General features: G+C 44.3%; 101 protein-coding genes, 3 tRNA genes, 3 rRNA genes and 2 pseudogenes (2 of these 109 cut by a window edge). 65 read left to right on the top strand and 44 right to left on the bottom strand.

The window, feature by feature from the left end; genetic code table 11:
- From XDD1_RS00825 to trmL, 7 genes are all read left to right on the top strand, one after another.
- Positions 1-45, top strand: the final stretch of a protein-coding gene (locus tag XDD1_RS00825) for a glycosyltransferase (protein ID WP_045967920.1). The gene continues 1,038 nt to the left of window position 1, outside the view; the window shows 45 of its 1,083 coding nt (coding positions 1,039-1,083); its start codon lies off the left edge, out of view; the stop codon is at positions 43-45.
- 12 nt (positions 46-57) lie between these two features.
- Positions 58-1,089 (top strand): polysaccharide biosynthesis protein, encoded by a 1,032-nt coding sequence (locus XDD1_RS00820; protein ID WP_045967918.1) that lies wholly within the window; start codon positions 58-60, stop codon positions 1,087-1,089.
- Entirely contained in the window at positions 1,082-1,954 is an 873-nt protein-coding gene (locus tag XDD1_RS00815) for a dTDP-4-dehydrorhamnose reductase family protein (protein ID WP_045967916.1), read from the top strand. The genes XDD1_RS00820 and XDD1_RS00815 overlap by 8 nt, the downstream gene beginning before the upstream one ends.
- Complete coding sequence (wecB, locus tag XDD1_RS00810) at positions 1,932-3,083, top strand: non-hydrolyzing UDP-N-acetylglucosamine 2-epimerase (RefSeq protein ID WP_045967914.1); 1,152 nt, start codon at positions 1,932-1,934, stop codon at positions 3,081-3,083. The genes XDD1_RS00815 and wecB overlap by 23 nt, the downstream gene beginning before the upstream one ends.
- Positions 3,084-3,085: 2 nt before the next feature.
- Positions 3,086-4,279 carry a glycosyltransferase family 4 protein gene (locus tag XDD1_RS00805; RefSeq protein WP_045967912.1) on the top strand — a complete coding sequence of 398 codons (1,194 nt, stop codon included), beginning with the start codon at positions 3,086-3,088 and terminating at the stop codon, positions 4,277-4,279.
- An 87-nt stretch (positions 4,280-4,366) separates the two neighbouring features.
- Complete coding sequence (locus XDD1_RS00800; protein WP_045967909.1) at positions 4,367-5,362, top strand: acyltransferase family protein; 996 nt, start codon at positions 4,367-4,369, stop codon at positions 5,360-5,362.
- Between the two features lie 439 nt (positions 5,363-5,801).
- A complete protein-coding gene (gene trmL, locus XDD1_RS00795; protein ID WP_045967907.1) occupies positions 5,802-6,305 on the top strand; it encodes a tRNA (uridine(34)/cytosine(34)/5-carboxymethylaminomethyluridine(34)-2'-O)-methyltransferase TrmL in 504 nt (167 codons plus the stop codon).
- Positions 6,306-6,380: 75 nt separating this feature from the next.
- Here the strand turns inward: trmL and cysE are convergent, their stop codons facing one another.
- The 4 genes from cysE to XDD1_RS00775 form a co-directional block, all read right to left on the bottom strand.
- A complete protein-coding gene (gene cysE, locus XDD1_RS00790) occupies positions 6,381-7,202 on the bottom strand; it encodes a serine O-acetyltransferase (protein ID WP_045967905.1) in 822 nt (273 codons plus the stop codon).
- Positions 7,203-7,221: 19 nt separating this feature from the next.
- The gene (gpsA, locus tag XDD1_RS00785) at positions 7,222-8,241 is read right to left on the bottom strand and encodes an NAD(P)H-dependent glycerol-3-phosphate dehydrogenase (RefSeq protein ID WP_045967903.1); all 1,020 of its coding nucleotides are present in this window, start codon (positions 8,239-8,241) and stop codon (positions 7,222-7,224) included.
- A complete protein-coding gene (gene secB / locus XDD1_RS00780) occupies positions 8,241-8,711 on the bottom strand; it encodes a protein-export chaperone SecB (RefSeq protein ID WP_045967901.1) in 471 nt (156 codons plus the stop codon). Before secB ends, gpsA begins: the two co-directional genes overlap by 1 nt.
- Positions 8,712-8,787: 76 nt before the next feature.
- Positions 8,788-9,225: a rhodanese-like domain-containing protein gene (locus XDD1_RS00775; RefSeq protein ID WP_045967899.1), complete on the bottom strand. Its 438-nt coding sequence runs from the start codon at positions 9,223-9,225 to the stop codon at positions 8,788-8,790.
- 289 nt (positions 9,226-9,514) lie between these two features.
- On the opposite strand from XDD1_RS00775, the gene XDD1_RS00770 reads away from it, so the two are divergent.
- The 5 genes and pseudogenes from XDD1_RS00770 (at position 9,515) to XDD1_RS00750 (ending at position 13,646) form a co-directional block, all read left to right on the top strand.
- A complete protein-coding gene (locus XDD1_RS00770; RefSeq protein ID WP_231854441.1) occupies positions 9,515-9,871 on the top strand; it encodes a helix-turn-helix domain-containing protein in 357 nt (118 codons plus the stop codon).
- Positions 9,868-11,127: a type II toxin-antitoxin system HipA family toxin gene (locus XDD1_RS00765; protein WP_045967895.1), complete on the top strand. Its 1,260-nt coding sequence runs from the start codon at positions 9,868-9,870 to the stop codon at positions 11,125-11,127. Before XDD1_RS00770 ends, XDD1_RS00765 begins: the two co-directional genes overlap by 4 nt.
- Positions 11,128-11,137: 10 nt before the next feature.
- Positions 11,138-11,299, top strand: a pseudogene (locus XDD1_RS00760) (helix-turn-helix domain-containing transcriptional regulator); the annotation flags it as partial.
- 123 nt (positions 11,300-11,422) lie between these two features.
- Positions 11,423-12,736: a murein hydrolase activator EnvC gene (envC, locus tag XDD1_RS00755; RefSeq protein ID WP_045967893.1), complete on the top strand. Its 1,314-nt coding sequence runs from the start codon at positions 11,423-11,425 to the stop codon at positions 12,734-12,736.
- 1 nt (position 12,737) lies between these two features.
- Complete coding sequence (locus XDD1_RS00750) at positions 12,738-13,646, top strand: divergent polysaccharide deacetylase family protein (RefSeq protein ID WP_045967891.1); 909 nt, start codon at positions 12,738-12,740, stop codon at positions 13,644-13,646.
- Here the strand turns inward: XDD1_RS00750 and tdh are convergent.
- Entirely contained in the window at positions 13,643-14,668 is a 1,026-nt protein-coding gene (tdh, locus tag XDD1_RS00745; RefSeq protein ID WP_045967889.1) for an L-threonine 3-dehydrogenase, read from the bottom strand. The two genes, XDD1_RS00750 and tdh, sit on opposite strands and share 4 nt — an antisense overlap.
- A 9-nt stretch (positions 14,669-14,677) precedes the next feature.
- Complete coding sequence (gene kbl, locus XDD1_RS00740; RefSeq protein ID WP_045967887.1) at positions 14,678-15,874, bottom strand: glycine C-acetyltransferase; 1,197 nt, start codon at positions 15,872-15,874, stop codon at positions 14,678-14,680.
- A gap of 249 nt (positions 15,875-16,123) precedes the next feature.
- Here kbl and rfaD point away from each other — a divergent pair, with 249 nt between their 5' ends.
- Genes rfaD through rfaC form a run of 3 tightly spaced genes read left to right on the top strand, consistent with a single transcriptional unit; the run spans position 16,124 to position 19,098 of the window.
- Positions 16,124-17,062 (top strand): ADP-glyceromanno-heptose 6-epimerase, encoded by a 939-nt coding sequence (gene rfaD, locus XDD1_RS00735; protein ID WP_045967885.1) that lies wholly within the window; start codon positions 16,124-16,126, stop codon positions 17,060-17,062.
- A gap of 9 nt (positions 17,063-17,071) precedes the next feature.
- Entirely contained in the window at positions 17,072-18,121 is a 1,050-nt protein-coding gene (gene rfaF, locus XDD1_RS00730) for an ADP-heptose--LPS heptosyltransferase RfaF (protein WP_045967883.1), read from the top strand.
- Complete coding sequence (gene rfaC, locus XDD1_RS00725) at positions 18,121-19,098, top strand: lipopolysaccharide heptosyltransferase RfaC (protein ID WP_045967881.1); 978 nt, start codon at positions 18,121-18,123, stop codon at positions 19,096-19,098. The genes rfaF and rfaC overlap by 1 nt, the downstream gene beginning before the upstream one ends.
- On the opposite strand, the gene XDD1_RS00720 is transcribed toward rfaC, so the two are convergent.
- A complete protein-coding gene (locus tag XDD1_RS00720; RefSeq protein WP_052705619.1) occupies positions 19,078-19,965 on the bottom strand; it encodes a GNAT family N-acetyltransferase in 888 nt (295 codons plus the stop codon). The two genes, rfaC and XDD1_RS00720, sit on opposite strands and share 21 nt — an antisense overlap.
- A 618-nt stretch (positions 19,966-20,583) precedes the next feature.
- On the opposite strand from XDD1_RS00720, the gene XDD1_RS00715 reads away from it, so the two are divergent.
- The 3 genes from XDD1_RS00715 to XDD1_RS00705 all read left to right on the top strand — a co-directional run bounded on the left by XDD1_RS00715 (position 20,584) and on the right by XDD1_RS00705 (position 23,498).
- Positions 20,584-21,501, top strand: a complete 918-nt coding sequence (locus tag XDD1_RS00715) for an ATP-grasp fold amidoligase family protein (RefSeq protein ID WP_045967879.1) — start codon at positions 20,584-20,586, stop codon at positions 21,499-21,501.
- A gap of 34 nt (positions 21,502-21,535) precedes the next feature.
- Entirely contained in the window at positions 21,536-22,534 is a 999-nt protein-coding gene (locus tag XDD1_RS00710) for a glycosyltransferase family 2 protein (protein ID WP_045967877.1), read from the top strand.
- A 61-nt stretch (positions 22,535-22,595) separates the two neighbouring features.
- Positions 22,596-23,498 carry a glycosyltransferase family 2 protein gene (locus tag XDD1_RS00705; RefSeq protein WP_045967875.1) on the top strand — a complete coding sequence of 301 codons (903 nt, stop codon included), beginning with the start codon at positions 22,596-22,598 and terminating at the stop codon, positions 23,496-23,498.
- 228 nt (positions 23,499-23,726) lie between these two features.
- Here the strand turns inward: XDD1_RS00705 and XDD1_RS00700 are convergent, their stop codons facing one another.
- The 4 genes from XDD1_RS00700 to rfaQ form a co-directional block, all read right to left on the bottom strand.
- Positions 23,727-24,695: a polysaccharide deacetylase family protein gene (locus XDD1_RS00700; RefSeq protein WP_045967873.1), complete on the bottom strand. Its 969-nt coding sequence runs from the start codon at positions 24,693-24,695 to the stop codon at positions 23,727-23,729.
- Positions 24,696-24,839: 144 nt separating this feature from the next.
- Positions 24,840-25,940: a glycosyltransferase gene (locus XDD1_RS00695; protein WP_045967871.1), complete on the bottom strand. Its 1,101-nt coding sequence runs from the start codon at positions 25,938-25,940 to the stop codon at positions 24,840-24,842.
- A complete protein-coding gene (locus tag XDD1_RS00690) occupies positions 25,937-27,067 on the bottom strand; it encodes a glycosyltransferase family 4 protein (protein ID WP_045967869.1) in 1,131 nt (376 codons plus the stop codon). The genes XDD1_RS00695 and XDD1_RS00690 overlap by 4 nt, the downstream gene beginning before the upstream one ends.
- Entirely contained in the window at positions 27,064-28,128 is a 1,065-nt protein-coding gene (rfaQ, locus tag XDD1_RS00685) for a putative lipopolysaccharide heptosyltransferase III (protein ID WP_045967867.1), read from the bottom strand. Before rfaQ ends, XDD1_RS00690 begins: the two co-directional genes overlap by 4 nt.
- A 224-nt stretch (positions 28,129-28,352) precedes the next feature.
- On the opposite strand from rfaQ, the gene waaA reads away from it, so the two are divergent.
- From waaA to coaD, 3 genes are read left to right on the top strand one after another with little or no spacing between them, the layout of a single operon-like run.
- Entirely contained in the window at positions 28,353-29,630 is a 1,278-nt protein-coding gene (waaA, locus tag XDD1_RS00680; protein ID WP_045967865.1) for a lipid IV(A) 3-deoxy-D-manno-octulosonic acid transferase, read from the top strand.
- On the top strand, positions 29,630-30,439 hold the full coding sequence (locus tag XDD1_RS00675; RefSeq protein ID WP_045967863.1) for a glycosyltransferase family 2 protein: 810 nt from the start codon (positions 29,630-29,632) through the stop codon (positions 30,437-30,439). Before waaA ends, XDD1_RS00675 begins: the two co-directional genes overlap by 1 nt.
- Positions 30,402-30,890, top strand: coding sequence for a pantetheine-phosphate adenylyltransferase (gene coaD / locus XDD1_RS00670; protein ID WP_045967861.1), 489 nt, complete (start codon positions 30,402-30,404; stop codon positions 30,888-30,890). The genes XDD1_RS00675 and coaD overlap by 38 nt, the downstream gene beginning before the upstream one ends.
- Positions 30,891-30,924: 34 nt before the next feature.
- Here coaD and mutM read toward each other — a convergent pair whose 3' ends face one another.
- Complete coding sequence (mutM, locus tag XDD1_RS00665) at positions 30,925-31,746, bottom strand: bifunctional DNA-formamidopyrimidine glycosylase/DNA-(apurinic or apyrimidinic site) lyase (protein ID WP_045967859.1); 822 nt, start codon at positions 31,744-31,746, stop codon at positions 30,925-30,927.
- Positions 31,747-31,863: 117 nt separating this feature from the next.
- On the opposite strand from mutM, the gene rfaL reads away from it, so the two are divergent.
- The gene (rfaL, locus tag XDD1_RS00660; protein WP_045967857.1) at positions 31,864-33,111 is read left to right on the top strand and encodes an O-antigen ligase RfaL; all 1,248 of its coding nucleotides are present in this window, start codon (positions 31,864-31,866) and stop codon (positions 33,109-33,111) included.
- A gap of 65 nt (positions 33,112-33,176) precedes the next feature.
- Here rfaL and XDD1_RS00655 read toward each other — a convergent pair whose 3' ends face one another.
- The 7 genes from XDD1_RS00655 to radC form a co-directional block, all read right to left on the bottom strand.
- Entirely contained in the window at positions 33,177-34,355 is a 1,179-nt protein-coding gene (locus XDD1_RS00655; protein WP_045967855.1) for a glycosyltransferase family 4 protein, read from the bottom strand.
- Entirely contained in the window at positions 34,355-35,458 is a 1,104-nt protein-coding gene (locus XDD1_RS00650) for a glycosyltransferase family 4 protein (protein WP_045967853.1), read from the bottom strand. Before XDD1_RS00650 ends, XDD1_RS00655 begins: the two co-directional genes overlap by 1 nt.
- A 16-nt stretch (positions 35,459-35,474) precedes the next feature.
- Positions 35,475-35,678, bottom strand: coding sequence for a hypothetical protein (locus XDD1_RS19790; RefSeq protein ID WP_045967851.1), 204 nt, complete (start codon positions 35,676-35,678; stop codon positions 35,475-35,477).
- A 189-nt stretch (positions 35,679-35,867) separates the two neighbouring features.
- A complete protein-coding gene (locus XDD1_RS00640) occupies positions 35,868-36,986 on the bottom strand; it encodes a glycosyltransferase family 4 protein (protein ID WP_045967848.1) in 1,119 nt (372 codons plus the stop codon).
- 162 nt (positions 36,987-37,148) lie between these two features.
- Entirely contained in the window at positions 37,149-37,316 is a 168-nt protein-coding gene (gene rpmG, locus XDD1_RS00635) for a 50S ribosomal protein L33 (RefSeq protein ID WP_010847629.1), read from the bottom strand.
- An 11-nt stretch (positions 37,317-37,327) separates the two neighbouring features.
- Complete coding sequence (gene rpmB, locus XDD1_RS00630; RefSeq protein ID WP_045967846.1) at positions 37,328-37,564, bottom strand: 50S ribosomal protein L28; 237 nt, start codon at positions 37,562-37,564, stop codon at positions 37,328-37,330.
- 188 nt (positions 37,565-37,752) lie between these two features.
- Positions 37,753-38,445 carry a RadC family protein gene (gene radC / locus XDD1_RS00625; RefSeq protein ID WP_045967844.1) on the bottom strand — a complete coding sequence of 231 codons (693 nt, stop codon included), beginning with the start codon at positions 38,443-38,445 and terminating at the stop codon, positions 37,753-37,755.
- 257 nt (positions 38,446-38,702) lie between these two features.
- On the opposite strand from radC, the gene coaBC reads away from it, so the two are divergent.
- The 3 genes from coaBC to slmA all read left to right on the top strand — a co-directional run bounded on the left by coaBC (position 38,703) and on the right by slmA (position 41,142).
- A complete protein-coding gene (gene coaBC / locus XDD1_RS00620; protein ID WP_045967842.1) occupies positions 38,703-39,947 on the top strand; it encodes a bifunctional phosphopantothenoylcysteine decarboxylase/phosphopantothenate--cysteine ligase CoaBC in 1,245 nt (414 codons plus the stop codon).
- Entirely contained in the window at positions 39,925-40,383 is a 459-nt protein-coding gene (gene dut / locus XDD1_RS00615; protein WP_045967840.1) for a dUTP diphosphatase, read from the top strand. The genes coaBC and dut overlap by 23 nt, the downstream gene beginning before the upstream one ends.
- Before the next feature lie 159 nt (positions 40,384-40,542).
- Entirely contained in the window at positions 40,543-41,142 is a 600-nt protein-coding gene (gene slmA, locus XDD1_RS00610) for a nucleoid occlusion factor SlmA (RefSeq protein WP_045967838.1), read from the top strand.
- A gap of 261 nt (positions 41,143-41,403) precedes the next feature.
- Here the strand turns inward: slmA and pyrE are convergent, their stop codons facing one another.
- Entirely contained in the window at positions 41,404-42,045 is a 642-nt protein-coding gene (gene pyrE, locus XDD1_RS00605; protein ID WP_045967836.1) for an orotate phosphoribosyltransferase, read from the bottom strand.
- A gap of 100 nt (positions 42,046-42,145) precedes the next feature.
- On the bottom strand, positions 42,146-42,889 hold the full coding sequence (gene rph / locus XDD1_RS00600; RefSeq protein ID WP_045967834.1) for a ribonuclease PH: 744 nt from the start codon (positions 42,887-42,889) through the stop codon (positions 42,146-42,148).
- A gap of 123 nt (positions 42,890-43,012) precedes the next feature.
- On the opposite strand from rph, the gene XDD1_RS00595 reads away from it, so the two are divergent.
- The 13 genes and pseudogenes from XDD1_RS00595 (at position 43,013) to thrS (ending at position 56,102) form a co-directional block, all read left to right on the top strand.
- Entirely contained in the window at positions 43,013-43,876 is an 864-nt protein-coding gene (locus XDD1_RS00595) for a YicC/YloC family endoribonuclease (RefSeq protein WP_045967832.1), read from the top strand.
- Between the two features lie 219 nt (positions 43,877-44,095).
- Positions 44,096-44,317 carry a type II toxin-antitoxin system Phd/YefM family antitoxin gene (locus XDD1_RS00590; protein WP_045967830.1) on the top strand — a complete coding sequence of 74 codons (222 nt, stop codon included), beginning with the start codon at positions 44,096-44,098 and terminating at the stop codon, positions 44,315-44,317.
- Positions 44,314-44,712: a type II toxin-antitoxin system death-on-curing family toxin gene (locus XDD1_RS00585; RefSeq protein ID WP_045967828.1), complete on the top strand. Its 399-nt coding sequence runs from the start codon at positions 44,314-44,316 to the stop codon at positions 44,710-44,712. The genes XDD1_RS00590 and XDD1_RS00585 overlap by 4 nt, the downstream gene beginning before the upstream one ends.
- Positions 44,713-44,935: 223 nt before the next feature.
- A pseudogene (locus XDD1_RS00575) lies at positions 44,936-45,983 on the top strand (IS630 family transposase).
- Positions 45,984-46,871, top strand: coding sequence for a LysR family transcriptional regulator (locus XDD1_RS00570; protein ID WP_045967824.1), 888 nt, complete (start codon positions 45,984-45,986; stop codon positions 46,869-46,871).
- A gap of 198 nt (positions 46,872-47,069) precedes the next feature.
- The gene (gene paaX, locus XDD1_RS00565) at positions 47,070-48,017 is read left to right on the top strand and encodes a phenylacetic acid degradation operon negative regulatory protein PaaX (protein ID WP_045967822.1); all 948 of its coding nucleotides are present in this window, start codon (positions 47,070-47,072) and stop codon (positions 48,015-48,017) included.
- A 19-nt stretch (positions 48,018-48,036) separates the two neighbouring features.
- The gene (locus XDD1_RS00560; protein WP_045967820.1) at positions 48,037-48,579 is read left to right on the top strand and encodes a dihydrofolate reductase family protein; all 543 of its coding nucleotides are present in this window, start codon (positions 48,037-48,039) and stop codon (positions 48,577-48,579) included.
- A gap of 422 nt (positions 48,580-49,001) precedes the next feature.
- Positions 49,002-50,435 carry a PTS trehalose transporter subunit IIBC gene (gene treB / locus XDD1_RS00555; RefSeq protein WP_045967818.1) on the top strand — a complete coding sequence of 478 codons (1,434 nt, stop codon included), beginning with the start codon at positions 49,002-49,004 and terminating at the stop codon, positions 50,433-50,435.
- A 35-nt stretch (positions 50,436-50,470) separates the two neighbouring features.
- Complete coding sequence (treC, locus tag XDD1_RS00550; protein ID WP_045973262.1) at positions 50,471-52,132, top strand: alpha,alpha-phosphotrehalase; 1,662 nt, start codon at positions 50,471-50,473, stop codon at positions 52,130-52,132.
- A 244-nt stretch (positions 52,133-52,376) separates the two neighbouring features.
- Positions 52,377-53,711 (top strand): PI-PLC domain-containing protein, encoded by a 1,335-nt coding sequence (locus tag XDD1_RS00545; protein ID WP_045967816.1) that lies wholly within the window; start codon positions 52,377-52,379, stop codon positions 53,709-53,711.
- A gap of 85 nt (positions 53,712-53,796) precedes the next feature.
- Positions 53,797-54,291 (top strand): hypothetical protein, encoded by a 495-nt coding sequence (locus XDD1_RS00540; protein WP_045967815.1) that lies wholly within the window; start codon positions 53,797-53,799, stop codon positions 54,289-54,291.
- Complete coding sequence (locus tag XDD1_RS00535; RefSeq protein WP_045967813.1) at positions 54,292-54,618, top strand: lysozyme inhibitor LprI family protein; 327 nt, start codon at positions 54,292-54,294, stop codon at positions 54,616-54,618.
- Positions 54,619-54,914: 296 nt separating this feature from the next.
- Positions 54,915-56,102, top strand: a complete 1,188-nt coding sequence (thrS, locus tag XDD1_RS00530; protein ID WP_071827232.1) for a threonine--tRNA ligase — start codon at positions 54,915-54,917, stop codon at positions 56,100-56,102.
- A 48-nt stretch (positions 56,103-56,150) separates the two neighbouring features.
- Here thrS and XDD1_RS00525 read toward each other — a convergent pair whose 3' ends face one another.
- Together XDD1_RS00525 and XDD1_RS19280 are read right to left on the bottom strand one after the other, a co-directional pair.
- Positions 56,151-57,341 carry an MFS transporter gene (locus tag XDD1_RS00525; protein ID WP_045967811.1) on the bottom strand — a complete coding sequence of 397 codons (1,191 nt, stop codon included), beginning with the start codon at positions 57,339-57,341 and terminating at the stop codon, positions 56,151-56,153.
- Between the two features lie 380 nt (positions 57,342-57,721).
- Positions 57,722-57,816, bottom strand: a tRNA-Sec gene (locus XDD1_RS19280).
- A gap of 224 nt (positions 57,817-58,040) precedes the next feature.
- Here XDD1_RS19280 and prlC point away from each other — a divergent pair.
- Both prlC and rsmJ read left to right on the top strand, forming a co-directional pair.
- Positions 58,041-60,083 (top strand): oligopeptidase A, encoded by a 2,043-nt coding sequence (prlC, locus tag XDD1_RS00520; protein ID WP_045967809.1) that lies wholly within the window; start codon positions 58,041-58,043, stop codon positions 60,081-60,083.
- 6 nt (positions 60,084-60,089) lie between these two features.
- Positions 60,090-60,833 (top strand): 16S rRNA (guanine(1516)-N(2))-methyltransferase RsmJ, encoded by a 744-nt coding sequence (rsmJ, locus tag XDD1_RS00515; RefSeq protein WP_045967807.1) that lies wholly within the window; start codon positions 60,090-60,092, stop codon positions 60,831-60,833.
- 19 nt (positions 60,834-60,852) lie between these two features.
- Here the strand turns inward: rsmJ and gdhA are convergent, their stop codons facing one another.
- Together gdhA and uspA are read right to left on the bottom strand one after the other, a co-directional pair.
- On the bottom strand, positions 60,853-62,196 hold the full coding sequence (gdhA, locus tag XDD1_RS00510) for an NADP-specific glutamate dehydrogenase (RefSeq protein ID WP_045967805.1): 1,344 nt from the start codon (positions 62,194-62,196) through the stop codon (positions 60,853-60,855).
- 259 nt (positions 62,197-62,455) lie between these two features.
- Positions 62,456-62,887 carry a universal stress protein UspA gene (gene uspA, locus XDD1_RS00505; protein WP_045967803.1) on the bottom strand — a complete coding sequence of 144 codons (432 nt, stop codon included), beginning with the start codon at positions 62,885-62,887 and terminating at the stop codon, positions 62,456-62,458.
- A gap of 313 nt (positions 62,888-63,200) precedes the next feature.
- On the opposite strand from uspA, the gene uspB reads away from it, so the two are divergent.
- Positions 63,201-63,530, top strand: a complete 330-nt coding sequence (gene uspB, locus XDD1_RS00500; protein WP_045967801.1) for a universal stress protein UspB — start codon at positions 63,201-63,203, stop codon at positions 63,528-63,530.
- Between the two features lie 94 nt (positions 63,531-63,624).
- On the opposite strand, the gene pitA is transcribed toward uspB, so the two are convergent.
- The gene (gene pitA, locus XDD1_RS00495) at positions 63,625-65,118 is read right to left on the bottom strand and encodes an inorganic phosphate transporter PitA (protein ID WP_045973260.1); all 1,494 of its coding nucleotides are present in this window, start codon (positions 65,116-65,118) and stop codon (positions 63,625-63,627) included.
- 298 nt (positions 65,119-65,416) lie between these two features.
- On the opposite strand from pitA, the gene XDD1_RS00490 reads away from it, so the two are divergent.
- Positions 65,417-66,619, top strand: a complete 1,203-nt coding sequence (locus XDD1_RS00490) for a BaiN/RdsA family NAD(P)/FAD-dependent oxidoreductase (protein ID WP_045967799.1) — start codon at positions 65,417-65,419, stop codon at positions 66,617-66,619.
- A 90-nt stretch (positions 66,620-66,709) separates the two neighbouring features.
- On the opposite strand, the gene XDD1_RS00485 is transcribed toward XDD1_RS00490, so the two are convergent.
- On the bottom strand, positions 66,710-67,651 hold the full coding sequence (locus tag XDD1_RS00485) for a LysR family transcriptional regulator (RefSeq protein ID WP_045967797.1): 942 nt from the start codon (positions 67,649-67,651) through the stop codon (positions 66,710-66,712).
- A gap of 279 nt (positions 67,652-67,930) precedes the next feature.
- On the opposite strand from XDD1_RS00485, the gene XDD1_RS00480 reads away from it, so the two are divergent.
- The 6 genes from XDD1_RS00480 to XDD1_RS00455 all read left to right on the top strand — a co-directional run bounded on the left by XDD1_RS00480 (position 67,931) and on the right by XDD1_RS00455 (position 76,912).
- Entirely contained in the window at positions 67,931-69,133 is a 1,203-nt protein-coding gene (locus tag XDD1_RS00480; RefSeq protein ID WP_045967796.1) for an MFS transporter, read from the top strand.
- A 509-nt stretch (positions 69,134-69,642) separates the two neighbouring features.
- Positions 69,643-70,773 (top strand): LuxE/PaaK family acyltransferase, encoded by a 1,131-nt coding sequence (locus tag XDD1_RS00475; protein ID WP_045967793.1) that lies wholly within the window; start codon positions 69,643-69,645, stop codon positions 70,771-70,773.
- A 1-nt stretch (position 70,774) separates the two neighbouring features.
- A complete protein-coding gene (locus tag XDD1_RS00470) occupies positions 70,775-73,240 on the top strand; it encodes an acyl-CoA reductase (protein ID WP_045967791.1) in 2,466 nt (821 codons plus the stop codon).
- A gap of 15 nt (positions 73,241-73,255) precedes the next feature.
- The gene (locus tag XDD1_RS00465; protein ID WP_045967789.1) at positions 73,256-74,500 is read left to right on the top strand and encodes a phenylacetate--CoA ligase family protein; all 1,245 of its coding nucleotides are present in this window, start codon (positions 73,256-73,258) and stop codon (positions 74,498-74,500) included.
- 11 nt (positions 74,501-74,511) lie between these two features.
- A complete protein-coding gene (locus XDD1_RS00460; protein ID WP_045967787.1) occupies positions 74,512-75,450 on the top strand; it encodes a GNAT family N-acetyltransferase in 939 nt (312 codons plus the stop codon).
- Between the two features lie 286 nt (positions 75,451-75,736).
- Positions 75,737-76,912, top strand: a complete 1,176-nt coding sequence (locus tag XDD1_RS00455; RefSeq protein WP_045967784.1) for a Bcr/CflA family efflux MFS transporter — start codon at positions 75,737-75,739, stop codon at positions 76,910-76,912.
- Between the two features lie 48 nt (positions 76,913-76,960).
- Here the strand turns inward: XDD1_RS00455 and pckA are convergent, their stop codons facing one another.
- The 4 genes from pckA to XDD1_RS00435 form a co-directional block, all read right to left on the bottom strand.
- Complete coding sequence (pckA, locus tag XDD1_RS00450) at positions 76,961-78,580, bottom strand: phosphoenolpyruvate carboxykinase (ATP) (RefSeq protein ID WP_045967782.1); 1,620 nt, start codon at positions 78,578-78,580, stop codon at positions 76,961-76,963.
- A gap of 222 nt (positions 78,581-78,802) precedes the next feature.
- Positions 78,803-79,675 carry an Hsp33 family molecular chaperone HslO gene (hslO, locus tag XDD1_RS00445; protein WP_045967781.1) on the bottom strand — a complete coding sequence of 291 codons (873 nt, stop codon included), beginning with the start codon at positions 79,673-79,675 and terminating at the stop codon, positions 78,803-78,805.
- Positions 79,662-80,093 carry a ribosome-associated heat shock protein Hsp15 gene (gene hslR, locus XDD1_RS00440; RefSeq protein ID WP_045967779.1) on the bottom strand — a complete coding sequence of 144 codons (432 nt, stop codon included), beginning with the start codon at positions 80,091-80,093 and terminating at the stop codon, positions 79,662-79,664. The genes hslO and hslR overlap by 14 nt, the downstream gene beginning before the upstream one ends.
- A gap of 80 nt (positions 80,094-80,173) precedes the next feature.
- Positions 80,174-82,276 carry an IgaA/UmoB family intracellular growth attenuator gene (locus XDD1_RS00435; protein ID WP_045967777.1) on the bottom strand — a complete coding sequence of 701 codons (2,103 nt, stop codon included), beginning with the start codon at positions 82,274-82,276 and terminating at the stop codon, positions 80,174-80,176.
- Positions 82,277-82,630: 354 nt separating this feature from the next.
- On the opposite strand from XDD1_RS00435, the gene nudE reads away from it, so the two are divergent.
- Positions 82,631-83,182, top strand: coding sequence for an ADP compounds hydrolase NudE (gene nudE, locus XDD1_RS00430; RefSeq protein ID WP_045967775.1), 552 nt, complete (start codon positions 82,631-82,633; stop codon positions 83,180-83,182).
- 364 nt (positions 83,183-83,546) lie between these two features.
- Here nudE and mrcA read toward each other — a convergent pair whose 3' ends face one another.
- Positions 83,547-86,078 carry a peptidoglycan glycosyltransferase/peptidoglycan DD-transpeptidase MrcA gene (mrcA, locus tag XDD1_RS00425; RefSeq protein ID WP_045967773.1) on the bottom strand — a complete coding sequence of 844 codons (2,532 nt, stop codon included), beginning with the start codon at positions 86,076-86,078 and terminating at the stop codon, positions 83,547-83,549.
- A gap of 223 nt (positions 86,079-86,301) precedes the next feature.
- Here mrcA and pilM point away from each other — a divergent pair, with 223 nt between their 5' ends.
- From pilM to trpS, 11 genes are all read left to right on the top strand, one after another.
- The gene (gene pilM, locus XDD1_RS00420; RefSeq protein ID WP_045967771.1) at positions 86,302-87,183 is read left to right on the top strand and encodes a type IV pilus biogenesis protein PilM; all 882 of its coding nucleotides are present in this window, start codon (positions 86,302-86,304) and stop codon (positions 87,181-87,183) included.
- Positions 87,180-87,731, top strand: a complete 552-nt coding sequence (locus XDD1_RS00415) for a PilN domain-containing protein (RefSeq protein ID WP_045967769.1) — start codon at positions 87,180-87,182, stop codon at positions 87,729-87,731. Before pilM ends, XDD1_RS00415 begins: the two co-directional genes overlap by 4 nt.
- Positions 87,721-88,350, top strand: a complete 630-nt coding sequence (locus tag XDD1_RS00410) for a hypothetical protein (protein WP_045967767.1) — start codon at positions 87,721-87,723, stop codon at positions 88,348-88,350. Before XDD1_RS00415 ends, XDD1_RS00410 begins: the two co-directional genes overlap by 11 nt.
- Positions 88,347-89,450 (top strand): secretin N-terminal domain-containing protein, encoded by a 1,104-nt coding sequence (locus tag XDD1_RS00405; protein WP_084720893.1) that lies wholly within the window; start codon positions 88,347-88,349, stop codon positions 89,448-89,450. Before XDD1_RS00410 ends, XDD1_RS00405 begins: the two co-directional genes overlap by 4 nt.
- Positions 89,451-89,897: 447 nt before the next feature.
- On the top strand, positions 89,898-90,419 hold the full coding sequence (aroK, locus tag XDD1_RS00400; RefSeq protein WP_038237472.1) for a shikimate kinase AroK: 522 nt from the start codon (positions 89,898-89,900) through the stop codon (positions 90,417-90,419).
- Between the two features lie 45 nt (positions 90,420-90,464).
- Complete coding sequence (gene aroB / locus XDD1_RS00395) at positions 90,465-91,559, top strand: 3-dehydroquinate synthase (RefSeq protein ID WP_045967764.1); 1,095 nt, start codon at positions 90,465-90,467, stop codon at positions 91,557-91,559.
- A 143-nt stretch (positions 91,560-91,702) separates the two neighbouring features.
- On the top strand, positions 91,703-92,689 hold the full coding sequence (locus tag XDD1_RS00390; protein WP_045967762.1) for an SPOR domain-containing protein: 987 nt from the start codon (positions 91,703-91,705) through the stop codon (positions 92,687-92,689).
- 84 nt (positions 92,690-92,773) lie between these two features.
- The gene (dam, locus tag XDD1_RS00385; RefSeq protein ID WP_045967760.1) at positions 92,774-93,592 is read left to right on the top strand and encodes an adenine-specific DNA-methyltransferase; all 819 of its coding nucleotides are present in this window, start codon (positions 92,774-92,776) and stop codon (positions 93,590-93,592) included.
- Positions 93,593-93,650: 58 nt separating this feature from the next.
- Positions 93,651-94,325, top strand: coding sequence for a ribulose-phosphate 3-epimerase (rpe, locus tag XDD1_RS00380; RefSeq protein WP_045967757.1), 675 nt, complete (start codon positions 93,651-93,653; stop codon positions 94,323-94,325).
- Positions 94,325-95,047: a phosphoglycolate phosphatase gene (locus XDD1_RS00375; protein WP_045967755.1), complete on the top strand. Its 723-nt coding sequence runs from the start codon at positions 94,325-94,327 to the stop codon at positions 95,045-95,047. Before rpe ends, XDD1_RS00375 begins: the two co-directional genes overlap by 1 nt.
- A 4-nt stretch (positions 95,048-95,051) precedes the next feature.
- Positions 95,052-96,086, top strand: coding sequence for a tryptophan--tRNA ligase (trpS, locus tag XDD1_RS00370; RefSeq protein WP_045967753.1), 1,035 nt, complete (start codon positions 95,052-95,054; stop codon positions 96,084-96,086).
- 36 nt (positions 96,087-96,122) lie between these two features.
- On the opposite strand, the gene yiiM is transcribed toward trpS, so the two are convergent.
- On the bottom strand, positions 96,123-96,812 hold the full coding sequence (gene yiiM / locus XDD1_RS00365) for a 6-hydroxyaminopurine reductase (RefSeq protein WP_045967751.1): 690 nt from the start codon (positions 96,810-96,812) through the stop codon (positions 96,123-96,125).
- 128 nt (positions 96,813-96,940) lie between these two features.
- The gene (sodA, locus tag XDD1_RS00360) at positions 96,941-97,567 is read right to left on the bottom strand and encodes a superoxide dismutase [Mn] (protein WP_045967750.1); all 627 of its coding nucleotides are present in this window, start codon (positions 97,565-97,567) and stop codon (positions 96,941-96,943) included.
- Positions 97,568-97,940: 373 nt separating this feature from the next.
- On the opposite strand from sodA, the gene acs reads away from it, so the two are divergent.
- From acs to actP, 3 genes are all read left to right on the top strand, one after another.
- The gene (gene acs, locus XDD1_RS00355) at positions 97,941-99,896 is read left to right on the top strand and encodes an acetate--CoA ligase (protein ID WP_045967748.1); all 1,956 of its coding nucleotides are present in this window, start codon (positions 97,941-97,943) and stop codon (positions 99,894-99,896) included.
- A 132-nt stretch (positions 99,897-100,028) separates the two neighbouring features.
- Complete coding sequence (locus XDD1_RS00350) at positions 100,029-100,340, top strand: DUF485 domain-containing protein (protein WP_045967746.1); 312 nt, start codon at positions 100,029-100,031, stop codon at positions 100,338-100,340.
- Positions 100,337-101,998 carry a cation/acetate symporter ActP gene (gene actP / locus XDD1_RS00345; RefSeq protein WP_045967744.1) on the top strand — a complete coding sequence of 554 codons (1,662 nt, stop codon included), beginning with the start codon at positions 100,337-100,339 and terminating at the stop codon, positions 101,996-101,998. Before XDD1_RS00350 ends, actP begins: the two co-directional genes overlap by 4 nt.
- Before the next feature lie 79 nt (positions 101,999-102,077).
- On the opposite strand, the gene rrf is transcribed toward actP, so the two are convergent.
- From rrf to XDD1_RS00320, 5 genes are all read right to left on the bottom strand, one after another.
- Positions 102,078-102,193, bottom strand: a 5S ribosomal RNA gene (gene rrf, locus XDD1_RS00340).
- A 97-nt stretch (positions 102,194-102,290) separates the two neighbouring features.
- Positions 102,291-105,300: ribosomal RNA gene (locus XDD1_RS00335) — 23S ribosomal RNA — on the bottom strand.
- A 170-nt stretch (positions 105,301-105,470) separates the two neighbouring features.
- A tRNA-Ala gene (locus tag XDD1_RS00330) sits at positions 105,471-105,546 on the bottom strand.
- Positions 105,547-105,649: 103 nt separating this feature from the next.
- A tRNA-Ile gene (locus XDD1_RS00325) sits at positions 105,650-105,726 on the bottom strand.
- A gap of 68 nt (positions 105,727-105,794) precedes the next feature.
- Positions 105,795-107,337, bottom strand: a 16S ribosomal RNA gene (locus XDD1_RS00320).
- The 16S, 23S and 5S rRNA genes sit together here with 2 tRNA genes alongside, the layout of an rRNA operon.
- Before the next feature lie 582 nt (positions 107,338-107,919).
- Between XDD1_RS00320 and mdtD the strand changes: the two genes are divergently transcribed.
- A complete protein-coding gene (gene mdtD, locus XDD1_RS00315; RefSeq protein ID WP_045967742.1) occupies positions 107,920-109,305 on the top strand; it encodes a multidrug transporter subunit MdtD in 1,386 nt (461 codons plus the stop codon).
- Positions 109,306-109,310: 5 nt separating this feature from the next.
- Here the strand turns inward: mdtD and rbsR are convergent, their stop codons facing one another.
- The 5 genes from rbsR to rbsA form a co-directional block, all read right to left on the bottom strand.
- On the bottom strand, positions 109,311-110,312 hold the full coding sequence (rbsR, locus tag XDD1_RS00310; RefSeq protein ID WP_045967739.1) for a ribose operon transcriptional repressor RbsR: 1,002 nt from the start codon (positions 110,310-110,312) through the stop codon (positions 109,311-109,313).
- A gap of 2 nt (positions 110,313-110,314) precedes the next feature.
- Positions 110,315-111,244: a ribokinase gene (gene rbsK, locus XDD1_RS00305; RefSeq protein WP_045967737.1), complete on the bottom strand. Its 930-nt coding sequence runs from the start codon at positions 111,242-111,244 to the stop codon at positions 110,315-110,317.
- A 63-nt stretch (positions 111,245-111,307) separates the two neighbouring features.
- Positions 111,308-112,198 (bottom strand): ribose ABC transporter substrate-binding protein RbsB, encoded by an 891-nt coding sequence (rbsB, locus tag XDD1_RS00300; protein WP_045967735.1) that lies wholly within the window; start codon positions 112,196-112,198, stop codon positions 111,308-111,310.
- 24 nt (positions 112,199-112,222) lie between these two features.
- Positions 112,223-113,194, bottom strand: coding sequence for a ribose ABC transporter permease (rbsC, locus tag XDD1_RS00295; protein ID WP_045967733.1), 972 nt, complete (start codon positions 113,192-113,194; stop codon positions 112,223-112,225).
- Positions 113,195-113,199: 5 nt separating this feature from the next.
- Positions 113,200-114,708, bottom strand: a complete 1,509-nt coding sequence (rbsA, locus tag XDD1_RS00290; protein ID WP_045967731.1) for a ribose ABC transporter ATP-binding protein RbsA — start codon at positions 114,706-114,708, stop codon at positions 113,200-113,202.
- A 344-nt stretch (positions 114,709-115,052) separates the two neighbouring features.
- On the opposite strand from rbsA, the gene ravA reads away from it, so the two are divergent.
- Positions 115,053-115,343 carry the 5' portion of an ATPase RavA gene (gene ravA, locus XDD1_RS00285; RefSeq protein WP_045967729.1) on the top strand. 1,260 nt of this gene lie beyond the right edge of the window, so 291 of the gene's 1,551 nt are visible here — the first part of the coding sequence; its start codon is at positions 115,053-115,055; its stop codon lies off the right edge, out of view.

Genomic DNA, 115,343 nt, shown 5'->3' with positions numbered 1-115,343 from the left:
AAAGAAAAGATTAGCAGTTGGAAAAGTTTTTTTGATTTACTGTAAGAGAATTATTATATGTTCAAAAATAAAATATTGTTAATAACTGGCGGTACAGGTTCTTTTGGCAATGCTATTTTACGGCGCTTTTTAAATACAGACATCAGAGAAATTCGCATATTTAGCCGTGATGAAAAGAAACAAGATGATATGCGTAAGAAATATGCCAATGATAAGTTGAAGTTTTATATAGGCGATGTACGAGATTACAGTAGTATTTTATCTGCTACTCGTGGAGTCGATTATATTTATCATGCAGCAGCATTAAAACAAGTCCCTTCCTGTGAGTTTTATCCAATGGAAGCAGTAAAAACAAATGTTTTTGGTACAGATAATGTTTTAGAGGCAGCAATTGCAAATGATGTAAAACGTGTTGTTTGTTTAAGTACAGATAAAGCTGTGTATCCTATTAACGCAATGGGTACATCTAAGGCAATGATGGAAAAAGTGATCATAGCAAAATCTCGTAACTTACCAGATGGCATGACTATTTGTGCAACCAGATATGGGAATGTCATGGCATCAAGAGGCTCTGTTATCCCTCTATTTATTAATCAAATTTTGGATAGTAAGCCTATAACAATCACAGATCCAAATATGACTCGTTTTATGATGACCTTGGACGATGCAGTTGATCTTGTATTACATGCATTTAAACATGGTACCAATGGTGATATTTTTATACAAAAAGCACCCGCAGCAACCATTGAAACGTTAACTGATGCGATATTACAAATAACTAAACGACCCAATCATCCTGTCAATATTATAGGAACACGTCATGGTGAAAAGTTATATGAAGTTCTATGTAGCAAAGAAGAAATGTTAGTAGCAGAAGATCAAGGTGATTATTATAGAATATCTGCCGATAATCGTGACTTGAATTATGAGAAATACTTTGAAAAAGGTAATAAAGAAGTTCAAATCATTGAAGATTATAATTCACATAATACAAAAAGATTGAACGTAAATGAAATGATTGAATTACTGCATAAACTCAGCTATATCAATAAAATTGGTGCGGGTGAAAAGGCAAATCCAGATGAGTAAAAAAATACTTATTATTGGTGCAAATGGGATGTTAGGTGGAAGTTTACTCCGGCACTTTTCATCCTGTGAAAACTATGAAGTTTTAGGTAGTACTCGTAATGAAAATTCCGCTCAAAAACTAAAAAAACAAGGATTTGATAATATTATTCCTGGTATTTCTCTTGAATCAACGGAAAATATTGATAAGCTCATCAGCGAATTTAAACCCGATTTTTTGTTTAACTGTGTAGGAATTATTAAGCAGCTAGATTCCTCTAAGAATCATATAGAATCAATCGAGATCAATGCACTACTCCCTCATAAATTAGCAAAAATTTGCACAAAAAATCAAACTAAATTAATCCATTTTTCTACAGATTGTGTTTTTAGTGGAAAGAATGGCTTGTACAAAGAAACAGATATTGCTGATGCCAGTGATTTATACGGTAAGTCTAAATTATTAGGCGAAGTGTTATATGATGGTCATATAACACTAAGAACATCTATTATTGGACATGAGATTGATACTTGCCATAGCTTAGTTGATTGGTTTCTATATCAGAATAAAGCCATAAATGGATTTTCAAAAGCAATATTTTCTGGCTTACCAACATGTTATGTTGCCGAAATTCTAGAAGAATATGTTTTACCTAACCAATCTCTTGCAGGACTCTATCATCTCAGTGTAGATCCAATAAATAAATATGAATTATTAAAATTAGTAAATAGTATTTACAATAAAAATTGTAATATCTATGAATCAAAAGAATTGGTGATAGATAGAAGCCTAGACTCTAGCTTATTTAGAGAAAAAACTGGTTTTATACCTGAAGATTGGAATAGCTTAATTAGAAAAATGAATTATGAATATAAAAAATACTTTTGATAAAAAAATAAAAGTAGTTACTGTTGTAGGAACTCGCCCCGAAATAATTCGGCTATCACGTGTTATCTCACAGTTAGATAAATATACAAATCATATATTAGTTCATACCGGTCAAAATTATGATTTTGAACTCAATGAAGTTTTTTTTAATGACCTAAAAATTAGAAAACCAGATTATTTTTTAAATTCAGCAGGTAAAAATGCAGCGGAAACTATTGGAAATGTGATTATAAAGTCTGATAATTTATTTGAAGAAATTGAACCAGATGCTCTATTAATCTTAGGTGATACAAATAGTGCCCTAGTATCTATTACTGCTAAACGTAAAAAAATACCAATCTTCCATATGGAAGCTGGAAATCGCTGTTTTGATTATAGAGTACCAGAAGAAATTAATAGAAAAATAGTTGATCATATTTCTGATATTAATTTAACCTATAGCGAAATTGCTAGAGAATATTTATTAAAAGAAGGAGTTCCTGCAGATCAAATTATAAAAACAGGAAGTCCAATGAAAGAAGTCTTAGATTTCTATAAAGATGATATAAGGAAATCAAATATACTTAATAGATTAGAGCTAAAGACAGCTGAATACTTTATAGTCAGCACCCATAGAGAAGAAAATGTTGATTCAGCTGAAAAACTAAGTAGTTTAATCCATGCATTAAATGTAATCGCCGAAAAATATAATCAGCCTGTAATTGTTTCCACCCATCCACGCACTCGTAATAGAATTAACGAATTAAACCTTAATGTGAATTCTAAAGTTCAATTTTTAAAACCATTTGGCTTTTTCGATTATATAAAATTACAAACAAACGCTCATGTTGTACTTTCTGATAGCGGAACAATCACTGAAGAATCATCAATATTGAATTTTCCAGCGTTAAATTTACGTGAGGTTCATGAACGCCCTGAAGGATTTGAGGAAGCATCAGTGATGTTTGTAGGGCTTGATATTGAAAAAATTATACAAGGTATCGGAATTCTTAAAGATCAAAAAAGAGGAGATATAGATCGCGATTTAAGAATGGTATCTGATTATCAGATTGATAATGTTTCGATGAAAGTTCTTAGAATCATAATGAGTTATACAAATTTTGTTAATCAAAAAGTTTGGAAAAAATAAAAATGCGTCTGGCGTTAATTTGCGATGATTATCTCCCTGATAGTACGCGTGTTAGTGCTAAAATGATGCATGAGCTTGCCCTTGAGTTCTCAAATCAAGGGCATGAGCCGATTGTTATCACACCTAACACAAATAATAAATCTTCAGGTTTAGTAACTGATATTATAGATGGAATTCAAGTAATCAGATTTCCAAGCGGTAGAATTAAAAATGTATCGATGATTACTAGAGCATTTAATGAATCTCTTTTGTCCATAAGAGCTTGGAGTTCTTTAAAAAAGATATTAAAATTAAAAAAGATAGATGGAATAATTTATTACTCTCCATCAATATTCTTTGGTAATTTAGTTTATAAGATAAAAAACATATGGGATTGTCCCTCATATCTAATCTTAAGGGACTCATTCCCTCAATGGGTTATTGACGAAGGATTAATCAAAGAAAAATCCATTATTGCAAAATATTTCAGATATTTTGAAAGAAAAAACCATTTAGCAGCGGATTATATCGGATTAATGTCACAAAAAAATCTCGAAATATTCCATAAAAATCACCCACAATTTAACAATATTGAAGTTTTATACAATTGGGCAAATTTTTCACCTAAAAAATATTTAGCGTGTAATATAAGAGAAAGACTCGATCTGTCTGACAAAATTATTTATTTTTATGGCGGAAACATAGGTAAGGCTCAAGATATAGGAAACTTATTAAGATTAGCCAATAAAATGAAAATATTTCCTGATGCTCATTTTCTTTTCATTGGACAAGGTGATGAAGTTTCCTCATTGAGAGAATACAAAGAAAGATTTAATCTGGATAACATTACTTATTTACCATCAATATCACAAGAAGAATTCAAAAAAGTTCTATTATCTGTTGATATTGGTTTATTTAGTTTATCAAAACACCATAAAATACATAATTTCCCAGGTAAATTACTTGGGTATATGGTTAATAGCATTCCTATTTTAGGTAGCGTTAACCATGGCAATGATCTTATGGAAATTGTTAACGAATCTGGAGCAGGTTTGATATCTATAAATGGAGATGACGAAAAATTATTTAATTCAGCTGTGAACTTACTACAAAACGAAGAATTACGAAAAAAAACAGGTAAAAATGCATTTAATTTACTTAAAGAGAAATTCTCCGTTCAATCAGTAGCTAAAAATATATGTAATAAATTCATTTAAAACTTAGATCCTCCTAATAATTACAATTTCCACTTTAATTGTTGTTAATGTTTAATTGTCATTTTTGAAAATTTATAATCAATTATTATGTCTATAGAAAAAAGAGTTAAATGGATAGACGCGTTAAAATTCATCGCTATATTTTGGATATGGATCGGCCATTTTGGAGACAATGGAAAGCAATTATATCCATTTGTTTTTTCATTTCATGTCCCATTGTTCTTTTTCATATCAGGAATATTTTTTAGAGAATGCTACACTTTAAAAAGTTTATTGGGTGTGATATCTTCTTCTTTTAAAAATATAGTTATCCCGTACTTTATTTTTTCATTGATATCACTAGTTTTCTTTTCTTTATATTACAATTCTAGTTTCATTCAAGCTAGAGAGATGGCTAGCCAAATAATACCAGGGATACGCAATCACATTTTTGCAGCGTCTCTATGGTTCTTGCCATGTTTATTTATAATTATTTCTACATATTCTTCTTTATTTTTCATTATAAAGAACAAGTTTGTTATTTTACTCATATTCTTTTGCTTGTTTTTAGCATCATCAAAATTTGGAATTGGATTTTCTCCTAAAATATTTTTCAACATAGATAGCGCAGCACTATATATAATTTATTATGCTATAGGAGCTTACTTTTCAAATTTTATTTTGAAATTCGATATAAAAAAACTGCCTAACTCAAGAAAAACCATATGTTATGTAATCATGGTTGGTTCTATAGCATTATTTATTAATGCATATTTTTTTGGAGCTAGCTATATTTACTCTGGGTTTAAAAATGATTATATTAAAATAATACTATCATTACTTATAACATTAATTTTATTCATCCCAAACATTATAGCCTCCCGCTACATTACATTCACGCCCATAATAACATTGGGTAAGTCAACTCTGGTTCTTTGCGGAACAGAGCAATTAATAAAAACCGTTACATATTCTTCTTTTAAAATGTTTGGGTTAGATATTTACTTACATAACCCTATTGATACTATAGTCTACACAATTTTGTGCCTATTAATTTCGTATTTTACAGTAGTTAAGGTTTATCGACACATAAAAGATAGATAGTAAACTGAGTAACACCGCGCCGAATCTAATCATATTTATTTTAACCTACATTTAAGATACAAGTCTGTAATTTAACCGAAGTCACGTATGAAGAGGTTCAATTTTACCAAAACATACTCAATAACAGGCCGAGAAAGTGTTTGGAATTTATTCCGCATCTCACTCATAATTAATTGATTTCAATAAAAAACAACATAAGCATGAAAAGAGTACGAATACCTAAAAATCAAAATATTACAGATATAGCTGCAGAACGTCAGATTTAGGCCACCAAAGGTGTTTTTTGAGGAATTAAAAACAACAGCATAGTGTCGCACTTCGAAGTTTAATTCAGGCTTGGCTAAAAAACCCCCACTCACCCAAACCCCCTAAAAGTCGTAATTTCACGTTATCTTGTAGCCATCTCCGGCGAAAACATCCGTAACAACTTACTTAAAACATGCTAAACATCGTCCTATTCGAACCAGAAATCCCGCCTAACACAGGCAATATTATCCGTCTTTGCGCTAACACAGGTTGTCAGCTTCATCTTATTCAACCGTTGGGTTTTACTTGGGATGATAAGCGCCTGCGTCGCGCTGGGCTGGATTACCACGAGTTCGCCAACATTAAGCAGCATCACGATTACAACGCATTCGTGGAAAGTGAAGGGCTCAGTTCAGTCAATTCACAATCCCCTTCTGGGGCACGCCTGTTTGCCTTAACCACAAAAGGTACTCCGGCGCACAGTAATGTGAGTTATCGTGATGGTGATTATCTGATGTTCGGCCCGGAAACCCGTGGGTTGCCGCCTTATGTGTTAGATAATATGCCGTCTGAACAGAAGATCAGAATTCCTATGCTGGCGGATAGCCGCAGTATGAATCTTTCTAATACTGTAGCGGTGGTGGTGTTTGAAGCATGGCGGCAACTGGGTTATCCGGGTGCGTTATTGCGGGATTAAGATTAATAGGATATTCAGCGCCTAATCCGTGCTGAATATCCTATCTATTGATGCTCGTAAGAAAAGGACAGAATTTCAAATCCCATCCCCATTTTCAAATCCATTATTGATGCCATTGAAATGCTGGTTCATATCCAGTGATGGCTTCTCGCTTTCCGGTTTACCGACAATCCTCGCCGGTACGCCTGCCACGGTGGTATGCGGTGGCACTGGCCTTAATACAACCGAGCCTGCCCCAATTTTTGCGCCACGGCCAATCTCGATATTGCCGAGGATTTTGGCTCCCGCACCAATCATTACCCCTTCACGGACTTTCGGATGACGATCTCCCACTGTTTTACCCGTTCCACCCAGTGTAACGGATTGCAGGATGGAAACATCGTTTTCAACAATTGCCGTTTCACCAATCACAATGCCAGTTGCGTGGTCGAGCATAATGCCACAGCCAATCTTTGCGGCGGGATGGATATCGACACCAAATGAAACTGAGACTTGGTTTTGCAGGTAAATCGCCAGTGCTTTGCGATCTTGTTTCCACAACCAGTGTGCAATGCGGTAAGCCTGTAGGGCATGGAAGCCTTTAAGATAGAGCAATGGGGTCGAATATTTATCGACCGCCGGATCGCGCAGGCGAACCGCTTTGATATCACAGGCTGCTGATTCAACCATCTTAGGATCACTGCGGTACGCATTTTCAACGACTTCCCTGACTTCAATAGGGGGCATAATCGGTGATGCCAGCTTATTTGCCAGCATATAGCTCAAGGCACTACCCAAATTTTTATGCTTGAGTAGTGTCGCGTGAAAAAAGCTGGCTAGCATGGGTTCACAATCTGCCAGAGCCCTTGCTTCATTTTTTATATTTTCCCAGACTTCGTTCAGTTCTGATCGCGACATATCAGTGTTCCCATTTGACTTAAGAGTGAGAGCCTTCTCCCTCATCTCTGGTAGCTCTTCCCAATAATGCCCGGGCAGCCTCAATCACATTTTTATTGCAGTACAGTATCTGGTAGATCTGCTCTGTGATTGGCATTTCAACACCCGCTCGCTCTGCCAAAGCACGAACTTCTTTCGTATTGCGATATCCTTCAACAACTTGCCCGATTTCGCGCTGCGCTTCATCGACACCGATGCCTTTCCCTAACATCATGCCAAAACGACGGTTACGGGATTGGTTATCGGTACAAGTCAGGACTAAATCGCCTAATCCCGCCATGCCCATAAAGGTGGAAGGATCGGCACCCAACGCGATCCCAAGGCGGCTCATTTCGGCCAGACCACGGGTGATCAATGCGGTGCGGGCATTCGCCCCGAATCCCATACCATCAGAGATCCCTGCGCCAATTGCAATAACATTTTTTATTGCTCCGCCGAGCTGTACGCCAATAAAATCCGGGTTTTTGTAGACCCGAAAACTTTTACCGCAATGGAAGAATTGTTGCAGCTCTTCACCAAATTCGGACGTTGTGGCAGAAACAGCAATTGCGGTGGGTAAACCTGCCGCGAGTTCTTTGGCAAATGTCGGGCCAGAAACGACGGCCAGAGGGATTTCGTTACCTAATTGTTCACGGGCGACATCTTGCAATAAGCGCCCGGTTTCAGCTTCAAGCCCCTTGGTCGCCCAAACAATCCGGCTGTCAGGTTGTAAATGGGGTTTTATCTGCTGTAAGACATCACCGAAAACATGGCTGGGAACCACGATCAGGATATTGCGGCTGGCTGAAACCGCCCGCTGCAAGTCAGCCTCAAGTAATAAGCTGTCAGGAAAAGGAACATCCGGTAAAAAGGCCTGGTTACAACGCGCTTGTTGCAAGGCATTGACGTGCGCAGGGTTATGCCCCCAAAGCACCACTTGATGCCCATTGCGAGCCAGTGTAATGGCTAAGGCGGTGCCGTATGAACCGGCACCGATCACTGTCATAGAAGCAGTATTCATTAAGCTTCCTGTTCAGCCTCATTAGGCTGGGGTTCAGCCTGCTGTTGCAGATAGTTCATGAACAGGGCATCAAAGTTAACGGGTGCCAAATTCAGTTGTGGGAAAGTACCACGACCGACCAGGCTGGTGATGCACTCACGGGCATACGGGAACAGAATGTTCGGGCAGTATGCGCCTAAGCAGTGTGCCAACTGGGTGCCTTCGATGCCATCGATAGAGAAAATACCCGCCTGCTGAACTTCACACAGAAACGCCGTTTCTTCTCCCAGCATCGCGGTAACGGTAACGCGCAGAACAACTTCATAAACGCCCTGAACCAATTCACTGGAAGCCGTGTCCAGATCCAATTTGACTTCCGGCTGCCAATCCTGCTGGAAAACCTGCGGCGCTTTTGGTGCTTCGAAAGACACATCTTTCGTGTAAATACGCTGGATCTGGAAAGCCATTTCTGTGTTGTTTTGTTCTGACATAATCATGTTTACCTTTTTCAGATGTCCTTATGAAACTTTTCAATCATGCAAGCCTGCTTGCCTGCACCTCAGTTCGTTATTTCTTGCCGCGAGCTAATGGCAGGTTTTCACCCGACCAGCCGGCAACCCCTTCTTTCAGGGAATAGACCTGCTCAAAGCCCAAACGCACCAGATTCTCCGCTGGTGTTCTGGATTCCAGCCCATTGGCGGAAACGACGATGACAGGCTGTTTTTTATGTTTCTCCAACTCACCTAAGTTATTGTCTTTAATCTCAGATGGCGTCAGGTTAACGGAACCAATGATATGCCCTTTGCGGAAATCGTCACGGGAGCGTAAATCCACGACGACAGCATTTTCCTTATTAATGAAATGGATGGCCTGAGCACGGGTGATCTCTTTACTCTTGGAGAACACGCTTTTTACTGTCATCACGATGACAGCCACCAGCAGTGCAATCCAGGCAAGGCTCAGGATCGTGTTCCGGCTAATAAATTGCATGATTTCTTGCAGCATGGAGGGCAACAACTCCCGTTGGTTAATAACAAATATCTAAGGCAAAGAGTATACCTGTGTGTTGCCTCAATTACAGCCAATTAGCACCCATGCCGGGCATATTTGTGCCATTTTTGCGGAGAGTTTCGAGAAAAATTTAAAAATCCCCCACGAACAACTTGATTGTAATGCATCATTGAAATATTTCATGTGATAGTGATTTCCCGCTGTCCTATCGGGCGAGGATGTTGTAATCACACTTTATCCTAAATATTATTTTTGACATAATTGTTCATATTTGAGCTATTATTTGCAAATTATACCTTTAATGGGTCTTATAAGATCTGTTATTTTATGGTTTGGAGGGATGATGTCTTTTATTCATTTACTTTATTCACCATCTGAATTAGCTGCTAATATTGGTCAAAATGCCAAAAATCTTAGATTATCCAAGAATTTATCCAGAAAAACTTTAGCTGAAAAGTCAGGGGTTTCTGAGTCCACGATCAAAAGATTTGAAACTAAAGGAACGATTACTTTAGAGGCAATGATTCTTTTAGCAACTCATTTAGATGCGTTAGGTTCGATGTCCAATCTTTTTAAGGCTGAATATCTAAGTACATATGAAGAATTAAACAACGCCAAACGTCAAAGGGGGACAAGATGAACAAATTTAAACATATAGAGCATCTTGATGTTTTGTGCAGTGGTATAAAAGTTGGAATGCTTACCAAGATTCAAGGTAAAGGGATTTATTTCACTTATGATAATAATTGGTTAGCTTCAGGGTTTAATTTATCACCTCTGACTATGGCTTTTGATGAAAAGCCTCAACTAGCCAAAGATCCCCGGCTTTTTGAGGGATTACACGGACCTTTTGCAGACTCATTACCTGATGGTTGGGGAATGTTGCTGATGGATAGGTTTTTTGACAGTAAATTTGGCAATGGGGCGTGCCACGCTATGACTGCATTGGACCGTCTGGCATATATAGGTGACCGTGGCATGGGGTCTCTTGAATATCATCCTAAAACTGAAAAAACAGAGGCTATGGAGTATCTTGAGTTCTCAGAATTATTTGAAGAATCTATAAAAGTTCAGCAAGGTGAGACTTCGAATGTTTTATCTAAATTACGTTTAGCGGGAGGCTCACCTGGCGGAGCTAGACCAAAAGCAGTGGTTGCATTGTCACCTGATGGGCGCCATGCAACCACTGCTTTTGGCTCGATACCTGAAGGCTATGAACATTGGATTGTAAAATTTAGATCTTTAAATGAAGCTGTTGAAACAGGAGCTATAGAATTTGCCTATTCTGAAATGGCCAGAACTGCTGGTGTTCATATGGCAGAATCTGCTTTGCTTCATGTTGATATGCCTGATGGAACAAAAGAATACTTTTTTGCTACTAAGCGATTTGATAGGCAACAGAATAGAAAAATTCACATGATAACTGTTTCTGCACTTATGTATGCTAACTTCAGATTCCCATCGATGGACTATCCTACCTTATTAAAACTAACTAACGTATTAACGAAAAATGCAAAAGAAGTAGAGAAGATGGCTAGATTAATGATTTTTAATGCGTTATCACATAATTATGATGATCACACAAAGAACTTTGCATTTCTTCATAATGAAGAAAAAGAATGGGTATTATCACCAGCTTATGATTTAACTTTTTCAAACGCATTAGGGGAACATACGACAGGATTTGGCGGTAATAATACAGGAAGAGCAACAAGAAAACGTATTAAAGAAATTTGTTCTGAATATAAGTACCTTAAAGCAGATGATTATATAGACCAAACACTAGAGTCGTTATCCAATTGGGAAAATGAATTTAAAAGATTAAAAATCCCTTATGATGCAGGTAAAGGGATTTTTAACACCCTTGAGCGGGATCATGATTTTTTTGAGAAATGAAGGGCCAATTATGACCAAAGCACGTTTACATGATGATGCAATGGTGCCGCTTCTCCGTGAACATCCTGAGTTTGCACAGCATTATCTGCATCAGGCGTTGGTTGATATAGATGAAGAAGGCGGACAGGAAGCATTTCTTATAGCAGTGCGCCATGTTGTAGAAGCAAGCGGTTACGGCGGATTTTTCTAAATTAACTAAAATTTATATTAATGATAAAAAACAGGCTGTTCTCTGGTCAGGGACCATTCCTCATGGAATAATCAGGCGCTATGTCGCAGCAGGGTACTGAATAAGATGGCTGAAAATAAGGATCTAACAAGCCGTAACCATCGGCAGGAACAATATAAGAAGCAAAATAAAATCAGAGTGTTATATCTCTTTGCTTTGTTGTTCACCTTTTTCAGCTTCAGTACAAATACTTTCGCCAATCAGATTTCAGACAATAAAAATCAGCTTAAAGATATTCAGCAGGATATTGCTGAGAAAGAGAAAAGTGTCAAACAGCAACAAAAGCAACGTACTGATCTGGTTAACCAATTAAAAGAACAAGAAAGTACCATCTCAGAAGTGGGGCGTTCGCTGCACACGACACAAACTCGCCTGAATAAACTCGAAAACGAAGTCTCATCACTGAATGCCAATATCAAACACCTGCAAACCCAACAAAAAGAACAACGTCAATTACTTGCCAACCAATTGAATGCGGCTTTCCGGCAAGGCAATCACCAAGGTTTAGAGTTATTGCTGAATGGGCAGGAAAATCAGCGCAAAGAACGTATTCTCGCCTATTACAGTTACTTGAATCAGGCACGCCAGGAAACTATCACCAAGCTGCAAAAAACCACCGAAGCACTTAACCAGCAAAAAAAACTGCAACTGGAAAAACAGAGCGAACAGAAAGAGATACTGAGCAGCCAAAAACAGCAAAAACAAAAGATGGAAATTGCCCGCAGCGCGCGGCAAAAAACATTAACGACACTTGAGTCTTCATTGAAGAAAGATCAACAAAGCCTTACAGAACTTCGGCAAAATGAAGCCCGGTTGAGGAATAAGATTGAAAAAGCGGAACGGGAAGCTAAAGCGCGCGCTGAACGTGAAGCCCGTGAAGCGGCTCGCGTTCGTGCCCAAGTTGCCGCTAAACAGAAACAAGCACAACAAAAAGGCGCCAGATACAAACCCACGGAAGAAGAACGTGCGCTGATGGCGCGGACGGGTGGCCTTGGCCGCCCTGCCGGGCAAGCGATATGGCCGGTACGCGGCCGGGTTATCCATAACTTTGGCGAGGCGATACAAGGTGAACTGCGCTGGAAAGGGGTGGTTATCTCCGCAGCGGAAGGGACAGAAGTCAGAGCAATCTCAGACGGGCGGGTATTACTGGCAGACTGGCTGCAAGGCTATGGACTGGTTGTTGTACTTGAACACGGTAAAGGCGATATGAGCATTTACGGTTACAACCAGAGCACATTGGTCAGTGTCGGGCAACAAGTTCGGGCAGGCCAGCCCATCGCGCTGGTTGGCAGCAGCGGCGGGCAACAACAGCCTTCACTGTACTTTGAAATCCGCCGTCAGGGCCGGGCGGTTAACCCATTACCGTGGTTAGGGAAATAGGATGGCGAAGATACGGTCTCTGTTATTCTGCACATTATTGCTGTTTACTTTTAATACTCACGCGGCACGTTTAGCCATCGTCATTGATGATGTTGGCTATCGTGTTAATGAGGACAATAAGCTATTACAACTGCCGGTTGCGGTTTCAATCGCCATCCTGCCCAATTCCCCGCATGGCAGGAAAATAGCGGAAAAAGCTCATCAGCAGGGGCGGGAGATTTTAATCCACCTGCCAATGGCACCATTGAGCCAGCAACCTCTGGAGAAAAATACTCTCCATCCGGCCATGAGCCGGGAAGAAATTGCCCGCATTATTCAAGATGCGATCCAGAAAGTGCCTTATGCTGTTGGGATGAATAATCATATGGGCAGCGCCATGACCTCGAATCTCAAAGGCATGGAAAAGGTCATGCAGGTGCTATCCCAAAGCCGCCTCTATTTTCTGGACAGCGTGACTATCGGCAATGCACAAGTCACAAAAGCCGCAATGGGAACGTCTGTTCCGGTACTGCGGCGAAATGTTTTTTTAGATAATATTCAAACCGAAGCCGAAACACGGCATCAACTCAGCCGTGCGATCGCCCTCGCCCGCAGGCAAGGTTCTGCTGTTGCCATTGGGCACCCGCATCCCACCACGTTGCGTGCCCTACAGCAAGCACTGGCGGGATTACCCCATGATATTGAACTGGTCACACCCGGCATGTTGTTGAACGATACTCAAACTGTGCGCAACGGCATAAGGCCCCATAAAGAAGCAAAACCAGTGCCGGAAACGCAATGGGAATCGCTCAAGAGGGTAAAAAAGATATTATCTGATAATGCGCTCTTTCATACTTTAAACCGATACATGCAGAAACTTTGGGGTAATCAAACAGGCACCCAAAACCAAGGTGCCTGTGATAACTTTTAATCCCAATTTAAGATAACTTTGCCAGATTGCCCTGATCGCATGACATCAAAGCCTTGCTGGTAATCATCAATCGGGAACTGGTGAGTAATGATCGGGGACAAATCCAGGCCAGACTGGATTAAGGCCGCCATCTTGTACCAGGTTTCGAACATCTCACGCCCGTAGATTCCCTTAATAAACAGTCCCTTAAAGATGACCTGATTCCAATCTATCGCCATATCGGAGGGAGGAATCCCCAACAAAGCGATACGTCCGCCGTGGTTCATCGTATCGAGCAAGGTACGGAAAGCCGGTGGTGCCCCTGACATCTCCAGACCGATATCAAAACCTTCCGTCATGCCCAGTTCGGCCATCACATCCGTCAATTTTTCTTTGCTGACATTCACCGCGCGGGTGACGCCCATTTTGCGCGCCAGTTCAAGCCGGTATTCATTCACATCGGTAATCACAACATGACGGGCGCCGACATGCTTACACACCGCTGCCGCCATAATCCCGATAGGGCCAGCGCCGGATACCAGTACATCTTCGCCCACCAAATCAAAAGAGAGCGCGGTGTGCACTGCATTGCCGAAGGGATCAAAAATCGCCGCCAGCTCATCGGGAATATTGTCGGGAATTTTAAACGCATTAAAGGCGGGAATAACCAGATATTCAGCAAAAGCGCCTTCACGGTTCACCCCAACGCCAGTGGTATTGCGGCATAAATGGGTACGCCCGCCACGGCAGTTACGGCAGTGACCACACGTGATATGGCCTTCGCCGGATACGCGATCGCCCACCTTGAAGCCTTTGACCTCCTGCCCCATGGCAACGACTTCACCCACATATTCGTGCCCGACGACCATCGGAACCGGGATGGTTTTTTGCGACCAATCATCCCAGTTATAGATGTGAACATCCGTCCCACAAATGGCGGTTTTACGGATTTTAATCATCACATCGTTGTGCCCAAGTTCCGGCGCGGGCACCTCGGTCATCCAGATACCTTCCTCTGGCTTTAATTTAGATAATGCTTTCATAATGATACCTTAAGCAATGACATTCAGTTGCTTGCCAATGCGTGTAAATGCCGCCACCACATGTTCAATCTGCTCTTCAGTATGGGCGGCAGAAATCTGGGTCCGGATACGCGCCTGACCTTTAGGCACCACCGGGTAGAAGAACCCAATCACATAAATCCCTTCTTTCAACAGTGCTGCGGCGAATGCCTGTGCCAGTTTCGCATCTCCCAACATAACCGGGATAATGGCATGATCCGCCCCTGCCAGCGTGAAGCCTGCCGCCGTCATTTTCTCACGGAACAAATTCGCATTTTTCCAGAGACGCTCACGCAGATCATCGCCATTTTTCAGCATATCCAGCACCTTGATTGATGCCGCGACAATGGCAGGAGCCAGCGAGTTGGAGAACAGGTATGGGCGTGAACGCTGGCGCAACCACTCAACCACTTCTTTGCGCGCCGCGGTATAACCCCCCGATGCGCCGCCCAGTGCCTTACCCAACGTACCGGTGATAATGTCAACACGCCCCATCACATCACAATATTCATGGGTGCCGCGACCCTGCTGACCCACAAAACCCACCGCATGGGAATCATCCACCATGACCAGCGCACCAAATTCATCCGCCAAATCACAGATGGATTTCAGGTCAGCAATAACGCCATCCATGGAAAATACCCCGTCCGTTGCGATCAGGATATTTTGTGCCCCTTCGGCTTTTGCCTGTTCCAAACGGACCTTTAATTCTTGCATATCGTTATTGGCATAGCGGTAACGTTTCGCCTTGCATAAACGGATACCATCAATAATGGAGGCATGGTTCAGGGCATCAGAGATAATGGCATCTTCTGGCCCAAACAGGGTTTCAAACAAGCCGCCGTTTGCATCAAAGCACGAGGAGTACAGAATGGCGTCTTCCATCCCCAAAAATTCAGCGATCTTATTTTCTAATTCTTTATGGGCGTCTTGCGTCCCACAGATAAAGCGAACGGATGCCATGCCAAAACCGTGGCTATCCATGCCGGCTTTTGCCGCCGCGATCAGGTCGGGATGATTCGCCAAGCCTAAATAGTTATTGGCACAAAAATTAACAACCTGGTTACCCTCAGCAACCGCAATATTGGCATTTTGGGCAGAAGTGATAATACGCTCATTTTTGAACAACCCTTCAGAACGGGTTTGCTCCAACTGTTCATTCATTTTCTGATAAAACGATGCTGACATTTTGCTCTCCTGATTCCCTAACTAAGTGAAAGGCTGATGCATTTTACTGACAGATTCGGCCAGTGACGACACGACCAGAAAGATAATATCAAGTTTGTAAAGCGGATCACGGCTTAGAGACTGACATGCGGCAAGGTTTCACGATATTCTCCTGTTTAAGCTGCTGTCGTCAGTAGGGTTAAATGCTATTATACGCGGCAAAGATCGACCCAATAGATGAAATGAACTGACTATTTAGAGGTGAGCCAAATGATTATTGTCACTGGTGGCGCAGGGTTTATTGGCAGCAATATTGTCAAGGCACTGAATGACGAAGGCTATAAGGATATTCTGGTTGTTGATAACCTGAAAGACGGCACAAAGTTTGTCAATTTGGTTGATTTGGACATCACCGATTACATGGATAAGGAAGATTTCATTGCCAGCATTGTTGCGGGTGATGATTTGGGTGATATTGATGCCATTTTCCATGAAGGTGCTTGCTCATCCACCACCGAATGGGATGGTAAGTATATGATGGACAATAATTATCAGTACTCCAAAGATATCCTGCATTATTGCCTTGAACGTCAAATTCCGTTCCTGTATGCCTCTTCTGCTGCGACTTACGGTGGCCGCAGTGACAATTTCATTGAAGAGCGTCAGTATGAAAAACCGCTCAATGTTTATGGCTACTCCAAGTTCCTGTTTGACCAGTATGTGCGCGATATTTTGCCTCACGCGGACTCTCAAGTTTGTGGCTTCCGTTATTTCAATGTCTACGGGCCGCGCGAAGGGCATAAAGGCAGCATGGCCAGTGTTGCCTTTCATTTGAACAATCAGATCCATCAGGGACAGAATCCGAAGTTATTTGCCGGCAGCGAACATTTCTGCCGCGATTTTATCTATGTCGGTGATGTTGCCGCCGTTAATCTGTGGTTCTGGAAAAATGGCGTTTCCGGCATTTTTAACTGCGGAACCGGCCGCGCTGAATCTTTTCAGGCGGTGGCAGACGCGGTGACTGGATTCCATCAAGAAAAATCCCCCGTTGTGGAATACATCGATTTTCCGGAAAAATTAAAAGGCCGTTACCAGAGTTTCACGCAAGCCGACCTGACAAAACTGCGTGCTGCCGGTTATAAAGAACCGTTCAAGACCGTCGCCGAAGGTGTCGCTGAATATATGCAATGGCTCAATCAGGATAATTAATCGACGTCTATGAAGATATTGGTGATCGGCCCATCATGGGTGGGCGACATGATGATGTCACAAAGCCTCTACCGTACTTTGAAAGATTTGTACCCCGATGCAGAAATTGATGTGATGGCACCGGCATGGTGCCGCCCATTATTGGCAAAAATGCCGGAAGTGAGTCAGGCGGTAGCCATGCCTCTGGGTCATGGTGCCCTTGCTTTGGGGGAGCGCCGCCGCCTTGGTCACGCATTGCGGGAAAACAGATACGATCGTGCCTATGTCTTGCCCAACTCATTCAAATCTGCGCTGGTTCCTTTCTTCGCCAATATCCCGCTGCGTACAGGCTGGCGCGGTGAAATGCGTTACGGGTTACTGAATGACCTCCGGGTCCTGAATAAGCCTGCTTTTCCACTGATGGTTCAACGTTATGCCGCCCTCGCCTATGAAGGGAAACTGCGTAACGCTGATGAACTTCCACAACCTTTGTTATGGCCGCGATTAAGTGTCAATGACGAAGATATAGCAGAATCCACCTCAGCCTTTAATATTGCGGATCACCGCCCGATGATTGGTTTCTGCCCCGGTGCCGAATTCGGCCCCGCCAAACGCTGGCCGCATTATCACTATGCCGCCCTTGCCGGGCAGTTAATTAGCCAAAAAGGTTATCAGGTTTTGCTGTTTGGCTCCGCCAAAGATCATCAAGCGGGTGAAGATATTCGTGCACTTTTAAGCGATGATGCCCGCGAAGATTGCCTTAATTTGGCCGGGAAAACGTCACTTGAGCAAGCCGTCAATCTGATTGCGGCCTGCGATTCTGTCGTCACCAACGATTCAGGTTTGATGCATGTGGCAGCCGCCTTAAACCGTCCTTTAGTCGCATTATATGGACCCAGCAGCCCGGATTTTACGCCTCCTCTCTCAAATAAAGCGGAAGTGATCCGCCTGATTACCGGCTATCATAAAATCCGCAAAGGTGACCGTGACGGTGGCTATCACCAAAGCCTGATTGATATTCAACCTGAAACGGTTTTAGCTTCATTAGAGAAACTGCTACAGGCGGAGAGCCAAAATTAATGCGTGTTTTATTGGTAAAAACCTCTTCAATGGGGGATGTATTACATACTCTGCCGGCATTAACTGATGCGAAACAGCATTTTCCTGATATCGAATTTGATTGGGTGGTGGAAGAAGGATTTGCCCAAATTCCAACCTGGCACAATGCGGTCGAAAAGGTGATCCCCGTGGCGATCCGCCGCTGGCGAAAAAATTGGTTCAGCAAAGATATTCGTGCAGAACGGGCCCAATTCAGGCAACAACTGCAACAGCACCAATATGACGCCATCATTGACGCCCAAGGCCTGTTAAAAAGTGCTTTTTTGGTCACTCGCCTGGCCTCTGGTCCAAAGCATGGTTACGATAAAAAAAGCATCCGTGAACCCATCGCCAGCGTCTTCTACGACCATTGCCATGCTGTCAGCAAACAACAACATGCGGTTGAACGCATTCGGGATTTATTTGCGGATAGTTTGGGCTATAAAAAACCGTCGGAACAAGGTGATTATGCTATCGCCCGCCATTTTTTGCGTGAGGAAAGTCATAACCTGAATAACTATCTGGTTTTCCTCCATGCAACCACGCGCGATGAAAAACATTGGCCTGAAAATCACTGGCGGCAACTTATCGCCCATATCGCACCCACCGGCCTGCGTATCAAACTGCCTTGGGGTGCAGGGCACGAACACCAGCGGGCACTCAGGCTCGCTGAGGGATTTTCTCATGTTGATGTGCTGCCAAAACTGACATTGGCCGAAATCGCACACGTTCTGGCGGGAGCAAAAGCGGTGGTTTCGGTTGATACAGGATTAAGCCATCTTACGGCAGCCCTTGATCGACCCAACATTACGCTATTTGGGCCGACTGATCCGGGTTTGATTGGTGGGTACGGGAAAGAGCAACATCCTCTGAAATCGGCAGATAATACGATGGAGGGGATTATGCCGTCGGAGGTTATGTTGCTCTTGGGCGACATATTAAAAAAGCACTTTGCCTAATGGCAATATTTCACACCAGCGATTTTTATATTCAAATGTAGGATTACCCAGTGAGTAACGCATAATTTTGTCTGCCTGTTGACACAGTGCTTTTGCTTCTTGGGTATTCACCCACATCAAGATACTACCAACACTAAGATGTGCATATTCAGGATCATAGCCCCCATTAATGGCATCAAAGGAGATCCATTTAGGACTATTCGCCCACAGAACAAAATCGTAGGCACATGGTTTGCCATTAATCAGTAACACACTGCCAAATATATGCTCACGAAGCTCAGTATATATTTCAAGCAAGTGTTTTTTTTGCTCCTCAGAATGGCAATAATTCCAACGTTTCTGATACAAATCGATATAAATATTCACCAATTCTTCTACACTGAACTCATTTGAGGAACGAATTTCGCCCCCCGCACGTTTGAATTTATTAATTTCATTACTGCGATTACGGCGGGTTTTGTAAGAAAAACTGTCTTTGATTAGGCAAACTTTTCGTTTGTTCAATCGGGAGTTGAAACTGGTATTGATAAAATTATTTTTATGAATTGGAGATAATCTTTTTGATTTTACAGGTAAAAATACTTTTGCGTCTGCGGCAATAGGGAAAACAAGCTCATCATATGAAATTGGGTATCTAGTTTGCATTTCTTCAATTAATTTTTTGTTTTTTAAGGAAAAACAAGCACCTTTAATTCCAAATTCTGTTTTTTTGATATAAAAGCAAAACTGCCCAGCAAGGTGCCTATCCAAAAAAGATACAATATTGGGATGCGTTGATGTACATCCCCCAAAAAGAGCATGAGCTTCTTTATACTGTTCAAAACTGCATTCTTTCCATCCTGAAAGGAGTGTTTTTATTTTCATCATGTTCAATCCTATAAAATTAGCTCTTTTAATACAAAAGTTGTTCATGTTTTTCTTAAAAGATTATTTTACACAAAAACTACTGATTAAGTTGTTTTAATAGAATAAAAGTAAATATATTTCATTTTGAGGCGAAAAAATATAATTATATATCTACTTTCCAGATAAAATAAACATAACCAAAAAAACAATTATTGGTATACATTATGAAATCAAGTTAAACTTAATCTTCTTAAATGAATTTATTGCACTAGACATGGATAAATTATAGATCATAATTTCATTTTTTTTAGCTAGTTTTTCTGATAAATTGAGACAAGGAATTATTATGTGAATCCAAGTTTTTTAAGTTTTCATCTAAATAATGTTTTAAAATGATAGGAGTCAATCTTGCCCAGCGCAGCTCTGGATTTTAGAGCTAACTATAAGCACTGACAACAAGGAAAATAACACCAATAAAATCATATTTGCAGGTTAAAGCTGGAGCGTTTTTGAACAATTCCTCGCAAAACATTCTCTCTTTTTGAACAAATGTTGATTTGTGATTGATGCTATCTAATTATTTTTATGTTATAGTAAAAAACTATTTTCAAGAATCAATTTTTTAGTTAAAGACTAAGTATGAATAAATATTTAAAAATATTAAGAAATAAATTATTTTACCATGGATGCGGATTATTCCCTGAGTTTGTAACAAAATCAATTTATAAACAAAGATTAAACCAACAACTTAATTTAAAAAATCCAGTTACATTTAATGAAAAACTACAATGGCTAAAGTTAAACACATATAAAGATAATAATCTTGTTATTAAGTGTGCTGATAAGTTCTCAGTCAGAGACTATGTATCAGAAAATGGTTGTCAAGAGATATTGATACCAATATATGCTAGTTGGGATAAAGCTAGTGATATTGATTGGAGTAAATTACCAAATAAGTTTGTTATGAAATGTAATCATGGTGCTGGTTATAATATAATATGTAAAGATAAAAGTAATTTGAATATAGATAAAACAGTAAAAAAACTAAACAACTGGATGAAAGAAGACTATTGGCGTAAAGCTGTAGAATTAGTATATAGAGATATCCCCAAAAAAATAATATGCGAAAAATTCATTGAAACATCAAATGGAGCATTACCTTATGATTATAAGATATTTTGTTTTAATGGAAAACCAAAATTTGTTATGGTTTGCACTGAAAGAGAGTCAGAGAAACCAAAGTTTTATTTCATGGATGAAAACTGGCACCTTTTACCTTATGGAGTAGATTACCTTGATGCTAATATTTCTAAGCTTGAAAAACCCCAAAATTTTGAAAAATTATTTGACTATGCAATGAAGCTAGCAAAACCGTTTCCATTTGTGCGAGTAGATCTATATTTAAATGACGGAATTATAAATTTTGGTGAACTTACCTTTATCCACTCTGCTGGAATGGATAGAGAGTTGAATAATGAAGAGAATAAAAACATTGATAAGATTATGGGAGATCTTATTAAATTAGACTTAAATACCAAAAAATATTTTAAAAAATAATGTAAATTATAGTATTAGTTAAAATGAGAAAAGTATGAACAAAGAACAACCTGAAATATCTGTTGTAATGTCTGTTTTTAATGGAGAAGAGTTTTTATCTGAAGCAATAAATTCAATTTTAGAACAGTCTTTTAATAACTATGAATTTATCATAATTGATGATGCATCCACAGATAAAACTGCTAATATATTATTAGAGTTTCAAAATAAAGATAAAAGAATAAAAATAATAAATAACACTAATAACATGGGTCTTGCTAAGTCCTTGAATATAGCTATATCTTTAGCTAAAGGAAAATTTATCGCTAGAATGGATGCTGATGACTTTTCATTCCCTGATAGGTTAAAAATCCAATACCAACATATGATGAATTATCCAGACACTATCGTATGTGGCACGGCAATGAGTATATATGAAGAACCTAATAATAACAAAACTCCCCCTTTGAGCCATGATAAAATCATATCCAGCATTATATTTGATTGCCCATTTTATCATCCTACTGTGATGATGAGAAAAGATATTTTGTTAAAATTAGACCCCATTTATCCCGAAGATTATAAAAAAGCGCAAGATTATGGCTTATGGGCTAAATTATTTTTTATGGCAATAGACAATAACCACAAGTTTATAAATTTATCTGATGTTTTATTAAAATATAGGATACACCCAGATAAAAATAGAACTCACTATTACAGTGAGCAACGATTTTATGCCGCCTTGTCACAACTTAAAATAATGTCTACTTTAGGCATTAAGATAGATATTGACAATCTTATTAAGATAAATTCTTCTAATAAATTATCAGCAAACGAGATTATTGAATTAGATAAAATTTTAAAAGATTCTGCCAAGAAAATGACCCTTTCATCATCACTTGAATATAAGAAAAATATTTATGATGTTGTGATTTCAAAAAGATTTAAATTATATTCACGAGCCAAAACAAACGAATTGTTAGGTATTGCACTAAAAACATATTCAAGATTTTTATATCTAACTAACAGAAAAAAAATAAAATCATTACTGTAGATGTTATCTAACAGAAATTTATATAATATGGTGGTTTTAATTTTAAATATTGAGGATTATCATGAAACCTATATTATCTATTATTGTCACTGCACATAATTTTGAGTATTTTATATCAAATTGTTTAATTAGTATAAAAAAATGTATTAAAAATTACTCTGGACACGAAGTTGAAGTCGTATTGATTGACGATAAATCAATCGATAATACATCTAATATAATGATAGAATTTGCAAATTCAGAAAAAGAATTCAAATATATTAGAACTGAATTTGGAAATATTGGAAAAGTACGGAATTTTGCTATAAAAAATAGCAGAGGCGAATATATAACATTTATTGATGGTGATGATACCTTACCTCAATTTGATATACATAAACTCATTGATTTTCTGATGTCTAATAAAGTTGATATATTAATTTCAAAAATAAACGACGTAAACAATAAATCTGATTATGTTGAACAATCAATTTTTTCAACTCCGACAAAATTAACGAAACACAAAGCAATACAAACATTTTTAATTCACAAAAAATTCCAGGCACACCTATGTAGTAAGTTTTTTAATAAAAATTTATTTAATAATATTGAAATACCCGAAGTTTCTTGTTATGAAGATGCATTAATTTTCCCAGATATTTTAATAAAAAGTGAAAATATATTTATAACAAATACTGTATTTTATAATTATATAAAACGTAGTGATAGCTTATCAAATAAGATTACTCGTCAGAAGGCTGATATTATGGCTGATGTAATTCTGTATATGAATGATAAATTTGATGACAGATACCATAATCTTGTTGCGAGTCACGCCATTGAACATCTTTTTAAAAATGAAGAATTATTATCTCATGAAAAAAAAATAGATCTAAAAAATATAATAAAGAAAACCAGTAAAATTTCATATTTCTTAGATCCCAAAGTAAGGCTTAGTTTTAAGAAAAAGTTATTAAAATTATAAAGTTACATATTTTAATAAACACTCCAACTAAGAGGTTTTTTTATAAAATATTGTTTTGATAGTGATAATTTTCACATAATATAACTATTAATATTTATTTAACACACCAAATCTAAATAGTTATTCATAATAGTGAGAGTTTGCAATCTTGCCCCGTGCGACGCGCGGGACAAATTTTGCTCCTATCATTTTGAAGCGCTATTTAGGGCCTAGCTAATTACTTATAAGTTAGTTCAAAATTCCCAGTCTCTTTTGACTGTAATATTCCTCCAACGTCATTCCTTTCACCAATGGCTGCAAAAATTCAAACAATCCTTCCAAATCGCGATACAGCTGTTCAATCTGTTCTTCATTCTTAAATGTTGGGCTTCCTCCCGGCATAAATTCAGACGAATGTAACATAAACTCAACATAATCACTGCCATTCGCTAAAGTTTGCTGAATAACTGTTTTCATCTGCGCCAAATTCCCACCTTTTGGTCGCAACCAGTTAACCGATGGTGAACGCTGTTTTCCTCTCAATCGATCATATTTCTGCTTAACGAAGTTCATCATCGCAGAGTGCTTATATTGAATACTCATCGGAACTTGCAATAACGAAGAATCGCCTTCTTTGGCAATATCCTGCAAATCCATAAAATAAGCACGAGCAGGAAAATGACTATAGTCTGTTCCGCCATTTCCATTAGGATTACCTTTGGTCAACTGCCAATTAATTTTTGGGGTAACAGAGCAATCTACCTGATATCCATACTCAACCAGCAATTGTGCATAATATTCGTTAAATGCCCAACGACCAGCACGATGGCTCAACATCTTAGTCTGGAGCTTATCTTCCAAAAGTTTGGTCATTAAATCAATTTTGGCTTTAATTTGATCTCTGGGATATTCAATCAGATATGGCTTGTAACGCATATCATCATCAGTAAGGGGAATAATGGGTGGACTATTCCAGGCATGCAAATGCATCCCAATTTCACCCGTATTTCTGGCTATCACGTCTTGAGCGAATTCGATATAGCTATCATCCATTGCCATCTCATAGTTAGTCAGCCAAACAGGTTTGAATCCGAAACGCTCACATAAACTCTGAAACCGTGGTAGATAACGTGTATTTTCGGTAGAAATATGCTCACTGTTTTGCCAAAGGTTATCACCTTCAGTATCAATTGTGATGATGAATGCAGGTTGTGTCATGAGATACATACTCAAAGGAGAAATAAATAAGATACAGTGTAATATTGCTTAAGAATGTTTTAGTAAATAAATTGTCTACACCAATTCAAATGCCATCATATTATCTATTTTATCAATACTACGTCCAGAATCCTTTAGAGTTTATTATCCTATCAAACCTAAATACTTACCAAGCACAACTTCCAAGTCGAATTTCTTATACATATTTTCCGTGATTTCCGGAGGATTTTGGTAAACAAGTCGCATTTTTTCCGCTAACGAGTCAGAGGTCAACTCAGATTTATATTGTTCCAATTCACCCACCATAATCTCGCTGACTCCACCAGGGCAATTCGTGCTGACAATCGGAGTATTACAAATCAAAGCCTCAATCAAAACATTGCCTAGACCTTCGCTATCTGAACTTAATACAACAGCTTTAGCCTCCCGTATTATCGGTAATGGGTTCGCTAAGAAGCCAATTAGGAAAACTTTAGATTGCAAGCCAAGTTCCGCAATTTTTTGTTTTATTATCCTGACTGTGTTTTCATCACCTTGACCTGCAATTAACAACTTACAAGGGAGAGCAGCCATGGCAAAAGCTTCCAGCAAGCGATCATGGCGTTTTACGCTGTGGAAACGCCCAAGATGAAGAAAATAATTTTCGCCGGAATAAGGGTTATTTTCCAAAGAATGCGTTTTAATTTCAGTAAGATTGAATGGATTGTAAATCGTGACCATGTTTCTGGGAGCCAACGATAAGTTTTCTTTCAAATCCAATCCAACAGCATCAGAAACACAAATCAAGTTACGGTTTCGATAAACTTGCCGAATTTTCCATTTCTTAATCCAACGAGATAATCCCGTTTTGTTTTCAAGATACGATTTTGAAAATATACCATGAATACAAAACCATACATTTAAGTTTGCCAATGTTTTAGATTTCGCAACAATACGATCCGTTTTATGTAAGTTAGATATCACTAACACTGGTTTACCTTTTTGAAGAAAGACTTTTGACAAAATTTTATCCATAGATTTAGCTCTACGAACAATTTCAGTCTGTCTTCTAAAAGGCCCTCTGTATTCGTCTGTATTAATGATTAGTTCAACATGATTTGGGATCGGGTAATCACACTTATCAGAGAGAGATAGCAAGGTAATATCAAAACCTTTTTGTTGCAGGCCGCTACATAAACGAATTGTAACGTTTTCAGCTCCCCCTCCTGGTAATCCGTCAATGATAAATAGAATATGTCCTTTCATCGGGAAAGCACCTTGCTATACAGTTCCGTAAGCTGCTGAGATAAATAAAGGGGAGTATAGTTCACTATTTTCTCTTTTGATAACTTTGAGATCTTACTGGTTAAATGTTCCGCAGGCACTGAAGAAATAGATTCCGCTAAAGCTGAAATATCCAGAGCATCGCACACAAAGCCGTTCTCTCCTGAAACAATGAATTCAGCTCCTCCACAAGTATCACTTGTTATGACAGGTAAGCCACATGCCATTGCTTCCAAAATAACGTTCGGGAAAGGATCATATAGCGTTGGTAATAATAAACCATCCGCTATTTGATAAAATGGCAGTGTCTTTTTTTGTACGCCAAAAAATCGAACTTGTTTATGACAACCAAGTGAGTTGGCTAACTGCTTATATTTATCTTCTTCTTTATCTTGTCCGATCACAACCAGATAAGCATCTGTCATGCTGATAGCTTCTATTGCAGCTTTTAATCCTTTTCTTTCAAAACCTGAGCCTACATAGACAAAACATTTTGCCTGTACAGGAATAGCATATTTCTGCCGTAACGCGATCCGTTCAGTTTCCCCGACAGGAAAAAATTGTGACTGGTCAATGGCATTATAGATAACAGAAATTTTTTCATCAGGAAGACCAAAATCTTCCATTACCTCACGCTTAACCATCTCAGAGTTGCAAATCACTTTTTTTAATTCAGGGGAGAAATACATCCTTTTCTCAGCATCCATAACATAACGATGATAGCGGCTGGCAAAAAGCAATTTGCTTTTCCAAGATGGTAAGATACGTGCTCTTTGCTGCAACCAACGTCGATGGACACCATCCCCCGCCCGATACACATCACATCCGGCAATTCGTTCATGACTTTGAACAATATCGAATTTCTCTCTTTGCCAAATACGGATGGCGGCCTCGGCAAATCGCTTCTCTCGACTAATCCGATCCCATTTAAAAGGATTGACCAAATGCACGTGCCAATTAGGATTACGACTCCCTTCCCAAGAGCGAGTAATGACGTTCAAGTCCAAGCTATCATTATCTAAGGCTTCAAGTGCTCTGGAAATAAAACGTTCAGCACCTCCATCAGGCCGATATTTTTGCCGGACAATGGCAAGGCGCATAGGTTTCATGATAAATATCTCCGGGCAGCAGTAATCACAACATCAGTAGGGATAAGATCCAAATAACGAGTCTCTGTTTTGGTATCAATATCATCAGGATCAGGTAATTTACCGTAATTCCCCGCCCAAATCACTTCCCCATTAACCTGCCATGGACGCCAGAAAACTAATTTAGAAGGCCCAAATAATGCAATACAAGGTGTTTTCAAGGCAGCAGCCATATGCATAGGAACAGAATCAACCCCAATAAACAACTTAGCATGGGCAATCAAAGCCCCAAGTTGGGGTAATGTGAGTTGACCCGCTAAAGAGATAACATTTTCCTGATTACAGGCGGATAAAATTTTCTCCACCATCTCTTTTTCCCGTGACTCAGGCCCTGATGTAACGACAATTGAATGTCCGTCTGCTTGCAAAGCGTGAATGATTTCACTCATCTTCCCATCATTCCAGCACTTGAAAAACCAGCGTGATGCCGGATGGATAACAATATACTTGTGATGAATCCCACCGACACGCAAAAGATTTGATACCTTATGCCAATCATCTTCACTATAACTCATCGTTACATCAAAATTGATATTGGAAAGGTTAATCGGTTTCAGTATTGATAGATTTTGCTCAACAACATGTAGAGATTCTTCACCTTCCGTAGAAATCAAGTCACTAAAACAAACTTTCCATAACCCGTTTTGTCGTTTGGGAAAATCAAAGGCAATACGGATTGGGGCCCCAGAAATCTTAGATACCAAAGCGCTGTACCACTGATCAGCAAGGTTAATGATGAGATCATATTTTCTTTTTCTTAATTGCTTCAACAAACACCAATGATGGGCGATATACGCTTTCGTTCCTTCCTTTTTCCACTGTCTATCTATGGCAAAAATATGAGATACGGAAGTGAGATTCTGTAACATTGGCCCTGTTTCTTTGTACAGTAAAACATCAATTTTAGCGCCAGGAAAATTTTCTTTCAACGTATTCACAACTGGCGTGATAAGCAATGTATCACCATGATGTCTTAGTTTTATGATCAGGATCTTTTTAAATCGAGGGGATGTTTTGCCCATTGTGTTTCCAATATTCGCGCTTGAGGCAGAAATCTCATTACATTATATTCTAAAGATAGCAACTTCCTCTTTCTATCTTTAGATATCAAGTGTATTTATCTGACACATTAACTACTTTTCCCCCAACTTAGTAGAAACAGGCGCACAACATATCCGCATTTTACACACTTTCTTCAAGCCAATGTGGTACTATAACCGCAGTCCATGTCAGTGAATTTGATAGAATGTTGCTTCGCTTATATCAGGTACTCCTCTACCTTATCCAACCCATTATCTGGTTACGCCTACTGCTGCGCAGTCGCAAATCACCGGCGTATCGTAAACGCTGGGGTGAGCGCTATGGCTTCTGCGCCCAAAAAGTCACCCCTGGGGGGATTTTACTGCATTCCGTTTCTGTTGGAGAGACACTGGCTGCCATTCCGCTGGTGCGGATCTTACGGCACCACTATCCTTTGTTGCCGATTACGATAACCACCATGACACCGACAGGCTCTGAAAGGGTGCTGTCTGCTCTGGGCAATGATGTTAACCATGTCTATCTTCCCTATGACCTGCCCGGTTCAATGAACCGTTTTCTTGATCACGTCAATCCCAAGTTAGTGATCATTATGGAAACCGAACTGTGGCCTAATTTGATCACTGCGCTACACCAACGGGAAATTCCGCTGGTTATCGCCAACGCAAGGCTGTCCGCCCGTTCTGCGGCGGGATATCAGAAAATTAGCAGCTTCATTAAAACCATTTTAAACAAAATCACTTTGATCGCGGCACAAAATCAGGAAGATGGTGAACGCTTTATCGAGTTGGGATTAAGGCGTTCTCAGCTCTCTGTGACCGGCAGCCTTAAGTTCGATATCTCGGTGACACCAGAGCTTGCGGCGAAAGCCGTCACATTGCGGCGCCAATGGGCACCTCATCGGCCAGTATGGATAGCCACCAGCACCCATGATGGGGAAGAGACCATCCTTCTGGACGCACATTGTAAACTGCTGAAACAATTTCCTGATCTGTTGTTAATTCTGGTGCCCCGCCATCCTGAACGCTTTGGCAAAGCTGCTGAGTTAACCCAAAAAGCCGGCTTAAACGCGATCTTACGCAGTGCCGGCACGATCCCTGATACCAATGTGCAAGTGGTGATTGGCGATACGATGGGAGAACTGATGCTCCTGTACGGTATTGCTGATCTGGCTTTTGTCGGCGGGAGCCTGATCGAGCGAGGCGGGCATAACCCGCTGGAAGCGGCAGCACACGCGATCCCCGTGATTATGGGCCCCCATACATTCAATTTTAAAGATATCTGTGCCAAGCTGAATAAAGCGGATGGGCTGATTACGGTGACGGATAGCCAGTCATTAAGTTCCGCTATCCATAGCCTGCTAACAGACGAAGATTACCGCCGCTATTACGGCCACCATGCTGCGGAAGTTCTGCATGAGAACCAAGGCGCTCTTCAACGCTTGCTAAAATTACTGGAACCTTATCTCCCGCCAAGGAGCCATTGATGGTTGCGAAAAAACGGCTGTCCGTTGTCATGATCACCAAAAATGCCGCTGATTTGATTGCGGATTGTCTGCTGTCTGTCAATTGGGCGGATGAAATCATCGTCCTGGATTCCGGCAGCACCGATACCACTTGCCAGATAGCCAGTGAGATGGGGGCAAAAGTCTACTCGAATACCCAATGGCCGGGCTTCGGCCGGCAGCGACGACTCGCACAATCCTATGCCAGCGGCGATTACATTTTTATGATTGATGCCGATGAACGTGTGACGCCAGAGCTTAAGGCATCCATCGAGCAAATTCTCGCCACCCCTGATGACAGTAAAGTGTATCGCTGCGCGCGCCTTAATCTGTTTATGGGCCGCTTTATGCGACACAGTGGCTGGTATCCCGATAGAGTGACTCGTCTTTATTGCCGTGAACGTTACCAATACAATGATCATCAGGTTCATGAATCGCTGGAAACTCAAGGCGCGCCTGTCGTGACACTAAAAGGTGATTTACGTCACCTGACTTGCCGTAACCTGATGGAGTTCCAGCAAAAACAATTGAATTATGCGAGAGATTGGGCGAAGCATCGTTACGAGCAAGGCAAAGAAGTCCGTTATTTTTCTATCATCAGCCATACGCTGGGGGCATTTTTCAAAACCTGGCTATTACGGGCAGGGTTTTTGGATGGTAAGCAAGGTCTGGTGTTAGCCATGGTGAATGCCCAGTATACGTTCAATAAATACGCTGCCCTTTGGGAAATGACTCAAATAAAGAGTAAAAACAATGACGAAAAGAAAAGCGATTTATCCCGGCACCTTTGACCCCATTACTTACGGTCATCTTGATATCGTGACGCGTGCCGCAAACATGTTTGACCATGTTTTACTGGCTATCGCCAACAGTGACAGAAAAAATCCCATGTTCAGCCTGGAAGAACGTGTCGGGCTGGCAAAAGAAGCCACGGCTCATCTGGAAAATGTCGATGTGGTTGGGTTTAGCGAGCTGATGGTGAATTTTGCCAAAAAGCAGCAGGCGAATATCTTAATCCGTGGGGTGCGTTCTGTTTCTGATTTTGAATATGAATGGCAACTCGCCAATATGAACCGACATTTTATGCCAGAGCTGGAAAGCGTCTTTTTATTGCCTTCGCAAACGCTCTCTTTCGTTTCATCATCCTTAATCAAGGATGTTGCACGCCATGATGGCGACGTTTCATCCTTCCTGTCAAAACCGGTCACACAGGCAATGCTAAAGAAATTGGGCAAAGATTAATTGTGCGGGGGCGATTACTTTCTGCCCCCTGCGCTTAATGCTGGCACTGACGGCAGAAAAAAGTACTGCGTTGCCCCAACTTTATACTGTCGATTTTCTCACCGCTTTTTTCACCGCATCGTGGGCAAGGTTCACCTTTCTTGCCATAAACGAACAATTCTTGGGCAAAATATCCTGGTTTGCCATCAGATTGTAGAAAATCCTTCAGTGTCGTTCCGCCTTGTTCAATCGAACGGCGTAAGATCTGTTTGATGGTATCAGCCAACAGATGGGCCTCTTGCTGCGTCAGTGAGTGCACGGGACGTTCAGGCAAGATACGGGCAACGAATAACGCTTCGTTGGCATAGATATTCCCGACACCCACCACCACTTTATTATCCATTAGCCATGGTTTAATCGCGGTTTTTTTATTACGGGAAAGCGTGTAAAGGTATTCGCCATCAAACCGATCGGAAAGCGGCTCTGGGCCTAAATGAGCCAGTACCGAGCACGCATTAAGATTATCACTCCACAGCCATGCACCAAAACGCCGGGGATCGGTATAGCGGAGAATTTTGCCGTCAGCCATCACCACATCGACATGATCATGCTTTGCCGGCGGCTGTTCATTCAACAAAACACGCAAGCTGCCAGACATGCCCAAATGGATAATAATCCAGCCTTCCGGCAACTCAAGCAATAAGTACTTTGCCCGCCGTTGAACACTCAGCACCGGCCTGTCTGAAAGCGCCATGATTTGCTCGGAAACCGGCCAGCGTAAACGGGAATTTCTGACCTCAACATATTGGATCACATTGCCAACCAAGTGAGGCTCAATCCCCCTGCGGCTGGTTTCCACCTCTGGTAGCTCCGGCATACCAACTCCTTGAATAAATTATCTACGACAGTGGATCTGAACAGATTACAATACCGTTTTCATGTATTATTTGCAGCCAGATTCGATTGGGTAATATAAAAAAATAGATTGATTATTATGCTTAATATAAAAAATGGTTTTAACATCAGTCATAACAAGAAATCCTTATGGAATTTATCTCTTGTTGGGCTATATCTCATACTTGTTTATCTGCCAGATATCACAAGATACAAAAATCTTGTCATGATCCTTATCTGTATAACTGCACTCTATTATCTGGTAAAGGATTTTCGTCAAGTAGCCCGTTCATTACGTAACCACCTGTTTTTATCTGTATTACTGTTCGTTCTGGCGATGTTCTATTCCGTTGGGATTTCCATTGATCCTGCATTGAGTTTCAAGGAAATGAACAAACCGATTTTAAATGGACTCCTTTTATTCAGTTTTACTCTTCCCGTTGTGCTCTATCAAGAAAGTAAAGAGCATATCGCTAAGATGATCCTCATTGCCTTTATTATCGGTATGGCCGCTATCTCACTCACCGATATTGCGAAATACATCATTAATTACCATGCTACAGGTGAAATGCCGTTTACGAATTTCAATCACCGCGAATTTTCTTACGGGTTTATTTTCTATTTCCCGGTATTACTTTGTACCTGGGCGTTATGGAAAAGGCATTCACTGCTAAGCTGGTTACTGTTGATTATTGCCTCAGCGATTAGCTTATTCTTACTCCTTGGAACGCTTTCCCGTGGTGCCTGGGTTGCCATTGTCGTCGCCACGGTGTTTATCATTGTGATTAACAGAGAGTGGAAACTCACCCTTGCAGCAACAATATGTCTGGGGATACTGGCTGGCGCGACACACTGGTCAGCGATATCCAACCCTGATACTCGATTACTGATCCATAAACTCACCCAAACAGATAGCAGCTATCGCTATAGTAACGGCACCCAAGGTTCTGCCTGGTCCTTAATCATGGAAAACCCTATCAAGGGCTATGGTTTTGGTAATAAAATTTATCATCAAGTCTACAATAGCCGTGTCGCTGATTATCCTGATTGGACATTCAGAACGTCAATTGGTCCACATAATATCTTCTTATCACTTTGGTTTTCGGCTGGTGTCCTTGGTTTGTTCACAACGGTGTTAATGACATTTTCAGCGCTATTGACCGGAGGGCAAATCATTCGCCAACATAAGGGCATGATCCGTCAATCAGGCCTGATCCTTCTGTCTGCTTTTATTGGCATATTTATTGTCAGAGGGGCTTTTGAAAATGCCTATATCAATGAAATAGGTATCCTGTTTGGTCTGATGATTGCGCTATATAAGAAACCTACCGATAAGGCGATAAACTAAACGGTAAAATATCAGCCCATAGCCAACAGATGCCATGGGCTGAATTTATCACTGAGAGCTGCTGATTATGGGCGTAATTTTTCCGCTATCACACTCATGATTAACTTCGCACGCTGATCCCAGTTAAAGCGTTCTGCAACCAATCGTTGGGAATAATCAGCTTTCGCCTTCATTTCGGCGGGATGATTAATCAACCACTGTATCTGTTCAGCAAAACTCTCTGCATTTTCACTATCCGCAAAATTTACCGCATCCTCATCCACAGCATCACGAATAGAAGGGAAATCTGAAATAACGACAGGTTTACCCATCGCCATATATTCAAAAAGTTTAAGCGGGGAGGTATAACGGCTGCCAATACTGGTTTTCGTCAAGGGCAAAACACAAATATCACTATCAGCAATCACCTGAAAGCGTTTTTTAGGTTGAATAAAGCCAAGAAAATTCACTTTATCACTCACGCCAATCTGTTCAGCAACCTGACGCAATCGCTCAACTTGTTCAGTTGTGCCGCCGGCAATGTTCAGTTCAACGTTATCCAGATAAAACATCGCTTTCATGACTGTTGGGACGCCTTTCCAACGATGCAGACTGCCCAAATAAAGCACTTTTTTAGGCAGTGCGCTACTGTGATCGCGGCTGGCAGGCGTCTGTTTAGTCGATTCAACCGCCAGCATATCAACGCCATCAGGTGCCACGACAATCGGTGTTTTGACGCTATATTGCTGATAAATGTCTTCTTGTAATAACGAGGTCAGAACAAAGACCACCTGAGAACGCTCATAAACCTGCTGCTCAATCTTTCTGAGTTTATGATATTTATGTTGGTTTTTACGATTGAGCAAATCATGGGATTCTTTAAACGACTGAGAAAATACTTCGTGGCTTTCAAAGAAATGAGGGATATCCGGATGATGACACAACAGGTAATTCGCCATTTTAATATTGCGGGTAAAAAGCGCATCAACCTGATGTTCTTTAAGCCAGTGAGAAACCTGCAAGTAAAACAGTTTCTGAGTATTTAGCGGGAAATACCATTTTCTTCGTATATCGTGCAGGGCAATGAGTTCCACAGAAGGTGGCAGCGACCGGCCAAGTATTTCTTCAACTTGGGTTTGGCCTTTTGGGGTGATCAGATAAACACGATGCCCCTGACGGGCAAAAGCATCTACATTCTGCAAAATTTGCAGTGAGGCAACCCGATAATCAGGTACAGGATAAGGATCAATATACGCAATTTTCATTATTTTTTTATGGCGTTCAATAAACGTCTGGCAGAATGTTCCCAAGTGTACATTGTTTCAATTCTCTGGCGGGCAGATTTCCCCATATTTTCCCCTCTATCCGGCAGGGACAAAAGATGATTCACCGCATCAGCAATAGCCGCAGCATCACCGGGCGCCACCAAAATACCCGCACTCCCCTCATTGCCGACCACCTCTGGTATTCCACCAATATAACTGGCAATCACCGGACGCCCACACGCCATCGCTTCTGCAATAGTAATACCAAATGCCTCATCGCCAATACTCGGAAAAATACCCGCATCACCCGCCGCATAAAATTCAGGTAATTGATCATGACCTACTGGAGGGTGAAAAATGACGGATTCTTCCAGACTTAAAGCAGAAACCCGCTTTTCAAGCAATTTTAAATCTTCACCTTCACCAATAATCAATAACTTTACGTCCTTGTCCCGCAGCAAAACCATTGCATCAATGGCGACTTTCATGCCCTTCCAACCCACCAACCTGCCGGCAAACGTTAACAGGAACGTTTTTTCATTGATGCCTAACCGAGTTCGGACAGCCGAATCAGCAGGTTTGAATTTATCGATATCTACCCCATTATAGATGACGTTTGGAAATTGCTTGAAGTGATGCTGAATCTGCCAGGCATTAAAATGACTACATGCAGCCCAAGCCGAGATTTTCTTGCCTAATACCCGATCCCCTTTAAAAAAACTGGTTCCGCCACTCATATAGCAAAACTGGGTAGGGGCGGTTTCAGGCATCATTCTCGGCCAGAAAAAATCAAACGGTTTCGTCAAAATCACCCAGTCAAAATTTTCAGCAATCACCGTTTCACGGGCATGACGGGAAAAAGAATAACGTTCAACAATGCGTTGGAAGCGGCGTCCAAGGTTAACTACGCGCGCTCTGGGGATAAATGGGAAAGTGTGAATAGGGATATTTCTTCCGCCTAATGCCGGCCGGACATCGCCAGTACCACCGAAAATATGGACTTCATGCCCCGCATCTGTCAGCGCCTTGGCTAACTCCCAAACAGCGGTTTGGATACCGCCGTACGACATGGTCACAGTGACATCGATAAATCCTATCTTCATTTTATTCACTATCCTTTCATTGATTTTCCAGCAAGTTCTGAACTGAATGCCAGACTTGATCTACCGATATGGCTGACATTGCATCTTGGCGGGTTGCCTGCCTGTAATCGACAGGATGTTCAATGACCGCTAATTCTTTCAAAGCCCGAATAACCGGGGTCACAAGCAATGTGTCACCAAAGCGGGCAATATTGATGATTAAAATATTTTGGGGTTGCATAATAATGAATATTAAATTATCAATCCAAGGATTGGCACTTTGGGGTACTATACAATAAAGTTATTCGATGTTCTATTTACGGTGAATAAATACAATAGCCATGAAAAATAAAATTTATTATATTTCAAACTGTTAAATAACAATATCGCTTATTTTTCCAATCCAGATAGAAATAATACAAACAAACTATTACCGCTTGCTTTCTATACTACGATAAAAAATAGACTCCATTTTATCTAACATATTATCCATGCCAAATAAGTGAATAGCCCGTTGCAGTGAAGCCTCTCCCATCCGTAAACGCAACTCTGCATCATGAATTAATAAGTCTAATTTTTCTGTTAATTGTTCAACATTTCTCGGTTCGATAACATACCCCGTATCGCCATCAATCACGGCTTCGGCAATCGCGCCCACGGAGGTAGACACCACCGGTAATCCACATGCCATTGCCTGCATGATGCCTTGAGGTACACCTTCATTACCAAACGAAGGTAAGGCAAAGATATCCATTGCATTTAAGCAATCAGGGACATCCTGACGGTTGCCGAGAAAAATGACACTTTCGGTCAACCTTTCCTGCTGAACCCGCGGCTCTAAGTTCTTTCTCTGCGGGCCATCGCCCACGAACAGCAATTGCCAGTCAGGATAACGTTGATGAAGAATTTTCCAACTATCGAGCAAATAACGATGCCCTTTCCACGTTCTCATGGTGGCAACAATACCCAGTGTTGGCTTGTCTTTGATACCAATGCGCTGACGACTCAATGACTTACTTGCAGGATGAAAACGCGACAAATCAATCCCTGTCGGTACCGAAGTCATATGATCGAGTGGATAATCATTATATGCATGCAGATATTGGCGCAGTTTTTCCCCTGTGGTCACAATGTGCTGGCAGGCGTGCAAATATAGCCAACGAGTCGCAATGGATTTTGAAACATGAGTTGAAACATGACGGGTTCGGACGATCGGCGGCATGCCTTTTAATGTGGCACATGCCGCAGCCACTAGCCAAGCGTCCGTAGAGCTATGGGTATTGATAACATCGAATTGGCGACCTTCGGTCTTTAGCCAATGACGCATTGCCCGCAGACAGGAAAAACGTTTTTTTTCAATGGGAAGTGTAACAACCGGCACACCATAACGGTGGGCTTCGCGGTAAAGCGTTGAAGTCGGGCAACAAACGATAACCACATGGTGCCCACGCTGTATCATGCCCTGAGATTCTGTCAGGATACGAATTTCCTGCCCTCCCCAGCCGCACGATGATTCTGTATGTAAGATATTCAAAGTCTTTCTAACCATTTTAGCGCTACGCTTGACGGCTCATCATTAAAAAAACGGTAGTATAACTGAACAATGTCTGACGTTCACACACATCACCTGATTTAAACGTCACTGCCATTGCGTTATCAACAGATATAAAAAAACCCAGCATAATGCTGGGCTTTTCACAATCCACTAAAATTATTTAATTTTAGCTTCTTTGTACATAACATGCTGGCGAACAACTGGATCGAATTTTTTCATTTCCAGTTTTTCTGGCATAGTACGCTTGTTCTTCGTTGTGGTATAGAAGTGACCTGTACCAGCAGAAGAGACCAGCTTGATTTTATCGCGAATACCTTTAGCCATTTTTCAGCTCCTTAGTACTTCTCACCACGGGCACGCAGTTCAGCCAGAACTGTGTCGATACCTTTTTTGTCAATCACACGCATACCTTTAGCAGTTACACGCAGGGTTACAAAACGTTTCTCAGACTCAACCCAGAAACGGTGAGAGTGCAGGTTAGGCAGAAAACGACGCTTAGTCGCATTTAATGCGTGGGAGCGGTTGTTACCACTCACCGGGCGCTTGCCAGTAACTTGGCAGACTCGGGACATGTCTATTCTCCAAAAATCAAATAAGCTCGAGCTTTGTATTGGGTGTGACCGCCTCGTCAGGCTTAGGAGCCGAGATAGGCTCTTCTCGTCAAACCCAAGATCCTCAAAGGTGGCGTAGTATACGCCCTCATTCGCAGATGCTCAAGTCCCGAACAGCTAAGATATGATCGTATCGCGAAAAAACCGTATTAAATCCAACCTCTTTCCATAAATGAGACACAAGATTGTTTGCCAATGACAATATGATCCAAAACCTTAACGCCAACCAACTCACAAGCCTCAATAATTTTTTCTGTCACCAATTTATCTGCCAGGCTAGGCTCTGGATTGCCGGAAGGGTGATTGTGGGCAAGAATAATCGCTGCCGCATTCACTTTCACCGCCTGTTTGACAATTTCGCGCGGATGAACTTCAACTTTGTTTATCGTTCCTTTAAACATTTCATCATGGCAGATAACTTTATTTTGGTTTGTCAAAAACAGCACCACAAAGACTTCTCGATCTTGCCAAGATAATAAATCCTGCAAATAATGCTGAGTTATCGCGGGACTGCTCATAATATCTTCGTGGATAAACTGACTGGAAAAAAATCGTTTTGCCAATTCAGATATCGCCTGCAACTGGACATATTTGCACAATCCCATGCCCTTATGGGAACAAAAGTCGGCGTAATCCGCGGATAACAGATGGTAAAGTGAACCAAACGATTTCAGCAGATTATCCGCCATTTGCACGACAGGAATGCCCCGGGTTCCCGTACGCAAAAAGATCGCCAATAACTCCGCATCCGTTAAAGAAACCGCCCCATAAGCCAGTAATTTCTCACGGGGAGGAAGATTTGAATGCAATTCTTCGCTTTTTTCCATTGCTGTGACATCCATACAGACTCCTCCCTTAACCTTCCTTGCCCCATAACCACCCTCCGTGACGATGGCCTCCATCAAACCGATATTCACTCGCCGCCTACTATCGCCGCTACTATCCCATGATGAAAAAATCATCGCCAGCCCGATTTGTGAGGCTTGCGCAGCGCTTCGCAAACTTGTCATTTTGGCTGCCTAAGCAGGCGCGGTTCTCAACTCAATATTTTCTTGTGATAGAATCTTAAGGAATTGCAACTGACCTCTGGGCAATCAACATGACAGGATTTTCCGGCAAACAAATTTCTGACCATCCGCTTTCTGGTAAACAAATCGTCCTCGGGATCAGCGGAGGGATCGCCGCTTATAAAACGGCCGAACTGGTGCGCCGCTTACGTGATCGTGGTGCTCAGGTGCGCGTTGTCATGACGCCCGCCGCAGAGGCTTTTATCACGCCATTGACGTTACAGGCCGTCTCTGGCCATCCTGTCTCTGATGATCTTCTGGACCCCGCCGCTGAAGCCGCGATGGGGCATATCGAACTGGCAAAGTGGGCTGATTTAATTATTCTCGCGCCCGCCACCGCCGATCTGCTGGCTCGCTTAACCGCGGGCATGGCGAATGATTTAGTCACCACTATTTGTCTGGCCTCCGCTGCCCCCATTGCGGTTGCACCGGCCATGAATCAACAAATGTATCGTGCACAGGCAACCCAACATAACCTGAAGGTACTTAAAGAGCGCAATATCTTGATTTGGGGACCCGATGAAGGCAGTCAGGCCTGTGGCGATGTCGGGCCGGGAAGAATGTTGGAGCCAATGACGATTGTCGAACGGGCAACGCAGCATCTCAATACTGAGCAAAATTTTTCCGGGCTGCGCATAACGATTACCGCCGGGCCAACCCGTGAAGCCTTAGATCCCGTCCGTTTTATCAGCAACCACAGCTCCGGTAAAATGGGGTTCTCCATTGCACAGGCCGCCGCAGAGCGGGGGGCAGAAGTAACATTAATCACTGGCCCGGTTAATTTACCCACCCCGCAAGGCATTAAGCGTATTGATGTCAACAGTGCTCTGGAAATGCATGAGCAGGTGCAAGCGAGTGCGGCTTCACAGAATATCTTTATCGGTTGTGCTGCCGTATCTGACTACCGTTTCAAGCAAATCTCAACTGAGAAAATCAAAAAACAGGGTGATGAAATCACATTTACGCTCGTGAAAAACCCTGACATTGTGGCGAGCGTTGCTGCAATGGAAAAAAATCGTCCGTTTGTCGTTGGGTTTGCAGCCGAAACCCAGAATGTGGAAGAATATGCCCGCGGAAAACTCAAACAGAAGAATCTGGACTTGATTTGCGCAAATGATGTATCCCTGGCCGGACACGGCTTCAACAGTGATACTAATGCACTACATCTATTCTGGCATGATGGTAGTGTTCATTTACCCCACAGTGGTAAATTACAACTCAGCCACCGCTTATTAGACGAGATACTCAAACGCTATGATGAAAAAAATCGACGTTAAGATCCTTGATCCCCGCATCGGGCAAGAATTTCCTTTACCGACTTATGCTACACCTGGCTCTGCGGGTTTAGACTTACGTGCTTGTCTGGATAATGCAGTGGAACTGGCACCCGGTCAAACGGAACTTCTGCCAACCGGAATAGCTATCCATATTGCAGATGAACAATTGGCTGCGGTCATCCTTCCTCGCTCTGGTCTGGGTCACAAGCATGGTGTTGTTCTGGGCAATTTGGTCGGGCTTATCGACTCGGATTATCAGGGACAATTGATGGTTTCAGTCTGGAACCGTGGTGATAAAACGTTCACCATCGAACCCGGTGAACGCATCGCCCAAATGGTTTTTGTGCCGGTTGTTCAGGCTGAATTTAATTTGGTTGAAGATTTTGATGCGAGCCAGCGCGGCAGTGGTGGATTTGGTCATTCCGGTCGTCAATAACTTTCCATAAAGCCTGATACCGTCAACCTAATTTTCATATTTTTTGCCCACGATGTTTTGCCAATAACGTTTTTTGTCAGCAACGTTCTTGCCTGCAATAACATTGTGGCAAAAAATAGCTGGATTTGTTTTGCTGTTTTAGCAGGGGTCTTATCAGACATGGCAGAAAAAGAACGTACAAAAAAGAAAAACAGGCGTGAGGAAATCTTGCAGGCACTGGCACATATGCTGGAATCCAGTGATGGCAGCCAACGCATTACGACTGCAAAACTCGCCGCCAACGTTGGTGTTTCTGAAGCCGCGCTTTACCGTCATTTTCCGAGCAAAACCCGGATGTTTGACAGCTTGATTGAGTTTATCGAAGATTCTTTGATTTCACGTATCAATCTGATCCTGCAAGATGAAAAAGACACCATCAAGCGCGTTCGGTTAATCCTCGCCCTTCTTTTGGGCTTTGCGGAAAAAAATCCGGGACTAACCCGTATCATGACCGGTCATGCGCTTATGTTTGAACAAGACAGATTGCAAAATCGCATCAATCAGCTATTTGAGCGAATCGAAATGCAACTTCGCCAAATTTTAAAAGAGAAAAAAATCCGTGATGGACAGGGCTTCAGTTATGATGAAACCGTATTGGCCTCACAATTACTGGCGTTTTGTGAAGGGATGCTCTCCCGTTTTGTTCGCTCTGAGTTTCGCTATCGCCCGACAACTGAATTTGAAATACGCTGGCCTTTAATGCTGACCCAACTACAATAATCTGCCACGACAATCGCTTATCGCAGCATCATAAATTCGCATCTTTTATTATGCAGCGAAGGATAACGTGCGGATTTTTTATTGAGTTGTGTTACTATGTTCCGGCTCATTGAGTTCACGACTCAGTAGCTCAATAATGGCATCATTGTCACCATCCTTACCATGATAGATGCCATTTCTACTACTCACCCCGCCCACCCTTGGGCGAGGGATTTTTTTTTCACTCAACCTATCATTACTGCTGGCAATATTGACTGCCCATCAAATACCGTATTCTTTACGATACGCTTCCACCGCTTCCAAATGGGATTGCATCTCTGGATTTTCGCGTAAATAACTGACCAAATCATTCAAGGTAATGATGGAGAAAACCTGACAATGGTAGTCACGTTCCACTTCTTGAATCGCTGAAAGCGTTTCACGACCACGCTCCTGACGATCCAGACACAAAATCACACCAGACAGCGTTGCCCCGTGCTGTTTAATGATTTCCATCGACTCACGGATCGCCGTACCTGCGGTAATAACATCATCGACAACAACCACATTGCCTTGCAGCGGACTGCCAACCAGCGAACCCCCTTCGCCGTGATCTTTGGCTTCCTTGCGGTTAAAGCAATATGGCATATCAATATCATGATGTTCAGCTAGTGCCACTGCGGTGGTTGTCGCAATCGGAATCCCCTTATAAGCCGGCCCAAACAGCAAATCACACTGAATTCCGCTATCCAGCAGCGCTGCCGCATAGAAACGGCCAATCAACGCCAAATCGCGCCCGGTATTAAACAGACCCGCATTGAAAAAGTACGGACTTTTGCGACCCGATTTCAGCGTAAATTCGCCAAATTTCAGCACCTGTTTTTTCAGTGCCAGCTCAATAAATTCGCGCTGATAGGCTTTCATTGGAGTTTCTCCTCTTTGATTTTGTCATTCATTACTATTGCAGGTATCAGGTATATTGCGGGCATAAAAAAGGCGACTCTTCCGCCGCCTGATTTATTGATTATTTTAGTGGAACTTGTTCCAACGCATCTCGCTGCGCTTTGAAAATCGTCTCCAGTCCCTCTTTTGCCAATGAGAGCAGTGAGAGCAATTCATCATGGCTGAACGGTTCACCTTCTGCCGTGCCCTGCACTTCAATCATTCTGCCGTCATCCATCATGACAATATTCATGTCAGTTTCGGCCGCAGAGTCTTCGACATATTCCAGATCACAACGTCCTTCACCCTCAACGATCCCAACAGAGACTGCCGCAACCATCGATTTCAGTGGGCTTTCTTTCAGTTTGCCATCCGCAACTAACTTATTCAGGGCATCAACCAATGCCACACAAGCACCAGAAATAGCCGCCGTGCGCGTACCGCCATCCGCTTGGATCACATCGCAATCCAGCGTAATGGTAAATTCACCCAGTTTTTTCAAATCGACGGCAGCACGCAGCGAACGTGCAATCAGGCGTTGGATTTCCATCGTGCGGCCGGTTTGTTTGCCCCTGGCCGCTTCACGCGCATTACGGCTATTGGTCGCCCGCGGCAACATGCCGTACTCGGCCGTGATCCAGCCTTGCCCCTGACCTTTCAGGAAACGTGGAATTCCTTCTTCAACGGAGGCATTACATAACACTTTGGTATCCCCAAATTCCACCAGAACAGAGCCTTCCGCGTGTTTAGTGTAATGACGGGTCATTTTAATAGGACGCACCTGCCCCGCTGCTCTTCCCGCCGGACGCTTTCCTACTAAGCTCATAGTGTGATCTCCGTTGTTCGCAATGATTGGGGGCGCATTATACGGCCTAAAGCGGCGAATGCCTATCCTGCATCTGCATGGGACGTTATAATCCGCCCATCATTTATAAACTGGGAATGAATTATGATCCGTAGTATGACCGCTTTTGCACGGCGAGATATCAAGGGGGATTGGGGCAATGCAGCCTGGGAACTGCGTTCCGTCAATCAGCGTTACCTGGAAACCTATATTCGCCTGCCAGAGCAATTCAGGAGCCTTGAACCTGTCATCCGTGAGCGCATTCGTTCCCGCCTGACGCGCGGTAAAGTGGAATGTAACCTGCGTTTTGAACTGGGCACCCTTGCCCAAAGCGCCTTAATGCTGAATGAAAATCTGGCAAAACAACTGGTTGAAGCGGCAAGCTGGGTGAAACAGCAAAGTAATGAAGGTGAAATTAATCCGGTGGATATCCTGCGCTGGCCGGGCGTGATGTCTGCCGAAGAGCAAGATTTGGATGCCATCAGTGCCCAATTGCTGGTGGAATTAGATCTGGCACTGGATGCATTTATCCAGAGCCGTGAGACGGAAGGACAAGCTCTCAAGACACTGATTGAACAGCGTTTGGATGCGGTCACCGTGGAGGCGATGAAAGTCCGGGAACAAATGCCGGCAATCCTGCAATGGCAGCGCGAACGCTTGCAGACCAAGCTGGAAGAGGCACAAATTCAACTGGATAATGGCCGCCTTGAGCAAGAACTCATTTTATTAGCTCAACGTATTGATGTGGCAGAAGAGTTGGATCGTCTGGATGCCCACGTTAAAGAGACACGCAATATCCTGAAGAAAAAAGAAGCCGTTGGCCGCCGGTTGGATTTCATGATGCAGGAATTTAACCGCGAATCGAATACATTGGCTTCAAAATCCATTAATGCGGATATCACCAATTCTGCGATTGAGTTGAAAGTGCTGATTGAGCAAATGCGCGAGCAGATCCAAAATATTGAATAGGGTTTCCTAGAAATTCACAACCCTTCATCAAGCCAGCATATACCTTGTTATAGCTGGCTTTTTACGTGGGGTTTACGTTTATTTCGTGAGGATTACGTAACGTAGGCATGATGTGGTGACGTGAACCAAATGAATCCATAGACTGCAAAACTTTATCTGCGTTGTTGAATAATCACCCAAGAAATGTACAATTAATATGTACAGATTTGGAGGAATATTATGCGTACATACACCTCAACTCAAGCCCGTGCCAACATCGCGGAAGTGTTGGACACAGCGGCTCACGGTGAACCTGTTGAAATTACCCGTCGAGACGGCAGCTCAGCAGTCGTTATCAGTAAAGCAGAATTCGATGCTTGGCAAAACGCTAAGCTGGATGCAGAGTTCGATGCGATTATGCAACGTCATGGGCATACGATAGAGGCGCTGACAAATCGATGATATGGGTCAGCGCACAGGAAGTTATCGCTTTTCATGACCGAATATTACAACGGCTTCCCGGCGTTGCCGGAATGCCCGATTCTGGTAGAGCTGAAGCACTCATCTATCGGGTACAAAACCGTACACACTATGAAGGCATAACAGATATTTTTGAACTTGCAGCGACCTATTGGGCTGCTATCGCTCGTGGTCATATTTTCAATGATGGTAATAAGCGCACAGCGTTTTTCGTTACCATGACTTTTCTCTATCGTAACGGTATCAAGATCCTTGATAACGACAATACATTGGAAAACTTAACAGTAGATGCCGCTACGGGCGAGAAAACCGTTGACCAGTTGGCGCAGCACCTACGCGAATTGGTGGACTATACTAATCTGAGCTGTAATCCATGATAACAGCACGCTTTTTTGAGGATGTTAAGGAACACCTCGATTTAGCGTGTACCAAAGGGTGTACCCCTAGAAAATATTGAATATCACCAACCCAGCAACGACAAGGCTTTACTCCCCATACTCAATGAATAGATTCAGTCACAACATTTCATAAAGCCAGATATATACCAATCGCCATTGAAGATGCTTGATTTCTTATCCAAACCCGATCATGCTTGCAATCATGAAAATTCATCTGACACCAGAACAAAAACGTGCCCTCGAATTGATGCATGATACCACTCGTGATAGTCGAGTCTGTGATCGCATCAAGGCCGTGCTTTTGGCGTCAGAGGGCTGGACAGCTCAGATGATTGCTCAGGGCCCTTACGTTTTCATGGAAACTACGGTAAGGCCGTCCCCTAAAAGATTTTCATCGCGCCAGGAAAAACTCACCCCCGGAAATGGGGGTTTCTGAAAGCCATCTCTTTGCCAAAACAAACCGCCCGATCTTGTTTGATTATTTGACGGCAAATTTGCTGCATACGCCCGCTCAAATTGTGGATTATGTACGAGCTCGTTGGCAGGTGTCTTTCAGCGTGGGAGGCATGACGAAATGGCTTCACCGACAAGGTTTCAGCTACAAAAAGCCAAAGGGCGTTCCTCATAAATTCGATGCGGATAAGCAGCAACAATTTATTGATGACTACCAGTCTCTGAAAGACCGGGCAGGTCAGAATGAACCTATCCTATTTATTGATGCGGTGCATCCTTCGCAGTCCACAAAGCTCAGCTATGGTTGGATGAAAGCGGGGAAAAATCAGGTAAAAGTGGTCGAAACCACCGGCAGTCGTACCCGTCTCAATCTTCTGGGCGCCCTCAATTTACAACGAATTGAAGACACCGTGATCCGTGAATACCCGAGTATCAATGCCGAAAATATCGCGTATTTTTTCGGCGCTATTAGAGAAACTTACCCACTTTCGCAAAAAATTCATATTATTCTGGATGGGGCGGGTTACCACCGGGCAGAATTGGTGAAAGAGGTGGCATATGTCCTTAATATTGAACTGCATTACCTACCGCCTTACAGCCCAAACCTCAATCCAATAGAGCGATTGTGGAAGTATATGAATGAGCAAGTACGTAACAATGTTTATTTTCCGGATGCGAAGACATTCCGTGAAACCCTTCGTCACTTTTTTCATGTCACTTTGCCAGAAAAAGCGAAAGAACTCACGACTAGACTGACTGACAACTTTCAGATTTTAAAACCTGCATCTTCAAGTTAGATTGGTATAGAAGCTTTCGTAGTCACTGCTGATTCAGGTAGTTTCACCGCAGCTGGACATCAGTTGAATTTGACCAATTCTGCAATTAGCAAGAGTGTGGCACGCTTAGAAGATCGACTGGGCACTCGCCTGTTTGAACGAACAACTCGCCGATTAACGATGACTGATGCTGGGAGTGCATTCTACCGCACTTGTGTCCGTGTACTCGCGGACTTAAAAGAAGCAGAAGTTGTTCTCAGCACTCAATTTAAAGAGCCTGTAGGGCGATTGCGATTAGATGCACCAGAGGCGTTTGGCCGTTTACGCGTTTTGCCGCTACTTTTACAATTTACAGAACAACATCCCTATTTACTGCCTCACATATCGCTCACTGATCGCTTTGTTGATCTGCTAAATGAGGGAATAGATGTGGCTGTACGTATTGGAGGAGCGGAACACTGGCCAGCGTCCTTGGGGCATCGTTATCTTGGCAGGGAACGTTTAATTTTTTGTGCTTCACCCAGCTACTTAGCAAAACACGGCACACCAGCGTCAGCGGACGAACTGGTATGTCATGATTCTGTGCTCTACGGTAAGGCTGATGGAAGTACGAGTCCTTGGTTGATTACAAATAATACTGGTTTGGTTGAACGTAAGACAATGGAAGGGCGTATCATCGTGGGTAGCGGCGAGGCTCAGGTTAGTGCAGTTAAAGCCGGGTATGGCATAGCACAATTAGCAACGTGGTTGATACGTGATGATATAAAACGAGGTGATTTAGTGACAATTTTGCCTGAACTGACCACAGATGGTTTGCCCCTGAATTTAGTCTGGCCGATTGGAAGGCAATTGTTTCCTAAGGTGAATAGCATATTGGAATTGTTAAGCAAAGAGTTACGGATTAGTTAGGTTATTACTTTTCATCCTGTTGCGAAAACACCAGAAGCCCTTACCACCCCCAGAAAGCAAGGTGGTGAGAATAATCGACAACTAATTACATGAATAAATTTTCGTCATCCAAGTTCAATGACAGGGAGCCTTTCCCTAAGCCCATTTATACCGTTATGCTAATGTCATGACACACTTTATGAGCAAATTACAGCAACTATGGCACACAAACTTGACGACTTTATTCGGTACGCCCTCAATGCACAGCCCATCAGCGGGACATCGCTGATCATCTCCTTATACGGTGATGCACTCAACCACCGGGGCGGTGAAGTCTGGCTTGGCAGCTTGAGCCTCTTGCTGGAACCGATGGGGTTTAGTGACCGTTTCGTGAGAACAGCCGTATTCAGACTGCAAAAAGAGGGGTGGCTTACGGTAGAAAAATTGGGGCGACGCAGTTATTACCGCATCGCCGAACGGGGTATGAATCAGTTCCGTCATGCAGAGGACAAAATCTATCTTAGTGAACAACCGGAATGGGATGGCAAATGGGATCTACTCCTCCTGGAAGGCGTCGCTAAGAACGCGCGTACCCGCCTGAAAAAAGCGCTAGGCTGGCTTGGGTTTGCCCAATTTAACAGTAGCCTGATGGCCGCCCCAAGCAGTCCACAAAGAGACATTCCCACGCTATTGGGGGAACTCAACGCCAGCGATTCTGTCATCTATTTCCGGGCTGATTATCCTTACACGCGTTCGGAACAGAACCTGAAAGAACTCGTCTCTGTCAATTGGTCACTGGAACAGGTATCACAGCACTATCACGAATTTATCGTTTCGTTCCGCCCGTTGATGGCACTGTTGCGGGATTGCCATGAAGCCGACCTGACACCAGAACGCTGTTTCCAGCTACGCCTGTTACTCATCCACTTTTACCGCCGCATCGTCCTGCGTGATCCACTGCTGCCGAATGCCCTGCTACCCGCACAATGGGAAGGGCAGATTGCCCGTAATTTGTGTATCAATATTTATCAGCGTATTGACCTAGCCGCGACACGCTATGTCAGTGAATGTTGCGAAACCACCATTGGTCAATTACCTCAGCCCACTGCGGCGTATTATCGACGTTTTGGTGGCTTACACAGTGAAATGAACGTCTATTCCCAATAAATTTCGAGAGGAAAAAACCATGTCGAAGCTCATCTATTATGTCGCCGCCACAATGGATGGTTATATTGCGGCTGAGCACCATGAATTAGATTGGTTATATGATTGTCCACCCGGTGATGATGCCACGCCTTATGATGCTTTTTATCAGAATATCGGTGCCGCAATTATAGGAACTGGAACTTATGAGTGGATTATGAAAAATGCCGCAGGTGAATGGCCGTATCAAAATATTCCTTCCTTTATCCTCTCCTCTCGAAATTTAACGCTTTCTGCTGATATCAATGCCGTTGTCACTCAAGACAATCCCCAAGCTATTGCAGCCAAGGCAAAAGCCGCAGCCAAAGGAAAAGATGTTTGGGTGATTGGAGGAGGCAAAACTGCCGCCAGTTTTGCCGATGCAGGAGAGTTACAACAACTGTTTATTACCACCGTTCCGGTATTTTTAGGCTCTGGCATTCCTGTCCTGCCCGTGAGTCAACCTGTTCATGTAACGCCGAATAAACAGCGATGTTTACGAAACGGCACGATTGAAACCATCATGGATATTACATTGACGAAATAGCCATGAATCACACATATCCATATAGATCTGAGTCGAATGACACTCTGCGCCGTTACGGAGCGCAGATCTTTATCAATCTTGTAATGAATTAATTATTTCCTGCATCTGGCACGGGAATATTATCCGGGCGCGATATTATTGCCGGATAAACGATAACCCGTACCCATTAATCACCAACGCAATTAAACCCCTAATGATAATAAGTATCACAAATGTAAAAAAGTCTTTAATTTCAAATCAATGGCTTAAAATGTGATCCAAAACTCAAACAAAACATCTTTTCATATTCAAAATATAAAAATCTGTCTAGGATTGGGTTGCTATTACTTCAGTCTATTCATTATCTCATCACGATAGTAATCATTCTGTTAATCGCAAGACCCCGTTTATTTATCACTCCTGCCACACAAAGGAGAAAAGGCATGAAGAAAAAACAAATAAATCAAAAGGATATTGATAACCTTATTACATTGATTGGTGGTAAAGAGAATATCGCTTCCGTCAGTCATTGTATCACCCGCCTCAGATTCGTTCTTAATACACCAGAAAATGCCGATGCCAAAGCCATTGAAGAGTTACCGATGGTCAAGGGGTGCTTCACCAATGCCGGGCAATTTCAGGTGGTGATTGGGACGAATGTGGATGTCTATTATAAAGCGCTGCTTGAAACCACAGGGAAACAATCCATTAATAAAGAAGAAGTTAAACAAGCTGCTCGCCAAAATATGAAATGGTATGAAAATGCAATTTCACATTTTGCTGAGATCTTCTTCCCACTGCTGCCGGCCCTGATCAGCGGCGGTTTAATCCTCGGTTTTCGTAACCTGATCGGGGATATTCCCTTTAGTGACGGGAAATCCCTCGCGCAACTCCATCCTGTCTGGCAGAGTATCTATGATTTTCTCTGGCTGATCGGGGAAGCGATATTCTTCTACCTCCCTGTGGGGATCTGTTGGTCTGCCGTCAAAAAGATGGGCGGAACCCCCATTCTGGGCATTATTCTGGGGATCACGCTGGTTTCCCCGCAATTGATGAATGCTTACCTGCTTGGGCAACAAACGCCCGAAGTTTGGAATTTCGGCTGGTTTACCATTTCGAAAGTCGGTTATCAGGCTCAGGTCATTCCTTCCTTGTTAGCCGGCCTAACATTGGGATGGATTGAAACCCGGCTGAAAAAATGGGTGCCGGATTACCTCTATCTTGTTATTGTCCCGGTGACTTCTTTGCTGCTGGCGGTTTTCCTTGCCCATGCCCTGATCGGCCCTGCCGGACGCGCTATCGGGGATGGTGTCGCCTGGGCGGTCAAAGGGCTGATGACGGGTAGCTTTGCGCCTATCGGAGCGGCTTTGTTTGGTTTCTTCTACGCCCCGCTGGTGATCACCGGTGTCCACCAAACCACGCTGGCCATCGACCTGCAAATGATCCAAAGCACCGGCGGAACCCCGATTTGGCCGATTATTGCGCTCTCTAATATCGCCCAAGGGTCTGCCGTTGCCGGCATTGTCTGGGCCAGCAAGAAGCAAAAAGAACGCGAAGTCTCTATTCCTGCGGCAATTTCAGCCTATCTGGGTGTCACCGAACCCGCCATGTACGGCATCAACCTGAAATATCGTTACCCAATGTTTTGTGCGATGGTGGGTTCTGCTATCGCCGGGCTGATTTGTGGGCTCAATCATGTGACGGCCAATGGCATCGGCGTTGGCGGCATTCCGGGCATTCTCTCTATCAAGCCGCAATTCTGGATGGTTTACTTTATTGCCATGATCGTCGCGATTATTGTGCCGTTACTACTGACCATTCTGGTTTATCGTAGAAATGAACGCAAAGCAATCTTACCCAATGAACTCGCTAATTAATTTTGCAAGTATCTATTTATGGCGGAACAAAAATGATGACGGAACAAAAACCCTGGTGGATGGATAGCGTTATCTACCAAATTTATCCAAAGAGTTTTCAGGATAGTACCGGTAGCGGCACGGGCGATATCAACGGGATCACCCAACGACTGGATTATCTACAGCGGCTTGGTGTTGATGCTATTTGGATCACGCCAATTTACCCTTCTCCACAAGTGGATAATGGTTATGATGTCGCCGATTACTGCGCGATCAACCCTGATTATGGCTCCATGCAGGACTTTGATAATTTAGTGCAAAATGCCCATCGCCGCGGCATTCGCATTATTTTGGATATGGTTTTCAATCACACTTCAACCCAACACCCGTGGTTCCAAGCGGCACAGGAGATTGATAGCCCCTACCGCCAGTTTTATATCTGGCGGGAGGGTGCTGAAAGTGCCCTGCCCAATAACTGGAAATCCAAATTCGGCGGTAATGCGTGGCAATGGCACGCAGAGAGTCAACAATATTACCTTCACTTGTTTGCGGTAGAACAAGCCGATTTAAATTGGGAGCATGAAGGCGTTCGTGCCGAATTGAAGAAAATCTGTGAGTTCTGGGCTGATCGTGGTGTTGATGGCTTGCGTCTGGATGTCATTAATCTTGTTTCAAAACAGCAAGATTACCCTGATGATGATCACGGCGATGGCCGCCGATTCTATACTGATGGCCCACGGATACATGAGTTTCTGCAAGAAATGAGCCGTGATGTTTTTCAGCCTAAGGGGTTGATGACGGTGGGTGAAATGTCCTCCACCGGCCTTGAGCACTGCCAACGCTATGCGGCTCTGGACGGAACGGCGCTCTCCATGACGTTTAATTTTCACCATCTAAAAGTTGATTACCCAAATGGCGAAAAATGGACGCTTGCAAAACCTGATTATGTTGAGCTGAAAAAGATTTTCTCAACATGGCAGCAAGGGATGCACCAAAAAGCCTGGAATGCGCTCTTCTGGTGTAATCATGATCAACCCCGCATTGTTTCTCGATTTGGGGATGAACATCAGCATCACAAAACCTCCGCCAAAATGCTGGCAATGGTGCTGCATGGTATGCAGGGTACGCCTTATATTTATCAGGGTGAGGAGTTGGGTATGACAAACCCTCACTTTACGCGTATTGAAGATTATCGGGATATCGAAAGCCTGAATATGTATCAAGAACGTATTGAAAAAGGCCTGCAACCAGAGGATACACTGGCGATTCTGGCGCAGAAATCCCGCGACAACAGCCGAACCCCCATGCAGTGGAATGATTCAGCCAATGCGGGTTTTACCACAGGTACGCCGTGGATTGCGCCTTGCCGTAATTACCCAGAGATCAACGCTGAAATCGCCTTACAGGATGAAGATTCCGTTTTCTATTGCTACCACAATTTGATTAAATTGAGAAAGCAACAACCCATTCTGACCTACGGTGATTACTTGGATCTGTTACCAGAACATCCGTCACTGTGGTGTTATCTGCGTCGTTGGCAGGAGCAAACCTTGCTGGTCATTGCAAACCTCAGCGGTGAAACACAACTTTGGTCTCCGGAATCCTCTCTTTTAAACAAAGAATGGCAGGTATTGATAAGCAATTACCCATCTCCGGCCAAGGTAGATCATGAAATTAAGATTAAACCTTATGAGTCAATATACTTAATATCTAAATGACAACGATATTGATATATCGTCATTTATCGTAATAAGTTGTTTATAAAACCTTTTAGAAAACCATACCCCGTAAAAAAATAAGACGGGGTATGGTTTTTCATTTCAAAAACATAATAAAACTTTATATTCATCCGATATAAAAACATTATTTAAATCCAACTTGATATTTGATAATCCTTGCTATACTTAAAAGTAACATATAGAAATAATAATCCATAGTTACATTTAATAAGGAGAGATCATCATGTTTCAAATTGCAGATTTCATGCCAGTTAATGGCACAAATTTCGTTTGGAAAAAAATATCTGAATCGTCTCACGGTGTAGATACTTCTGTCTTCCCTGATTTAATTAACCCTCATGAAAATAGACGGTTTTATATTTTCGGTTCTCATGAGGATAACATGGTAAATTGTTACTTTGATGTAGAATATCAAATAATGGATTCAGAAAATAGTCGTTTCAAAATACTTGGAAGGTATCAACTTGGGCCTGGACGATTAGGTTTAGAACTCGATTTGGTAAATATAGACACACTCAATCATAGAAAAGGGAATATAATCAGCCTTGGTTCGAAACCAAAGGAATTAACTTGCTTATTTCTTATTGGTGATGCCGATTATTATATAGGGCCTGATATAAATGCTGGATCTTGGATACGAGACCACCTTCCTCTTTTAGGGGACCATTCACTAAAAGAGATCTGTATCCCAGGTTCTCACGATGCAGGAATGAGTGTCGTTACATGGAAAACATTGTTGGCTGCCGAATGTAACACATTAACTCAAACAAATAATATCTTAGGGCAGTTGAATTTAGGTATAAGATATTTTGATATTAGACCCGCCCTTAGCGATGGGAAATTTTTTACTGAGCACTTTAGTAAAGTGATCATTTGGGAAGGCGCCCTTGGTGAATCAATGGAATCTATCATTAATGGCATTAATAAATTTACAGAATACAATAATGAATTAATTATGATAAAACTTTCCCATTCCCTTAATTTAGACGTCGGTTTTTTTGAGACATATCGTCCGTTTAACAAAGACCAGTGGTTTGATTTATTCGATCAATTATCTACCATTAATTATTTATACTATCACAACGGTGTAGGTAACGTCTCCGACTCAACTATTAATACCCTGACCGCTAATGGAACGCGCCCAGCCGTTTTATTCTTTGTCGATAAAGAAAAAGAACCTGATGTTGATTTAGGTGAATACGAAGATGCAGGATTTTTTTACCTTAGTGAATTAAATATGTATTCTCAGTTTTCTAATTCAGATGATTATATTTACATGATTCATGACCAAATTCAAAAGATGCGCGACCATGCACCAAAGCAGTACTTTGAAATAGAGTGGACTCTGACTCAACAATTTACCGAAGTTTCATCATGCTCCACCGGGATTGGCTTCAGTATCAGAGAATTAGCCGATATGGCAAATAATATATTGGTAGAAGTTCTTCATCCAGCTATAACAAAAACAGAATATCCTAATATCATCCTTATCGATAATGTGAAAGATACAACAGCGGCACTATTAGCCTTAGCTATCAATTGGAAGGTATTTGAATGAAGACTCATGCAATGGCAGTATATTAATGGCATACTCATGAAATCTGTGCCATACTTTTTTAATCTCAAACAAGGAGTATGCCATTATGTTTTACTCAAGATACTTAACTTATTTGGGGGCCATCAGTCTATTCTTCTCTACCTTTGCATTATCTACCTTTGCACAAGCACAAGTCCCCACCCAACAATTATCGCTAAGCCAGAAAAAATATCTGCAACAGCAAATTAATGAACAAGTTATCGATAAATCTGCACTATCAATGGTCGAAGGTTGGTCAGAGACCAAAAAAGTGGCCGAGTTTATTTGTCGCCCTTTTGCCTTACCCGTTATTCAGAAATACCATAAAGATGCTGATAAAGTTTTCCTTGGCATTGATTCACCAGGGGATATTAAACTCAAAAACGCGTCTGAATTGGTCGGCATAGGGATGTACAGAACCGATGATGGTTGGCACAACATACGATTCTCCTGCAAATTAGATGCAATCGGCAAAGCCCGGTCATTCAAGTTCGAAAACATTGTTCCGCCAAAATTGCAAACTGAGCCAGAGCCTGTCATTCCTTCCCATAAGGAGAAATAAATGAAATATCTCTGGTTGATGTTACTTATTTTCTCTCCCCTGAGTTTTGCTGCCAGTTTTGACTGTACAAAAGCTAAGGCACTGGATGAGAAAGCCATTTGTTCAAATCCAAAGCTGAATGATCTGGATGTGGAATTAAGTGTGAAATATCACTTTCTGCGCGGGCTGTTTGCTATGGGAGTATCAGGCGAGATGTATGATAACCAAAATGCCTGGCTGAAACAGCGCCAAAAATGTAAGGGAGAGACAGCCTGTCTGCTGCAAAATTACCGCCAACGCATTCATCAACTTGATATGCTGTATAATTCAATAGAGAAACCAATTTGATAATAAATCATTAAGAACTCAAGGCGTGATTTTCTTTCCTTGAGTTTTTTATAAAAAAATCATCTGTATAAAATTTACACTTGCTTTTTCTTATACTGACTGTTAATAATTTCAGCATCATGAAAAATAAATTGATCGACAAATTGGTTAAGCCAATCCAACAAACTACCACCACCGAAACCATCAGGTTGTTCGGGGGGTAAACACGACTAAATTTTTAAACCCTCTGAGCGATTCGCCAGAGGGTTTTTTATACCTGCCCCATGCGCTTCGCCCAGAGTTTCACTAAAGGAGTCATGATGAAAACTCATCGCGAAATCGCACAACAGCTTGACCTATTTCACTCTGAGCCACAAGGGCCGGGCATGATCTTCTGGCACCCAAACGGATGGCGTTTATTTCAAAATATTCAGCAGCATATTCGCCAACTGTATCAACAACACGGTTTTCAGGAGGTTCGTACTCCCCAGTTTTTGAAAAAAGATCTCTGGCAGACTTCCGGCCATCTTATGATGTACGGAGAGGATATGTTCTTCGGTGGCGATCAAGAGAATATGCAGGCATACGCGCTAAAACCGATGTCTTGCCCGGCGCATATTTTGCTGTTCAAACGCGGCGTACACAGCTACAGGGAACTACCCGTCAAGCTATTTGAATTTGGTCTTGTTCATCGCAATGAATCTTCTGGTTCTTTGAACGGCTGTTTGCGCCTGCGTCAGTTCACTCAGGATGATGCGCATGTTTTTTGTGCCTGGTCACAGGTTCAGGATGAAGTCATTCACTTTCTGAACAGAGCCAAACTTGTCTACCGCCAGTACGGTTATCAGCATCTTTCCGTCAAAGTCTCCACACGCCCAGAATCCTCTCTGGGAGACGAAGCATTGTGGCAAAAAGCTGAACAAATCCTGATTGACGTGTGCCGAAATGCGTTGATTGATTTCGAATTACAAGTCGGAGAAGGGGCATTTTATGGCCCCAAAATTGAGCTGGCTCTTCAAGATAATCTGGGGCGCGAGTGGCAATGCGGCACAATCCAACTGGACTTTAATCTGCCGGAACGATTTGATATCGCCTATACAAATGCTGCCGGAGAGAAAGAACATCCGGTTATCCTGCATCAAGTCATGTATGGTTCAATAGAGCGATGGCTCGGTATGTTGCTGGAAATCACTCAGGGTGCCTTGCCGGAGTGGATTCATCCATTACCCGTTGCGATTGCTACCGTTGACGAAACGGCTATCGACTATGCCAATACATTAGTGGATTTGCTCAGGTCTGCCGACCTGCATGTGCTGACAGACCACAGTAATAGTTCCGTTGCCCGTAAAATCAAACGGTTCCATCAAATGAAAATTCCCAATATTTTGCTTGTCGGAGAACAGGAGATGAAAACACATCAAGTTGCGCTACGCCGGGGAAAAATGGTCACGACGATAGAGAAAATGAAGCTGGTTGAGCAATTACTTGCATATAGGAACATGTAATGTCCGAAGGCACCTGTTTGGCCACTGAGTTATTCAGTGGCCGAGCGCTTATACGGCCCGTGACAAAAACCAGCGCAAACGGAGCACCGAAATAAAGCTGAAACTTAACAGTATTAACATAAACACCATCCCTGCCCATATCGATCCGAAATAAGTCACCACCCATTGGAAAAGTAATGAACCCAATGCTAGACCGCCAAAAAAGGCAAAGGAAATTCGCCCAGATGCTGTGGGTATTTCTCCAAAACAATCATGTTGTAGAATCATAACCATCGCCAGAGCATTGGTCGCAACAAGCGTACAACCAATCCCTATCACCCCGGCATAAACCAACCAGAGGTTTTGTACGGTGGCATTAAATGTTGCAATTAATGCGAAGAAAGCGAAGACAAACAAAAGCGCCAATAAGTCGGATTCCTGCTTAAATCGACTCGCCAGAGGTGTCAGAACTAAACGAGAAAGCCATCCCATCAGTCCGAATAGTGTGATAAGAGATGCAGCCTGATCGGGAGGCATTCCCAATTGAGAAGCAAATATCGGCACCTGAGTAATAAAAGCGGCCAACACAATCCCAACACAGCCTTGCATTAACATCAGCATCATTATGGCGCCCAATTGCCCCGCTTTGCGAGATTTCATCGGTGAAACGGTCACTCTGGGCTGCCAATTGCGAACAGCCACGACAATCGCCATGAGCAGGCACATTGGAACAATGGTGCCTAATGCTGTGCGCCATCCCCATTGTGTCGCAATCCATGGCAAAAACGACCCCGCCACTAATGCAGAGAGTTGAACTCCAGATTGCTTCAATCCCACCATGAACGATTTATTCACAGGAGCCACTTGTGTCGCAATGGCTTGATTAGTCATTGGATTTGCCAAAGCCTGAGCAATACCACAAACCGCTATTGCCAGTACCATCAACCAAGGATGATTTGCCAAAATCAATGCCGCAAATGCCCCTCCAGTGAATAGAAACAACATGATACCCGCCCAACGGATGCCCAGCTTTTTCATCCATCTCCCAGCAGATAAGGATAGAATGGCAGCCACACCAAATGCTGCTAACGTAAATCTTCCCAAGAGTTCACGATCAATCGTACCTTCCTGTAAAATAAAGGGAGCCAATGCCCCGCAAGCATAAAGAATTAGCATAGGGAGTGCCATTGCCAGTATTAGAATAAATCCCAGTGATAACTCCCTCTTTTTTTTATTATGGGATTCAGCTTGTATCGCCATATTTGCTTATTTCTCCAATTTACCGGTGTATTTTCAACACAAGATATGTAGGGTAATTTTGATCACTTTTTCTTTTTTGTCCCGTATATAACTAATCGGGCTTTACAGTCAGATACTTAAAAAGAAGGTATCAATAAAGAATATAAAATGACGAGCTAATTTTTATTATTCTGCGAACGCTAAGCAGATTTCATATCCAATGTAAGCAGCTTGCCAGTGTCTACTTAATAATACTCGGCTAATGGCAAAATTCAGTGATTGGTTAACAAGAGTTTTATTTTTCACTCACAAAGTGATATTTAGCGCCATCACATAACAAAATGAATCTAATAGCTTTTATTGAAAGCAAAAGACAACACAAGACAACACAAGACAACAACTGGCGGAAGACCACAGGAGTTGAACCTGCCGGGGGTCGCTGGCGACCCCATCTGGGTTTGAAGCCCAGCCGCCCCACCGGGGACGATGATCTTCCATTAATAAATTAATGATGGGCAGGGATTATAGCGCGTTCCCGCTAATATCTAAACTTCCCCGTGACTTCACAGATCCCTGATAGAAAAAGAGCCTAATTATTCACATAAAAGAGCGGTATTAGCATTGAACTCACGGTATCTTATCCCCATCTATCGTCAACAACCCATTGGGCTATAGTGCCGGTTTGCGCCTATACCCAACTACACATATAAGGCGCTCATTATGACTAATCCGTTACTGACACCTTCTGCATTGCCCAAGTTCTCTGCAATCGAACCAAAACATGTCGTGCCTGCTGTGAAAGAGACGTTAGCCAATTACCGTCAAGTCATTGAGAAAATTTTATCCGAAAACGCCGCTTTTACTTGGGATAATCTGTGTCAGCCCATTTCAGAAGAGAAAGATAAACTTTCCCGCATGTGGTCGCCCGTCGGGCACTTGAATGCGGTCAAGAATAGTCCAGAGCTTCGCGAAGCCTATGAGCAAAGCCTGCCTCTGCTCTCCGAATTCGATACCTGGCTGGGGCAGCACAAAGGGTTATATCAAGCTTATAAGTCGCTGAAAGAGAGTCAATCTTTCGAAGCCCTTTCCCAGCCACAGCGCAAGGTGGTTGAAGATACTTTGCGTGATTTTGAATTAAGCGGCATTGGTTTACCAGAAGAGAAACAGCAACGTTACGGTGAAATTACCGCCCGTTTGTCTGAGTTGGGTGCGAAGTTCGGCAATAATGTGCTGGATGCCACAATGGGATGGACTAAGCTGATTACCGATGAGTGCGATCTGGCCGGTCTGCCTGAAAGTGCCAAGGCCGCAGCCAAAGCCGCCGCCGAGGCCAAGGGGCTGGAGGGATGGTTGCTGACGCTGAATATGCCAAGTTATCTGCCCGTCATGACCTATGCCGATGATCGTGAACTGCGCAAGGAAATGTATTACGCCTATACGACCCGCGCTTCCGAGCAAGGACCCGATGCCGGAAAATGGGATAACAGTGACATCATGGCGGAAATACTGGCGTTGCGTCATGAACTCGCCCAATTGCTGGGATTCAAGAGCTATGCTGAAAGTTCCCTCGCGACCAAAATGGCGCAAACACCCCAGCAAGTGCTCGATTTCCTGAATGATCTTGCCAAACGCGCCCATCAACAAGGTCTGGATGAGTTGACAACACTCACCGATTTCGCCAAATCTCACTACGGTGTTGAAGCGCTGGAAGCGTGGGATCTGACTTATTATAGCGAGAAGCAAAAACAGCATGACTTCTCCATTGATGATGAACAACTGCGTCCTTACTTCCCGGAACAACGGGCGCTGGAAGGGCTGTTTGAAGTCGTTCGCCGCATTTATGGTATCACTGCCAAAGAGCGCCATGATGTGGATACATGGCATCCTGATGTACGTTTCTTTGAACTGTACGATGATCAACAGGCATTACGCGGCAGTTTCTATTTGGATCTTTATGCCCGCGAGCATAAACGCGGTGGTGCCTGGATGGACAGCTATGTCGGCAGAATGCGTCACGCCTCTGGCGAGTTGCAAAATCCTGTCGCTTATCTGACTTGTAACTTCAACAAGCCAGTCGGTGATCAACCCGCCCTGTTTACGCACAGCGAAGTGACAACGCTGTTCCATGAGTTTGGGCATGGTCTGCACCATATGCTGACCCAGATTGATGCCTTGGATGTGGCCGGTATCAATGGGGTACCGTGGGATGCGGTAGAGTGTCCAAGCCAGTTTATGGAAAACTGGTGTTGGGAGCCGGAAGCACTGGCGTTTATCTCCGGCCACTATCAGACTGGGGAGCCTCTGCCAAAAGAGATGCTGGATAATATGCTGGCAGCCAAAAACTATCAGGCCGCCATGAAAATTCTGCGTCAGCTTGAGTTTGGCCTGTTCGATTTTCGCCTGCATGCGGAATATGATCCCACTAAGGGAACGCAAGTTCTGGAAACGCTGCAAGCCGTGAAAAAACAGGTTGCGGTTGTGCCAGCGCCAGAGTGGGGACGCTTCCCGCACTCCTTTAGCCATATCTTTAATGGCGGTTATGCAGCAGGTTATTACAGTTATCTATGGGCGGATGTTCTGGCCGCCGATGCCTATTCTCGCTTCTCAGAAGAGGGAATTTTCAATCGCACAACCGGTCAGTCCTTCCTCGACAATATCTTGACCCGTGGCGGCTCAGAAGATCCCATGACACTGTTTGTCCGTTTCCGTGGCCGTGAACCAGAACTGGATGCCATGTTAGAGAGCTACGGCATCGGCGGATAATAACCTGTGAAGATTTGTTTGATTTGTGAAGAAGGCGCTGATCACAGCGCCTTAACGCGCTTGGCTGAACGTTGGAATTTGATCCACGATGAAGCGTCCGTCATGGCACTAGTCTTGACGGCCGAACGGCTGGAATTACACAAGCGCGATGAACCTAAGCTGGGCGGGATTTATGTCGATTTTGTCGGCGGGACGATGGCACATCGCCGCCGTTTTGGTGGTGGTCGTGGTGAAGCCGTCGCGAAAGCCGTCGGCATCAAGAAAGATTATTTACCTGATGTCGTGGATGCCACCGCCGGATTGGGACGTGATGCTTTCGTGCTGGCTTCTGTCGGCTGCCATGTCAGGATGTTGGAGCGCCACCCAGTGGTCGCCGCATTGCTGGATGACGGTCTACAACGTGGCTATCAGGATGCTGAGATTGGTGACTGGCTGCAAGAGCGCCTGACCCTGATCCCTGTCTCAAGCATTACCGCTTTGGCTGATATCACGCCACCGCCGGATGTGGTTTATCTCGACCCGATGTATCCGCATAAACAAAAAAGCGCGCTGGTCAAAAAAGAGATGCGCGTTTTCCAGTCGTTGGTCGGGGCAGATGAGGATGCTGACAGTTTGCTGGCACCTGCCCGCGCGTTGGCGGAACGTCGGGTGGTGGTGAAACGGCCGGATTATGCGGAACCACTGGCAGGCGTTAAAGCGTCTGCCGCCATTATCACCAAAAACCACCGTTTCGATATTTATCCCCGCTGACTGCGTTTTTTATCCAGGGCTACACAATGCCCTGTGATAACATCGCATCCGCGACTTTGACAAAGCCGGCGATATTCGCGCCTTGTACGTAGTTAATTTGTTTCCCTTCTCCGCCATACTCTACGCAAGCCTGATGGATATCGAGCATAATGTGATGCAAGCGAATATCCACTTTTTCCGCTTTCCAGCTCAGACGCGCTGCGTTCTGCGCCATCTCCAGCCCCGACGTTGCCACGCCCCCCGCATTGGCGGCCTTACCGGGTGCAAATAAAACGCCGGCTTTAAGGAAAGCCTCAGTCGCCGCAATCGTCGCCGGCATGTTGGCGCCTTCCGCAACCGCTTTCACCCCATTTTTAATCAACGTGTTCGCCGCGTCTAAATCCAGTTCGTTCTGGGTGGCACAAGGCAGGGCAATATCAACAGGAACAGACCACGGATCTTGCCCTTTAAGGAAAGTCAGCCCACGCTCTTTGGCATACTCTTCCACACGGCCGTAACGCTGATTTTTGATCTCTGCAAGATGGGCCAGTTTCTCCGGCGTAAAACCGTCTTCATCCACTACCGTCCCGCCTGAATCCGATGCCGTAACCACTGTCGCCCCCAGTTCCAGACATTTTTCAATGGAATACTGGGCGACATTTCCCGCGCCAGATACAGAGACCCGCATCCCTTCAAGCCCCATGCCATGACGCTTAAGCATTTCATGGGTGAAATAAACCAACCCATATCCGGTCGCTTCAGGCCGGATCAAACTGCCGCCAAAAGACAACCCTTTGCCCGTAAAAACGCACGCCGTATTGTTGGACAGTTTTTTCATCATGCCCGCCATAAAACCCACTTCACGACCACCTACGCCGATATCGCCGGCAGGCACGTCGGTATCCGGCCCCAAATAGCGGTAAAGTTCGGTCATCAAGGCCTGACAGAATCGCATGATTTCTCCGTGGCTTTTCCCTTTGGGATCGAAATCAGAACCGCCTTTCCCGCCGCCCATCGGCAATGTTGTCAGCGCATTCTTCAAGGTCTGCTCAAAGCCCAAGAATTTCAGGATGGAAAGATTCACCGAAGGGTGAAAACGCATCCCTCCCTTAAATGGCCCAATGGCCGAATTGAATTGCACTCGCCACGCACGATTAACCTGTACTTTCCCTTGGTCATCCACCCAGCAGACGCGGAATTGGATTACCCGTTCCGGCTCCACCAGACGTTCCAATAATCCTTGCTCACAATATTGCGGGTTTTGTTGCAGAAAAGGCCAGAGAGAGGTCAACACTTCTCGTACTGCCTGTAAGTATTCGACTTGATGCTGATTACGGGATTGAACCGAATCGAGAAATGAGACTAAAGATGATGATACATTCATTTTGGGCTTCCTTTTTGTCATTCAGAAGTGATGACCCCCAGCCATTTTCCATATTATTTTGTTGTCGAAAATGTGAGGAAATTACGGTTTGCTTTCTGAATATATCACTATTCCATGCTTAAAATTCAACAACTATTTTTTATAGGTTTTCTCAAAAATAACTTTGACAGTTTCTAAAGCAGTTTCATCCTCTTTTCTGACGCCAAAAAAATCGCCTGCATAAGCAGGCGATTTTACAGAATAAAATATCAACCGAAGATTATTCTTCGTCACGTAAAGGTACAATGAGCATATCAATATGAACGGTGTTAATAAGCTGGCGAGCAGAAGACATCAACTTGCTCCAAAAATCCTGATGATGACCACATACAACCAAATCCATATCGTACTTTTTAATAGCATCGACAAGGACTTGCCCTAAATCACCGCTGCCACTCAACGTTTCCTGAACGGGATAACCTGCACCAGCAGATAATTCTTTCAGGGAATTGCGCGTTTCATCCGCAATACGTTCCTGCATATCGCCAAGGTTTACGTCAATCAGGCCGGTATAAAGATCAGAGTAGTTAACATCAACATGGATCAGGGACACTTTGGCATTGTACGGTTTCGCCATTGACACTGCTTTTTCCACCAAAATCTGACTTTCTGGAGATAAGTCAACCGCAACAAGAATATGTTTATAAGCCATAAGAACTCCTTCCATAACGTCGATTAAATGGATTGGCAACATTAAACGCCATGATTCGATGTTTATACTATAACTGCTCAATGTGCCTTTTGAGTGTTGTTTCGATCACAACTTATTGTTTTGCTTCCCGGCAGGCTATCCATAATAAAGAATAATACGCCCTACGATAATACCCAATGGACACTGTATTTTTACCAAAGATTTAATATAGTTATTACTCAAATAAAAACTTTTCCGCTGGGTTTCTTCTTTACGGTCAACATCAGACGGGCAGCCTAAGCAACTGTTGCTGCCGCGATCAGGAGGGGGAAGTATGTTCAATACCACTGCATTATTTTGGGCAGTTTGCCTTATCTGCATGATTAATATCATTCGCTATTTTTCTTCGCTCCGTGTACTTCTGTCAATTTTACGCGAGTCAGATCCCATGCTGTATCAAGCCGTTGATGGAAATGGTTTTTTTAAAACTCATGGCCAGTTCAATAAACAGATTAGGCTAGTGCGTTATATCAACTCACAAAGTTATATCAACCATCACGATCCTGATGTCGTCTTGCTGTGCGAAAGGATGAGGAAGCAATTTATATTGATGGAAATGCTCTGTGGCGTTGTTCTGCTATGCCTGATAGCGATTGTGATTTAGCGTAAGTTTGCGAGATGAATATAAACCAAAAACCAATGAAAATAAAAAAGGTTGGCTTGCAATAGCGGGCAGCCAACCTTTTTCTAAAACGTCATTAGATCAGTTTCAAGGCGATCCAATACAGTACGCCTGACAATGCAATAGAAATCGGCAACGTCAACACCCACGCCAGCATGATATTTTTGATGGTCTTGCCTTGCACACCACCACCATCAACCAGCATCGTACCGGCTACCGCAGAAGAGAGCACTTGTGTCGTGGAGACGGGCATCCCCGTATAACTGGCAACACCAATAGAAACCGCCGCAGTCACCTGAGCAGAAACGCCTTGGGCATAAGTCATGCCTTTTTTGCCAATCTTCTCACCGATAGTCACAGCAACACGCTTCCAACCCACCATTGTGCCTAAAGACAAGGCAAGCGCCACCGCAATAATGATCCACAAGGGTGCATATTCCACCGTATTCAGCAGATCTTTGCGCAGTTTATTCAGGAAACGCGCATCTTCATGGCTGGTTTCGGGTAACTTAGCCACTGCGTTGGCCGTATCAGTGATACACATCAGCATACGGCGCATGCTGTTGCGTTGATCCGGGTTCAACTCGCTGAAATGATGGATATTCGCCAGCATATTTTCAGTCTTGTTCAGCACCACTAAAGCGCGTGAGTTATCGCAATGGAACGTCATATCAGGCTGCTCTTCAACCGAAGAAGTCGCGGCTGGATACAGCTCAATGGCATGAGCCAATGCCGGGGCATGTTGCCCATAATATTGTTGCAAGTGGACAACGGCATCATGAGTGCGAGCAATGTCATAACTGGTTGAATTCATATTGACAACAAAACCCGCAGGTGCAACGCCAATCAGAACCAGCATAATTAAACCGATACCTTTCTGACCATCGTTCGCGCCGTGGGAAAAACTCACCCCAACAGCCGAAAGGATCAGGGCAGTACGGGTCCAGAATGGCGGTTTACGTTTACCATCCTGTTTTTCACGCTCAACCGGCGTCATGTGGATACGACGACGTTTTTTTGTACCGCTCCAATAGCGACGCAATAAAAACACCATCGCTCCGGCAATCACCAGACCGACAAGAGGAGACAGGATCAAGGACATGAAAATCTGTATCATCTTCGGAATATTCAAGGCATCAACCACCGAGGAACTGGTTACTATCGCATTGGTCAGGCCGATGCCGATAATAGAGCCAATCAACGTATGGGAACTTGATGCAGGAATACCGAAATACCACGTACCTAAATTCCAGATGATCGCCGCCAGCAGCATGGAAAACACCATCGCCAAGCCGTGAGCCGAACTGACATTGAGCAGAAGATCCGTAGGGAGTAGATGCACAATCGCATAAGCGACACTTAATCCACCAAGAAGCACACCCAAAAAATTAAAAACCCCAGCCATAACAACGGCAAGCTGCGAACGCATCGCCCGGGTATAAATAACAGTTGCTACTGCATTTGCGGTATCATGAAACCCATTGATGGCTTCATAGAAAAGCACAAACAACAGAGCAAGCACTAACATAAGGCCGGTATAAAATTCCAGGCCAGTAAACAGATGTAGCATAGACGTTAAGCCAGTTAGTAGGACATGAACGCGCGCATTATCAGTGACAAACGTTAGCGGGAAAAGAGAAATATGACCTTTTTTTGATTTAATGCGGGTTAAATAGCATAAAAAACCTTGCATTTATTAAATATATCAAAGAGTTATTTAATTTTACTCTTTTGATATTTTTTTGATGAAAAATAATTTCTTACCGCAGAAAGTTAAACCAAATGTCTATTTTTCTCTGTAGTTCGTGAACAGAGCCCTCACAATGCAGTGAATTCCTACAATTAACTCGGCCGAAAGAGACAAACGAATGGAAAAATTTGATGTAGTGATTATTGGTGCCGGCGCTGCCGGCTTATTTTGTGCTGCGCAGGCAGGACAAGCCGGATTAAATGTTCTGGTACTGGATAATGGCAAAAAAGCCGGCCGTAAGATTCTGATGTCCGGTGGAGGACGCTGCAATTTTACCAACCTGTATACCGAACCGGCGGCATACCTTTCTGCCAATCCCCATTTTTGTAAGTCAGCACTTGCTCGCTATACCCAGTGGGATTTTATTGATCTGGTCCAACACCATGCCATCCCTTATCACGAAAAAACCTTAGGGCAGCTTTTCTGCGATGACTCTGCGCAACAAATTTTGGATCTGCTGTTGAAAGAGTGCGAAACAGGAAAGGTCACCATTCGGCTACGCAGTGAAGTCACCCATGTCGAGAAGAAAGAGCCGGGTTTTGTTATTACCACAGCCGGGAAAGAAGTAAGTACGCACTCACTTGTTGTCGCCTCCGGGGGTTTATCCATGCCCGGCTTGGGTGCCTCTCCTTTGGGTTACCGCATCGCAGAGCAATTTGCCCTCAATATCCTGCCTACACGCGCGGCACTCGTTCCTTTTACTCTGCATAAACCGCTACTGGAACAACTCCAAACGCTCTCCGGTGTCGCGGTGCCTTCTGTGGTGACCGCAGAAGACGGCACCGTATTCAGGGAAAATGTTCTGTTCACCCACCGCGGCCTTTCCGGTCCGGCTATTTTGCAGATCTCCAGCTATTGGCAGCCCGGTGAATATGTGAGTATTAACTTACTTCCTGATACCGATTTAGACCATTTTCTGGATAAAGAACGGGAATCCCACCCCAACCAGAGTTTAAAAAACACGCTGGCGAAATTACTGCCCAAACGTTTGGTGGAATGTTTGCAATCTCTTGGACAATTACCGGAACTGTCCCTGAAGCAACTGAATCCGGCACAGAAAAAAACCTTGCTCACCACCCTGCAAGGCTGGCAGGTACAACCCAATGGTACGGAAGGCTATCGCACGGCGGAAGTCACGCTTGGCGGGGTGGATACCCATGAGTTGTCATCAAAAACCATGGAAGCCCATAAGGTGAAAGGGCTGTACTTTATTGGCGAAGTGGTTGATGTCACCGGCTGGCTGGGGGGATATAACTTCCAATGGGCATGGAGCTCGGCATGGGCTTGTGCGCAGGCTTTGGTATCCGGGAACCGAGAATAAAATAGCCGCTTGTTCACTTTGGCAGATGGCGTTGGTTGGCGACTAACACCATCTGTGTGTACGCTGAGAAGAAGACAGATACAGCATCGGTTAATTTTGAGGCTGTATAACAGGCTTCTCATTAAGCAAACGGTTTAACCCATTGATGACCCCTTCTCGGGTTTCATTTTTCCTGATTGCCGCATAGACATCAATATTCAGGGATTGAGCCACATCATCCACTAATTCCCGGTAACAAAGCCCTTCTTGATTAAAGGTACACATGGAACGGGGCATAAGGGCCATGCCTTTTCCTTTTGCAATAGAGGAAAGCATCACCAGAGAATCATCGGGTTCCTTGCGCCTTTTCAATAAGAAAGGCAAGCGCTGAAAATATTTTTCACATTTGTCATAAAAAACAGGATTTGCATTCCTTGAAAACCAAAAGAGCGGAAGATCTGCAACATAGGTAAGCGAAATTTTTTCCTTCAGGCTGCTGGGGTGAGATGATGGAATGGCAAGTAAAAGTGGTTCCCGATAAAGCCAGTGAAATTTAAAATCATGCTCACTATGCAGGCTCTGCTCTCCCGTAATCACAATATCCATTTGTCCTTTCGAAAGAAAATTCAAAAGTTGACTGGAAGTCAAGTGCTGCGTATCAATGTCGTCTCCAAACATGAGTGTTTTTATCTTATGCCCAAGTTCGGGTATGTTGTCGAAATTCAGTGTTCGGGTCAGGCCAATCCGTAAACGCGTTTTATCGTTTTTAATTTCACGCATAAACAACGTAAATTCATTGATAAGGTAGGTTGCTTTTTCAACAAGTATCAGGCCCGTCTCTGTCAGGTGAACCTCATGAGTATTACGGGCAAAAAGTTCACACCCAAGCGTTTCCTCAAGGCATTTTATATGTCGAGTCAGGGGAGGCTGTGTCATGCGTAACCGCTCTGCGGCCCTTCTAAAATTAAGCTCCTGAGCAACGGCTAAAAAACATTGTAACTGTTTTATGCTGGGTAGCTTATTGTTAATGCTGTCCACAGATTCTCCATTCATTGAGTGACCTATTGGGTGACCAGTACATGGTCATCTTACTTTGTCACCTTATCTCACTCCAATTTTTTTGGCGGGTTATTGGTTTCTATCATTTTGAAACGCGATTTAACCCAGCAAGCGAAAAATGCCTTGATATAAAAAATGAATCACAAAATTAACAATTCTCATGAATTTTTATAATGCTAATTTTATACGCGGAATTCATAACCATTGCGTATTTAATATCTCTGCAAAATAAGTGATGGGATAATATTTAATACTTATTAAAGGTCGTAATTTATGGCTTCAGAAATTAAAAGTCCTGAAATGACATTCAGGACATGGTTAGCTTTATTTATTCTCTCTATCGCAACATTTACTATTGTGACAACGGAATTGGCTCCGGTCGGTCTGCTAACCCCTATTGCAGCAGGGCTTTCCACGTCAGAATCCAGTATTGGCATGACAGCCTCACTTTACGCCTGGGTGGGTGCACTCAGTGCACTTTTTGCCTCTGTATTTCTGGGGCATTTACCCAAAAAGAGACTGTTGTTAACGCTAACCGTCATTCTATTCGTATCCAATGTCTTGTCTGCAACGGTTGATTCATTTGAAATATTACTGGTTGCCCGCGTCGTTGGTGCTCTGGCACACGGTGCTTTTTGGGCGATGATCGGCGCTATGGCCGTGGCAATGGTGCCACCAAAATATTTGGGTGCGGCGACGTCGATTGTCTTTGGTGGGGTATCCGCCGCCAGCGTATTTGGCGTTCCGCTGTCTAACTATATAGGATTGAATTTTGGTTGGCGTCAGGCATTCTGGTTAATGGCTGTGCTCAGTGTGAGTGCATTTATGGGTATTATGCTGATTGTCCCTAAGATCACCGCCAAAAGCACGATGGGTATTAACGCCTTAAAAAGCGTACTGGGTTCAGCCACACTGTGGAAAATCTATTCCGCCACACTATTTGCGATTTCCGCACATTTTGCCGCTTTTACTTTTATCGAACCTTGGCTTCATTCACAACCCACACTGTCTAAAAATTTCATTCCTGCAACCCTATTCATTTATGGGATTGCAGGTCTGTCAGGTAATTTCCTCACGGGGATAATTATTGATAAATATTTAAAAGCGACGGTCGTCCTGTCGGCTTTACTTATCGGGATTGTGCTTTTGCTGTTAGGTAATAATCCAGAGTCACTATCACGCGTTAATATCCTGATTGCTCTGGTTGTGTGGGGAGTTTCCATCTCAGGTGTCTTCGTTGGTTTTCAAACATGGGTTCTCCGTTTAGCGGGTGATGAAGCTTTTCCGGCATCGGCTGTTTACGTTTCATTTTTTAACGGAGCAATCGGCATTGGTGCTTCAGTGGGAGCCTGGATAGGCTCAGCATTATCACTTCAGGCGTTATTTGTGATAGCGGGAATAACAATTGCGTTGTCCATACTTTTCGTCACGATAATTCCCTCAAATAAACCAACTGAAAGCAGGCTTCATCGATAAAGTGACAAATCGCCCGGAATTCCGGGCGGGATTAAACTGATATCAAGTCAGCATTAAATAAACCTTTTTTCTCAGCCCATCCGCTTACCAAAAGAAAATTAAACCCATCATCATGTAGTGATAAATAATGACAGTAATACATTAAATAATGATTGTGTTAAAGACAAGAACCGGACGAAATATTAGAAAAACCGTTTGAATGTTCGCATTTGATTTGGAATAATGCGCCCCGCAAACGCAGGACTGACATTAACTATAAAAAGACAAACAAAACCTATTATTATCCATAAAATCACAGTTTTTCCACAAAATAGGCTAATACACTGTCAGAATCCAACACATCATATTCCAACATCGCTCAAAGATTAAATAAAAACAGAGGCGTTAATTCATATGCCAAATAATGAATATCGCCTATTAAAAATTATTACTTTCAATCAAATAACAACAAACAATTAATTCTTTAATTAATCATATCTTGTCGTTGTTACTGAAAAATGAGTACTGATATGCAAAACTTACCTCACGTCGAAGCACTGTGTGCTATCGCACATCCTTACCATGCTTGTACCGAATATGATGCCTTATTTAATCACGCCATGCGTGAATTGACGCTATACCATTGTGAACAGACGCCGGGTTATAAGCAATGGCTGGCCGATCAGGGTCTGGATAAACAGGCACTCACCATGCTGGATGATTGGTCAAAACTGCCTTTGCTGTTTGCCAATTATTTCAAACGTAATCTGATCCTCAGTGAAAGTGCACAAAATGCGCTGGAGCTGACTTCTTCCGGAACCACCGGCCAGAAGAGCCGTATGCGCTATGATGCTGCAAGCATCGCGGCAGCCCAGCATATGGTGGACTGTATTTTTGACTATTATGGCTGGAATACCCCGGATCAACCGTGTAATTACCTGCTACTTAGCTATGAACCCGCTGGCGCTGTCACGCTGGGTACGGCCTACACCGATCAGTTCCTGTGCAAATATGCGCCGGTCAATCGGGCCTACTATGCCTTGCGTCATAATGGGCAAGGTAATGAATTTGATCCCTTCGGGACGATTACGGCACTCCAGCAATTTGCTCAGGAAGGGTTACCGGTGCGTATTTTCGGTTTCCCGGCCTTTTTGTGGTTTACCCTGCAAAGAATGGAGCAAATGGGGCTGCCGGCATTGAAATTACACCCTGATTCGCTGGTTTTCCTCGGCGGAGGCTGGAAAACACATGCCGATAAATCCATTCCGAAAAAAGCGCTGTATCAACGGTTGACTGAACAACTGGGTATTCCTGATATTCGATGTCGTGATGGCTATGGTTCCGTTGAACATCCGGTTCCTTATGTTGAATGTTCCCACCATAATTTCCACGTTCCCGTCTATGCCAAAGCCTATGTGCGCCATACCGCCAACCTGACCTGCCAACCTTATGGTGAACCCGGTTTCCTGCATCTTATCTCACCTTATATCACTTCCTGCCCTGCCCACAGCATTGTGACCAGCGATCTGGCCGTACTGCATTCCGGTCAAAGCTGTGGTTGCGAACTCGACACCGATTGGTTTGAACTGCTTGGTCGGGCCGGTACGAGTAAAAACCGTAGTTGTGCGATTGCCGCTTCAGAATTGATTAAGAGAGCTTGATATGTCTTCCGTAAATACTGTTTCCATAAAAACTGTTTCTACAAAAACAACGAATAACCCGATTTCCTCAGAACAGTTGACTGAACAAAAAATCGCGAAATTACGTGAGCGATTACCTGAGTTGCTGGCTCGCCCCCATACTTCTGAACAAGTCCTTGATTGTGCACAACGCTTTGCGGAATATCTTACCAATCTGAGTGAGCACCCTCTGTTTGATCGCCAAATCCGGCAGGAACTTATCGCGTTTTGCCAACGTGAAGCGCTGGCGGCCAAACTGGAACGGGAACTTGGGCAAAACCCGTTTTCGCTACGTCGATTCGATTATAATCAGAATCGCTATGAGACTTGGAAGCCATTGGGATTGGTCGTCCATATTACCCCCTCCAACGCGAAGCTCCTGCCCTTTATGGCAGTGCTTGAAAGTTTGCTGGTGGGCAATATTAACTGGTTACGCCCAAGCAGCAGCGATAACGGGTTTAGTACGCGACTCTGGTCAGAATTTTTATCCCATGATATTTCAGGGGATTTGGCTGATCGGGTTGCCGTATTGCCGTTACCCGTCACACAACTGGCAGAATTATTCAGTCAGGCCGATGCAGTTTCTGCCTGGGGCAGCGACGCTTCCCTCGCGTCTATACGTGCTCAACTGCCCGCCGGTTGCCGCTGGATAGATTGGGGACACCGCATCAGCATGGCCTGGCTAAGCCCTGAATCGGCCGATGATGCCCAATTGGATGCCTTGGCTGATGATGTCTGTTGTTATGACCAACAAGCCTGTTCCAGCCCACAGTGTTTACTGGTGGATAGCGATGATCCGCAAGTGTTACAACATATCGGGCAACGCATGGCTGCCGCCCTGCAACGCCGCGCCGGATTACATCCTGCCCTGCAACCGGATATTCAGGAAGCCGCAGAAATTACCACCCAAACTGCTTTCCAGCGACTTGATTTCGCTTTTGCGCGAATACAGGGTGAAAAAGTACGCGGTGAAATTTGGCAGGCCGATGGATGGCGGGTGATATGGCGACACGAAGAGGAATTAGCGGCGTCGCCTTTGTTCCGCACATTGCAGATACGCCCGGCTCCGCGTCAGCGCCTGTGCGCTATTTTGCAGCCTTGGCGTAACCATCTGCAAAGCTGTGCGTTGATGACCCGTCAGGCACATATCAGCGAAATGAGCCATATCCTGTTTGCGGCGGGCATCAGTCGTATCACCCCGGCGGGTCAGATGCACGACGGTTATAGTGGTGAGCCTCACGATGGGGTCTACGCACTGGCACGCCTGACCAAACGAGTCTCGGTCAGCCTTGCGCCGGATTTAATGGCGGGTTGCGCCCATCTTGATGTTCCTCCTGCGCGTCCAGACGGGTTAGCCAATCTTCCTGTGATGGATAAAACCGATTTTCAAGCGCTGATTCCCAATGATAAAGCCCGTCTGTTTTTCCGCAGTGGTGGCAGCAGTGGCATACCGAAACTGGCCGCTTTTAGCTACCGTGATTACCACAGGCAGATGCAGGCCGCCGCCGATGGCGTGTTTGCCTCCAGGCTTGAACCTGCAACCGATCGCGTCATGAATCTGTTATATGGCGGGAAACTGTACGGCGGCATGATGAGCTTCTTCACCATTCTGGATAAATTGGGTGTGACGCAATATCCCATGGGCGGGCCGACTGACAATGATTTTAGTGAAATCGCTGATTTTATCGTGCAACAACGCATTAATACGCTGGTCGGCATGCCAAGCACGTTGCACCGGTTATTTTTGAATGAAGGAACTAAATTACGTCAATATGGCGGCATTCGTAAGCTATTTTTGGGTGGCGAACACCTCAATCTCAACCAACGGGATTTTCTGACGGGTTTTGGTGTCACCCTGATACGTTCAACCATTTACGGTTCCGTCGATGCCGGACCTGTCGGCCATGCGTGCGCCGCCAGCGAAGACGGGGTTTTTCATTTAATGGCGGATACCCAATGGCTGGAAATTCTCAATCCAGAGAATGATCAGCCCGTGGCAGAGGGCGAAACCGGGCGTCTGGTATTTACTTCCCTCCACCGTGAAGCACAACCCATCCAACGCTACGATTTAGGCGATCTCGGCTGCTGGGTCAATCAACCTTGTTCTTGTGGCCTGACTTCACCGCTTTTCCGGCTGAAAGGGCGTCATGGTTCCCTGCTACGCATAGGCAGTATCTTTTTCAATCTTGCTGATTTATCTGAGCAACTGGCACTGCCCGTGCAATGGATCATCGATCATAACCGTGAGGGTATCGATAGCATTCAATTACTGGTTGATCATGCCGAACCGCTCACTGTGCGCCAGAACTTATTGCAAGATCCCAAAATTATGGAAGTGGTTAGCGGACATCTGCTGAATTTAGACGTGATTTCCACCTCAGCCACTGAGTTTCGCCGCAATGAACATAGCGGGAAAACGCCCTTGTTCATCGACTTGCGTCAATATTAATTGAGTAAAATTAAGATGATGACCAGAACGACATTGATTGATTTGCTCCATCATGCACGCGAGCATTCTGCTTATTACCGGGAACGCTATAAATCCATTCCCGATAATGGGACGCTGAAAGATTTGCCCCTCGTGGAACCCAGTCATTACTGGGCACATTCAAACGACCTGCAAACCTGGCCGGTGCTGACTGCACCGCTGGAAGGCGGCCATGTGTTTAAAACAGGTGGCTCCACCAGTGATGGGCGGTTATCCGTTTTCAGCCAACCGGAGTGGCAAGCCTTTATTGCTGCCTTTGGCCAAGGTATTGCCCGCCAATTAAAGCACGGGGATCGGGTGGCTAACCTGTTTTTTTCCGGCGATCTTTATACCAGTTTTCTATTCATCCACGGTGCATTATCGAATTCACCGCTCCCCATCATAGAATTTCCTTTCACCAGCAAGGTCGAGGATGAATTGCTGATTCACAATATCCGCCTGCATAACATCAATGTGCTGGCGGGTGTACCGGTGCAATTAATCCGTCTGGCGCACTCTCTGCAAGAGAGGGGGCAAACACTGCCGATGGTGGAGACCATTCTTTACGGCGGGGAAAGCCTGTTTGATGCGCAGATCGCTGTCATACGGCAAGTTTTTCCGCAGGCTCGTTTAGGCTCAATCGGGTGTGCCAGTGTCGACGCTGGTTTGATCGGCTTTGCTGATCCCGAATGCCAACAGGGGGAACACCGCGTATTTAGTGATGACACGATTGTTGAGATCGTCGATGAAATCACTCATCAGCCCATTACGGTGCCGGGGAAGAATGGCCTGCTGGTTATCACTAACCTGCAACGCCGCCTGATGCCGGTGATCCGCTATCCTACCGGTGATCTGGCCTGCTGGTGCGAACCTGAACAGCCAAGCCGTAAATTCGCCCTGCAAGGACGCGCTAATCAGGGCTACCGTGTACGATTTGGCACGCTGTCATTATTCCCTGACGACTTAGCCACACAGCTATCCCAGCAGACGGAACTTTTGGCCTGGCAATTGGAGTTAAGCCAGAAGACGGGGCACGATCAGATCCGGTTGTTGGTGGCAAGCCTGCAAACGGTAGATATTGACAAAATACGCCATCGGGTCATGACCGCCTTCCCCAATCTGGCAGAAGCGTGCCGGCACCAAAACATGCTGGAGATCGTGCAAACCCATATTGATGATATGTATACGCACCCACGATCAGGCAAATTGCAGCGAGTTGTGGACCTGCGTCGTTATAACTAGGGTTGAAATCAATGACTATCTTCCAATCCGCGATTCAGATCCGCAGCTACCAGTCAGGCGATGATAAAAAAATCAGCCAGTTATTCCGCGAGGTTTACGGCGATGCCTATGTCTATCCTGACATCTATCTGCCAAGACTCATCAATGGCTACCAAATATCAGGGCAATGGCACTCGGCCCTGGCTTTCCATCAGGGGCGGCTTATCGGTCATGCTGCTCTGGTTAAAGATACGGTGCAGGGAAATCAGGCAGAGCTGGCACTGATTGCGGTATATCCCGATTTTCAAGGTTATGGCGTGGCGAAGTCTCTGGGCAGTTATTTATGCGGTTATGCGAAAGAGCAAGGTTATAATTTATTGACGATAAAACAGGTCTGTTCACACCCCAAGAGCCAGTACATCGCCCGAAATTTAGGTTTCTATTCTACGGCACTGATGCTGGATTATGTCGATTCACCCTTTGGCTTACCCAAACCTGAAAGTATTGTTCAGGGTATCTTGCCGCTTAAATCCTTGCCACTGCCTAAGCTGAACTGGCCCCGGCCCTGGCAAAATTGGGTCTCCCGGATTAGCCAATATGTGGGTGAAGCCCCACAAAATGCCCAATCCGCGTATCAGCGCGCCATGATCCCTGAACCCTTTGCCATTAAAAAATCCGGCCGGCGTTTGGAGATCACCCTATACGAGGTTCATTCTGACTTTTTATCGGAGGTCATCGATTTTCCTGCCGGGCAGTTAATCTATTTGAAACTACCTGCCTGTGAAGAGGCGCTGGGGTTGTGCCCGTTGCTGAAAAAAGGCGGATTCCGCTTCGCCGGACTTTGCCCAGACACCCATGATGGATGGTTTTTGCTGTGGCTACGCGGCTACCAGTTAACGCCCTATCAATTTCACGACACGGGTACTCAACATCTCTATCAAATGGAATTGGGGGGTGAGCTGATAACATAACTGCACTTTACAAAATTGGTTAAAAAAACACTTTACAAATGATACTGAGAACGATTATCATTCTTATCACTTTCAGTGCACCACCTTCAGGGTCCATGTGAAAGTACGACATTGCTCACATTGCTTCCAGTGTTTACTTTTATAGGCCAACTTTTATGTTGGCTTTTTTTTTGCCCAAAATCGCCTCAAACTTAACACTAAACCTCAATAAAACAATTTATTTACCTTTTGTTTACAGGCGTCTTTGCATAATGCAAAAAATGGACAGAATTCGCTTAGCGCACCCATGAAATCAAAATTAATCATCATTAATTCATGCGTTATTCTCGTATTGGGATTATTTTCTATCGATCTCTATAATCCGGCTCTGCCCGCCATAAAATCCGCACTCGCAATAACGAATAATCAAGCGCAAGGGCTTGTCGTTTATTATCTATTGGGTTTTGCTGTGTCTCAGCTATTTTATGGCCCTCTTTCCGATAAGCATGGGCGTATCCCTGTTATTTTGTTTTCCTTATTATTTGCCGCTGTTGGTAATTATTTGACTTCGATGGCGGAATCATTCCACACGCTGTCGTTATTCCGGCTTCTGACGGGGATTGGTGCAGGCGGATGTCCTGTTATCAGCAGAGCAATACTCAGTGATACTTTCCGTGATAAGACGGAATTATCCCAATCATTGGCGGTTTTTTCGATGGCATCACAAGTTTCACCGGCTTTTGCGCCTGTTATTGGTGGCTATATCACCCAGTATCTGCCCTGGAAGTTTAATTTTATCGCTCTCGCCATCATGATGCTGATAGGCCTATTTTTTGTGAAGATGACGTTGCCGGAAACATCGCCGATGAGATCAACAGGTAGTAGCAGGATAGCGGGTTTTCGAATTCTGTTATCTGACGTTAATTTTGTTGTATACAGCGTTGTCTCTGCCGTTTTGTTTGCCATTACCATTGGTTATTTTACTGCCAGTCCTTTTGTATTTCAGACGCAGTTTGATTTATCCGCGTCACAGAATGGATATCTGTTTATGATTTATTCTGCCGGAATTGTAATAGGCTCATTACTAACGAAAAAATGGCTGTCACACTCTGCTCCTGAAAAAATTCTTAAAGTTTCGCTTCCGTTATTACTTTTCTTTACCGCAGTAGCGCTCATTTCAATTTATTTTACGCAGATATTATCAATTGCATTTATCGTTATTTATAGTTTTACGGTGGGACTGGGATGTGGACTTTCTTCTCCGCTATTACTTGGGATCAGCTTACACGGACATCCTGAACTGTCCGGAACAGGGAGTGCTTTACAAGGGGCACTAAAAATGGCCGGCGCAGCTATCGCATTATTGTTTTTCGCCAGCGGGCATACAACCACTGCGGCAGGTTTAATGTGGGGGCTTTTCGTCCTTGCTCTGATTTGTTTTGTTTTAATCGCCTTTACCCAGATATGGCAGAATAGGCATTAAAAAAAGAACGCTATCCGATTGAATAGCGTTCTTGCATGGAAAACTTAACTACAGTTTAGGCCCTGCTTTCACCAATGCCGCGCCCGCTGCGGTATCCGTATATTTATCGAAGTTATCAATAAAGCGCTGTGCCAGATCTTTTGCTTTCACATCCCATGCGGATTTATCGGCATAGGTATTGCGTGGGTCTAAAATGTTCGTCTCTACGCCCGGCAAGGTGGTCGGTACGGCCAGATCAAAAATCGGCAGTTGAATGGTATCCGCATCTTCAATGTCACCATTAAGGATCGCATCGATAATGGCACGGGTATCTTTGATGGAGATACGTTTGCCTGTGCCATTCCAGCCCGTATTGACCAGATAAGCTTTCGCCCCCGATGACTGCATGCGTTTAACCAGCACTTGCGCATATTGGGTCGGATGCAGTGACAAGAATGCCGCCCCGAAGCAAGCAGAGAATGTAGGTGTGGGTTCTGTGACACCACGCTCAGTGCCCGCCAATTTTGCCGTGAAGCCAGACAGGAAATGATATTGGGTCTGTTCCGGGGTTAAACGGGAAACCGGTGGCAGGACGCCGAAAGCATCGGCAGTCAGGAAAATGACTTTAGTCGCGTGCCCGGCTTTGGAGACCGGTTTAACGATGTTTTCGATGTGGTAAATCGGATAAGAAACACGGGTATTTTCTGTTTTGGAGCCATCATTGAAATCAACGGTACCATCCGCCAGTACCGTGACGTTCTCCAACAGCGCATCACGGCGAATGGCGTGGTAGATATCCGGCTCCGCCTCTTTGGACAGATTGATGGTTTTCGCGTAGCAACCGCCTTCAAAGTTAAACACGCCGTCATCGTCCCAGCCATGTTCGTCATCACCGATCAACTTACGTTTCGGATCAGTGGAAAGCGTGGTTTTCCCGGTTCCGGAAAGACCGAAGAAAATCGCAACATCGCCCTTTTCACCCACGTTGGCGGAACAGTGCATGGAAGCAATTCCTTTCAGTGGCAACAGGTAGTTCATCATTGAGAACATGCCTTTTTTCATTTCACCACCGTACCAAGTCCCTCCGATCAACTGCATACGCTCGGTCAGGTTAAAAGCCACAAAGTTTTCAGAATTCAACCCTTGCTCTTTCCATTGTGGGTTCGTGCATTTGGCCCCGTTCATCACAATAAAATCCGGCGTGAAGCCAACTAATTCTTCGTCTGACGGGCGGATAAACATATTTTTTACAAAATGTGCCTGCCACGCCACTTCCGTAATAAAACGCACTTTCAGGCGGGTATCCGCATTGGCGCCACAGAAAGCATCAAGGACAAACAAACGTTTGCCTGAAAGCTGCTGAGTTACCAAGCCCTTAAGATGAGACCAGGTTTCCTGACTAAGCGGTTTATTGTCGTTCTTGCCTTTGCCCTGATCCGCCCACCATACGGTATCGCGGGTAACATCATCGCGGACAATGTATTTATCTTTCGGGGAGCGCCCCGTGAAAATCCCCGTATCGACAGAGACAGCACCAAGGTCAGTCAATGTACCACGCTCATAGCCTTGTAGTGAGGATTGAGTTTCTTCAGAGAATAACAGTTCATAACTTGGGTTATAAACAACTTCACTCACACCGCGAATACCATAAACCGCAAGTTCCTGCTCAGTAATGCCTGTAACACTCATTTGTTGCTCCTGGTCAGTTATACTTTCTCTCTGCGGGGGATAATAAATAATTATGACTAATTAACAGCGATTGTTATCAAAAAATTGAAATTACATTACTTTTTTTAAGTTTATATGAGACACAGAACACGAAATAAGGGAATAATTCAGCGTAAAAAGGGCGTATGTCACGCCCGATGAATTAACAATTAGTGCAACCCTATAAGCAACGCAGCCGCCTAATCAGTGCAACTGCTCTTTTTTTGCCGCCTTTATTTCACTGATATCTTTCTCGTTAAAAATATAGTGCATACCACAGAATTCGCATTCCATGTCGATTTTGCCATCGTTATGCAAAATGTCCTGAATATCGGCTTCCGGTAACGTCACCAGCGTGTCAGCACAGCGTTGATGGGAGCAAGTGCAACGGAATTCGACTTGCTGAGGTTCATACAGCGTGACATCTTCTTCATGATAAAGGCGACGCAGAACTTCTTTCGCATCCAGCGTAAACAGCTCTTCTCCCTTAATGGTTGCGGTCAGTTGCACCAGATGGTCAAGCATATCTTCACTGCTTTCCTGCGCTCCCGGCAAGATCTGCAATAACATGCCGCCCGCTGCCATTTTTCCATCCTGCATCCCGGTACGAATAAACAGGCGGGTGGGCAATTGTTCTGACTGTTTGAAATACGCATCCAGGCATTCTGCCAAGGTATTCCCTTCCAGCGCCACTACGCCCTGATAACGCTCACCTTCTGTGGGTGTCACGGTGATGACCATATAACCCTTGCCAACCATGTCATGCAGGCTGCTTTCGGCACTCACTTCACCATCAATGCGAGCCGTTCCACGCATCTGTTGCAGGTTATTGCCATTAATCACCGCCAGTTTGACCGGCCCGTCACCCTGAATCTGTACCGTAATATCGCCATTGAATTTCAATGTGGCGGTCAACAGGCTGGTTGCGACCAACAATTCACCCAGTAGTTGCTGCACAGGTTGAGGAAAATGATGATTTTCCAGCATCCGTTGGTAAGTTTCACTGACGGAAACGAGTTCCCCCCTGACAGAATGGCTTTCAAATAAAAAGCGGTGTAATTGGTCATGTCTGGTCATAAGTCTCTTCCGGCTCATTTAATTTTGTGTTCTTGAATTTTATTAATGTACGCCGTTCTTTTTTATCTGGACGGCGGTTGGGATGCGGCATGGTGAGCGCATTCATTTTACGCGCCAATGCCATTTTTTCCCGATTGATAATACTTTCTGCTGTCTCCTGATAAAGTTGCTGGGCTTCGGTAGCGCTCCGTCTGTGACTGCTCAATGCCAAGACGGTTACCGTTTTTTCATCATCACCCTGACGCAGTTTGATCTTTGCATCCAACTCAACCAGCTTACTCGGCTTACTTCGCTGCCCATTATAATGGACTTTTCCCCCTTCAATCATTTCACGCGCAATGGAACGGGTTTTATAAAAACGGGCAGCCCACAACCATTTATCAAGGCGGACAGCCTGATCAGTGTCTGAATTCTGCATGAATACTCTCCCGATGATCTCATTCACATGCTTAATCGGTGCTGACCAAAAACGGGCAGAGGGTAACACAGCCCGTTAAGTCATCGCCAATCCATCGGCGGTGAAGGCGAATTGAAACAATTATCGTAGTATTGCGTGATATGTTGAAGACGCCGCTGGTTCCTCTGCTTTTTCTTGATAACCAATACGGTGTTGATGATCGACATGGCCAACAAGATTGCCCCCAGCAGACAGCTTCCCAGATAACGAATGACAGATGTAGTATCTGGCTCACGGTGCAACATAATATGACGAGTCCCATTGGGATCTTCTGACAATTTTGTCACAATCCCTTCGGTTTCAAAGGGGGTCTTCATCAACAGTTCTAAAAGCCCCTGTAATTCCCGCCATCGCTCTAAAGCAGAGTGCTCATAGATGTATTGTGTCCGCATCGGGTATTCAACTAATGCTTTCCCCTCATCACTCAGCAATAAAACTCCCCCTGGGGAGGGACTGTTTATCAGAATGACCATCCTATCGATCTCCCGATAAATAAATGATGCCGTCGTGATATCAACCAACTTTTCCAACGCATCAACACTGATAGAACGCAACAACACTTTCGCCCCATCCAGCTTTCCGCTCTCTGCATCTTTCAACAACTTGTCCCAGTTTTTGGCATTACCCAAATTGACCAACGCATTTTTCAAGCGATCACAATCCGCATCTTTCTGGCACAATTTTTGGGTTTTCAAGATGATTTGTGAAAAATTATCGAGCAGAGTCATACCCGATTTAGCAATCGCGTCATTCAAGCTAGGATTAATTTTACGTTCAACGGGATGTAATTGCTCACCAACAGTTTTAAGCAATGAGGTCGCATTTTCGACAACTTCAGACTCCAGCATAGGCAATGGAATTTCACTATTCCAGTAGATACCCACACAATCAAATGGCGCGAATATGGTAATGTTGGCTTTGGGCAGGAGATTAGGGGGAACATAGCACATCCCTAATCCTTTGACCTTTAACACATCCCCTTCCTTCAACGGCATATTTTTTAGATCATTGAAACTGGTAATAACCTTGGTATTACTGCCATATAACCAAGCAAAACTCAGCCGTATGGATAAGTTCACTGGCTGGTAAAAATAAAGCAACAGCATGGCAAGTACAGAGAAGATCAGCAGTATCACATTCTTTCTGCTACGCTGATAAGGATGGTGTTTCTCTTCTTCATGCAAAGAGAGATAGCGCCCCTGCCGTACAACATGGCAGTTAGTGTATATGTCGATATCGGTATTCTGATCAAGATAATGGGAAATATAAGGCTCCCAATGTACGGGATAAACCAGATCAATACCGCCCAGAGAGATATTCTTTTTTTGCTCTGGCTCAAACTCGCTAAATACGCCCCAACGTTTGGGAATGCCGTTAAAGCAATGGATATTGGCTAGTTTTCGCCCAGGTGGCAACCGAACATGCAGCCAGAAACTCCCCATAATAAACAGAAACGCCGCCAGCATTAACCACGGTAACATCGGAATGGGCACGAAAAGAGCCGCAAACCACAACGATAAACCCAAACACATCAAAATACTTTCCTGCATGCCCGTTGATTTCCGCAGGCGATATTCTTCTAATGTTTCCTTACGGACATGCAGTAAGTTAGCGCTCGAATTGCCATTTTTTTGAATGGAAGCCTGCTCGGTTTTTGCCGCAACTCTCGTGATGGGCAAATCTTGCTGATAATCTTGCAGAAAGTGGCCGTTAACCGCGATAACCAGCGGCATTGATACGGTTTGAACAATCTCAATCGTATTCTGCTGCTTAATAAATGGCTCAAGCAACACGGGCAAATGTATTTCCGTTTCACCAAGATAATAGCGCCAATGGTGCACCCCATCCATTGCGGAAGAAAAACGGGTAATAGGATGAGTGATGGTATAGACATTCCCCTGTTTAACAGGTAGCACCGAATAATCAGCCCTGTGACTGCTATTCGGCTTCATCAGAAGACGGGTATTGTGCAAATAAGATTCTATGGCTTGATATTCATCGGTATTCAGTTTGCGGCAGGCTGTTTTAGTTATCGATTGCAGATAACGCGCGTTATCAAGCCGCTTCCATCTGAAAATCAGAAAGGAAGCCATTATAATCAGGCTAATGATAAAAATAGCCAATATAATGACCAATGAGCTCATTTTTTCCCCATGCTCACGCCAGCAGTACCGAGATCAGCAGAATAACAATCTCATGAAACACACAGAATCAGGCTATTCCTATTCTTGCCTTCTATTTTAATTTTATTTACAAAAGGTTATATAATTTTTCTCATACCTTTCCATAAAATAAAGTCTTTTTGCAAGGGTAAGATAGCAACAAAAATACATTCAAGCGATAATCGCTATCATTTACTAACATAATCAGCCATATTAAAGCAAAGCATGGATGCGTATCCATTTCGTTATAACACTTAAAAGATACAGTAGTATTTAAGTGACTGGCCGGATTATTGTTTTCAATTATCCGGCACATGACAACCATCAGGGGCAAGCATGATTGATCTAAAAAAACCTAAGATACTGAATATAAATGACGTTTCCCGCTCACGCTTATTCAATATTCAATCTGTTGATCTTGAGTTCAGCAATGGTGTAAAACGCGTTTATGAACGAATGAAACCGGCAAATCGTGAAGCAGTTTTAATTATTCCAATTATCGGGGATGAATTAGTGCTTATTCATGAATATGCGGTTGGCATTGAACAATACGAATTAGGTTTTCCCAAAGGTGCCATTGATGCTGGGGAGAGTGTTTTTGACGCCGCTAATCGCGAATTGAAGGAAGAAATTGGTTTCGGTGCAGGAAAATTGGCGCTGTTGACGACATTGACGATGGCACCGTCCTATTTTTCCAGCAAAATGAATATCATGATTGCTCATGACCTTTATCCGGAATGCCTGGAAGGGGATGAACCTGAACCGCTTGTGCAGAAACGATGGCCTATCTCTGACATGATGTCATTGTTGGAGCATCCCGATTTCAACGAAGCCAGAAATGTCAGTGCGCTATTTTTTGCCCAGCGATATCTGCAAGCAAAGAAATAATGGGAAACACTAATCCGTTCATTCTTTAAAAACGGTATAAAATAGGTATTACAATACCCATTTTATACCTGTTTTAAGTGAAATACAGCGGTCAACAATAAACACGCAAATAGAGTAAGGTTTACATTTATGCGTGTAATAATTTTAATGATATTGATGAAAAATAATTTTGTTTATTAAAAATAATAAATAAACCCTTTAACTATATTCTTAAAATTAATTCGTATCATCATATCTTTTTGTTAAATAAACTTTCATCATAGTAATAACAAAAGAATAGTGATAACAAAAGACCTTGCCGATTTCCCGACAAGGTCTTTTTATCTTTCATTTTAGTTAGTGATATTTACGACGGGAAAATCAATCAGAATAACTCATGGCTTTCCCCATTCTCAGTGACTGTCGTCCCCACATCGGGTACGGCATACTCCGTCGGCTGAGTACCATCAATGAAATACTCTTTGCGGGTATTGCTACCACCGTTAGATAACTTGCCCGTTGCCCGATCAATCGTGACAGAAACAATGCCGGCAGGGGGTTCCATTATTTTCACAGGAACCCCTTCCAGCGCGGCTTTCATAAAATCATCCCAAATGGGTTGAGCCGTTTTCGCTCCCCCTTCACCTTTTAATACCGGAGTGCGCCCCAAACTTCTGCTGTGCTCATCGAAACCAATCCAGGCCGTTGCCACTATATCCGGGCCATAACCGGAGAACCACGCATCTTTTGAGCTGTTGGTTGTCCCGGTTTTGCCGCCAATATCACGGCGCTTCAAATCACGGGCAGCGCGCCAGCCTGTCCCCATCCAACCCGGTTCACCAAAGACATTGGTATTCAAGGCATCATGGATAAGGAACGCCAACGGTGTACTGATAACGTGAGGCGCATACTGTTGGTCTTGCGCATTAACATTTCCCGATACGCTCTCTAATTCCGGTTGCGGCGGCAAGGCCATATTTTGCACTACGTCAGAATGAGCCACGTTCTCAATGGAATCTTCAGACAATTCGATAGAACGTGCTGTTTCACCATAAATCACCGGAATGTTTTCACATTGTGGACAAGCAATTTTAGGTTTCGCTTCAAACAGCACTTTCCCTGCATCATTTTCAATTTTGCTGATGAAGTAAGGATCAACCAAATAACCCCCGTTTGCCATCACTGCATAGCCGCGTACTAACTGTAACGGAGTAAATGAAGGCGATCCCAGCGCCAGAGATTCTGTGCGCACCACGTTTTCACCCGGCAAACCAAAACGCTTCAAGTAATCTGCGGCGTAATCAACCCCCATCGCACGCATGGCTCGCACCATCACAACGTTTTTAGATTGCCCCAACCCTTGACGCAAGCGAATGGGCCCATCGTAAGTCGGTGGTGAGTTTTTCGGTCGCCAATCCGTTCCGGCACCGGCATCCCAACGGCTGATTGGCGCATCATTCAGTAACGAGGCCAACGTCAGCCCCTTGTCCATGGCGGCGGTATACAGGAATGGCTTGATATTGGAACCGACCTGACGCAGTGATTGCGTCACCCGGTTAAATTTACTCAGTTCAAAATCAAATCCACCGACCAATGCTTCTATCGCACCATTGATCGGATTGAGAGAAACCAGTGCCGCATTAACTTCGGGAAGTTGGGCCAGCCACCAAGTCTCATTGACTTTTCTGATCCAAATTTGTTCGCCTGCCCGAATGACTTCATCGACACTACGGGGTGCCGCCCCTTGCAGGCTGTCGGTTTTAAATGGGCGCGCCCAACGAACGCCGGCCATCGTCAACTCAACGTGACTGCCATCCACCAGCACAACTTGCGCTTGGTTAGCGCTGGATTTCGTCACAATCGCCGGCACCAGAGGACCATATTTGGGCAAGGTTTTCAGCTTATCGATAATCTGCGCCTGGCTCCATGCTAGCTGATTCGCTTTCCATAACACTTCCTGAGGGCCGCGATAACCGTGACGCACATCATAGTCAATCACATTGGCACGAACCGCATCAACCGCCGCCAACTGAGTTTTGCGTGTGATAGTGGTATAGACTTTATAACCATCTGTATAGGCATTTTCACCATAACGATTAATCATTTCCTGACGAGCCATTTCCGTCAGATAAGGCGCAGAGAAAACAATTTGTGGCGCGTGGTAACGGGAAACCAGTTTTTCTTCTCTGGCTTCATCATACTGACGCCGGGTGATATATCCTTCTTCCAACATCCGCCCCAGCACCACATTGCGGCGGCTGACCGCTCTGTCATAGGAATAAAGCGGGTTAAACGTTGAAGGCGCTTTTGGTAAACCGGCAATCATCGCCATCTCACTCAATGTCAACTCATTGACGTTCTTGCCAAAATAGACATGAGCCGCCGCGCCAACCCCGTAAGCACGATAACCGAGATAGATCTTGTTGAGATATAACTCAAGGATTTCATCCTTAGTTAACAATTGCTCGATCTTAATCGCCAGAAATGCCTCTTTCGCTTTACGTACCAATGTTTTCTCTCGGCTGAGAAAAAAGTTTCTCGCAAGCTGCTGAGTAATGGTACTTGCCCCCTGAGAAGCATGACCAGAGGTTATTACCACTGAAACCGCACGGATAACCCCGATGGGATCAACACCGTGATGTTCATAAAAACGGCTATCTTCCGTGGCAATAAAGGCTTTCACCATGAGAGGCGGTATTTCTGACAAGGTTAAGGGTAAACGACGTTTTTCTCCATATTGGGCGATTAATTCGCCATCAGCACTGAACACCTGCATCGGTGTTTGGAGTCGGACATCCTTTAAGGTCGCAACATCGGGAAGCTGTGGCTCAATATATTTGTACAAACCAAAAATCGAGGCGGTTCCCAATAAAATGCAAACAACAATAAGGATCAAAAAATACTTTATGAACTTCACCTGAAATTTCTCACGCCATGTTAATCGGGCAGTTTATAAACGATCAGTACGTAGTATAAAAGGCTTGGTGTAAAAGGCTTAGTATAAAGGGATTAGTATAAGGGCTATACAGCACGATAGATATCACCTTTACCAATACCCCATTCATGTATAACAACGTTTCATTCGATTTTCGTTAACTTGATGTTTTTGTTGAATTGACAGTAGATAAGGAGATCGCTACATGTATCCACCTAAATGGTATATCGGACTGGATGTCCAAGATCATGACATTCGCGCCCTTGCCGCTATTAAACGCCGTGACGGTTGGCAACTTCGGCATTGCTGGCAATATCGCTTATCCAGCGAGACTATTTCAGGAGGACGGTTACAAGATCCTGAAAAATTACTTCACATTTTAATCCAATGGCGAAAAATATTACCCAAGAATCTTAATCTAAGATTCGCCCTGCCTGTTCAACAAACTTTGCAGAAACAAATTGCCTTACCTGGTCAAACTGCCTTGCAGGAACCGGAACTTGGCTGGTTTGTACATGCCAGTGCTGGAAAACAATTTCCTGTCAGCGATCTGGCGCTGGATTATCGTGTGCATGGTCAGCAGATTTGCATCAGCGCAACCCGTCAAAAAGACCTCAATCTCTGGCTGAACCTGTTCTCAGAGATCAATTTATCCCTTGATGCTATTGATATTGCACCTTGTGCACTGCGTTATGCCGCCAAACTGGCGGGCGTACCTGACGACAGTTGGTTAGTTCACAAACGTATGACAGACTGGCTATGGGTCGCCCCTGCCGACCGACCTTTCAGCTATGGTTTGATAGCGGCACAACCGGATCGCCATCTGGTTCAGGTCATCAATCAACTCCCCATAACCCCAGAAACAGAAGGTTATACCCTTTATTACAGTGACGAAGCGCAACCGACATCAATCAAAGCGATATCAGTAAAAACAACATCAACACCGACATTAACATCCGTATCAACAGAATCGGCTAATAGCTGGCAACTCTTGATGGCGTTTCGCCATTATCATCCTCCGCTACCAGACAAAATGAATGCGTTTATCATTGCCGCAGGTTTAGCGCTCAGGCCGAGTGATCAATGATGTATCAGGTCAACTTCTTACCTTGGCGGCAGAAAAAGCTGAAACGCCGGTCTCGAATATGGGGAGCACTGCTTTGCTTACAACTGATATTGTGGGCAACAGTATTGGTATTTATTTCCACGCTACAAACCAACCAGATTAGACAATATCGCGGACAATTAACGGAGATCACTCACCAATCGGCTCAATTACAACAAGCAATCAGAACAGCAGACCAAGCGGTGCAACAACATCATCAATTGTCACAACAATTACGGAAAAAACGCATATTCATGGAACAGAATCAACGCTATTTACAGCTATTTCGTCAACTTCCCCATTTGTTACCTGAGAACAGTTGGCTGACTGCATTTAGTGACGACAGTGGGCAATTAATTTTTACTGCCCGCAGTCAGGACTATACGGATATCTCAGATTTGTTGGATAGCCTGACTGACGACACTTCGCTTATCAATGTGCAACTGAAAAAAATGATCACGACGGAAGATCATTTCAAGGTTTTTACCATTGATGCCAATTGGTTGATGGGAGAGCCAGATGAGAAATAATTACCTTGAATGGTTTTATCGGCCGGTCTGGCAACAGCTTACCTTGCAGCAATTACTCATCATTTTACTGCTGTTGGGATTCTACTTTTTGGTTTGGCAGAAAAATCGGCATGAAATCCATGCCCTCCAGAGCAATATTAAGCAGCAACAACACAACACGATACTATTTCAACAAAAGCTTGCTGAACTGCCATCCCTGCTTGAAACTCAGCAGCAGATTCGGCGCATGGCCGCAAACCTTGCTCAAAACAGTGACCTGTCACTCAGGAATACCTCCTCAGACAATATTCCTGCGCAAAATACGCCAATACTCAAACGCCTGCATATGCCACTGATCCGCTCTGGCAGTCAGCTCATGGAGTGGAAAAGCCATAAAGAAAACGAACAAGTTTTCTGGCATATCCGACTGTCACTCAATTATGGCCAATTTCTCCATTTCTTGCGTGAAATTCAGAAACTGCAACCCCCGTTACTGATTAAGCACATCGCGATTACGCCTGTTGATACACCTGCCGACGGCAATCTGACGGTTCGCATGGTTTTTTCAGATGTCGCTTTGTCAGATACCACCTTACCCAATATTTCACTGCCTGATCCTGCCGATAAGGAGAAATCATGAACCGCCATCCTTTGATTCTCCTAAGCTGTCTCTTACTGTTTTTATTACCTCTATTGGGTTTTGCCGGAGAAACGTTTACCGAAAAAGCTATTACCGAAGAAGAACCCAATTTCGACATGCCGATAAGAGATCCGTTCCAGCCTCCCAAAGACCCGGTAGAATACGCAACGGAATTTTCTCCCACAGAGCAAAATGAGCCAGAACCAGAGATCGAATATCAGGCAATGACCCTGCAATATGCCGATGCAGGGCAAATAGCCGAACAATTACAGAAAAATCGTCCCGCACTACTGACAAAATGGGGAAAAGTTGAACACGATCCCTTGACCAACAGCCTGATCTTGGAAGATAAATTTGATGCCATTACCCGGATCAAAAACTGGCTGAAAGAAGTTGATACTCCGCAGCAACAAGTGCAGATTACGGCTCATATCGTGACCAGCAGTAAGGAAGCCCTGCATGAATTGGGGATTCACTGGGGAGTGAACGCTGACCCACATAATCAAGCTCTAGGATTAAACCGCTTGAATCTACATCAACCTGCCGGTAACCAGCGCCACAAGTTGGTACTGAATACCGCCCGCATTCATGCAAACTTGCTGGAACTGGAACTCAGTGCATTGGAACAGGAAAGCCAGCTCGATATTATTGCCAGCCCACGGCTAACCGCCTCACACCAACAGACAGCCAGTATCAAGCAAGGTTCTGATATTCCTTATATTGTTCAGGACAAAGACAAAACCACCGTTCAATTTAAAGAGGCGGTATTGGGTATGGAAGTCACCCCTCATATTTTGCGGCAGGGGAAAATCCGGCTTGCGCTGAAAATCAGTCAGAATGCCCCCGGTTTTCCCATCAACCAAGGCGGAAATGAAAATCTGGCCATCGATAAACAAGAGATCATCACCCAAGTGACGATTAGAAACGGGGAAACGCTGATCCTTGGCGGGATCTTCCAACAGAAAAAAACCTCAAGTTTACAAAAAGTTCCTTACCTGTCAGACCTTCCCCTGTTGGGATCATTATTTAACCAAAAAGGAGAGCAACATAGCCGAAGGGAACTCGTAATTTTTATTACACCTCAACTGACTGATATTTAATCAAAACAAAAAATATCACATAAAAATCAAAATATTATTAACGATAATTGTATTTTTTCTGCCAGATCACCCACTGTTTTTCTTGGTCTGGCCTGTTTATGGATTTGACGCTGAGAGCAATTTAGCATACAAGGATTACCTAATTGAGTGAGCAGATCTAACATCACAAGCAGGAGCCTATATCCAATAGATTGCAAATTGCAGCACAACAGCGATTTGAAAGATGGAAGATAAATACAATAGGTTCTCAATCGGTCAGCAAAAGCATAAACCCAGTGATTCAAGTTCGTGCGAAATTTATATAGTTGCAATACAGGCTGATGTGCTGAGATAATTTTCCCATCTGATCTCACATTCTCACTCATGAGGTTTCAGTTTAGGTCCCGTGGCTAATCTGATTGGCGGGGCGGGTTATCATTAACAAACAGTCTTAGTAATACCAAAAACATGGCAGAGAAACGCAATATCTTTCTGGTTGGGCCTATGGGTGCCGGCAAAAGCACTATTGGTCGTCAGTTAGCTCAGCAACTCAATATGGAGTTTTACGACTCTGATCAAGAAATTGAGCGACGTACCGGAGCTGACGTGGGCTGGGTATTTGATGTGGAAGGCGAAGAAGGCTTCCGCGACCGCGAAGAAAAAATAATTAACGAACTGACTGAAAAACAAGGCATCGTATTGGCTACCGGAGGGGGTTCTGTTAAGTCGAAAGAAACCCGCAATCGCCTGTCTGCCCGTGGTGTGGTCGTCTATTTAGAAACAACCATCGAAAAACAGTTAGCTCGTACCCAGCGCGATAAAAAACGCCCTTTACTTCAAGTTGATGCACCAGCACGAGAAGTTTTAGAAAACTTGGCTGATGAGCGCAATCCTCTTTATGAGGAAATTGCTGACGTGACTATTCGCACGGATGAGCAAAGCGCCAAAGTCGTCGCTAACCAAATCATTGAACTACTGGAAAAAAACTGATTATATCGCGTCCGCACAGCGGCAAACGATAAGGCGAAAGCTGATATGGAACAAGTGACTGTTACGTTAGGTGAAAGAAGCTATCCAATTACCATAGCCGAAGGGCTATTTTCTGACAGTGAGGCATTCAAGCCCCTGCAAGCCGGTCAACAGGTTATGATAGTGACCAATGAAACGCTTGCTCCCCTGTATCTTGAACAGGTGAAATCCACATTGCAGAGAATGGATCTTCGGGTAAATGAAGTTATCTTACCTGACGGTGAACAGCACAAATCACTTTTCGTGCTCAATGACATTTTTTCCGCCTTGTTGGAAAATAATCATGGTCGTGACACAACACTTATCGCCCTTGGTGGTGGTGTAATCGGTGATATGACGGGGTTTGCCGCGGCTAGCTATCAACGCGGCGTTCGTTTCATCCAAGTACCCACCACACTGCTTTCTCAGGTTGACTCTTCCGTCGGTGGAAAAACAGGGGTCAACCACCCTCTCGGCAAAAACATGATAGGCGCTTTCTACCAGCCTGCCTCAGTTGTTGTCGATCTCAATTGTCTGAAAACATTACCGGTTCAAGAGTTGTATTCAGGTCTGGCTGAAGTCATTAAATACGGCATTATTCTGGATGGCGAGTTCTTTCACTGGCTTGAGGAAAATATTGAGAAATTACTGGCCCTCGACAGCCAAGCCATGGCCTATTGCATCCGTCGTTGCTGCGAACTTAAGGCGTTGGTTGTCGCGGCTGATGAGCAAGAGCGCAGTGGGATGCGTGCGCTGTTAAACCTCGGTCATACCTTTGGGCATGCGATTGAGGCTGAAATGGGTTATGGCGTCTGGCTGCATGGCCAAGCGGTTGCTGCGGGTATGGTGATGGCAGCCAGGGTATCTGAACGGGTCGGTACATTCTCAAAACAGGATACCCAACGTATCATCCGCTTGTTGGAGCGGGCAAAATTACCGGTTAATGGCCCTGAATCCATGTCCCCCGATGTCTATTTACCTCATATGATGCGTGACAAAAAAGTATCGGCCGGAAAACTGCATCTGGTTCTGCCGACCGCGATCGGGGAAGCAAAACTTCGTTCTGATATCGGGAAAGAAGTGATATTGGATGCCATCCGTCTATGTCAGACATCAATATGATGAATTATTTTCTATCTGTTATGCTATAAAATAGCGACATTATTAAATAAAACATTATCGGTTTTAGTTAGGTCAGACTGCCAAACCGCTTAAATAACAATTGGCAGTTCTATCTCTGTTGAGTTGCTCTGTCGGGAGGGTATATGGACGAATTAAAATCAGAAAACAAACAAAAAACAGAAAATGAATTAAAGCCGGATACTTCTGATCGCAGCCCTCAGCGCTCCAGAAGTCCCTTCAATCAATCTAAATTCGCCATCTCCCGCCAGCAAATGATGATCGGTGTTGGCATTCTGGTGCTTTTGCTTCTAATTATTGCTATCAGTTCCGCATTAAAATCGCCCACTGAGCATGAAAAACAGCAATCTTCAAATGCAGCAGAAAAGAGTATCGACCTGTCTGGCTCTGCTTCACTTTCTTCCAATCCCTCTGACGGTGAACAAGAAAAACCGTCAGAACCGACAACGCATGGCGCTCCTCGTGAAATCAGTCCGCCACCCATTAGCAGCACCCCAAGCAAAGATCTTCCTCCTGCAACCGGAACAGGCGGCTATAACCAGCGCATAGAGTTACCCGGCGATATTACTGATGCTTTGAATCAACAGCAAAGTCAGATTAATCATTCAGTGCAAAACAATCTGGCGCAACCACAGGTTAAACCCACTGAACCGGCGGCAACACCACCTGCCGAACACAACAAACCAGAGCAGGTTGCACCAGCAAAAGTTGCACCACCGAAAATAGAAAAACCCAAAACAGAGCATCAGGTCAGAGAAGATAATCACGCCAAAACAACGACCAACACAACGAATAGTCGTCATACCGATAGAAAGAGTACCGCTGATACTGGTGGTGATCTGCTGAAAGCATCTGCAAATCGATTCACACTACAATTGAGTAGTGCCAGCCGTTCTGATACCTTAACCGCTTTCGCGAAAAAAAATAACCTTGCTAATTACAAGGTTTATGAAACCAAACGCGATAGTAAACCTTGGTTTATCTTGATCCACGGTAATTACAGTTCTGTTTCTGATGCTAAAAGGGCCATTTCCTCACTGCCGGCAGACGTTCAGGCCAAAAAACCTTGGGTCAGAAAACTACAACAAGTTCAGCAAGATCTGAAAAAATAAAACTATTTTGATTAGGCGCTGATATGCTGTCCTAAACAGAGTACAATCTGCGGCTCTGAAATTATTGAATAACTATTTGACGGCATGAAAAAAAAACGCGCTTTCTTAAAATGGGCCGGTGGAAAATATCCCTTGGTAGATGATATTAAACGTCATCTGCCAGAGGGTGATTGCTTGATTGAGCCATTTGTTGGCGCAGGCTCGGTATTTCTCAATACCGATTATGATTCTTACATTTTGTCAGATATCAATAACGATCTGATCAATCTGTACAATGCCGTAAAATCTCGGGCGGATGAATTTATTACGCATGTCCGTCCATTATTCTCACCGGAGTTCAACACTGCCGAAAACTTCTATCGCCTGAGGGAAGAGTTCAACAAAAGCAAAGATCCCTTTCGTCGCAGTATGCTGTTTCTTTACCTGAACCGTCACTGCTATAACGGCCTTTGTCGCTATAATTCACGCGGTGAGTTTAACGTTCCTTTCGGGCGTTATAAAAAACCTTATTTTCCTCAAGATGAACTTTACTGGTTTGCAGAAAAGTCCAAAAAAGCCACTTTTATCTGCCAGCATTACGAAATCGCATTGAACAATGCCTCAAAGGGTTCGGTGGTTTATTGTGATCCCCCGTATGCCCCACTTTCGGCCACGGCTAATTTTACCGCCTACCATACAAATAGTTTTAACCTTCTCGATCAGGAAAATCTGGCGAATATCGCCTATCATCTCTCGTCGCAAAAAGGTATTCCAGTGCTCATCTCCAACCATGACACGCCAATGACACGGGAATGGTACTATCAGGCTTCCCTTTACATTGTTAAGGCCCGCCGGACAATAAGTAGAAATATTCTTGCCCGAAGTAAAGTTGATGAGCTTTTGGCGTTATACTGCCAGAAGTGATTGAGGTTTCTGGCCCCTGAAATAACGGGGATAAAACAATGAATTGGAGAAGATAACAATGAAGAAAGACTTTCTGATTGCCCCATCCATTCTATCCGCAGATTTTGCCCGCTTAGGTGAAGATACCGCCAAGGTTTTGGCAGCTGGCGCTGATGTTGTGCACTTTGATGTCATGGATAACCATTACGTGCCCAATTTGACGATTGGCCCGATGGTCTGTCAGGCTCTACGCGATTATGGCATCACTGCGCCCATTGATGTTCACCTCATGGTAAAACCAGTTGATCGCATTATTCCTGATTTTGCCAAGGCGGGTGCAACCTACATCACTTTCCATCCTGAAGCGAGTGAACATCTCGATCGCACATTGCAACTTATCAAGGAACATGGCTGTAAAGCGGGCTTGGTCTTCAATCCGGCAACCTCCCTTAGCCATCTTGATTACGTATTGGATAAACTGGATGTGATCCTGTTGATGTCCGTCAATCCCGGTTTCGGCGGCCAGTCTTTTATTCCAGAAACACTGAAAAAACTGCGTCAAGTACGCAAAATTATTGATGACAGCGGCTATGATATCCGTCTTGAAGTTGATGGCGGCATCAAGCCCAATAATATTGCCGAGGCCGCTCAGGCCGGTGCGGATATGTTCGTTGCTGGCTCCGCTATTTTCAGTCAGCCAGATTATAAAGCGGTTATTGATGAGATGCGCCGCGAATTATCGAAGGCAGCATAATGAAAAATAACGTCGTAAAAGGAATTCGGGCCATTGCATTTGATTTGGATGGCACTCTGGTGGATAGTGCGGGAGGTTTGGCTGAGGCTCTGGATCAAGCCCTGAATACCAAAGGCTTACCCGCTGCGGGCAAAGAACGCGTTGCTGTCTGGATTGGCAATGGGGCTGATGTCATGGTTGAACGTGCATTAATGTGGGCGGGGGCAGAACTGTCTCCCGAATTGCATAATGAAACACGCAAGCTGTTTGATAAATATTATGAAACTAGCGTAACCACGGGCAGCCAACTGTTTCCTCACGTCAAAGAGACTTTAGCAGAACTAGCAAAATACCCTTTGCCAATGGCGATTGTGACAAATAAACCAACCCCCTTTGTTGCGCCATTGCTGGAATCATTGGGTATCAGTGAATACTTTTCATTGGTGCTGGGTGGTGATGATGTTAAAGAGAAAAAGCCTCATCCCGCACCACTTTATCTAACGATGGGGATGTTTGGCCTGCATAAAGAAGAATTGCTTTTTGTTGGTGATTCCCGTAATGATATTTTGGCGGCACAAGCCGCGGGTTGCCCTTGTGTTGGCTTAACCTATGGATATAACTACGGAGAATCGATAGCATTGAGCCAGCCAAATTATGTATTGGACCATTTTTCGGATTTACTCCCAACTATTGGGCTATCCACTTTGGAACCCTTATCTACTCTGAAAATACAGGACGCTTAATAAAATGAATGAACCCACGGTAATGAAACCAAACTCCCAAAAACCTATTGTATTCAGCGGCGCACAACCCTCCGGTGAATTAACCATCGGTAACTATATGGGGGCGTTACGCCAGTGGGTTCAAATGCAAGATGAATATGATTGCATCTATTGCATCGTTAACCAGCATGCTATTACTGTGCGTCAAGATCCCAATGAGCTGAAAAACCGCACACTGGATACGCTGGCACTTTATCTTGCCTGTGGCATTGATCCAAAGAAAAGCACTATTTTCGTTCAGTCGCATGTCCCACAACATGCCCAGTTGAGCTGGGTGCTGAACTGCTATACTTACTTTGGTGAACTTAGCCGTATGACTCAGTTCAAGGATAAATCAGCCCGTCATGCAGAAAATATCAATGCCGGTTTGTTTGATTATCCGGTCTTAATGGCTGCTGACATTTTGCTTTATCAGGCCAACCAGATCCCTGTGGGCATTGACCAGAAACAACATCTTGAATTGACCCGTGATTTGGCACTGCGTTTTAACGCTTTATACGGTGATATTTTTACTGTTCCAGAATCATTCATTCCACAAGGCGGCGCCCGCGTGATGGCATTGCAAGATCCGAATAAGAAAATGTCGAAATCGGATGATAACCGCAATAACCTGATTGCCCTGTTGGAAGATCCTAAATCTGTCGTCAAGAAAATCAAACGCGCAGTTACCGATTCTGATGAACCGCCTCGCGTGCGTTATGATCTGGAAAACAAACCCGGTGTTTCCAATTTGTTGGATATTCTTGCTGGTGTAACCGGTAAAACAATCCCTGAATTAGAGGCTGAGTTTGAAGGTAAAATGTACGGCCATTTGAAAGGCGCTGTTGCAGATGCTGTAAGTGAAATGCTGACTGGCTTACAGGAACGTTTCCACCATTTCCGTAATGATGAAGCATTACTGAACCAAATCATGGCAGACGGGGCCGCTAAAGCCCAGGCTCGTGCTCAGGCAACGTTGGATAAGGTTTATGAAGCGGTAGGGTTTATCGCTCATCCATAACTATTTATTCTTATGTGAATGCCAAAGGGTATTAATTTATTCTTTGGCATTATTTTTATTCCCAAATAAGCGACGATTAAAATCTTCAATTTTTCCATACAATATCCTTTTTTGCATTGTCAGATTCCAACTTGCAGACAATCCAGCAGCCCCCATTAAGCGACGATACAGCTCTTCATCAAAGGGGTTATGAAAAGCAATGGATAAGGCTTCCTTAACCGAAACATCACTATTGCGGCTTAACAATTTTATCGGTTCACCCGCACTGACCAAACCAGAAGAGATAACCCGGTATAACCAGCCACAACGACCATTATTTTGCATCATCGCAGCAAAATCACTGATATTTGTAACAAGATTGAGTTTATAACAAGGAGAACGCGGCTGAGTGACTTGAATCAAAGCTTCATCCCATTGGAAAATATCACCAATATAGACATTATCTTCTGTCAGACTTTCTGTGGATATATTTTCTCCAAACAGAGGGGATGCAAACAATTCGGTCAATTCAGGGAATTGCCTCCGCCAAAATAGGTAATGCTCTCTTGGATAATGGCAAAGCGCCCGATCAGGCCCACCGTGAAAACGCGTTTCCGCTTGCTCATCCCCTTCCAGCCCAAGAGAGGTTAACTGTAAGCGGCCATTCACCACCAGCTTATTGATCGCACTAAAACCCAGCGTTTCTGACGATAATATTTTGCCTCGATATACTTGTGGGTAATACATTTTTGTTTCCTCTCAATGAGCGGGTGAAGATGAGCCAGCATTCCCTTGGCATAATAGCCAAGATTACGCGCAATAAAAATGCTGGTCACAGCGATGACCAGCATTCTTGCGTAAACTCATTGAATGGATTACTTAATTTTTTCTTCGTAACGCCTTGCTGCTTCGTCCCAATTGACTACGTGCCAAAATGCTTTGATGTAATCAGGACGGCGATTCTGATATTTCAGGTAATAAGCATGTTCCCAGACATCCAGACCCACTATCGGGTAACCAGAAGCCCCTGCGATTTCTTCACCCATAAGCGGGCTATCCTGATTGGCGGTTGAAACAACAGCAAGCTTGCCATCTTCTTTCAGCACCAACCATGCCCAGCCAGAGCCAAAGCGCGTTGCTGCCGCTTGCTCAAATTTTTCTTTGAAACTGTCAACACTGCCAAAATCACGCTCAATCGCGACCTTCAAAACACCATCCAATACTGTGCCTAATTTTAGCCCTTTCCAAAACAAGCTGTGGTTTGAGTGACCACCCGCATTGTTGCGAACAAAAGTGCGTTTGTCGGCTGGAATTTTATCAAGCTGCTGGATCAGATCATCAATATCAAGTTTGCTTAATCCTGGGAAGGCTTCCAGAGCACTATTCGTGTTAGTGACATACGTCTGATGGTGTTTAGTATGGTGAATTTCCATCGTTTGTTTATCGAAATGAGGCTCTAGTGCATCATAAGAGTAAGGTAGAGAAGGCAATGAATAGCTCATATCATATCTCCAGTTGTTTAGAATATATAAAGCTCACACCTTGTGAACGGCATGATTATTATAGTAAATTGAGCAATAATGAAAATGATTATCAATTCCATGATATCTCTATGGTTTCCTTTCATACCTTCACGTTTCACGCATTTGTTTAGATAAAAGTATCAATAAAAACAAAAATAATAAGATATTGATCCAGTTAAAATAATAAACTCACTACTTAGTCTTGCTAAAATCAAAAGCATTAAATGATCATTCCGTGAAATTCATTCTCTTTATTGCGTGATCTTCCGCGCAAAAAAGAAACAAAAACTCTTCTTACACTTTAGTTAACCTTGTTTTGACATAGTATTAACAATTGCAAGGAGATAAAAATATGACTCAAATAATCAAGCATCTTATTCCTGCTGATATTGCAGATACGGCCCTGATAAGCAAACAACAGTACCTGGAAGACTACCAATGGTCGTTACAAGATCCAGAGGGCTTCTGGGGTGAGAAAGGTAAAATCGTTGATTGGATTAGGCCCTACACCAAGGTCAAAAATACTTCTTTTGATCCTGGGCATATCAGCATCCGCTGGTTTGAAGATGGCACGCTGAACTTAAGTGCCAACTGTCTTGATCGTCATTTGCAAGAGCGTGGCGATCAAACTGCCATTATCTGGGAGGGCGATAATCCCGCAGAATCCCGACATGTTACCTATCGAGAATTACATCACGACGTTTGCCAATTCGCTAATGTGTTGAAAAAACTGGGGATTAAAAAAGGCGATGTTGTTGCCATCTATATGCCCATGGTGCCAGAAGCCGCGGTTGCCATGTTAGCCTGTGCCCGTATCGGAGCGATCCATTCCGTGATTTTTGGTGGATTCTCGCCTGATGCCATTGCTGGCCGGGTTATCGACTCCAATGCCAAGCTCGTGGTTACTGCGGATGAAGGTTTGCGGGCAGGCCGAACAATTCCATTGAAAAAAAATGTCGATGAGGCACTGAACAATCCAGACGTCACTGGCGTGACTAATGTAGTTGTTTTCAGGCGTACCGGAAATACTAAAAACTGGCATCACAGCCGGGACTTATGGTGGCATGAACTGATCGAGAGTGTTGATGACGAGTGCCCCGCCGAAGAGATAGGTGCCGAAGATCCCTTATTCATTCTTTATACTTCAGGCTCTACAGGTAAACCTAAAGGCGTCCTGCATACGACGGGCGGTTATCTGGTCTACGCATCTTTAACGTTTAAATACACGTTTGATTATCGCTCCGGTGAAATTTACTGGTGTACCGCCGACATCGGCTGGGTAACAGGGCATAGCTACCTGCTGTATGGGCCTCTGTCTTGTGGTGCCACAACATTGATGTTTGAAGGTGTCCCAAACTATCCTGATGTTAACCGTCTCTGTCAGGTCGTTGATAAGCATCAAGTGAATATTCTTTATACTGCGCCAACCGCTATCAGAGCATTGATGGCCGAAGGGGATAAGGCCATAGCAGGGACTCAACGCACATCGTTGCGCATTATGGGATCGGTTGGTGAACCCATTAACCCAGAAGCATGGGAGTGGTACTACCGAAAAATAGGCAATAGCAAATGTCCTATCGTAGATACATGGTGGCAAACTGAAACGGGTGGGTTCATGATCACACCGTTGCCCGGAGCTACCGATCTTAAAGCCGGCTCCGCTACTCTGCCATTTTTTGGTATTAGTCCGGCCTTAGTGGACAATTCTGGGGAAATTTTAGCCGGTGAGAGTGAAGGTAACCTTGTTATCACGGATTCCTGGCCAGCACAGGCCCGAACTTTATACGGCGATCATGAGCGTTTTGAACAAACCTATTTTTCCACGTTCAAGGGAATGTATTTCAGTGGCGATGGCGCCCGGCGTGATGAAGATGGCTATTACTGGATCACTGGCCGCGTTGATGATGTCCTGAATATTTCAGGCCATCGTTTGGGTACCGCGGAAATTGAATCAGCCTTGGTCGCATACCCCAAAATCGCTGAAGCGGCTGTTGTTGGCATCCCTCATCATATTAAAGGGCAAGCTATTTACGCCTATGTCACGCTAATTCATGGTGAAGAGCCTTCCCCTGAACTTTATACCGAGGTTAGAAACTGGGTTCGTAAAGAAATCGGCCCCATTGCAACCCCCGATATTCTGCATTGGACAGACTCTCTGCCCAAAACGCGTTCCGGAAAGATCATGCGGCGTATTTTGCGCAAAATTGCTTCTGGTGATACCAGCAACTTAGGAGATACCTCCACGTTGGCCGATCCGGCTGTTGTTGAAAAACTGCTGGAAGAAAAACAATCTATCAACATGTCGTAAACCATTTCGTAAAACATAAGGGCCGCCGCAAGGCGGCTTGGCTTAGATAACGTAGCACCAACAAAAGGACAAGCCATGCAAGGATGATATGACTGATAGTGTGCTGTTTAAAACTAACACGGAGATACTCCAATGAGTGACGACATTTATCAAGAGATTGAAAATAATCCCCGCTTTAAGGAGTTAGTTAAGAAGCGAGGACATTTTGCCTGGCTGTTATCTATCATCATGTTAGTGATTTATGTTGGTTTTATTTTCCTGATTGCTTTTGATCCTGAATGGCTTGGCACACCACTTTATGAAAACACCAGTATGACGAGAGGGATCCCCGTCGGGATCGGGATCATCTTTATCTCTTTCATACTGACAGGGATCTATGTAATCAGGGCGAATAGTGAGTTTGATCGTCTGACATCAACGATTCTCAACGAGGTGAGAAAATGAAAAAAATCGTATTGTTAGCAATACCTCTATTTTCCTCCCTCTTTCCTATCCTGGCTCAAGCTGATGCCCTTTCTGGTAAGGTAGAAAAACAACCCTTGAATATTCAGGCAATTGTCATGTTCCTGTTATTCGTCGGGTTAACTCTCGTTATCACTTATTGGGCTTCCAAGCGGACTATTTCACGCTCAGATTATTATACCGCTGGCGGGCGTATCACTGGATTCCAGAATGGTATGGCGATAGCAGGTGACTATATGTCAGCAGCCTCTTTTCTGGGAATTTCAGCGTTAGTTTATACCTCAGGCTATGATGGGCTGATCTACTCCATTGGCTTCCTCGTTGGCTGGCCAATTATTCTATTCCTTATCGCCGAAAGATTAAGAAATTTGGGGCGTTACACCTTTGCAGATGTCGCTTCTTATCGGCTGAGGCAGCGCCCCATCCGTACCTTATCCGCAATGGGTTCATTGGTTGTTGTTGCATTATATCTAATCGCCCAGATGGTTGGAGCAGGGAAACTTATCGAGTTGCTATTCGGACTGAATTATTACATCGCTGTTGTTTTGGTCGGTATCTTGATGGTGCTTTATGTCTTGTTTGGTGGAATGCTGGCGACGACATGGGTTCAGATTATTAAAGCGGTTCTGTTGCTGGCCGGGGCAACATTCATGGCCCTGATGGTCATGAAAGCCGTCAATTTCAATTTTGATACCCTGTTTAAAGAAGCCATTGCGGTGCACTCTCTTGGGCCTGCCATCATGAGTCCTGGGGGATTGGTCTCTGATCCTATCTCTGCACTCTCTTTAGGATTGGCATTGATGTTCGGTACTGCGGGATTGCCACATATTATCATGCGGTTTTTTACTGTCAGTGATGCTAAAGAAGCCCGTAAAAGTGTTTTCTATGCAACTGGCTTTATCGGTTATTTTTATATCCTGACGTTTATTATCGGATTCGGGGCAATTTTACTGGTCAGCGCCAATTCTTCATTCAAAGATGCAACTGGGGCATTAATTGGTGGTACCAATATGGCTGCCGTCCATCTGGCAAATGCTGTTGGCGGTGATTTTTTCCTTGGCTTTATCTCGGCTGTTGCTTTTGCCACTATTTTGGCTGTGGTCGCGGGGTTGACACTAGCAGGCGCTTCCGCCGTATCTCATGACCTCTATGCTAATGTGATTAAACAGGGGCAAGCTAATGAGCAAGATGAACTAAAAGTTTCCAAAATCACCGTTGTTATTTTGGGGTTAGTTGCTATTGGTTTAGGCATTTTGTTCGAAAAGCAAAATATTGCCTTTATGGTCGGTTTGGCTTTCTCCATTGCTGCAAGCTGTAATTTCCCGATTATCTTACTGTCAATGTACTGGAGCAAGCTGACTACACGTGGCGCGTTGGTTGGTGGATGGTTAGGGTTACTGACAGCAGTTATATTAATGATCCTGGGGCCTACGATTTGGGTCAGTATTCTTGGTCATGATAAACCCATTTATCCTTATGAGTATCCGGCCCTGTTTTCTATGTTTATCGCATTTATCGGAGCCTGGTTAGTCTCGATTACGGATACATCGGAGCAAGGAACACGGGAAAAGGCACTGTTTCGTGGTCAGTTTATTCGTTCACAAACGGGTATTGGAATCGAACAAGGGAAAGCGCATTAACTTATGGTTAATTATTTCGATTTTGTCCCAAACGCAAAAAAGCCACCCGATGACGGATGGCTTTTTTGGCTAAAATAATGTCTGGCAGTGCCCTACTCTCGCATGGGGAGACCCCACACTACCATCGGCGCGACGGCGTTTCACTGCTGAGTTCGGCATGGGGTCAGGTGGGACCACCGCGCTATTGCCGCCAGACAAATCCTGTTTTCAATCCCGAACAAGCTGTGACATTCTTTCATCTGAAACTTTTCGTCTTTTTCTCAAAATCACCCCAAAACACCTTCGGTGTTGTCAGGTTAAGCCGCACGGGTCATTAGTACCGGTTAGCTCAACGTCTCGCGACGCTTACACACCCGGCCTATCCACGTCCTCGTCTCGAACGTTCCTTTAGTGTCCTCAAGGGACAAGGGAAGACTCATCTCAAGGCAAGTTTCCCGCTTAGATGCTTTCAGCGGTTATCTCTTCCGCACTTAGCTACCGGGCAGTGCCATTGGCATGACAACCCGAACACCAGTGGTGCGTCCACTCCGGTCCTCTCGTACTAGGAGCAGCCCCTTTCAATCTTCCAGCGCCCACGGCAGATAGGGACCGAACTGTCTCACGACGTTCTAAACCCAGCTCGCGTACCACTTTAAACGGCGAACAGCCGTACCCTTGGGACCTACTTCAGCCCCAGGATGTGATGAGCCGACATCGAGGTGCCAAACACCGCCGTCGATATGAACTCTTGGGCGGTATCAGCCTGTTATCCCCGGAGTACCTTTTATCCGTTGAGCGATGGCCCTTCCATTCAGAACCACCGGATCACTATGACCTGCTTTCGCACCTGCTCGCGCCGTCACGCTCGCAGTCAAGCTGGCTTATGCCATTGCACTAACCGCATGATGTCCGACCATGCTTAGCCAACCTTCGTGCTCCTCCGTTACGCTTTGGGAGGAGACCGCCCCAGTCAAACTACCCGCCAGACACTGTCCGCAGCCCGGATAACGGGCCCACGTTAGAACATCAAACATTCAAGGGTGGTATTTCAAGGATGGCTCCGTGCAGACTGGCGTCCGCACTTCACAGCCTCCCACCTATCCTACACATCAAGGCTCAAGGTTCAGTGTCAAGCTATAGTAAAGGTTCACGGGGTCTTTCCGTCTTGCCGCGGGTACACTGCATCTTCACAGCGAGTTCAATTTCACTGAGTCTCGGGTGGAGACAGCCTGGCCATCATTACGCCATTCGTGCAGGTCGGAACTTACCCGACAAGGAATTTCGCTACCTTAGGACCGTTATAGTTACGGCCGCCGTTTACTGGGGCTTCGATCAAGAGCGTCGCGTTACCGCTAACCCCATCAATTAACCTTCCAGCACCGGGCAGGCGTCACACCGTATACGTCCACTTTCGTGTTTGCACAGTGCTGTGTTTTTATTAAACAGTTGCAGCCAGCTGGTATCTGCGGCCGGCTTCGGCTCCGTGAGCAAGTCACTTCACCTAGTGCCGGCGTGCCTTCTCCCGAAGTTACGGCACCATTTTGCCTAGTTCCTTCACCCGAGTTCTCTCAAGCGCCTGAGTATTCTCTACCTGACCACCTGTGTCGGTTTGGGGTACGATTCAATGTTACCTGGTGCTTAGAGGCTTTTCCTGGAAGCAGGGCATCTGTCACTTCAGCACCGTAGTGCCTCGTCGTCACGCCTCAGTGTTATCAGCAATCCGGATTTACCAAGACTGCCCACCTACACGCTTAAACCGGGACGACCGTCGCCCGGATGACATAGCCTTCTCCGTCCCCCCTTCGCAGTAACACCGAGTACAGGAATATTCACCTGTTTCCCATCGACTACGCTTTTCAGCCTCGCCTTAGGGGTCGACTCACCCTGCCCCGATTAACGTTGGACAGGAACCCTTGGTCTTCCGGCGAGCGGGTTTTTCACCCGCTTTATCGTTACTTATGTCAGCATTCGCACTTCTGATACCTCCAGCCAGCCTCACGACCAACCTTCAACGGCTTACAGAACGCTCCCCTACCCAACAACATAAAAATGTCGCTGCCGCAGCTTCGGTGCATGGTTTAGCCCCGTTACATCTTCCGCGCAGGCCGACTCGACCAGTGAGCTATTACGCTTTCTTTAAATGATGGCTGCTTCTAAGCCAACATCCTGGCTGTCTGAGCCTTCCCACTTCGTTTCCCACTTAACCATGACTTTGGGACCTTAGCTGGCGGTCTGGGTTGTTTCCCTCTTCACGACGGACGTTAGCACCCGCCGTGTGTCTCCCGTGATAACATTCTTCGGTATTCGCAGTTTGCATCGGGTTGGTAAGCCGGGATGGCCCCCTAGCCGAAACAGTGCTCTACCCCCGAAGATGAGTTCACGAGGCGCTACCTAAATAGCTTTCGGGGAGAACCAGCTATCTCCCGGTTTGATTGGCCTTTCACCCCCAGCCACAAGTCATCCGCTAATTTTTCAACATTAGTCGGTTCGGTCCTCCAGTTAGTGTTACCCAACCTTCAACCTGCCCATGGCTAGATCACCGGGTTTCGGGTCTATACCCTGCAACTTAACGCCCAGTTAAGACTCGGTTTCCCTGCGGCTCCCCTATGCGGTTAACCTTGCTACAGAATATAAGTCGCTGACCCATTATACAAAAGGTACGCAGTCACCCCACCACTAAGCCCCCTCTGCTTGATTTTGTCGGTTGGGCGGCGCTGTCGCTTCGCCAACCGGCATCCAGCAAAAGATGCGTTGCGGAGTTCACCACTGGCTTAGTGGTGGGGCTCCCACTGCTTGTACGTACACGGTTTCAGGTTCTCTTTCACTCCCCTCGCCGGGGTTCTTTTCGCCTTTCCCTCACGGTACTGGTTCACTATCGGTCAGTCAGGAGTATTTAGCCTTGGAGGATGGTCCCCCCATGTTCAGACAGGATACCACGTGTCCCGCCCTACTCATCGAGCTCACACTGCCAACACCTTCGGATACGGGGCTGTCACCCTTTACTGCCGGCCTTTCCAGACCGTTCTCCTGGCGCTGACAATGATGATGGCTCTGGGCTGCTCCCCGTTCGCTCGCCGCTACTGGGGGAATCTCGGTTGATTTCTTTTCCTCGGGGTACTGAGATGTTTCAGTTCCCCCGGTTCGCCTCATTCACCTATGGATTCAGTGAATGATAGTGTGACAAATCACACTGGGTTTCCCCATTCGGACATCGCCGGCTGATAGCGCTTCATATCAGCTCACCGGCGCTTTTCGCAGATTAGCACGTCCTTCATCGCCTCTGACTGCCTAGGCATCCACCGTGTACGCTTAGTCGCTTAACCTCACAACCCGAAGGTGTCTTCAGGTCGGAGTGTTTTGAGAGACTCATCAATGACCCATTACGGTCACTGATTGTTTCAAATTTTCAGCTTGTTCCAGATTGTTAAAGAGCAAATTTTTCACAACACACGGTTTTCCCTGTGTTCTGAAAAATGTTTTCATTGAAGAGTCATGGTGGAGCTAAGCGGGATCGAACCGCTGACCTCCTGCGTGCAAGGCAGGCGCTCTCCCAGCTGAGCTATAGCCCCATATTCCGTATCATATACGCCGCAATCTTGCTTAGCCAAGGCATAAACAAGCGAAGCTTATTGAAATAAGCGAGTTTGTTTATAACGCGGGATAAGTAAGATTTGGTAGGCCTGAGTGGACTTGAACCACCGACCTCACCCTTATCAGGGGTGCGCTCTAACCACCTGAGCTACAAGCCTATACCGATACCGTCTCTTCTTTTCATCAGACAATCTGTGTGAACACTCACATTTCACCATCTCAGGTTTAAGGAGGTGATCCAACCGCAGGTTCCCCTACGGTTACCTTGTTACGACTTCACCCCAGTCATGAATCACAAAGTGGTCAGCGCCCTCCCGAAGGTTAAGCTACCGACTTCTTTTGCCACCCACTCCCATGGTGTGACGGGCGGTGTGTACAAGGCCCGGGAACGTATTCACCGCAGCATTCTGATCTGCGATTACTAGCGATTCCGACTTCATGGAGTCGAGTTGCAGACTCCAATCCGGACTACGACAGACTTTATGAGTTCCGCTTGCCCTCGCGGGGTCGCTTCTCTTTGTATCCGCCATTGTAGCACGTGTGTAGCCCTACTCGTAAGGGCCATGATGACTTGACGTCATCCCCACCTTCCTCCGGTTTATCACCGGCAGTCTCCCTTGAGTTCCCACCATGACGTGCTGGCAACAAAGGATAAGGGTTGCGCTCGTTGCGGGACTTAACCCAACATTTCACAACACGAGCTGACGACAGCCATGCAGCACCTGTCTCAGCGTTCCCGAAGGCACGCCTCTATCTCTAAAGGCTTCGCTGGATGTCAAGAGTAGGTAAGGTTCTTCGCGTTGCATCGAATTAAACCACATGCTCCACCGCTTGTGCGGGCCCCCGTCAATTCATTTGAGTTTTAATCTTGCGACCGTACTCCCCAGGCGGTCGATTTAACGCGTTAGCTCCGGAAGCCACGCCTCAAGGGCACAACCTCCAAATCGACATCGTTTACAGCGTGGACTACCAGGGTATCTAATCCTGTTTGCTCCCCACGCTTTCGCACCTGAGCGTCAGTCTTCGTCCAGGGGGCCGCCTTCGCCACCGGTATTCCTCCACATCTCTACGCATTTCACCGCTACACGTGGAATTCTACCCCCCTCTACGAGACTCTAGCCAACCAGTCTTGGATGCCGTTCCCAGGTTAAGCCCGGGGATTTCACATCCAACTTAATTGACCGCCTGCGTGCGCTTTACGCCCAGTAATTCCGATTAACGCTTGCACCCTCCGTATTACCGCGGCTGCTGGCACGGAGTTAGCCGGTGCTTCTTCTGCGGGTAACGTCAATCGTAAGCTGTATTAAAGCCTACGCCTTCCTCCCCGCTGAAAGTACTTTACAACCCGAAGGCCTTCTTCATACACGCGGCATGGCTGCATCAGGCTTGCGCCCATTGTGCAATATTCCCCACTGCTGCCTCCCGTAGGAGTCTGGGCCGTGTCTCAGTCCCAGTGTGGCTGGTCATCCTCTCAGACCAGCTAGGGATCGTCGCCTAGGTGGGCCATTACCCCGCCTACTAGCTAATCCCATCTGGGTTCATCCGATGGCGTGAGGCCCGAAGGTCCCCCACCTTGCTCCACAGAGATTATGCGGTATTAGCCACCGTTTCCAGTGGTTATCCCCCTCCATCGGGCAGATCCCCAGACATTACTCACCCGTCCGCCACTCGTCAGCAAAACAGCAAGCTGTTTCCTGTTACCGTCCGACTTGCATGTGTTAGGCCTGCCGCCAGCGTTCAATCTGAGCCATGATCAAACTCTTCAATTCAAAGTGTTTGATGCTCAAAGAATCTTACTGTTAGTTCATAATGAATTAACTGTTGTTCACTCTTCAAGACTTTAATATTTTCCGCCTTTCGGCGTTGGATAGTGTCTTGCGAGTGCCCACACAGATTGTCTGATTAATTTGTTAAAGAGCGTTGGCAACCGGGCGTTTGTGCCGGGTTGCGAGGCTGCGTATCTTACGCTTTTTGCCTCCGGAGTCAAGCGTTTATTTTCGCTTTCTTTCCGCTTCCCTCAGCGGCTGTTCTCAGCTTGGCGTCGGTCAGTGGTGGCGCATTATAGGGAGTTTTACGGAAGTGACAATAGTTTTTTTTTGATTTTTTTTCTGTTCGTGGTTTTTTTCAACAAAAATGGTAATTATGTATTTTTTCCACTCTAAAATGGGTGAATTAGGCAACAATCATTAAGGCAATGTCTCATACAATGATTGTTGTTCAATTGACTACGACAACGGTCAATTATCCTTAAAGGGAGTTTTTGCTTTATTAATAACCAAAAAATAGTTTGAATTTGATGTAGTAAGATATTATGTATTCACTCACTATCATAAAAATAAACAGGATATCTAATGGTCAAATCCGCACGCAATATGTCGGGGTTACCTTGGATTGCGGCCATGGCTTTTTTTATGCAGTCTTTAGATGCCACAATTCTTAACACCGCGCTACCAGCGATGGCTAAAAGTCTTCAACATTCTCCACTGGCAATGCAGTCCGCCATAGTCAGCTATCCTTTAACGGTAGCGATGCTAATTCCCGTAAGCGGTTGGCTTGCTGATAGATTTGGCACTCGCACGGTATTTATTTATGCTGTTTCCTTCTTTTCTTTAGGCTCACTTGCTTGTGCACTGTCGCACAATCTCTCTTTCTTAGTGATATCCCGCGTTATTCAAGGTATAGGCGGAGCTATGATGATGCCAGTTGCTCGTCTGGCTTTACTAAGAACCTATCCGCGTAGCGAACTGTTACCTGTTTTGAATTTTGTCACCATGCCTGGGTTATTGGGACCGATTTTGGGTCCAATGTTCGGCGGGTTGTTAGTCACCTATGCAACATGGCATTGGATCTTCATCATCAATATTCCCATTGGATTATTGGGTATCATTTACGCCAGTAAGAATATGCCCAACTTAACGATGCCCAAATGCCCTTTCGATTTTCTGGGATTCATATTGTTTAGCTTAGGCTTGGTGATGATTTCAGTCAGCTTTGATTTATTTGGGGATCACGCCTTCTCTGGCTATATTCCGCTCGCTTTATTTTCTGGCGGTATTGTTATGCTATTGGGGTATATCTTTCATGCAAAAAGACACTCAAACCCCCTCATTAACCTCCAGCTATTCCAAACACGTACCTTTTCAGTTGGCATTGCCAGCAATATTGCTACTCGGCTAAGTACTGGATCACTTTCATTTATTATTCCTTTGATGCTGCAAGTGGGGTTTGGATTTTCAGCCGTGATTGCCGGAATAATGATGGCACCAAACGCAATGGGTTCAATTTTAGCCAAGTCTTTTGTGACTAACATACTAACCCGCTTTGGATATCGAAATACACTCATTTGGGTCACAATTATTATTGGTATGATGATTTCACAATTTTCGCTACAGACACCGGAGCTCCCCATCGCATTTTTGATAATTCCTCTTTTTATATTAGGAATCGCCATGTCCACACAGTTCACCGCGATGAATACCATCACTTTGGGGGATCTGAATGATGGCAATGCAAGTGCCGGTAACAGCCTGCTAGCAGTAACTCAACAGTTATCCATTAGTTTTGGGGTGACCATCAGTGCGGCAATTCTGCGATTTTATGAATCAACGGAATATGGTTCAGCCATAAGCCATTTCCACTATACTTTAATCACAATGGGCGTGATTACCTTAATTTCTTCTACTGTTTTTCTATTACTGAATACAGAAGACGGTAATAACTTAATTAAGAAGAAATGATCCGGTTAACGGCTGGCTACAGAACTTCGTTCGATCAATTTAGGTGTCAGAACCAGTTGCTTTGGCTCACTTTCTGGATTGCTCATTCGATAAAGCAGGCTATCAATCGCCAGCTTACCCAATTCATCTTTTGGTTGATGAATGGTTGTCAAAGGAGGGATAAGGTAAGGTGCGATTGCAATATCGTCATATCCGATGATAGAGATATCATCCGGTACAGAAAGCCCCTGCTGATACAAAGCTTGATAAGCGCCAATCGCCATAGCGTCATTACCTGCAAATAAAGCTTCCGGTGGTTCAGATAATTGTAGAAGTTGATTCATTGATGACAATCCGCCAGCAAATTCAAAATCACTGTAGATTTCATATCCAGCGGGAATCCTCAGCCCAGCATCCTGCATCGCTTTTCGATATCCAGCCAAACGCTGACAGGCCGGTGTCTTATCCCGTGGACCCGTGATACAGGCAATTTTGCGAAAACCTCGACTGATCAGGTAATTGGTGGCCATTTCCCCCCCTTGCAAGGAATTATCCTTGATAATGTCATTGAAGGAATCAAAGGGAGACCAATCCATAATGACCATCGGCACCAATGGATAGCGACGAAAGGCGTCACTGGATGGGCGCTGAGTCTCAGAACACATGATCAACAGACCATCAACGCGCTTTTGCAATAAGGTTTCCATATTGCTAATCATACGGGTAACATTACCTTCAGTATTACACAGAATTAAACTGTATCCCCGTTCATAACAGCTCTTTTCTACTCCTCTAACGATTTCAGAATAAAATGAGTTATCACTGGCCGTAACCAACATACCAATGGTTTTGGTTTGCTTAATTTTCAAACTTCTTGCCAAAGCAGACGGCGCATAATTCAATTCCTCAATCGCTGCATTGACTCTCTTTTTCACATTCTCACTGACATAACGATTGCCATTAATCACATGAGAAACGGTTGAGGTTGATACGCCCGCCAGACGAGCAACGTCCTTCATCGTAGCCACGGTTAATCCTGTTCAGATAGAAAAGCATCAATTTCATTTCGCCACGGAACCGAAGGCTGCGCTCCCTGACGCGTCACGGCTATCGCAGCCGCAGCATGAGCAAAGCGGATCGCCGACAACATCTCTTTTCCTTCCAGCAATCCCGTTACCAAGGCGCCATTAAAAGTATCCCCTGCTGCAATGGTATCGATCGCTTTTACGCTAAATCCGGGAACAATTTTTCCTTCTTTACCTTTCTCACTCAGCCATACCCCTCGGCTACCCAATGTGATAATGACCGTTTCTATGCCCTTATCATGTAAAGCCCAAGCGGCTTTTTCCGCCCCAACATCATCTGTTACCGCAATACCCGTCAAGTACTCCGCTTCGGTTTCATTCGGTGTGATAATATCCACCAGCGAAAGTAGCTGATCGGAGATTGGCTGTGCCGGTGCTGGATTCAAGATCACTTTAACATGATGTTTCTTGGCCGTTTCAGCAGCAAATTGTACCGTTTCCAATGGCGTTTCAAGCTGCAATAGCAACGCATCAGCATCCTTGACCTTTTGGTCATGACGGAGGAAATAATCTGACGTTAACCTCCTATTTGCCCCTGCATTAATGCCAATGACATTTTCACCCTGCTGATTGACAAAAATCAGAGCAACCCCCGTTAACTCTCCTTCAATAGCCTCAATTGACGAGGTATCGATGTTATCTTTCGCCAACTGTTGGCAAATACGTTCACCGATATCATCCTGACCAATGCAGGCAATAAATGTAATGTCAGCACCACAACGACCCGCAGCAACGGCCTGATTTGCCCCCTTGCCTCCAAATGCAACCTGATACTGTTCTCCTTTCACTGTTTCCCCAGATTGAGGAAAAGATTCGAGATTCAATATGTGATCGACATTAATGCTGCCCATCACGATAAGTTTTGCCATGCTCATTACATTTATTCCTGCATAAAATAATGCAGCCATAAAACTCATGGCTGCAATGAACAATGTTGATTATTTCTTAACAACTAATTCCAGTTCAACTGGGATGGTGGCATTAACTTTTTCACCTTTTAACACTTTGTCCGCAGTCTGAACGCCGATGATACCTATTTGATCTGGACGCTGTGCAATCGTTGCCCCCAATTTACCATTCTGTACAGCCTTAAGCGCATCGGCAGTGCCATCAAATCCAACAACCAACACATCTTCTTTACCGGCTGTCTGCAACGCGCGTAATGCACCAAGAGCCATTTCATCATTTTGAGCGAAAACGGCTTGTACTGACGGATGAGCCGTCAGCAGGTTCTGCATGACATTCATCCCTTTTGTGCGATCATAGTCAGCGGGCTGGCTGGCCAACATATTGAATTTGTGTTTTTGGGCTGCCTGACCAAAACCTTCACCACGTTCACGTGCAACTGAAGTGCCTGGAATACCTTCCAATTGAATAACTTTGACATCATTACCTAATTTTTCAGCGATAAAATCACCCGCCATTTTGGCACCCAAACGGCTGTCGGAAGCAATATAGCTGACAACATTGCCCTTATTGGCTAAACGGTCAAGCGTAATCACAGGAATATTGGCCTTATTTGCCATGATCACTGCATTACCAACGGCATCTGAATCGGTTGGGTTAATGAGCATCAATTTTATGCCACTTACTGTCAAATCCTGTACATTAGCCAACTCTTTTGCCGGATTATCCTGAGAATCAAGGACAACCAAGTCATATCCCAGCTTATCGGCCTCTTTTTGTGCGCTATCTTTCATTGTGACAAAGAAAGGGTTATTCAAAGTTGAAATAACCAATGCAATACTATCTTTTGCCAATGCATTCGTACTCATGGCGGCACTCAATGCCATGGCAGAGAAAATAGTCGCTAACTTCTTCATTTTCATTTTATTTTTTCCTGTAGGGTAAGGTTATTTACTGCTTTTGTTATCAACCAAGACCGCCAATAAGATCACAACTGCCTTGACGATCATCTGGTAATTGGATGAAATTCCCAATAAATTCAAACCATTATTCAAAAAGCCTAAAATCAGCGCACCAATCAACGTACCAACAATTCGCCCCTTGCCTCCTGCCAGACTAGTTCCACCCAATACGACCGCTGCAATGGCATCCAATTCGTAGCCACTACCCGCCATGGGTTGAGCAGAAGATAACCGGGCAACTTCGATAATGCTGGCTAATGCAGCCAACAGGCCACATAGGGAATAAACGATTATCTTTATTTTATCAACACTAATACCTGATAAACGTGTTGCAGATTCATTTCCACCTAATGCGTAGATGTAACGACCAAGACGGGTGTGGTGAAGAATGAACCAAACAACGACAAACACCAGCAACATGATCCACACAGACGTAGGCACCCCTAATGGACGCCCAATACCAAACCAACCAAACAGATCAGCATTGTCACTGAAACCAGTATTAATCGGACTCCCATCGGTATAAACCCGAGTCACACCACGCAGCAATAACATCATCACTAATGTCGCAATAAATGCCTGAACTTTACCTTTTGCGACAATCACACCAGTACACGCCCCAATTGCTGCTCCCAATACCAAAGCCCCGGCAACAGCGACTAACGCATTGATATCGGCCCCTACGATCGATGCCGCCACAGCACCTGTCAGAGCCAACAAGGAACCAACAGATAGATCAATTCCAGATGTCAAGATAACCAGCGTCATTCCTACCGCCATGATAGCGTTGACAGAAGTTTGCTGGAGAATGTTGAACAGATTATTCAATGTGAAAAAATTGGGGCTAAGGGAAGAAACCACTGCAATCAAAAATAAAAGCGCAATGAGTGACTTCTGCTCCATCAACCATGTTTTCGTCAACCAACGTCGGGAAGCTGACGCTGTACTAGAATTCATATCGATTATCCTTGATCGTTCTCTTTTAATTGCTTACCAACAGCAGCAGCCATCAACACTTCCTGAGAAACCCCATTCGCATTGAATTCCCCACTGATACTACCTTCATGCATAACCAAAATACGGTCACTCATTCCCATCACTTCAGGCATCTCAGAAGAAACCCAAATAATACTCAAGCCTTCTTTTTTAAACTGATTGATAAGCTGATAGATTTCTTTTCTCGCCCCTACATCTACGCCTCGGGTTGGCTCATCAAGAATCAATACCTTTGGACGAGTCATCAATCCACGGGCAATTGCGACTTTCTGCTGATTACCACCGGAAAGCAGGCTTATGGTTTGTTCCATTGAGGGCGTTTTTATATTGAACAACTTAATGAAATCGGTAACGGATTTTTGTTCTGCGGAGTGATGTAAAAGACAAAAATTTCGACTGAAATAGCGTAATGCAGTGAGGGACATATTCTCTTTAACCGACATTTCAAAAACTAATCCATCACGCTTACGGTCTTCCGAAATATAGACAATGCCATTAGTTAGCCCCTCTTGCGGATTACGGATCGTCAGAGGCTTTCCATCAAGCGAAACCTTGCCATCAGTTTTTGGTAAGGCTCCATAAATCACCTTCACCAGTTCAGTACGGCCAGCCCCCATCAACCCTGAGATCCCCAGTATTTCTCCACTAAACAGGGAAAAACTGACATTGTTGATCCCCGAGCCAGAGAGGTTTTTAACTTCCAACCTTTTTTCACCCCTCGGTAGATCCAAACGCGGGTATTGCTCCTCCAGCTTGCGCCCCACCATCATTTCGATCAATCGCTCTTCGTTCAGAGCATTAATGGGGTGTTCACCAATAAATTGGCCATCGCGTAATACCGTCACATCGTCACAAATTTCAAAGAGTTCTTTCAAGCGATGGGAAATATAGACAATGCCACATCCTTGCGCTTTCAGTTCCCGTATGACGTAAAACAAGGATTCAGTTTCGGTATCCGTCAAGGCATCTGTTGGCTCATCCATAATGATGACTTTGGATTGGAAACTCAGCACCTTGGCAATTTCCACCATTTGCTGCTCACCAATGGATAACTCAGAAATAAGCCGATGGCTGCTGTAGCGAATATTTAAACGCCTCAGCAAGTTATCTGCTTCTTCATACATTTTTTTCCAGTTGATAACGCCAAGTTTATTGACGAATTCACGTCCTAAGAAAATGTTTTCTGCGATCGCCAATTGAGGGATGAGATTGAGTTCTTGATGGATAATACCAATACCCGCACCCTGAGAGGATTTAGGACTAGAGAAAGCGACATCTTGCCCAAGATAGCGGATCGTCCCCGCATCTTTTGTATAAATACCGGTCAAGATTTTCATCAACGTAGATTTTCCGGCACCGTTTTCGCCGACTAACGCCATCACTTTTCCGGGATAAACACGCAGTGCAGCTCCTGACAACGCTTTTACCCCAGGAAAAACCTTATCAATCCCTTTTAGCTCCAGTAATGGCTCCATGATAACCTCAGAAAGTGACTTTATCGCAATTGCATTTCCCTGTTGTAACTAGATAACAGATAGGGTATTCCCTGGGTTAGCGCTAAATTTGATCAGTGTGACTCAAACAAGAAATAGCGGCTGAAATATCAGAATGTAATAAAACGCCTTTTTTCATTTTTATAAGTCTGTTAGCGAAACGTTTCGCTTATTCGTCATCATATAAAGCCAACGATCAAAGACAACATGATTAAGACGAAAATGTGATCATTATAAAAATGTTTAAGGTCACTAAGACCTTTGCATAGAGTGATTTTTATCTATAAATAAAGGTAAGTAACTAAACGAGCCAAGGTGTAAATAAGATGCAATTGGTCGAGAAAATATCCCAGTTAGGTCAATATCTGGAAAGAGGCTTATATGAAAGGCGACAAGCCATTCGTTTGTGCTTGCTGGCTGCCTTATGTGGAGAGAGCGTTTTTCTTCTTGGGCCTCCTGGAATAGCCAAAAGCCTTATCGCGCGTCGCCTCAAGTTTGCCTTTCAAAACGCACGCGCTTTTGAGTACCTGATGACCCGTTTTTCCACCCCAGAAGAGATTTTCGGCCCCCTTTCCATTCAAGCACTCAAAGATGAAGGGCGTTACCAACGTCTTACC

It is taken from the genome of Xenorhabdus doucetiae, assembly GCF_000968195.1.
GTDB classification, from domain to species: Bacteria; Pseudomonadota; Gammaproteobacteria; order Enterobacterales; family Enterobacteriaceae; genus Xenorhabdus; species Xenorhabdus doucetiae.
The sequence above is the reverse complement of the archived record's forward strand: the minus strand, read 5'-3'. Positions and strand labels throughout refer to the sequence as shown.

Excerpts from the sequence above, each read along its gene's own strand:
- XDD1_RS00590 (WP_045967830.1), top strand. The coding sequence starts at position 44,096 with ATGCGTACATACACCTCAACTCAAGCCCGTGCCAACATCGCGGAAGTG.
- rfaQ (WP_045967867.1), bottom strand. The coding sequence starts at position 28,128 with ATGGGCAAAACATCCCCTCGATTTAAAAAGATCCTGATCATAAAACTA.
- secB (WP_045967901.1), bottom strand. The coding sequence starts at position 8,711 with ATGTCAGAACAAAACAACACAGAAATGGCTTTCCAGATCCAGCGTATT.
- rbsB (WP_045967735.1), bottom strand. The coding sequence starts at position 112,198 with ATGAAAATGAAGAAGTTAGCGACTATTTTCTCTGCCATGGCATTGAGT.
- XDD1_RS00435 (WP_045967777.1), bottom strand. The coding sequence starts at position 82,276 with ATGAGCTCATTGGTCATTATATTGGCTATTTTTATCATTAGCCTGATT.
- nudE (WP_045967775.1), top strand. The coding sequence starts at position 82,631 with ATGATTGATCTAAAAAAACCTAAGATACTGAATATAAATGACGTTTCC.
- coaD (WP_045967861.1), top strand. The coding sequence starts at position 30,402 with ATGACGAAAAGAAAAGCGATTTATCCCGGCACCTTTGACCCCATTACT.
- acs (WP_045967748.1), top strand. The coding sequence starts at position 97,941 with ATGACTCAAATAATCAAGCATCTTATTCCTGCTGATATTGCAGATACG.
- XDD1_RS00545 (WP_045967816.1), top strand. The coding sequence starts at position 52,377 with ATGTTTCAAATTGCAGATTTCATGCCAGTTAATGGCACAAATTTCGTT.
- dam (WP_045967760.1), top strand. The coding sequence starts at position 92,774 with ATGAAAAAAAAACGCGCTTTCTTAAAATGGGCCGGTGGAAAATATCCC.
- XDD1_RS00540 (WP_045967815.1), top strand. The coding sequence starts at position 53,797 with ATGTTTTACTCAAGATACTTAACTTATTTGGGGGCCATCAGTCTATTC.
- uspB (WP_045967801.1), top strand. The coding sequence starts at position 63,201 with ATGTTCAATACCACTGCATTATTTTGGGCAGTTTGCCTTATCTGCATG.
- treC (WP_045973262.1), top strand. The coding sequence starts at position 50,471 with ATGACGGAACAAAAACCCTGGTGGATGGATAGCGTTATCTACCAAATT.
- cysE (WP_045967905.1), bottom strand. The coding sequence starts at position 7,202 with ATGTCGCGATCAGAACTGAACGAAGTCTGGGAAAATATAAAAAATGAA.
- rbsC (WP_045967733.1), bottom strand. The coding sequence starts at position 113,194 with ATGAATTCTAGTACAGCGTCAGCTTCCCGACGTTGGTTGACGAAAACA.
- rfaC (WP_045967881.1), top strand. The coding sequence starts at position 18,121 with ATGCGTGTTTTATTGGTAAAAACCTCTTCAATGGGGGATGTATTACAT.
- rfaL (WP_045967857.1), top strand. The coding sequence starts at position 31,864 with ATGCTTAATATAAAAAATGGTTTTAACATCAGTCATAACAAGAAATCC.
- XDD1_RS00750 (WP_045967891.1), top strand. The coding sequence starts at position 12,738 with ATGGCGAAGATACGGTCTCTGTTATTCTGCACATTATTGCTGTTTACT.
- XDD1_RS00390 (WP_045967762.1), top strand. The coding sequence starts at position 91,703 with ATGGACGAATTAAAATCAGAAAACAAACAAAAAACAGAAAATGAATTA.
- pilM (WP_045967771.1), top strand. The coding sequence starts at position 86,302 with ATGTATCCACCTAAATGGTATATCGGACTGGATGTCCAAGATCATGAC.
- rfaD (WP_045967885.1), top strand. The coding sequence starts at position 16,124 with ATGATTATTGTCACTGGTGGCGCAGGGTTTATTGGCAGCAATATTGTC.
- XDD1_RS00800 (WP_045967909.1), top strand. The coding sequence starts at position 4,367 with ATGTCTATAGAAAAAAGAGTTAAATGGATAGACGCGTTAAAATTCATC.
- XDD1_RS00410 (WP_045967767.1), top strand. The coding sequence starts at position 87,721 with ATGAGAAATAATTACCTTGAATGGTTTTATCGGCCGGTCTGGCAACAG.
- XDD1_RS00805 (WP_045967912.1), top strand. The coding sequence starts at position 3,086 with ATGCGTCTGGCGTTAATTTGCGATGATTATCTCCCTGATAGTACGCGT.
- XDD1_RS00710 (WP_045967877.1), top strand. The coding sequence starts at position 21,536 with ATGAACAAAGAACAACCTGAAATATCTGTTGTAATGTCTGTTTTTAAT.
- XDD1_RS00460 (WP_045967787.1), top strand. The coding sequence starts at position 74,512 with ATGACTATCTTCCAATCCGCGATTCAGATCCGCAGCTACCAGTCAGGC.
- XDD1_RS00485 (WP_045967797.1), bottom strand. The coding sequence starts at position 67,651 with ATGAATGGAGAATCTGTGGACAGCATTAACAATAAGCTACCCAGCATA.
- mutM (WP_045967859.1), bottom strand. The coding sequence starts at position 31,746 with ATGCCGGAGCTACCAGAGGTGGAAACCAGCCGCAGGGGGATTGAGCCT.
- coaBC (WP_045967842.1), top strand. The coding sequence starts at position 38,703 with ATGACAGGATTTTCCGGCAAACAAATTTCTGACCATCCGCTTTCTGGT.
- rfaF (WP_045967883.1), top strand. The coding sequence starts at position 17,072 with ATGAAGATATTGGTGATCGGCCCATCATGGGTGGGCGACATGATGATG.
- kbl (WP_045967887.1), bottom strand. The coding sequence starts at position 15,874 with ATGTCAGCATCGTTTTATCAGAAAATGAATGAACAGTTGGAGCAAACC.
- hslO (WP_045967781.1), bottom strand. The coding sequence starts at position 79,675 with ATGACCAGACATGACCAATTACACCGCTTTTTATTTGAAAGCCATTCT.
- gdhA (WP_045967805.1), bottom strand. The coding sequence starts at position 62,196 with ATGAATGTATCATCATCTTTAGTCTCATTTCTCGATTCGGTTCAATCC.
- XDD1_RS19790 (WP_045967851.1), bottom strand. The coding sequence starts at position 35,678 with ATGCAACCCCAAAATATTTTAATCATCAATATTGCCCGCTTTGGTGAC.
- XDD1_RS00690 (WP_045967869.1), bottom strand. The coding sequence starts at position 27,067 with ATGAAACCTATGCGCCTTGCCATTGTCCGGCAAAAATATCGGCCTGAT.
- wecB (WP_045967914.1), top strand. The coding sequence starts at position 1,932 with ATGAATATAAAAAATACTTTTGATAAAAAAATAAAAGTAGTTACTGTT.
- XDD1_RS00720 (WP_052705619.1), bottom strand. The coding sequence starts at position 19,965 with ATGATGAAAATAAAAACACTCCTTTCAGGATGGAAAGAATGCAGTTTT.
- radC (WP_045967844.1), bottom strand. The coding sequence starts at position 38,445 with ATGGATGTCACAGCAATGGAAAAAAGCGAAGAATTGCATTCAAATCTT.
- envC (WP_045967893.1), top strand. The coding sequence starts at position 11,423 with ATGGCTGAAAATAAGGATCTAACAAGCCGTAACCATCGGCAGGAACAA.
- treB (WP_045967818.1), top strand. The coding sequence starts at position 49,002 with ATGAAGAAAAAACAAATAAATCAAAAGGATATTGATAACCTTATTACA.
- XDD1_RS00715 (WP_045967879.1), top strand. The coding sequence starts at position 20,584 with ATGAATAAATATTTAAAAATATTAAGAAATAAATTATTTTACCATGGA.
- pitA (WP_045973260.1), bottom strand. The coding sequence starts at position 65,118 with ATGCTACATCTGTTTACTGGCCTGGAATTTTATACCGGCCTTATGTTA.
- sodA (WP_045967750.1), bottom strand. The coding sequence starts at position 97,567 with ATGAGCTATTCATTGCCTTCTCTACCTTACTCTTATGATGCACTAGAG.
- XDD1_RS00705 (WP_045967875.1), top strand. The coding sequence starts at position 22,596 with ATGAAACCTATATTATCTATTATTGTCACTGCACATAATTTTGAGTAT.
- XDD1_RS00415 (WP_045967769.1), top strand. The coding sequence starts at position 87,180 with ATGATGTATCAGGTCAACTTCTTACCTTGGCGGCAGAAAAAGCTGAAA.
- hslR (WP_045967779.1), bottom strand. The coding sequence starts at position 80,093 with ATGCAGAATTCAGACACTGATCAGGCTGTCCGCCTTGATAAATGGTTG.
- actP (WP_045967744.1), top strand. The coding sequence starts at position 100,337 with ATGAAAAAAATCGTATTGTTAGCAATACCTCTATTTTCCTCCCTCTTT.
- XDD1_RS00585 (WP_045967828.1), top strand. The coding sequence starts at position 44,314 with ATGATATGGGTCAGCGCACAGGAAGTTATCGCTTTTCATGACCGAATA.
- gpsA (WP_045967903.1), bottom strand. The coding sequence starts at position 8,241 with ATGAATACTGCTTCTATGACAGTGATCGGTGCCGGTTCATACGGCACC.
- XDD1_RS00650 (WP_045967853.1), bottom strand. The coding sequence starts at position 35,458 with ATGAAGATAGGATTTATCGATGTCACTGTGACCATGTCGTACGGCGGT.
- pckA (WP_045967782.1), bottom strand. The coding sequence starts at position 78,580 with ATGAGTGTTACAGGCATTACTGAGCAGGAACTTGCGGTTTATGGTATT.
- XDD1_RS00525 (WP_045967811.1), bottom strand. The coding sequence starts at position 57,341 with ATGGCGATACAAGCTGAATCCCATAATAAAAAAAAGAGGGAGTTATCA.
- pyrE (WP_045967836.1), bottom strand. The coding sequence starts at position 42,045 with ATGAAAGCCTATCAGCGCGAATTTATTGAGCTGGCACTGAAAAAACAG.
- XDD1_RS00375 (WP_045967755.1), top strand. The coding sequence starts at position 94,325 with ATGAAAAATAACGTCGTAAAAGGAATTCGGGCCATTGCATTTGATTTG.
- XDD1_RS00655 (WP_045967855.1), bottom strand. The coding sequence starts at position 34,355 with ATGAAAATTGCGTATATTGATCCTTATCCTGTACCTGATTATCGGGTT.
- XDD1_RS00475 (WP_045967793.1), top strand. The coding sequence starts at position 69,643 with ATGCAAAACTTACCTCACGTCGAAGCACTGTGTGCTATCGCACATCCT.
- waaA (WP_045967865.1), top strand. The coding sequence starts at position 28,353 with ATGTTGCTTCGCTTATATCAGGTACTCCTCTACCTTATCCAACCCATT.
- XDD1_RS00695 (WP_045967871.1), bottom strand. The coding sequence starts at position 25,940 with ATGAAAGGACATATTCTATTTATCATTGACGGATTACCAGGAGGGGGA.
- XDD1_RS00405 (WP_084720893.1), top strand. The coding sequence starts at position 88,347 with ATGAACCGCCATCCTTTGATTCTCCTAAGCTGTCTCTTACTGTTTTTA.
- uspA (WP_045967803.1), bottom strand. The coding sequence starts at position 62,887 with ATGGCTTATAAACATATTCTTGTTGCGGTTGACTTATCTCCAGAAAGT.
- tdh (WP_045967889.1), bottom strand. The coding sequence starts at position 14,668 with ATGAAAGCATTATCTAAATTAAAGCCAGAGGAAGGTATCTGGATGACC.
- XDD1_RS00350 (WP_045967746.1), top strand. The coding sequence starts at position 100,029 with ATGAGTGACGACATTTATCAAGAGATTGAAAATAATCCCCGCTTTAAG.
- XDD1_RS00815 (WP_045967916.1), top strand. The coding sequence starts at position 1,082 with ATGAGTAAAAAAATACTTATTATTGGTGCAAATGGGATGTTAGGTGGA.
- XDD1_RS00455 (WP_045967784.1), top strand. The coding sequence starts at position 75,737 with ATGAAATCAAAATTAATCATCATTAATTCATGCGTTATTCTCGTATTG.
- XDD1_RS00700 (WP_045967873.1), bottom strand. The coding sequence starts at position 24,695 with ATGACACAACCTGCATTCATCATCACAATTGATACTGAAGGTGATAAC.
- rbsK (WP_045967737.1), bottom strand. The coding sequence starts at position 111,244 with ATGAGCATGGCAAAACTTATCGTGATGGGCAGCATTAATGTCGATCAC.
- mdtD (WP_045967742.1), top strand. The coding sequence starts at position 107,920 with ATGGTCAAATCCGCACGCAATATGTCGGGGTTACCTTGGATTGCGGCC.
- rpe (WP_045967757.1), top strand. The coding sequence starts at position 93,651 with ATGAAGAAAGACTTTCTGATTGCCCCATCCATTCTATCCGCAGATTTT.
- XDD1_RS00640 (WP_045967848.1), bottom strand. The coding sequence starts at position 36,986 with ATGGTTAGAAAGACTTTGAATATCTTACATACAGAATCATCGTGCGGC.
- rpmG (WP_010847629.1), bottom strand. The coding sequence starts at position 37,316 with ATGGCTAAAGGTATTCGCGATAAAATCAAGCTGGTCTCTTCTGCTGGT.
- thrS (WP_071827232.1), top strand. The coding sequence starts at position 54,915 with ATGATGAAAACTCATCGCGAAATCGCACAACAGCTTGACCTATTTCAC.
- trpS (WP_045967753.1), top strand. The coding sequence starts at position 95,052 with ATGAATGAACCCACGGTAATGAAACCAAACTCCCAAAAACCTATTGTA.
- XDD1_RS00490 (WP_045967799.1), top strand. The coding sequence starts at position 65,417 with ATGGAAAAATTTGATGTAGTGATTATTGGTGCCGGCGCTGCCGGCTTA.
- XDD1_RS00465 (WP_045967789.1), top strand. The coding sequence starts at position 73,256 with ATGATGACCAGAACGACATTGATTGATTTGCTCCATCATGCACGCGAG.
- XDD1_RS00675 (WP_045967863.1), top strand. The coding sequence starts at position 29,630 with ATGGTTGCGAAAAAACGGCTGTCCGTTGTCATGATCACCAAAAATGCC.
- XDD1_RS00560 (WP_045967820.1), top strand. The coding sequence starts at position 48,037 with ATGTCGAAGCTCATCTATTATGTCGCCGCCACAATGGATGGTTATATT.
- prlC (WP_045967809.1), top strand. The coding sequence starts at position 58,041 with ATGACTAATCCGTTACTGACACCTTCTGCATTGCCCAAGTTCTCTGCA.
- yiiM (WP_045967751.1), bottom strand. The coding sequence starts at position 96,812 with ATGTATTACCCACAAGTATATCGAGGCAAAATATTATCGTCAGAAACG.
- XDD1_RS00595 (WP_045967832.1), top strand. The coding sequence starts at position 43,013 with ATGATCCGTAGTATGACCGCTTTTGCACGGCGAGATATCAAGGGGGAT.
- dut (WP_045967840.1), top strand. The coding sequence starts at position 39,925 with ATGATGAAAAAAATCGACGTTAAGATCCTTGATCCCCGCATCGGGCAA.
- rph (WP_045967834.1), bottom strand. The coding sequence starts at position 42,889 with ATGAGCTTAGTAGGAAAGCGTCCGGCGGGAAGAGCAGCGGGGCAGGTG.
- XDD1_RS00820 (WP_045967918.1), top strand. The coding sequence starts at position 58 with ATGTTCAAAAATAAAATATTGTTAATAACTGGCGGTACAGGTTCTTTT.
- rpmB (WP_045967846.1), bottom strand. The coding sequence starts at position 37,564 with ATGTCCCGAGTCTGCCAAGTTACTGGCAAGCGCCCGGTGAGTGGTAAC.
- XDD1_RS00470 (WP_045967791.1), top strand. The coding sequence starts at position 70,775 with ATGTCTTCCGTAAATACTGTTTCCATAAAAACTGTTTCTACAAAAACA.
- XDD1_RS00535 (WP_045967813.1), top strand. The coding sequence starts at position 54,292 with ATGAAATATCTCTGGTTGATGTTACTTATTTTCTCTCCCCTGAGTTTT.
- XDD1_RS00480 (WP_045967796.1), top strand. The coding sequence starts at position 67,931 with ATGGCTTCAGAAATTAAAAGTCCTGAAATGACATTCAGGACATGGTTA.
- rbsA (WP_045967731.1), bottom strand. The coding sequence starts at position 114,708 with ATGGAGCCATTACTGGAGCTAAAAGGGATTGATAAGGTTTTTCCTGGG.
- XDD1_RS00775 (WP_045967899.1), bottom strand. The coding sequence starts at position 9,225 with ATGCTGCAAGAAATCATGCAATTTATTAGCCGGAACACGATCCTGAGC.
- XDD1_RS00765 (WP_045967895.1), top strand. The coding sequence starts at position 9,868 with ATGAACAAATTTAAACATATAGAGCATCTTGATGTTTTGTGCAGTGGT.
- paaX (WP_045967822.1), top strand. The coding sequence starts at position 47,070 with ATGGCACACAAACTTGACGACTTTATTCGGTACGCCCTCAATGCACAG.
- trmL (WP_045967907.1), top strand. The coding sequence starts at position 5,802 with ATGCTAAACATCGTCCTATTCGAACCAGAAATCCCGCCTAACACAGGC.
- slmA (WP_045967838.1), top strand. The coding sequence starts at position 40,543 with ATGGCAGAAAAAGAACGTACAAAAAAGAAAAACAGGCGTGAGGAAATC.
- aroK (WP_038237472.1), top strand. The coding sequence starts at position 89,898 with ATGGCAGAGAAACGCAATATCTTTCTGGTTGGGCCTATGGGTGCCGGC.
- aroB (WP_045967764.1), top strand. The coding sequence starts at position 90,465 with ATGGAACAAGTGACTGTTACGTTAGGTGAAAGAAGCTATCCAATTACC.